100 protein-coding genes, 1 tRNA gene and 1 pseudogene (2 of these 102 running past the window's edge) are annotated in these 112,875 nt (G+C 66.3%); 47 read left to right on the top strand and 55 right to left on the bottom strand.

Features of this window, described 5'->3' with window-relative positions; all coding sequences use genetic code 11:
- The 4 genes from LQF09_RS19085 to LQF09_RS19070 form a co-directional block, all read left to right on the top strand.
- A protein-coding gene (locus tag LQF09_RS19085; RefSeq protein WP_270068754.1) for an efflux RND transporter periplasmic adaptor subunit crosses the window boundary here: on the top strand, positions 1-76 show its end. It extends 1,076 nt beyond the left edge of the window; only the last 76 of its 1,152 coding nucleotides appear in the window; its start codon lies beyond the left edge, outside the window; its stop codon occupies positions 74-76.
- A gap of 16 nt (positions 77-92) precedes the next feature.
- Positions 93-3,236: an efflux RND transporter permease subunit gene (locus LQF09_RS19080; RefSeq protein ID WP_270068753.1), complete on the top strand. Its 3,144-nt coding sequence runs from the start codon at positions 93-95 to the stop codon at positions 3,234-3,236.
- A gap of 78 nt (positions 3,237-3,314) precedes the next feature.
- Positions 3,315-3,689 (top strand): hypothetical protein, encoded by a 375-nt coding sequence (locus LQF09_RS19075; protein ID WP_270068752.1) that lies wholly within the window; start codon positions 3,315-3,317, stop codon positions 3,687-3,689.
- 457 nt (positions 3,690-4,146) lie between these two features.
- A complete protein-coding gene (locus tag LQF09_RS19070; protein ID WP_270068751.1) occupies positions 4,147-5,343 on the top strand; it encodes an IS256 family transposase in 1,197 nt (398 codons plus the stop codon).
- A 345-nt stretch (positions 5,344-5,688) separates the two neighbouring features.
- Here the strand turns inward: LQF09_RS19070 and LQF09_RS19065 are convergent, their stop codons facing one another.
- The 19 genes from LQF09_RS19065 to LQF09_RS18975 form a co-directional block, all read right to left on the bottom strand.
- On the bottom strand, positions 5,689-6,339 hold the full coding sequence (locus LQF09_RS19065) for a phosphatase PAP2 family protein (RefSeq protein ID WP_270068750.1): 651 nt from the start codon (positions 6,337-6,339) through the stop codon (positions 5,689-5,691).
- A 37-nt stretch (positions 6,340-6,376) separates the two neighbouring features.
- Positions 6,377-9,163: an AMP-binding protein gene (locus LQF09_RS19060; RefSeq protein WP_270068749.1), complete on the bottom strand. Its 2,787-nt coding sequence runs from the start codon at positions 9,161-9,163 to the stop codon at positions 6,377-6,379.
- Positions 9,160-9,420: a hypothetical protein gene (locus tag LQF09_RS19055; protein ID WP_270068748.1), complete on the bottom strand. Its 261-nt coding sequence runs from the start codon at positions 9,418-9,420 to the stop codon at positions 9,160-9,162. The genes LQF09_RS19060 and LQF09_RS19055 overlap by 4 nt, the downstream gene beginning before the upstream one ends.
- A gap of 61 nt (positions 9,421-9,481) precedes the next feature.
- Entirely contained in the window at positions 9,482-9,691 is a 210-nt protein-coding gene (locus LQF09_RS19050) for an AMP-binding enzyme (protein ID WP_270068747.1), read from the bottom strand.
- Positions 9,692-9,899: 208 nt separating this feature from the next.
- Positions 9,900-10,577 carry a dethiobiotin synthase gene (gene bioD, locus LQF09_RS19045; protein ID WP_270068746.1) on the bottom strand — a complete coding sequence of 226 codons (678 nt, stop codon included), beginning with the start codon at positions 10,575-10,577 and terminating at the stop codon, positions 9,900-9,902.
- A gap of 17 nt (positions 10,578-10,594) precedes the next feature.
- Positions 10,595-10,903, bottom strand: a complete 309-nt coding sequence (locus tag LQF09_RS19040; RefSeq protein WP_270068745.1) for a P-II family nitrogen regulator — start codon at positions 10,901-10,903, stop codon at positions 10,595-10,597.
- Positions 10,900-11,847, bottom strand: coding sequence for a sodium-dependent bicarbonate transport family permease (locus tag LQF09_RS19035; RefSeq protein ID WP_270068744.1), 948 nt, complete (start codon positions 11,845-11,847; stop codon positions 10,900-10,902). The genes LQF09_RS19040 and LQF09_RS19035 overlap by 4 nt, the downstream gene beginning before the upstream one ends.
- 19 nt (positions 11,848-11,866) lie before the next feature.
- Positions 11,867-12,715: a DUF6671 family protein gene (locus tag LQF09_RS19030; protein ID WP_270068743.1), complete on the bottom strand. Its 849-nt coding sequence runs from the start codon at positions 12,713-12,715 to the stop codon at positions 11,867-11,869.
- On the bottom strand, positions 12,712-13,515 hold the full coding sequence (locus LQF09_RS19025; RefSeq protein WP_270068742.1) for an ion transporter: 804 nt from the start codon (positions 13,513-13,515) through the stop codon (positions 12,712-12,714). The genes LQF09_RS19030 and LQF09_RS19025 overlap by 4 nt, the downstream gene beginning before the upstream one ends.
- A gap of 41 nt (positions 13,516-13,556) precedes the next feature.
- Complete coding sequence (locus tag LQF09_RS19020) at positions 13,557-14,180, bottom strand: CBS domain-containing protein (protein ID WP_270068741.1); 624 nt, start codon at positions 14,178-14,180, stop codon at positions 13,557-13,559.
- A 38-nt stretch (positions 14,181-14,218) separates the two neighbouring features.
- Entirely contained in the window at positions 14,219-15,094 is an 876-nt protein-coding gene (gene htpX / locus LQF09_RS19015; RefSeq protein ID WP_270068740.1) for a protease HtpX, read from the bottom strand.
- Positions 15,095-15,146: 52 nt separating this feature from the next.
- Positions 15,147-15,500, bottom strand: coding sequence for a hypothetical protein (locus LQF09_RS19010; RefSeq protein WP_270068739.1), 354 nt, complete (start codon positions 15,498-15,500; stop codon positions 15,147-15,149).
- 10 nt (positions 15,501-15,510) lie between these two features.
- On the bottom strand, positions 15,511-16,500 hold the full coding sequence (gene floA, locus LQF09_RS19005; RefSeq protein ID WP_270068738.1) for a flotillin-like protein FloA: 990 nt from the start codon (positions 16,498-16,500) through the stop codon (positions 15,511-15,513).
- 125 nt (positions 16,501-16,625) lie between these two features.
- A complete protein-coding gene (locus tag LQF09_RS19000; RefSeq protein WP_270068737.1) occupies positions 16,626-18,263 on the bottom strand; it encodes a putative bifunctional diguanylate cyclase/phosphodiesterase in 1,638 nt (545 codons plus the stop codon).
- A gap of 127 nt (positions 18,264-18,390) precedes the next feature.
- The gene (locus LQF09_RS18995) at positions 18,391-19,356 is read right to left on the bottom strand and encodes a universal stress protein (RefSeq protein ID WP_270068736.1); all 966 of its coding nucleotides are present in this window, start codon (positions 19,354-19,356) and stop codon (positions 18,391-18,393) included.
- A 124-nt stretch (positions 19,357-19,480) separates the two neighbouring features.
- A complete protein-coding gene (locus LQF09_RS18990) occupies positions 19,481-19,813 on the bottom strand; it encodes a hypothetical protein (RefSeq protein ID WP_270068735.1) in 333 nt (110 codons plus the stop codon).
- A 10-nt stretch (positions 19,814-19,823) separates the two neighbouring features.
- The gene (locus LQF09_RS18985; protein WP_270068734.1) at positions 19,824-20,780 is read right to left on the bottom strand and encodes a YcjF family protein; all 957 of its coding nucleotides are present in this window, start codon (positions 20,778-20,780) and stop codon (positions 19,824-19,826) included.
- Positions 20,781-20,803: 23 nt separating this feature from the next.
- Entirely contained in the window at positions 20,804-21,388 is a 585-nt protein-coding gene (locus LQF09_RS18980; RefSeq protein WP_270068733.1) for a hypothetical protein, read from the bottom strand.
- A 1-nt stretch (position 21,389) separates the two neighbouring features.
- Positions 21,390-21,728: an HPF/RaiA family ribosome-associated protein gene (locus tag LQF09_RS18975; protein ID WP_270068732.1), complete on the bottom strand. Its 339-nt coding sequence runs from the start codon at positions 21,726-21,728 to the stop codon at positions 21,390-21,392.
- Positions 21,729-21,829: 101 nt separating this feature from the next.
- Between LQF09_RS18975 and nhaR the strand changes: the two genes are divergently transcribed.
- Positions 21,830-22,792 carry a transcriptional activator NhaR gene (gene nhaR / locus LQF09_RS18970; RefSeq protein ID WP_270068731.1) on the top strand — a complete coding sequence of 321 codons (963 nt, stop codon included), beginning with the start codon at positions 21,830-21,832 and terminating at the stop codon, positions 22,790-22,792.
- A 210-nt stretch (positions 22,793-23,002) separates the two neighbouring features.
- Here nhaR and LQF09_RS18965 read toward each other — a convergent pair whose 3' ends face one another.
- The gene (locus LQF09_RS18965; RefSeq protein ID WP_270068686.1) at positions 23,003-24,133 is read right to left on the bottom strand and encodes an ISAs1 family transposase; all 1,131 of its coding nucleotides are present in this window, start codon (positions 24,131-24,133) and stop codon (positions 23,003-23,005) included.
- A gap of 273 nt (positions 24,134-24,406) precedes the next feature.
- Here LQF09_RS18965 and LQF09_RS18960 point away from each other — a divergent pair, with 273 nt between their 5' ends.
- Positions 24,407-25,498 carry an IS5 family transposase gene (locus LQF09_RS18960; RefSeq protein WP_270068730.1) on the top strand — a complete coding sequence of 364 codons (1,092 nt, stop codon included), beginning with the start codon at positions 24,407-24,409 and terminating at the stop codon, positions 25,496-25,498.
- A gap of 213 nt (positions 25,499-25,711) precedes the next feature.
- Here LQF09_RS18960 and LQF09_RS18955 read toward each other — a convergent pair.
- Positions 25,712-26,413 (bottom strand): annotated as a pseudogene (locus LQF09_RS18955) (conjugal transfer nickase/helicase domain-containing protein); the annotation flags it as partial.
- Between LQF09_RS18955 and LQF09_RS19710 the strand changes: the two are divergent.
- From LQF09_RS19710 to LQF09_RS18935, 5 genes are all read left to right on the top strand, one after another.
- The gene (locus LQF09_RS19710) at positions 26,324-26,545 is read left to right on the top strand and encodes a hypothetical protein (RefSeq protein WP_443081768.1); all 222 of its coding nucleotides are present in this window, start codon (positions 26,324-26,326) and stop codon (positions 26,543-26,545) included. The pseudogene LQF09_RS18955 and the gene LQF09_RS19710 sit on opposite strands and share 90 nt — an antisense overlap.
- Positions 26,546-26,623: 78 nt before the next feature.
- Positions 26,624-26,998 (top strand): hypothetical protein, encoded by a 375-nt coding sequence (locus LQF09_RS18950; protein WP_270068729.1) that lies wholly within the window; start codon positions 26,624-26,626, stop codon positions 26,996-26,998.
- Between the two features lie 213 nt (positions 26,999-27,211).
- Positions 27,212-29,950 (top strand): cation-transporting P-type ATPase, encoded by a 2,739-nt coding sequence (locus LQF09_RS18945; protein ID WP_270068728.1) that lies wholly within the window; start codon positions 27,212-27,214, stop codon positions 29,948-29,950.
- Between the two features lie 43 nt (positions 29,951-29,993).
- Entirely contained in the window at positions 29,994-30,479 is a 486-nt protein-coding gene (locus LQF09_RS18940; RefSeq protein ID WP_270068727.1) for a phosphate-starvation-inducible PsiE family protein, read from the top strand.
- 3 nt (positions 30,480-30,482) lie between these two features.
- Complete coding sequence (locus tag LQF09_RS18935) at positions 30,483-31,370, top strand: mechanosensitive ion channel family protein (RefSeq protein WP_270068726.1); 888 nt, start codon at positions 30,483-30,485, stop codon at positions 31,368-31,370.
- A gap of 29 nt (positions 31,371-31,399) precedes the next feature.
- Here LQF09_RS18935 and LQF09_RS18930 read toward each other — a convergent pair whose 3' ends face one another.
- Positions 31,400-31,513 carry a hypothetical protein gene (locus tag LQF09_RS18930; RefSeq protein WP_270068725.1) on the bottom strand — a complete coding sequence of 38 codons (114 nt, stop codon included), beginning with the start codon at positions 31,511-31,513 and terminating at the stop codon, positions 31,400-31,402.
- Here LQF09_RS18930 and LQF09_RS18925 point away from each other — a divergent pair.
- The 6 genes from LQF09_RS18925 to LQF09_RS18900 all read left to right on the top strand — a co-directional run bounded on the left by LQF09_RS18925 (position 31,460) and on the right by LQF09_RS18900 (position 36,882).
- Positions 31,460-31,690, top strand: coding sequence for a hypothetical protein (locus LQF09_RS18925; protein ID WP_270069916.1), 231 nt, complete (start codon positions 31,460-31,462; stop codon positions 31,688-31,690). The two genes, LQF09_RS18930 and LQF09_RS18925, sit on opposite strands and share 54 nt — an antisense overlap.
- A gap of 498 nt (positions 31,691-32,188) precedes the next feature.
- The gene (locus LQF09_RS18920) at positions 32,189-32,626 is read left to right on the top strand and encodes a TIGR03757 family integrating conjugative element protein (RefSeq protein WP_270068724.1); all 438 of its coding nucleotides are present in this window, start codon (positions 32,189-32,191) and stop codon (positions 32,624-32,626) included.
- Complete coding sequence (locus LQF09_RS18915; protein WP_270068723.1) at positions 32,623-33,567, top strand: TIGR03756 family integrating conjugative element protein; 945 nt, start codon at positions 32,623-32,625, stop codon at positions 33,565-33,567. Before LQF09_RS18920 ends, LQF09_RS18915 begins: the two co-directional genes overlap by 4 nt.
- Before the next feature lie 10 nt (positions 33,568-33,577).
- Positions 33,578-34,984: an integrating conjugative element protein gene (locus LQF09_RS18910; RefSeq protein ID WP_270068722.1), complete on the top strand. Its 1,407-nt coding sequence runs from the start codon at positions 33,578-33,580 to the stop codon at positions 34,982-34,984.
- On the top strand, positions 34,981-35,334 hold the full coding sequence (locus LQF09_RS18905; RefSeq protein WP_270068721.1) for a hypothetical protein: 354 nt from the start codon (positions 34,981-34,983) through the stop codon (positions 35,332-35,334). Before LQF09_RS18910 ends, LQF09_RS18905 begins: the two co-directional genes overlap by 4 nt.
- 15 nt (positions 35,335-35,349) lie before the next feature.
- Positions 35,350-36,882: a conjugal transfer protein TraG N-terminal domain-containing protein gene (locus LQF09_RS18900; RefSeq protein WP_270068720.1), complete on the top strand. Its 1,533-nt coding sequence runs from the start codon at positions 35,350-35,352 to the stop codon at positions 36,880-36,882.
- 28 nt (positions 36,883-36,910) lie between these two features.
- Here LQF09_RS18900 and LQF09_RS18895 read toward each other — a convergent pair whose 3' ends face one another.
- A complete protein-coding gene (locus LQF09_RS18895) occupies positions 36,911-37,273 on the bottom strand; it encodes a DUF3742 family protein (RefSeq protein ID WP_443081767.1) in 363 nt (120 codons plus the stop codon).
- A 230-nt stretch (positions 37,274-37,503) separates the two neighbouring features.
- Between LQF09_RS18895 and LQF09_RS18890 the strand changes: the two genes are divergently transcribed.
- The 3 genes from LQF09_RS18890 (at position 37,504) to mobH (ending at position 41,223) form a co-directional block, all read left to right on the top strand.
- Positions 37,504-38,262: a type IV toxin-antitoxin system AbiEi family antitoxin domain-containing protein gene (locus LQF09_RS18890; protein WP_270068718.1), complete on the top strand. Its 759-nt coding sequence runs from the start codon at positions 37,504-37,506 to the stop codon at positions 38,260-38,262.
- Positions 38,255-39,175: a nucleotidyl transferase AbiEii/AbiGii toxin family protein gene (locus LQF09_RS18885; protein ID WP_270068717.1), complete on the top strand. Its 921-nt coding sequence runs from the start codon at positions 38,255-38,257 to the stop codon at positions 39,173-39,175. Before LQF09_RS18890 ends, LQF09_RS18885 begins: the two co-directional genes overlap by 8 nt.
- A gap of 203 nt (positions 39,176-39,378) precedes the next feature.
- Positions 39,379-41,223 carry a MobH family relaxase gene (gene mobH, locus LQF09_RS18880; protein ID WP_270068716.1) on the top strand — a complete coding sequence of 615 codons (1,845 nt, stop codon included), beginning with the start codon at positions 39,379-39,381 and terminating at the stop codon, positions 41,221-41,223.
- A 26-nt stretch (positions 41,224-41,249) separates the two neighbouring features.
- On the opposite strand, the gene LQF09_RS18875 is transcribed toward mobH, so the two are convergent.
- A complete protein-coding gene (locus LQF09_RS18875) occupies positions 41,250-41,549 on the bottom strand; it encodes a helix-turn-helix domain-containing protein (protein WP_270068715.1) in 300 nt (99 codons plus the stop codon).
- Between LQF09_RS18875 and LQF09_RS18870 the strand changes: the two genes are divergently transcribed.
- Positions 41,503-42,282: a substrate-binding domain-containing protein gene (locus tag LQF09_RS18870; protein ID WP_443081766.1), complete on the top strand. Its 780-nt coding sequence runs from the start codon at positions 41,503-41,505 to the stop codon at positions 42,280-42,282. The two genes, LQF09_RS18875 and LQF09_RS18870, sit on opposite strands and share 47 nt — an antisense overlap.
- 47 nt (positions 42,283-42,329) lie before the next feature.
- Here LQF09_RS18870 and LQF09_RS18865 read toward each other — a convergent pair whose 3' ends face one another.
- The 9 genes from LQF09_RS18865 to LQF09_RS18825 form a co-directional block, all read right to left on the bottom strand.
- The gene (locus LQF09_RS18865) at positions 42,330-44,183 is read right to left on the bottom strand and encodes a tyrosine-type recombinase/integrase (protein WP_270068713.1); all 1,854 of its coding nucleotides are present in this window, start codon (positions 44,181-44,183) and stop codon (positions 42,330-42,332) included.
- 238 nt (positions 44,184-44,421) lie between these two features.
- Positions 44,422-44,496: transfer RNA gene (locus tag LQF09_RS18860), tRNA-Gly, on the bottom strand.
- Positions 44,497-44,638: 142 nt separating this feature from the next.
- Positions 44,639-45,463 carry an LIC_10091 family protein gene (locus LQF09_RS18855; protein WP_270068712.1) on the bottom strand — a complete coding sequence of 275 codons (825 nt, stop codon included), beginning with the start codon at positions 45,461-45,463 and terminating at the stop codon, positions 44,639-44,641.
- 20 nt (positions 45,464-45,483) lie between these two features.
- Positions 45,484-46,167 carry a hypothetical protein gene (locus LQF09_RS18850; protein ID WP_270068711.1) on the bottom strand — a complete coding sequence of 228 codons (684 nt, stop codon included), beginning with the start codon at positions 46,165-46,167 and terminating at the stop codon, positions 45,484-45,486.
- 23 nt (positions 46,168-46,190) lie between these two features.
- A complete protein-coding gene (locus tag LQF09_RS18845; protein ID WP_270068710.1) occupies positions 46,191-47,546 on the bottom strand; it encodes a phenylacetate--CoA ligase family protein in 1,356 nt (451 codons plus the stop codon).
- A 109-nt stretch (positions 47,547-47,655) separates the two neighbouring features.
- Positions 47,656-49,851 carry an autotransporter domain-containing protein gene (locus LQF09_RS18840; protein ID WP_270068709.1) on the bottom strand — a complete coding sequence of 732 codons (2,196 nt, stop codon included), beginning with the start codon at positions 49,849-49,851 and terminating at the stop codon, positions 47,656-47,658.
- Between the two features lie 145 nt (positions 49,852-49,996).
- Positions 49,997-51,727 (bottom strand): phosphoenolpyruvate--protein phosphotransferase, encoded by a 1,731-nt coding sequence (gene ptsP / locus LQF09_RS18835; protein WP_002926013.1) that lies wholly within the window; start codon positions 51,725-51,727, stop codon positions 49,997-49,999.
- A 1-nt stretch (position 51,728) separates the two neighbouring features.
- Positions 51,729-51,998, bottom strand: coding sequence for an HPr family phosphocarrier protein (locus tag LQF09_RS18830; protein ID WP_002926011.1), 270 nt, complete (start codon positions 51,996-51,998; stop codon positions 51,729-51,731).
- 47 nt (positions 51,999-52,045) lie between these two features.
- Positions 52,046-52,435 (bottom strand): PTS sugar transporter subunit IIA, encoded by a 390-nt coding sequence (locus LQF09_RS18825; RefSeq protein WP_002926009.1) that lies wholly within the window; start codon positions 52,433-52,435, stop codon positions 52,046-52,048.
- A gap of 194 nt (positions 52,436-52,629) precedes the next feature.
- Here LQF09_RS18825 and LQF09_RS18820 point away from each other — a divergent pair, with 194 nt between their 5' ends.
- Genes LQF09_RS18820 through LQF09_RS18810 form a run of 3 tightly spaced genes read left to right on the top strand, consistent with a single transcriptional unit; the run spans position 52,630 to position 56,984 of the window.
- Positions 52,630-54,261 (top strand): BCCT family transporter, encoded by a 1,632-nt coding sequence (locus tag LQF09_RS18820; RefSeq protein ID WP_270068708.1) that lies wholly within the window; start codon positions 52,630-52,632, stop codon positions 54,259-54,261.
- Positions 54,262-54,307: 46 nt separating this feature from the next.
- Complete coding sequence (locus LQF09_RS18815) at positions 54,308-56,185, top strand: DUF294 nucleotidyltransferase-like domain-containing protein (protein WP_270068707.1); 1,878 nt, start codon at positions 54,308-54,310, stop codon at positions 56,183-56,185.
- 10 nt (positions 56,186-56,195) lie between these two features.
- A complete protein-coding gene (locus tag LQF09_RS18810; RefSeq protein ID WP_270068706.1) occupies positions 56,196-56,984 on the top strand; it encodes a 3'-5' exonuclease in 789 nt (262 codons plus the stop codon).
- 1 nt (position 56,985) lies between these two features.
- Here LQF09_RS18810 and LQF09_RS18805 read toward each other — a convergent pair whose 3' ends face one another.
- Positions 56,986-58,611 (bottom strand): ABC-F family ATPase, encoded by a 1,626-nt coding sequence (locus tag LQF09_RS18805; protein ID WP_002936011.1) that lies wholly within the window; start codon positions 58,609-58,611, stop codon positions 56,986-56,988.
- Between the two features lie 313 nt (positions 58,612-58,924).
- On the opposite strand from LQF09_RS18805, the gene LQF09_RS18800 reads away from it, so the two are divergent.
- The 4 genes from LQF09_RS18800 (at position 58,925) to LQF09_RS18785 (ending at position 60,544) form a co-directional block, all read left to right on the top strand.
- Positions 58,925-59,122 (top strand): CsbD family protein, encoded by a 198-nt coding sequence (locus tag LQF09_RS18800; RefSeq protein ID WP_002925999.1) that lies wholly within the window; start codon positions 58,925-58,927, stop codon positions 59,120-59,122.
- Between the two features lie 72 nt (positions 59,123-59,194).
- Positions 59,195-59,359, top strand: a complete 165-nt coding sequence (locus LQF09_RS18795) for a DUF1328 domain-containing protein (RefSeq protein ID WP_270068705.1) — start codon at positions 59,195-59,197, stop codon at positions 59,357-59,359.
- Between the two features lie 119 nt (positions 59,360-59,478).
- Entirely contained in the window at positions 59,479-60,114 is a 636-nt protein-coding gene (locus LQF09_RS18790) for a response regulator (RefSeq protein ID WP_270068704.1), read from the top strand.
- Between the two features lie 7 nt (positions 60,115-60,121).
- Positions 60,122-60,544, top strand: a complete 423-nt coding sequence (locus LQF09_RS18785; protein WP_002925992.1) for a response regulator — start codon at positions 60,122-60,124, stop codon at positions 60,542-60,544.
- Between the two features lie 26 nt (positions 60,545-60,570).
- On the opposite strand, the gene LQF09_RS18780 is transcribed toward LQF09_RS18785, so the two are convergent.
- Positions 60,571-61,965, bottom strand: a complete 1,395-nt coding sequence (locus LQF09_RS18780) for a CHASE3 domain-containing protein (RefSeq protein ID WP_270068703.1) — start codon at positions 61,963-61,965, stop codon at positions 60,571-60,573.
- Positions 61,966-62,074: 109 nt separating this feature from the next.
- The gene (locus LQF09_RS18775; RefSeq protein WP_002925989.1) at positions 62,075-62,386 is read right to left on the bottom strand and encodes a BON domain-containing protein; all 312 of its coding nucleotides are present in this window, start codon (positions 62,384-62,386) and stop codon (positions 62,075-62,077) included.
- Positions 62,387-62,601: 215 nt separating this feature from the next.
- Here LQF09_RS18775 and LQF09_RS18770 point away from each other — a divergent pair, with 215 nt between their 5' ends.
- From LQF09_RS18770 to LQF09_RS18755, 4 genes are all read left to right on the top strand, one after another.
- Positions 62,602-63,747, top strand: a complete 1,146-nt coding sequence (locus LQF09_RS18770) for an exonuclease SbcCD subunit D (RefSeq protein ID WP_270068702.1) — start codon at positions 62,602-62,604, stop codon at positions 63,745-63,747.
- Positions 63,744-66,821 (top strand): AAA family ATPase, encoded by a 3,078-nt coding sequence (locus LQF09_RS18765; protein ID WP_270068701.1) that lies wholly within the window; start codon positions 63,744-63,746, stop codon positions 66,819-66,821. The genes LQF09_RS18770 and LQF09_RS18765 overlap by 4 nt, the downstream gene beginning before the upstream one ends.
- Before the next feature lie 228 nt (positions 66,822-67,049).
- A complete protein-coding gene (gene katG, locus LQF09_RS18760) occupies positions 67,050-69,224 on the top strand; it encodes a catalase/peroxidase HPI (RefSeq protein WP_002932045.1) in 2,175 nt (724 codons plus the stop codon).
- A 234-nt stretch (positions 69,225-69,458) separates the two neighbouring features.
- Positions 69,459-71,357, top strand: coding sequence for a putative bifunctional diguanylate cyclase/phosphodiesterase (locus tag LQF09_RS18755; RefSeq protein ID WP_270068700.1), 1,899 nt, complete (start codon positions 69,459-69,461; stop codon positions 71,355-71,357).
- A 38-nt stretch (positions 71,358-71,395) separates the two neighbouring features.
- Here LQF09_RS18755 and LQF09_RS18750 read toward each other — a convergent pair whose 3' ends face one another.
- The gene (locus tag LQF09_RS18750; RefSeq protein WP_270068699.1) at positions 71,396-74,398 is read right to left on the bottom strand and encodes an ATP-binding protein; all 3,003 of its coding nucleotides are present in this window, start codon (positions 74,396-74,398) and stop codon (positions 71,396-71,398) included.
- Positions 74,399-74,784: 386 nt separating this feature from the next.
- On the opposite strand from LQF09_RS18750, the gene LQF09_RS18745 reads away from it, so the two are divergent.
- The 5 genes from LQF09_RS18745 (at position 74,785) to LQF09_RS18725 (ending at position 77,341) form a co-directional block, all read left to right on the top strand.
- Entirely contained in the window at positions 74,785-75,474 is a 690-nt protein-coding gene (locus LQF09_RS18745) for a CsgG/HfaB family protein (protein ID WP_270068698.1), read from the top strand.
- Positions 75,475-75,498: 24 nt separating this feature from the next.
- Positions 75,499-75,867 carry a DUF4810 domain-containing protein gene (locus LQF09_RS18740; protein WP_002944156.1) on the top strand — a complete coding sequence of 123 codons (369 nt, stop codon included), beginning with the start codon at positions 75,499-75,501 and terminating at the stop codon, positions 75,865-75,867.
- 11 nt (positions 75,868-75,878) lie between these two features.
- Positions 75,879-76,571 (top strand): DUF799 domain-containing protein, encoded by a 693-nt coding sequence (locus LQF09_RS18735; RefSeq protein WP_270068697.1) that lies wholly within the window; start codon positions 75,879-75,881, stop codon positions 76,569-76,571.
- 105 nt (positions 76,572-76,676) lie between these two features.
- Positions 76,677-76,934 (top strand): type II toxin-antitoxin system Phd/YefM family antitoxin, encoded by a 258-nt coding sequence (locus tag LQF09_RS18730; protein WP_270068696.1) that lies wholly within the window; start codon positions 76,677-76,679, stop codon positions 76,932-76,934.
- A gap of 5 nt (positions 76,935-76,939) precedes the next feature.
- Positions 76,940-77,341: a type II toxin-antitoxin system VapC family toxin gene (locus LQF09_RS18725; RefSeq protein WP_270068695.1), complete on the top strand. Its 402-nt coding sequence runs from the start codon at positions 76,940-76,942 to the stop codon at positions 77,339-77,341.
- Positions 77,342-77,385: 44 nt separating this feature from the next.
- Here LQF09_RS18725 and fghA read toward each other — a convergent pair whose 3' ends face one another.
- Positions 77,386-78,234, bottom strand: a complete 849-nt coding sequence (gene fghA, locus LQF09_RS18720; RefSeq protein ID WP_270068694.1) for an S-formylglutathione hydrolase — start codon at positions 78,232-78,234, stop codon at positions 77,386-77,388.
- 16 nt (positions 78,235-78,250) lie between these two features.
- Positions 78,251-79,366, bottom strand: coding sequence for an S-(hydroxymethyl)glutathione dehydrogenase/class III alcohol dehydrogenase (locus tag LQF09_RS18715; RefSeq protein WP_353736328.1), 1,116 nt, complete (start codon positions 79,364-79,366; stop codon positions 78,251-78,253).
- 156 nt (positions 79,367-79,522) lie between these two features.
- Here LQF09_RS18715 and LQF09_RS18710 point away from each other — a divergent pair, with 156 nt between their 5' ends.
- Positions 79,523-80,428: a LysR family transcriptional regulator gene (locus LQF09_RS18710; protein WP_270068693.1), complete on the top strand. Its 906-nt coding sequence runs from the start codon at positions 79,523-79,525 to the stop codon at positions 80,426-80,428.
- Here LQF09_RS18710 and LQF09_RS18705 read toward each other — a convergent pair whose 3' ends face one another.
- Genes LQF09_RS18705 through LQF09_RS18690 form a run of 4 tightly spaced genes read right to left on the bottom strand, consistent with a single transcriptional unit; the run spans position 80,429 to position 85,159 of the window.
- Entirely contained in the window at positions 80,429-81,358 is a 930-nt protein-coding gene (locus LQF09_RS18705) for a DNA-3-methyladenine glycosylase family protein (protein ID WP_270068692.1), read from the bottom strand.
- A gap of 50 nt (positions 81,359-81,408) precedes the next feature.
- On the bottom strand, positions 81,409-82,530 hold the full coding sequence (locus tag LQF09_RS18700; RefSeq protein WP_002931998.1) for an AI-2E family transporter: 1,122 nt from the start codon (positions 82,528-82,530) through the stop codon (positions 81,409-81,411).
- A 27-nt stretch (positions 82,531-82,557) separates the two neighbouring features.
- Entirely contained in the window at positions 82,558-83,925 is a 1,368-nt protein-coding gene (locus LQF09_RS18695) for a hemolysin family protein (RefSeq protein WP_270068691.1), read from the bottom strand.
- A 19-nt stretch (positions 83,926-83,944) separates the two neighbouring features.
- Complete coding sequence (locus LQF09_RS18690) at positions 83,945-85,159, bottom strand: CNNM domain-containing protein (protein WP_270068690.1); 1,215 nt, start codon at positions 85,157-85,159, stop codon at positions 83,945-83,947.
- Between the two features lie 229 nt (positions 85,160-85,388).
- On the opposite strand from LQF09_RS18690, the gene LQF09_RS18685 reads away from it, so the two are divergent.
- Both LQF09_RS18685 and LQF09_RS18680 read left to right on the top strand, forming a co-directional pair.
- A complete protein-coding gene (locus LQF09_RS18685) occupies positions 85,389-86,087 on the top strand; it encodes an ABC transporter ATP-binding protein (protein ID WP_002931993.1) in 699 nt (232 codons plus the stop codon).
- Entirely contained in the window at positions 86,071-88,584 is a 2,514-nt protein-coding gene (locus LQF09_RS18680) for an ABC transporter permease (protein WP_270068689.1), read from the top strand. Before LQF09_RS18685 ends, LQF09_RS18680 begins: the two co-directional genes overlap by 17 nt.
- Positions 88,585-88,965: 381 nt before the next feature.
- Here the strand turns inward: LQF09_RS18680 and LQF09_RS18675 are convergent, their stop codons facing one another.
- The 11 genes from LQF09_RS18675 to LQF09_RS18625 form a co-directional block, all read right to left on the bottom strand.
- The gene (locus LQF09_RS18675; protein WP_270068688.1) at positions 88,966-92,073 is read right to left on the bottom strand and encodes a type I restriction endonuclease subunit R; all 3,108 of its coding nucleotides are present in this window, start codon (positions 92,071-92,073) and stop codon (positions 88,966-88,968) included.
- A 12-nt stretch (positions 92,074-92,085) separates the two neighbouring features.
- Positions 92,086-92,286, bottom strand: a complete 201-nt coding sequence (locus LQF09_RS18670; RefSeq protein WP_270068687.1) for a hypothetical protein — start codon at positions 92,284-92,286, stop codon at positions 92,086-92,088.
- A 30-nt stretch (positions 92,287-92,316) separates the two neighbouring features.
- On the bottom strand, positions 92,317-93,447 hold the full coding sequence (locus tag LQF09_RS18665; protein ID WP_270068686.1) for an ISAs1 family transposase: 1,131 nt from the start codon (positions 93,445-93,447) through the stop codon (positions 92,317-92,319).
- Positions 93,448-93,527: 80 nt separating this feature from the next.
- Positions 93,528-94,292 carry an FRG domain-containing protein gene (locus LQF09_RS18660; protein WP_270068685.1) on the bottom strand — a complete coding sequence of 255 codons (765 nt, stop codon included), beginning with the start codon at positions 94,290-94,292 and terminating at the stop codon, positions 93,528-93,530.
- Complete coding sequence (locus LQF09_RS18655; RefSeq protein WP_270068684.1) at positions 94,289-95,641, bottom strand: restriction endonuclease subunit S; 1,353 nt, start codon at positions 95,639-95,641, stop codon at positions 94,289-94,291. Before LQF09_RS18655 ends, LQF09_RS18660 begins: the two co-directional genes overlap by 4 nt.
- Positions 95,638-96,732 carry a PDDEXK nuclease domain-containing protein gene (locus LQF09_RS18650; RefSeq protein ID WP_270068683.1) on the bottom strand — a complete coding sequence of 365 codons (1,095 nt, stop codon included), beginning with the start codon at positions 96,730-96,732 and terminating at the stop codon, positions 95,638-95,640. The genes LQF09_RS18655 and LQF09_RS18650 overlap by 4 nt, the downstream gene beginning before the upstream one ends.
- Positions 96,729-98,924, bottom strand: coding sequence for a type I restriction-modification system subunit M (locus LQF09_RS18645; RefSeq protein ID WP_270068682.1), 2,196 nt, complete (start codon positions 98,922-98,924; stop codon positions 96,729-96,731). Before LQF09_RS18645 ends, LQF09_RS18650 begins: the two co-directional genes overlap by 4 nt.
- A gap of 616 nt (positions 98,925-99,540) precedes the next feature.
- On the bottom strand, positions 99,541-99,972 hold the full coding sequence (locus LQF09_RS18640; RefSeq protein WP_270068681.1) for a restriction endonuclease: 432 nt from the start codon (positions 99,970-99,972) through the stop codon (positions 99,541-99,543).
- A 156-nt stretch (positions 99,973-100,128) separates the two neighbouring features.
- Entirely contained in the window at positions 100,129-103,734 is a 3,606-nt protein-coding gene (locus LQF09_RS18635) for a bifunctional diguanylate cyclase/phosphodiesterase (protein WP_270068680.1), read from the bottom strand.
- 132 nt (positions 103,735-103,866) lie between these two features.
- On the bottom strand, positions 103,867-105,186 hold the full coding sequence (locus tag LQF09_RS18630) for a ferredoxin reductase family protein (protein WP_270068679.1): 1,320 nt from the start codon (positions 105,184-105,186) through the stop codon (positions 103,867-103,869).
- A gap of 71 nt (positions 105,187-105,257) precedes the next feature.
- The gene (locus tag LQF09_RS18625) at positions 105,258-105,566 is read right to left on the bottom strand and encodes a PepSY domain-containing protein (protein WP_270068678.1); all 309 of its coding nucleotides are present in this window, start codon (positions 105,564-105,566) and stop codon (positions 105,258-105,260) included.
- Positions 105,567-105,909: 343 nt separating this feature from the next.
- On the opposite strand from LQF09_RS18625, the gene LQF09_RS18620 reads away from it, so the two are divergent.
- The 6 genes from LQF09_RS18620 (at position 105,910) to LQF09_RS18595 (ending at position 111,483) form a co-directional block, all read left to right on the top strand.
- Complete coding sequence (locus LQF09_RS18620; RefSeq protein ID WP_270068677.1) at positions 105,910-107,007, top strand: metal-dependent hydrolase; 1,098 nt, start codon at positions 105,910-105,912, stop codon at positions 107,005-107,007.
- Positions 107,004-107,570, top strand: a complete 567-nt coding sequence (locus LQF09_RS18615) for a redoxin family protein (protein ID WP_270068676.1) — start codon at positions 107,004-107,006, stop codon at positions 107,568-107,570. Before LQF09_RS18620 ends, LQF09_RS18615 begins: the two co-directional genes overlap by 4 nt.
- Positions 107,571-107,580: 10 nt before the next feature.
- Complete coding sequence (locus LQF09_RS18610) at positions 107,581-108,465, top strand: alpha/beta hydrolase (protein ID WP_270068675.1); 885 nt, start codon at positions 107,581-107,583, stop codon at positions 108,463-108,465.
- A 134-nt stretch (positions 108,466-108,599) separates the two neighbouring features.
- Positions 108,600-109,631: a DctP family TRAP transporter solute-binding subunit gene (locus LQF09_RS18605; protein WP_270068674.1), complete on the top strand. Its 1,032-nt coding sequence runs from the start codon at positions 108,600-108,602 to the stop codon at positions 109,629-109,631.
- A gap of 86 nt (positions 109,632-109,717) precedes the next feature.
- A complete protein-coding gene (locus LQF09_RS18600; RefSeq protein WP_270068673.1) occupies positions 109,718-110,203 on the top strand; it encodes a TRAP transporter small permease in 486 nt (161 codons plus the stop codon).
- Complete coding sequence (locus LQF09_RS18595) at positions 110,200-111,483, top strand: TRAP transporter large permease (RefSeq protein ID WP_270068672.1); 1,284 nt, start codon at positions 110,200-110,202, stop codon at positions 111,481-111,483. The genes LQF09_RS18600 and LQF09_RS18595 overlap by 4 nt, the downstream gene beginning before the upstream one ends.
- Before the next feature lie 18 nt (positions 111,484-111,501).
- Here the strand turns inward: LQF09_RS18595 and LQF09_RS18590 are convergent, their stop codons facing one another.
- The gene (locus LQF09_RS18590; protein ID WP_270068671.1) at positions 111,502-112,113 is read right to left on the bottom strand and encodes a TetR/AcrR family transcriptional regulator; all 612 of its coding nucleotides are present in this window, start codon (positions 112,111-112,113) and stop codon (positions 111,502-111,504) included.
- 176 nt (positions 112,114-112,289) lie between these two features.
- Between LQF09_RS18590 and LQF09_RS18585 the strand changes: the two genes are divergently transcribed.
- A protein-coding gene (locus LQF09_RS18585) for an efflux RND transporter periplasmic adaptor subunit (RefSeq protein WP_270068670.1) crosses the window boundary here: on the top strand, positions 112,290-112,875 show its beginning. It continues 602 nt past the right edge of the window; only the first 586 of its 1,188 coding nucleotides appear in the window; it begins with the start codon at positions 112,290-112,292; its stop codon lies beyond the right edge, outside the window.

The following is a 112,875-nucleotide window of genomic DNA, read 5'->3' as shown; positions in this document are numbered from 1 at the left end:
GGTGATCACCCAGGGCCTCGGTGCGGATAACCGCGTCGTCGTCCAGGGCGCACCGCTGATCGCCCAGATCCGCTGAACGGGAGTCCACCCTCATGTTCAACTGGATCGTTCGCTACAGCCTGCACAACCGGCTGTTCGTGCTTGCCGTGGCCGCGCTGCTGATGGTCTACGGCGCGATGACCGCCTGGCGCACGCCGGTCGACGTCTTCCCCGACCTCAACAAACCCCTCGTCACGGTGCTGACCGAGGCGGGCGGGATGGCGCCCGAGGAGGTGGAGCAGCTGGTCACCTTCCCGCTCGAGACCGCACTCAACGGCATGCCCGGCGTCACCCGCGTACGCAGCACCTCGGGCGTGGGCCTGTCCATCCTCTACGCCGAGTTCGATTGGGGCACCGACATCTACCGCAACCGCCAGCTGGTGGCCGAACGGCTGGCACTGGTGCGCGAGCAGTTGCCCGGCGACATCACGCCCGTCATGGGCCCTGTGTCGTCGATCATGGGCGAGGTCATGCTGATCGCGCTGCCGCTGGGCGCTGGTGACGGCCAGACGCCAGCGGTCAGCCCGATGGCGGCGCGCGAGTATGCCGACTTCGTGCTGCGCCCGCGCCTGCTGTCGATTCCCGGTGTGTCGCAGGTGATCCCGATCGGGGGCGAGGTGCGCACGCTGCGCGTGGCGCCCGACACGGCCCGCATGGCGCAGTTCGACGTGTCGCTCAACCAGCTCGAGAAGGCGCTCGAGGGCTACGCCGGGAACGCCGGGGGTGGCTTCATCGACCTCAACAGTCGCGAGTACCTGATCCGTCACCTGGGGCGCAGCAACCGCATCGAGGACCTGGCCGGCATCGCGGTGGCGTGGAAGGATGGGCGTTCCATCCTGCTCGAGCAGGTGGCAGCCGTCTCGTTCGCGCCCGGACTCAAGCGCGGTGACGCGGGTTACGGTGGTTTGCCGGCCGTCGTGATCAGCGTGCAGAAGCAGCCGCAGGCCGACACGGTGGCGCTCACCACGCAGATCGAGTCGGCGCTGGTCGAGCTCAGGCCCGGCCTGCCCGCAGGCCTCGCCGCGCCCAGGGTGCTCTTCCGGCAGGCCGACTTCATCCAGGCCTCGATCGGCAACGTGGCCGAGGCGCTGCGCGACGGGGCGATCATGGTGGCGATCGTGTTGTTCGCCTTCCTGCTGTCGGCGCGCACGACGGTGATCTCGCTGACCGCGATCCCGCTGTCGCTCGCCGTCACCGCACTGGTGTTCCAGTGGCTAGGGCAGTCGATCAACGTGATGACGCTGGGCGGGCTGGCGATCGCGATCGGTGAGCTGGTCGACGACGCGGTGGTCGATGTCGAGAACATCCTGCGGCGACTGAAGCAGAACCGCGCCGCGCAAGACCGGCTGCCCGTTCTCGAGGTCGTCCGCAGCGCCAGCGTCGAGGTGCGCTCGGGCATCGTCTATGCGACGGTGATCGTCGTGCTGGTCTTCGTGCCCCTGTTCGCGCTGCCGGGCATCGAGGGACGGCTGTTCACGCCGCTGGGCATCGCCTACATCGTGTCGATCGGCGCGTCGATGCTGGTATCGATGACCGTCACGCCGGTGATGTGCTACTACATGCTGCCGACGATGAAACGCCTCGATCACGGCGACAGCCCGCTGGTCGCCTGGCTCAAGCGTCAGGACACGAAGCTGCTGCACTGGTCCTTCGGGCGCGCGAAGCTCTTGATCGTGGTGGCGATGCTGGCGGTGGCGGGCGCGGCCGCGACGGTGCCGTTCTTCCCGCGCGCCTTCCTGCCGGCCTTCAACGAGGGTTCGCTGGTACTGGGCCTGGTGATGCAGCCCGGCACCTCGCTGGCCGAAGCCAACCGGATGGGGCGTGAGGCCGAACTGCTGATCGGCCAGGTTCCCGAGGTGACCCAGGTCGGCCGCCGCACCGGCCGTGCCGAGCTCGACGAGCATGCCGAAGGCGTGCACTCGGCCGAGATCGACGTGGACCTCAAGCGCAGCGGGCGCGACCGCGAGGCCATCATGGCCGACATCCGGGACCGGCTCTCGGTGCTGCCGGCGCAGGTGGCCATCGGCCAACCGATCAGCCACCGCCTCGATCACCTGCTGTCGGGCGTGCGCGCCCAGGTGGCCGTGAAGATATTCGGCGACGACATCGACACGCTGCGCGGCCTGGCCGAACAGATGCGATCCGGGCTGAGCGGGGTGCCCGGCCTGGTCGACCTGACGGTCGAAAAGCAGGTGCTGATTCCGCAGATCACCGTGCGGCTGGACCATCGCAAGGCCGCCCAGCTCGGGCTGTCGCCCGGCGAGGCGATCCGCGTGCTGCAGGCGCTGACCGATGGCGCTCACGGCGCGCAGATCGTGGACGGTCCGCGCCGCTACGAGCTGGTGCTGCGTCTGCCCGATGAGCGGCGCGGCCCGCAGGATCTGGCGCGGATGCTGATCGACACCCCTGCCGGCCGCGTGCCGGTGTCGGCCATCGCCAGCGTCGAGGAGACCGATGGGCCCAACCAGGTCGGACGCGAGAACGGCCGTCGCCGCATCGTCGTCTATGGCAACACCGATGGCCGCAACATGAGCGAGACGATCGCTGCGGTGCGCGGCGTGATCGCCGGACAGGCGCTGCCCACCGGCTACTTCATCAGCCTGGAAGGCCAGTTCCAGGCCCAGGAGCAGGCCACGCGCCTGATCGCGGGCCTGTCGGTGGTGTCGCTGGTGATGATCTTTCTGGTGCTGTACTCGCGCTACCAGTCGGTGGTGCTGGCCGGCATCGTGATGGCCAACATCCCGCTGGCGCTGATCGGTTCGGTGGTGGCCATGTGGATCGCCGGGGTACAACTGTCGGTGGCGTCGATGGTGGGCTTCATCACGCTGGCGGGTATCTCCACGCGTAACGGCATCCTCAAGATCAGCCACTACATCAACCTGTGCAAGTTCGAGGGCGAGACTTTCAGCCAGGCCATGATCGTGCGCGGGTCGCTGGAGCGACTGACGCCGGTGCTGATGACGGCCCTGGTTACAGCCTTCGCGCTGACGCCGCTGCTATTGGCCGCCGATGCCCCGGGCAAGGAGATCCTGCACCCGGTCGCGGTGGTGATCTTCGGTGGCCTGGTCAGCTCGACGCTGCTGGACACCCTGCTCACCCCGGTCATGTACTGGATGTTCGGTCGCAAGCCGACCGAGCGGCTGCTCGGCGAGGATGCGCACACGCCGGCAGTGGCCGACCCACGCGAGGCTTTCTGAGCGCGCGCTCGTCACGGAACCAGGCACTCGCGGTGCCGCCTGCTCGAAGCGCACCGCGTTCCCAAGGAGATATCACCCATGATCACCAAGTTCCTCGCGGCTGCCGTCCTGGCCTGCTCCACCCTTGCATCCACCCCGGCCCTCGCGCATGGCGGCGCCGCCCCCAAGCACGGCGGAATCGTGCAGACCGCAAGCGACCTGTCCTTCGAACTCGTTGCCGGCGAGGGGGCTGCGATGCTGTATGTCGAGGATCACGGCAAGCCCATGGTCCCGACCGGCATGAGCGGCAAGCTGACCGTGCTCAACGGCACCGAGAAATCGGAAGCCCCGCTGGTCGTGAGCGGCGACAAGCTCGAAGCCAAGGGCGTCAAGCTCGCCAAGGGCGCAAAGGTGGTGGCCGCTATCAACACCGCCGACCAGAAGGCCATTACCGTGCGTTTCACCGTGCGCTGATCGCTCGAACCTTCCGCAATTGCAGCGGTGCCCACCGGCAATGATGCCCCCGCCGCCGGGGAGTCAGGCGGCGGAGACACGCCTTGCCGGCCAACGGGCTGAAGGCGAACCAAGTGCAGCGCTTGATGTGCCGGCGCGGCCTCTAACTGCAGAGTCGTCGCAGATCCGAGGTCATTGACACGGCTCGAGCGCAGATTGGGCAATTCGGCGTGAAAGCGGATCCGAACTGTTCGATGGCGCCAATCTTGCCGTCAGCCAGCCTGCGACCGCAGGCTGGCACGCACTCCGCCTTATGAGTCACCGCTCCTGCCTCCAGAGTTCTCCCTCTGCCAGCCTGGACGAAGGTTCGGTAGTGTTCTGAACAGTGTGCAAAAGCCCGGAGGGGCTTGCAGAGAGGGGTGGTCATGGTAAGAGGTTGATTGTGCAGATCGACCTTGACCCCTGAGGAGGGCAAACCATGACCACGAGCAAGAGTAATACGGTGTCGTTGTCGGCGAAAGAGTGGGTGTCGGGCGACCGGGACCTGATGAAGACGCTGATGAAGGAAGCGCTGCAGGAGGTGCTCGAAGCCGAGATGACGGAGTTTCTCGGTGCGGCACCGAGCGAGCGCAGCGAGACGCGCAGCGGTTACCGAGCGGGCTACTACCACCGGGGGCTGGTGACGCGGATCGGTAAGCTGGAACTGCGGATTCCGCGCGACCGCAGCGGCGAATTCTCGACGGCGCTCTTCGAGCGCTACGCGCGCAGCGAGAAGGCGCTGGTGGCGGCATTAGCCGAGATGTACGTGCAGGGTGTCTCGACCCGCAAGGTCAAGGCGATCACCGAAGAGTTGTGCGGGCACAGCTTCTCCGCCTCGGCCATCTCGGCGATCAACAAGAGCCTGGACGAGGCGCTCGAGCGCTTTGCCAGCCGGCAACTGGAAGAGGCGTATCCGTACGTCATTCTGGATGCGCGCTACGAGAAGGTGCGCGAGGATGGGGTGATCCGCTCGATGGCGGTGCAGATCGCCATCGGCATCAACTGGGAGGGGCAGCGCCAAGTGCTGGCGGTCGAGACGGCCAACCGGGAGAGTCAGAGCAGCTGGAAGGACTTCCTGCTGCGGCTCAAGGAGCGTGGGCTCACCGGCGTGGAGTTCGTGGTCTCGGACGACCACGCGGGCCTGAAGAAGGCGATCAGCGAGGTGTTGTGCGAAGCGGCCTGGCAGCGCTGCTATGTGCATTTCCTGCGCAACGCGCTCGACTACCTGCCCAGGAAGGCCGACGACGACTGTCTGCAGGAGCTGCGCTGGATCTACGACCGGCGCGACTTGCAGGAAGCCAACCGCGACCTGGCGGCATGGATCACCAAGTGGCAGGGCAAGTACCCGAAACTCGTCGACTGGGTCGAGAGCAACATCGGCGAGACCTTGAGCTTCTACCGGCTGCCCCGGGCGCACCACAAGCACTTGAAGAGCACCAACATGCTCGAGCGCCTCAACGAGGAGATCAAGCGGCGCACGCGCGTGGTGAGGATCTTCCCGAACACTGAGTCGTGCCTGCGGCTGATTCGGGCGCTGTGCGTCGAAACCCACGAGACGTGGCTCGAAGACAACCGTTACCTGAACATGGCCCTGCTGGCCGAGCAAAAGAAGGAGCAGTTGAGACTGGCCGCCTGACGGCCGCCGCCGTGGTCGGCGCTCCGGGCTACGCCCTGCGCGCCGACCACGGCAACCCGGAATCAACCGAATACCTGATCAACCCTTTTGCACAACTTGACGCACACAACTGGGTTCCCCCGCGCCGGAAGACGTACCAGGTCGATGTCACCCCTGGTTCGTACGATGCTCACCGAATCACCGTAACCGACCCTCAGCCCGAGCTGAAAGGGTCGCCTCGGTTTGCCTGACCCCTGGAAATGACGCTGAAATCGTGCAGCACCGCGTAGCGCAGCCCGGACGCGATGACGCGCAGCTTCCGGATCGGGCGCTAGCCCGGCTCGCCGGTACCGAGGAATTCGTTTCTTATGTCCCCTCCTTCGGCGCTACGCCGCGGTGCGTCACGATCAGCGCCACCCCGGCCCAGAATCCCGCCACCAGCAAGCCGGCGAGCACGTCGGTGGGCCAGTGAACCTGCAGGTGCAGGCGGGAAGCCCCGACCAGCAGGGCCAGTCCGCCGAGCGCGACGAAGGCGGGCCAGCGCCAGCGCGACCGGCGTTCGTGCAAGAGTAGCCACGCCGCCAGGGCGAAGGCGGCGGCGTGGGTGGCATGGCCGCTGGGAAACGACCAGTCCGTCGGAGCGACGTCCGGCAAGGATGGAAACAGCGCCGGCCGTTCGCGGCCGATGGACAGCTTGAGCAGCCAGGTGGTGAGCGAAGCGCCGAAATACGTGAGGCCCGCGAGGCCGGCCGCAGCCCAACGCCCCCGGGCGGCCAGCGCCGCGACGACCGTGATCGCCGCCGGCATCAACACGAAGCTGGAACCGAGCCAGGTCACGGCCAGGAAGAACGCATCGGCCTGCGGGCCGCGCCGGGCGGCGAAGAACGCCAGCAGGGCGCGGTCGAAGCCGGCCGCGACGCTTTGGGTCGCAGCGAGGCTCAGGAGGGCTAGACCGAGGCACGCCGCCAATGCGGCCAGGATCGCCGGGAGGGCGGCCGGGGCGCGTTTGAACGTCATGACGAGCGTGTCTCCTTTCCTTGCGATGCGCGCATCATTACCCGGCGTCCGGTTCGCCCAGTTGCGCGAGGATGGCCGCCCGCGCCGCATCGCGCAGCGCGAGTGCCGCGTGCCAGTCCGTCCCGGCGGGGACGAGCGGCGCATGGATCGTCACGGCCAGCGGGCCGTGGCGCGGCCAGCGACGCCGGCCGGGGAGCAGGGCACGGGTTCCGCTGAGGGTGACCGGCACAACGGGAACCCCGGCGCGCGCGGCCGCGAGGAAGGCGCCCATGCGGAAAGGCAGGAGTCCTGGCGCGTCGCGGAAGGTGCCCTCGGCGAAGAAGATCAGGGAATCGCCCGCGCACACGCGCGCCTCCAGGGACTGGGTATCTTCCACGCCGCGGACGGTCTCGAATCGTTCGACGAAAGCCGAGTCGAGACGCTTCAGCGGCGTCGCCGACAGTGGATGGTCGAGCAGTTCCTGCTTGGCGACATAGGCGAAGCGGGCGGGCAGCGCGGCAGTGAGCGCCATGCCGTCGAGATAGCTGGCGTGATTGACCACGACGACCGCGGGGCCGCCGTCCGGCAGATTTTCAAGCCCCGTCACGCGCGGCAGGATGCCGCCTGCCGCCAGTGCCAGGCGTGCCCCGGCGCGGGCCGCCGCGCGGCGCAAGGCCAGCGTCGGGGCCAGAGCGATCAGCAGCCAGAACGGCGGCGCCAGCAGCGCGAAGACCGTCCAGGCCCAGAGGCCCCACAGCCCGCCCGCAGCCCCCCGCAGCGCGGCGCGCAGGCGGGCGCGCGCGGCGTCGAGCAGCAGCCTGAGCGCCTGCAGCCGGGGAGAGCGCGGGCGGTGCAACAGCTCGCCGCGCTCATAGGCCGTCCGGCAGGCGGCGCGGCGCAGCTTGCCGCTGGAGGTTTTCAGGACCGTGCCGGGCGGCGCGAGCACGACGTCGTCTGCCGGCAGGCCGGTGAGATCGACGGCGAGCCGCTCGACCTCCGCACGGATGCGTTGTTGCGCGTCCGCGTCCATGGTCCGCGCTTCGGCCAGCACCACCAGCCGTTCGGTACCGGCGCCCGGATCGGTGGCGGGAAACACGACGACGTTGCCGGCGCGCACGCCACTGACGCGCCCGACGGCCTCCTCCAGCTCCTGCGGATGGATGTTGTGGCCGCCGCGGATGATGATGTCCTTCTCGCGGCCGGTGACGAAGAGTTCGCCGTCGGCGAGGTAGCCCAGATCGCCGGTGTTGAGCCAGTCGCCGTCGAACAGCTTCGCCGTGGCGACGGGATTCTCGAAATAGCCGGCGGTGGCCGACGGCCCGCGGAACTGGATGCGGCCGACGCGCCGCTCGGGGAGTTCGCGCCCCGCCGCATCGACGATGCGTATCCCATGGCCGGGCAGGGCGTGGCCGCAGCCGGGCACGGCCTGGGCGTCGGGCTGGTCGTCCCCGACCGGCTGCGCCAGGCCCTCGTCCGCGAGCGCCCGGCGCGCCACCCGGTCGATGCGCGGGCCGCGCCCGGGCGGCGGAAAGGCCAGCCCCACCGAACATTCGGCCAGGCCATAGACGGGCGCCAGCGCCTCGCGCCGCAGCCCAACCGGCGCCAGGCGCGCGGCGAAGCGTTCCAGCGTGACCGGACTGACGGCCTCGGCACCGTTGCAGGCCATGCGCCAGCAGGACAGGTCGATCCCCGCGAGCTCGCCGTCCGTGAGCTTGTTCGCGCAGATCTCGTAGGCGAAGTTGGGCGCCGCCGAGAGCGTGCCGCGATGGCGGGAAATCGCCTCCAGCCAGCGCACCGGGCGGGCGAGGAAGGCGAGCGGCGACATCAGCACCAGCGGGAATCCGACGACCATGCTGCCGATGCCGGCGCCGATCAGCCCCATGTCGTGGTACAGCGGCAGCCAGGAGACGAACACGTCGGCAGGCGTCGCCCGCGCCGCCAGGCGCAGGGCGCTGACGTTGGCGAGCAGGTTGGCGTGGGTGAGCGCGACGCCCTTCGGGTCGCCGGTGCTGCCCGAGGTGTACTGGATGAAGGCGAGGTCGCCGGCGACCAAGGCGGGCAGCGGTGCCGCTACGGGGGGAGTGGTCAGCTCGGCGACGGTGACGATGCCGGCCAGCGTCGGACACTTGCCGGACAGCGCCTGGGCGAAGGCGCGCGCGCGGGGATCGGCGACCAACCAGAGCGCGCCGGCATTGGCGAGGATGCCGGCGATGCGACGCAGGTGCTCTTCCAGTTGCGCCGGCCGCGCCGGCGGATAGAGCGGCACCGGCACGCAGCCGGCGTAGAGCGCGCCATAGAACGCGGCGAAGAAATCCAGCCCGGTGGGCAGCATCAGGGCGACGCGGCTGCCCGGCGGCGCGCCGCGCGCCAGCAGGCCGGCAGCTACCGCTCTTGCCGCCTGGGCCAGGCGGGCGTAGTTCACCGGATCGTCCTGCCCCGCTTCGCCCAACAGATGGATGTGAATACGCCCGGGCTGGTGGCGCACATGCCAGTCGAGCACCTCGGTCAGAGTGGCCAGATCGTCCGGCGGCGGCACGAAATCGGCAAGGGCTGACGCCGGCGGGACGGCGCTCGTCGCCGGAACATACAGCGTCGCGTCGCCGATCAGCCTGAGCAGGTCGGCCGGCGTCTCGGCTGCGAAGGCTGCCTCGCCAAGTTTGGCGCCCAGTTCCCGATCGATGCGCGCCAGCAGTTCCACGCGCGCCAGGCTGTCAAGGCCGAAGTCGCGTTCCAGACGATGATCGAAGCCAAGGGCGGAGAAGTTGCCCGCACCGGGTTTGAGTTCCGCCGCCAGGACGCGCACGATGGTCAGCAGACGCTCGGTATTGATGTCGATCGCGTTCATGGGGACTCCTTCGCAAAATGGCGCCTCGGCGCGCAGGGCGGGTCTCGTGCCGGCCTCCGCCGGCGCAGGTGGCGCGCGACGCACCACGCCGCCAGTGCGGCGACGATGTGTTTCAGCGCATGGCCGCCGACTGCACCGCCGGTGAGCGCGAACACGGCGCGGTCGCCCAGATCGAGCAGCAGGGCGACGAGGTACAGCCCGATGACCGCCAGCATGTCGCGCGCGTGGCTGTAGCGCGGCGAATAAAGCCAGAGCACCAGGCGGCCGCCGCAAGCACGGCGAGAAAAATGGATCCCGGCCGCATCGCGCTAAGGCGCCCTAGTCCTTCAGCTTGCGGCGCAGGATCTTGCCGATAGTCGATTTGGGCAGCGTGTCGCGGAAGACGACGCGGTGGGGCTTCTTGTAGTGGGCGAGGCTGGCGTGGCATGCGTCGATGACCATCGGCTCGCTGAGCGTGGGATCGCATTTCACTACCCAGGCGCAGGTCGCCTCGCCGCACTTTTCGGCGGGTATGCCGGCCACGCCCATTCTTTCTCATGATGCCCTCCAGTTGATTGACACATCATGCTGAAAAGACCAAGGTGGCGATGAGTCGGCTCGGGTCCGGACACGCAGCGGCGGGTTCGTTTCCTTCCTGGCCCGTAATCCCGTTGGCAACGACTGTAGCTCATCGTCGGCAAGGCGTTAATACCCTGTATCAAGCAAGGATCAAGCAAGGTCGGTACGCCTGAAACGGTCATGCCAGCCACCTATCGACGAGCGGCGACAAGGCGGTCTGCCCGGCAAGCTCGACGTCCGGCGCGTGAGGCAGTCGAACCACCGGGACATGCGACCAGCGTTCGATGTCCGCCGCGTTGTCCATTTCGGCGGCCGCCGGGAACTCCGGCTCGTTCAGGATCACGCCGGCCAACGCGAGCCCGCGCATGCGCACGGCTTCGGCCGCGAGCAGGGCGTGGCTGATGGCGCCCAGGCGATCCGGAACGACCAGCAGAACCGGCATGCCCAGCCCTGCCGCCAGATCGGCGTTGAGGGCGCCGCGCGCGATGGGGGAATAGAAGCCGCCGGCGCCTTCCACCAGAAGGAAGTCCTGTTCCCCGACCCCGTCGATGCAGGCGGCATGCAGCTGCCGCAGATCGAGCGTCATTCCTTCCAGCTCGGCCGCGCGCTCCGGCGAGAGCGGCTTCGACAGGCGATAAGGGCAGATGCGCTCGATGGGCTCGATGAAGCCCGCGGCGGCTTGCAGCGCGAGCGTGTCTCGCGGTTGCAGCAGGCCATGTTCGGGCACGCAGCCCGATTCCACCGGCTTGCGCACCCGCACGGACAATCCTCGCCCGGTCAGCAGGCGCGCCAGGACAACGCCGATCTGTGTCTTGCCTACGCCCGTATCGGTACCGCTGATGAAAACGCCGCGCATCGTATTCTCCATTTCGATCAGAATTTTTCGGGCCGCAAGACATCGACATCGGCGAGAAAGGCGATCATCGCGTAGTTCGAGTAGTAGAGTTGCTGCAAGTGGCCCAGCAGCGTCTCGGCGAGCGACCGGGTGCAGATCACCTCGACGCGGATGTTCGCCGCCTCGTCCCAGGCGGCGTCGCGCACGCCACGGCTGCCCTTGCCGCGCGCATCCGACACCGTGTAGCCGCGCACGCCGAGTCGGTCGAGGTCGCGCAGCAGGGTTTGTTCGACGACGGCTTCAGTAACGATCGTCAGCAGGGTGCGTTTTTCGGTCAGCAGGGTCATGGCGCGGCTCCGGCAAGTTGCCCGGCCAGCCAGTGGTAGAGCGGAATGCCGGCCAGGATGTTGAAGGGAAAGGTGACGCCCAAGGAGCCCGCCAGCGAGATGGCGGGATTGGCTTCCGGCACGGCGATGCGGATCGCGGCGGGCACGGCGATGTAGGAGGCGGACGCGGCCAGCGTCGCCAGCACCGTCAGCCCGCCGACCGACAGGCCGAGCAACATGCCGGTGCCGAGCCCCAGCAGGGCCGACAGGAGCGGCATGCCCAGCCCGAAGGCGATCAGGACGATACCGCGCCGCTTCAGCTCCCCGACCTGGCGGCTGACGATCAGCCCCATCTCCAGCAGGAACAGCGCCAGCACGCCCTTGAACAAGTCGAAGAACAGTCCCTTGACTGGTGCCAGTCCGTCCGGGCCGGCCGCCCAGCCGATGGCCATGCCGCCCAGCAGCAGCGTGACGCCCTTGCCGAGGAAGGCTTCGTGGCCCAGGGCGCGCCAGTCGGTCTGGCGGCTCACGCCGCGCGCCAGCACGATGCCGACGAGGATGGCCGGTATCTCCATGATCACCAGCAGGATCGCCATCTGTGGCTCGAAGGCGATGTTTCGTGCGCCCAGCCAGGCCACCACCACCGCGAAGGTGGCCACGCTCACCGAGCCGTAATGTGCGGCGGTGGCGGCGGCATCCGCGCGGCCGAAGCGCCCCGGGCCGTGCAGGACGGCGAAGGCGATCAGCGTTTGCGCCACGCCGAGCACGATCACCGCGCCGATCTGCGGAATCAGCGGCGCGAGAGGCTGGGTGGCCAGCCCCTGGCCGCCCTTGAGGCCGATGGTCAGCAGCAGGAAGATCGACAGGGACTCGTAAAGCGCAGAGGGCAGCTTGAGCTCGGAGCGCAGCAGTCCGGCAGCGAGGCCGAACAGGAAGAACAGGATGACGGGATCGATCGGGTTCATGATGATGGATTACCTGTAGTCACGGATTGCACCAGTCGCAGTGGCCCGGATCGGCCGCGATGGCATCGCTGCGCTCGCGGGTATCCCGCTGCGCGCAGCGGACGCAGCCCCAGGCCTCGGCACGTGGCTCGCGTGTCGGCGCGCCGCAGTCGGCGCAGGGCAGACCGGCCACGCGCTCGACCAGGGCGTAGCCAGGCGCACCGCAAGCGGGACAGCACGAATGCAGTTTCACCGCCAGGTCCTCGGCCGCGCTGCGGATGTTCTCCATGCGCCCCGGATGGGCATGGGCGCGCAGGTCGAACTCGACGAAGACTTTGCCCGAACCGGAGAGGCGACGCGTCCAGGCGAAGGCGGCGCGCAACGCCGGCCACGAGGCGATGCCCTTGCGGATGCGCGGATCGTTCTCGCCGTCGGGCCGCAGCACGAGCTGCTGGGCGGGAAAGCCGGCCTTGCGGGCGAAGGCCTCGACGGCGGTCCAGTCTGCCGCCAGCAGGTGCCCGCCGCCGCCCGGCCCCTGGAACACGCCGCACACCTCGATGCCGAGTTCGTCGTCGATGAAGATCAGCACCTCGACGTTCCAGGAAAACATGCCCGCGAAGGGATCGGGGCCGAAGCTGCCTTCGCTGGCCAGGCCGAGCGGGGATTTCGCGAGACTCATGCCGATCCGGGCCTTCCTGCGCGCCGCATCGAGCTGCGTGCCAAAGCGCGGGATGTCGCGGGTGAAGGTGCCGAGCTGGTCGGTGTCGTAGCCGGCGACGCGCTCGACGCGGCAGCCGGCCGCCGCTTCCAGTACGGGGGCGACGACGCGCTCCTTGCCGTGCTGGGTCAGGAAGGCGACGCACCGGCCGGCATAGGGCTGCCGCGTCATCGGGTTGTCCTTTCCGCCAGCGCGGCCTGCAAGGCCTGGATTTCCTTGCGCAGTTGCCGCATTTCCGCGTGCAGGTCCGTCTCGATGTGATCCCTGGCCGCGGCCAGCGCCTGCTCGGTCTGCCGGTGCTCCGTCTCGCTCACGGTCTGCATGGCGTTCACGATGATGGCGATGAACAGGTTGAGCATGGTGAAGGTGGCTACCAGGATGAAGGGGATGAAGAAGACCCAGGCATAGGGGAAGTGCTCCATCACCGGTCGGGAGATGCCCATCGACCAGCTCTCCAATGTCATGATCTGGAACAGCGTGTAGAGCGAGCGGCCGATGTCGCCGAACCACTCCGGATAGGCGGCGGCGAAGAGCGTGGTGGCGATCACCGCGAACACGTAGTAGATGATCAGCAGCACCATGGCGATCGAGCCAAGGCCGGGGATGGCCGCCAGCAGCGCTCCCACCACGCGGCGCATCGACGGCACCATGGTCAGCAGGCGCAGCACGCGCAACACCCGCAGGGCGCGCAGCACCGCCAGCGGCCCGGTGGCGGGAACGAGGGCAATCGCGACGACGGCGAAATCGAACACGCTCCACGGGTCGCGCCAGAAGGCGGCGCGATGGGCGTAGAGGCGCAGGGCGATCTCGGTGACGAAGACGGCGAGGATGGCCCGGTCGAGCGCGAGAATCAGGCCGCCCGCGGCCGCCATGGCGGCCGGCGCGGTTTCCAGGCCGAGCAGTGCGGCGTTGATGAGGATCAGCCCGATGATGGCGTTCTGGACGCGCGGTTGTTCGATCCAGCGGCGCACGCGCTGGCGCCTGTCCATCACGGTCATGGTTGCTTCCGCGTTCATCGCCACAGGCTCAGCGGCGGATCGTTGATCACGGCGCGCAGCACGTCGCTGCGCGAGACGAAACCCAGCAGCCGGCCGTCCTCGCCGACCACGGGCACGCCGTCGACCCCACCCGCCAGCATCGCCGCCGCGACCCGCCGGATGTCGGTGACCGGCGCGGCGGCGGCGACGGGGGTCGTCATCACGTCGCGCACGCGGCGGCGCAGGTGCTCGATGACTTCGCCGTCGTCGAGATCGATGGCCGTCAGCAGATCGCGCTCGCTGACGATGCCGACCAGATTGTCCGCGGCGTCGAGCACGGGCGCCTGGCGGATGTGCCGGTCGCGCAGGATGCGCCAGGCCTCGGCGGCCGTGGCGTGGTCCCGGACCGCGATGGCGGGACGGGTCATTGCCTGAACCGCGTGGATGAGGGGGCCGCGTTCCAGTTCCTCCGGCAGCATGGCGCGATAGGCGCGTACCGCTTCCTGCGACGGGTGTGCGGCGACCGCTTCGACGCCGAGTTCCTCTCCGTCCTGGGCGATTGCGCGCGCGGAACGCGCGCGCGCCAGCGGGCGCACGCGATCCATCGCTTCCAGCGTGCCGCTGAAAATCCGTCCGGTGATGCCATAGACCGAAAACATGACGTTACTCCCTTGGTCGGTTGCCTGCCGCGCCGCTTCTATGCCGAGCGCCGCAGTGCTTCGATGCGCTCCTCCAGCGGCGGATGGGTCATGAACAGGCGCTTCAGACCCCCGCCGACGCCGCCGGCGATGCCGAAAGCCGCCATCTTGTCGGGCAGCGGCTGCGGGTGCAGGCTGGCGAGGCGCTCCAGCGCCGCGATCATGTTCGGGCGGCCGGCCAGGCTGGCGCCGCCCTGGTCGGCGCGGAACTCCCGCTGGCGCGAGAACCACATGACGATGATCGAGGCAAGGATGCCCAGCACCAGTTCCGCGGCGATCATGGTGACGAAGAAGGCCGGCCCCTGGCCGCGCTCGGTCTTGAACACGACGCGATCCACCAGGTGGCCGATGACGCGCGAGAGGAACATGACGAAGGTGTTCACCACGCCCTGGATCAGCGCCAGCGTGACCATGTCGCCGTTGGCGGCATGAGCGATTTCGTGACCGATGACGGCCTCCGCCTCGCTTTTCGACATCTGCTGCAACAGGCCGGTCGAGACGGCGACCAGCGAACTGTTCTTGCTCATGCCGGTGGCGAAGGCGTTGACCTCCGGCGTTTCGAAAATGCCGACCTCGGGCATTTTGATGCCCGCTTTGGCCGAGTATTCGCGCACCGTTTCCATCAACCAGAATTCGGTCGAGTTCGAGGGCGTCTCGATCACCTGCACACCCATCGCCCTCTTCGCCGACCACTTGGAGATGGCGAGAGAAATGAAGGAGCCGCCGAAGCCCATGACCGCGGCAAAGATCAGCAGCGACGTCAGGTTTAGGCCGTTGGCATTCAGGTAAGGCTCGACGCCCAAGAGGCGCATGGTGACCGACAGCACCAGCACGATGGCGAGGTTGGTGGCGAGGAAGAGGATGATGCGTTGCATGAGAGAACCCCGATTCAGCGGAAAGCCGGCAGGCCGAGCGGCGAGAACAGTTTCATTGGCGGATATCGTGGGGCTCGAAAGCGCGGCAGGGTCCGAGGATCGTCGCGACGACGACCGCGTTCTGCACCTCGCGACGGCCGCCGAGCAGCGACGCTCGGGAAAAGCGCCGTCGCGGCGGCGCGCGCGAAGCCTCGGGCGCAGCGCTGCGTCCGAATCCACCGGCGACCGGGGCGGAAACCGCGGACGCGGCCGGGGCGTCCTCCGGCGCCTCGGGAATCTGCTCAAGACGCTCGTCCCAGGCGGGCTCCGGCGGCGCTTGCGGTCCGAATCGCTTCATCAGGTATTGGAACAGCACGATGGCCAGAAAGATCAGCACATAGAGCAGTTCCGCCGGGACATCTTTCATGGGATTGGTCCTAGTTGGGCTCGGTGGCAAGCGGCGCGTTTTCGGCGCCGGCGATTTCTTCGCGCATGCTCGTGTCGGTCTGCAGGTTCTTCATGCGGTAATAGTCCATGATGCCGAGGTTGCCCTGACGGAAGGCCTCGGCCATGGCGCGCGGCACTTCGGCCTCGGCTTCCACGACGCGCGCACGCATCTCCTGCTCCAGGGCGACGGCCATGGCGCGGCGCTCCTCGGCCTTGGCCTGGGCGATCTGCTTGTCGGCATTGGCCTGGTCGATCTGCAGCTTGGCGCCGATGTTCTCGCCCACGGTCACGTCGGCGACGTCGATCGACAGGATCTCGTAGGCCGTGCCGGCGTCGAGGCCCTTGGAGAGGACGTGCTTCGAGATGTGATCCGGACTCTCCAGGACGCTCTTGTGGCTCGCCGAGGAACCGATGGTGCTGACCATGCCTTCGCCGACGCGCGCGATGATCGTCTCCTCGCCGGCGCCGCCCACCAGCCGGTCGATGTTGGTGCGCACCGTGACCAGGCAGACGGCGATGAGCTGGATGCCGTCCTTGGCCACCGCTGCGATCTTCGGCGTCTGGATCACCTTTGGCAGCACCGACATCTGCACCGCCTCGAGAACATTGCGTCCGGCCAGATCGATGGCTGCCGCGCGCTTGAAGGGCAGGGGGATGTTGGCCTTGTCCGCCGAAATCATGGCGTTGACCACCCTGACGACATTGCCGCCCGCCAGAAAGTGGGCTTCGAGATCGTTGCTGGAAATATCCAGGCCGGCCTTCACCGCGCTGATCCGCGCCGTGACCACCGTGGCCGGCGGCACGCGGCGCAGGCGCATGGCGATCAGGGTGAACAGTCCGACGTAGGCCCCCGAAGCCCAGGCGGAAATCCAGAGCGGAACGGGCACGAGATACAGGATGAAGGCGAGCCCCGCCACCACTGCTATGAGCAGGCCCAGACCGCCCGTCATGCCCGTCATGCCAATCAGGATGTCATTCATTTCATATTCCTTTGTTGCCGATGTGCGGTATTCGCCGCACGACGATTGCCGCGGAAGCCGCGACTACTCATTGCTGTTCAGGCCCATGAAGCCGGTCAGTGCGAACACGGCGGGTTGGTCGAGGCTCATTGCGGTCTCCATTCGTTGTGTGAATGAAGAGTGGAAAGGCGCTCGCGGCAGAAGGCGGCGATGTCGTCCGCCGGCATGGCACGCGCGAAATGCCAACCCTGCGCCAGGTGGCAGCCGTGCGCGCGCAGCCAGGCGAGTTGGCCGGCGGTCTCCACGCCCTCGGCCAGCGTGCGGGCGCCCAGGGCCTCGGCCATGGCGATGATGGCGGCGGTGATGGCCGCATTTTCGGCGTCCTCCGGCAGACCGGCGACGAAGGACATGTCGATCTTCAGCAGGTCGACGCGGACATGCTTCATGCTTGCGAGCGACGAATAACCGGTGCCAAAGTCGTCGATGGCGAGGTGCACCCCGGTATCGGTCATGGCGCGCAGGCGCGTGCGCGCCTGGTTGATGTCGCGCATCGTCACGCTTTCGGTGATCTCGATCTCGAGGGCTTCGGGCGGCACGGCGTGGCGGGCGAGCCGGTGCCGGATGTCGTCGGGAAGATCCGGCGCCCGCAGTTGCGCCGCCGAGAGGTTCACCGCCATGCGCAGTTCCAGTCCCTGCGCGCGCCAGTCGGCAAGCTGGGTCAGCGCGGTTTCCAGCGCCCAGTCGCCCAGCGCGTCGATCAGCCCGCAATCCTCGCCGACCGGGATGAATTCGCCCGGCGGCACCCAGCCCCAGTCGGCGTGGCGCCAGCGCATCAGCGCTTCGACCCCGGCCACGCGCCCGCTGGTGATTTCGATCTGCGGCTGATAGTGCAGGCACAACTCGCCGCGGGCCAGGGCGTCGCGCAAGCAGGTTTCGATTTCGATGCGCCGCCGCGCGGCAAGCCCGAGTTGCGGCGTATGAAATTGGTAGGCGCTGCCCTTCTCGGTGAGGGCCGGCGCGAGGGCGACGCGGGCTGCGCGCAGGAGATCCTCGGGCGAGCGGCCGTCGTCGGGGTGGCAGGCGATGCCCAGATCGCACTCGAGCGCCAGCCGCTGGCCGCCCGCCGTGAAGGGGTCGGCGAAGCGCAACAGCAGTTGCATTGCGACCCGTTCGGCGCCCCGTGCATCGGCATGCAGCAGGAGGGCGAATTCGTCGCCTTCGAGCCGGGCGACGGAATCCTCCGCGCGGACGCACCGTCGCAGGCGGGCGGCGGCCTCCACCAGTAGGGCCTGGCTACTCGCCTCGCCGAGGGGGCCGGCGAGGCGCCTGAAATCGGCCAGGCCCATCAGCATCACCGTCAGCGGCGCCCCGTCGCGCTGCGCCATGGCAGCGGCTTGCGTCAGGCGGTCGAGGAAGAGGTCGCGGTTGGGCAGGCGCGTGACCGGGTCGAAATAGGCGAGTTCGTGGATGCGCGCCTCGTGGACCTTGCGCTCGCTGATGTCGCGGATGATCTTGAGCAGGTAGGCGTGACCGGCATCCTCGATCAGGCGCACGCTGGCCTCGACCGGAAAATGCCGGCCGTCGGCCCGCCGGTGCTCGGTCTCGAAGGTCAGGGCGCCGGCCGTGCGCAGGTGGTCCAGATCTTCCTGGAGGTGGCGGCGCGCCTCTGGCGTCCGCAGATCGGCCAGCGCCCGCCCGACGAGCCGGTCGTGCGGCACGCCGTAAGCCTCGACCGCCCGCTCGTTGCATTCGAGGATGCGGCCCTCGGTGTCGGCGAACAGCATGATGTCGTTGGCGAAACGGAATATGTGTTCGTAACGGCTTGCGTTGGCGGCAGGTGTCTTCATGTCGGTCTACAGGCGAGGGAAAGGCGCGAAAGGGGAATAGGCGGCGCTGACGGGGCGGCGCGCCTCACGGCACCACCATCACGGGAAGTGCAGACTGGTCCATGACCTTGTAGGCCACCGAGCCCAACAGCAGGCTTTCGACCATGTTGAGGCCGCGGCTGCCGATGACGATGCCACTGGCCTGCAATTGCGCCGCCAGCGCGGGGATGCGCTCGGCAGGATCGCCCATCGCGATGTGCAGGCGCCAGGGCGAGCCGGTGGCGTCGAGCAGGGCGCGCGCTCGCGCCGTGGCGCCCAGTCCCCGGTGCGCGAGTTCCGCCTCGGCGGCCTCCTTCGACAGCCAGGGCTGCACATGGACGAGATGCAGGGCGCAGGCGGTCGTTTCAGCGGTGTCCCGCGCCGCCTGAGCGACGGCGCGCAGGGCGTTGTCCGAGTTGTCCACCGCGACCAACCAGGGATTGACGCGGGGCGCGGCGAGCGGCGGCGTGCTGTCGAAGACGAGGCCGACCAGGCGGCCGCCTCCCTGACATGCACGCGGTGCGCCTTGCGCACGGCGTCCCGGTCGGAAGCCATAACTATGGTCGGAGAACGTCGGATCAATTCTGCGCTGCAAGACTTGCAGCAGGGCTTGCTGGATCAGCCGATCCGTCACCGTCGGAATCCCCAGTTCGCGCACCCCGCCGTCGGGCTTCGGGATCTGGACGCGGCGCACCGGCAGGGGCCGGTAGCTGCCATCCAGCAAGGACTCCCGAATCCGAGGCCAGTGCGTTCTCAGGTAGTCCGCCGTCCCGGCAATCGACAACCCATCCACCCCAGCACTGCCGCGATTGGATTTGACGCGTTTCCACGCCGCCTCCATGTTCGCGCTCGCGAGCGCCTGCGCAAGCAGGTCCTCTCGCCCCGGGCTTCCAGTTGCATGACGCGCCGTCCGTGCTTCATCACGCACCGCCTTGGGCTCGGCTTCACCTCGCCCTCCCGCGTTGCGCCCCAGTTTCCCAGGCTTCTGATGCACTGCACGTCCGAGCGACACGGCCTTCGGCCCTCCTACTCGTTCGGCCCTTCATCGGGGGGTTTCGGTCTCGCCGGCCCAGCCCCAACTACTACGGCCTCTGCTGACTTCTCGCTCCAGCTCAACACCGTCGCCCTTTCAGGCACTAGGCGAGATCTCCCCAGGTAAGAACGCACTCCTTCGCTGCACAACCGCCGAACTTACGCCACTTCGCCTTGATCACGAGAGCTTCGCGGTTCACTGCCCGCTCGCCCTGCTCGGCAGCGCCTTCTATCCGGTTCTTGTTCATCGGCTCGCAGCTTATGCTCCACGCTTCCTTCCCACGCTCGGTCGCCCTCACGCAGTTGCGCTTCACTTCGTTCGCTGTGATCAACTCACGGCGGGACTTGCACCCGCAGGAGTGCGCCCATGCTGGGCGCACAATGAAGCCGGCCCACATCGGGCCGGTGGCGAAGCTGACGGCGGCAGTTTCTTGCATGCGGATGTCCTCAGGCGCGCATCAGCGCCATGACCTGGCCGGCGTCGAGCGTCGCGGCTTTCTGCCGAATCTGCGGCAGGTATTGCGTTTGCAACTGCTTGGCGGGGCCGAGCAGGCCCTGGAAAGTCTCGCGCAGCAGGGCGGTGCTCATCGTGCGTCCGCCGGCGTAGTAGCGCCGGGCGACCTGGCCCAGCGCATAGGTGGTGGCGAAGGAGAAGGCCATGCCTGTCGCGCTGGCGCCAACCTTGCCGAAAGTCTTGCCCGCCGCCTTGCCGAGCAGCCCGCCCAAGAGCTTGCGGCCGAACTGCTCAAGGTATTGCGAGGTGAGGCCGATGCCGGCGGCGGCGATGAATTCCTTGATGTGACCCTGGTCGAGCGTCACCCCATGGGCTTTGCCGATGCCGTAGACCATCTTGATCTGCAGCGGGATGATCGCCATCGAGGCCCAGGACTGCGGCAGCAGTTCCAGCGCGCCGGCGAGCAGCGCGTTATTGAGGATGGACTGGTCCAGATCGGTCGTGGCTGCCGCCGGAGCGGGGGCTGTAGTCGCTGCCGTGGACGCCGCGGGTTGCGGCGGGACGAACTCGGTCTGATCGACCAGCAGGTCCACCTCGCCCTCGATCAGTTCGGTCTCGATGGCCGGCAGCGCGAGCAGATGTTTAAGTTCGTCGAGGAAGCGTCGCTCGGCCTCCATCAGCCGGCCGTCGGCCTCGCACACGCAAAGGGCTGTCTCGTAGGCGAACTGGCGCTGGTCGTGATCGGTCAGCATCGCAACGGCCGACGCCAGGGGCAGGCGCTCGAGCAGGACATCCTGGTACAGGCAGGCCAGGTCCGAAGCGCCGCTCTCGCCCGCCAGGTTTTCGGCGACGCGGCGCACCGCGTCGCGCTCGCGCTCGTCCTTCGCGCCGTCGGCGAAGGCCGCATGGATGACGATGGCGAGCATGGCTCTGTGTTCTTCGCGGGCCATAGGCGAATTTTCTCGAAAATCAGTCATGGCAGGACGGCGATGATCGTCGCCTTGACCTTGCCCTGCGGCAGTTGCGCGATCTTGAAGCGCACCCGGTCCTCGCCCTTGTGGAATTCATGCTCCTCGCCCTCGGGCGTGGCGGACGTTACCCTCTGGGCGTAGCCCTGGGCGGCGAAGCCCTGCACGTAATGGTCGAGCACGGCTGCGTAGTCGGCGCGGCCCTCGTAGCGCACCGTGATCTCGCTGCCTTCGCGGTGCCAGTGCGAGCGCGCGAGGCCGGGGTAGCGCGCCACCGGGCCGACATCCGTGCCCGACACGTCGCGCGGCGGCGGCTCGGGCTTGAGTGCCGGTACGAGTTCGCCGAGTCTTTCCCGCGCACCGGGGACAGCCTGCTCCACCTGCGCAGTGACGGCGCGCGCCGCTTCGGGAGCGGCCGCGACGCCTTCGCGGGCCATGCCGAACAGCCAGCCGGCCACACCAATGGCGGCCCAGATCGCAAGCGCCGCCAGCGCGGCCAGGACGACGGCGATGAGGATCCAGGTGCGGCGGCCGATCGCGAAAACGCGGCCGACGAAGTCCTGCAGCAATCGGTTGGCGAGCGGACGCATATCAATCCTCCGTGGGGTGGGGCGGCACCGGACCGAACTCGCGCTGCCTGGACAAGCGGCGTTCGAGGGCGCGCGCGGCGCGGTCGATGGACCGGTCGATGGCGAGATAGAGGTCGGCGGCGGTTTCCTCGATCACCACAGCGCGCATGCGGGGCAAGGGAATGCGCAACTGGCAGCGCTTGTCCTGGCCGCCGCGCGGCCCGTTGATGTCGGTGAGGCGCAGGACGACCTTGCCGATGTTGTGGCGCGCCCAGTCCAGGGCGAAGTTCAGCCGCCGCTCGGCGTGGTCGCGCAGGCCGTCGGTCAGATCGAACCCCTGGGCCCGGATGTCGATGTGCATTTCCCTGCTCCTGGACGGGTGAAGACAGTTGAACGATAGCGAGGTGCAGTGCTCTAATAAAGCCGAAAATTCATCGCATACATTTCGGAAAAATTTGAGCAATGGGCGTCAATCTCAAGCATCTCCGCTATTTCTGGACGGTTGCCCGCACGGGAGGCGTCACGCGTGCGGCGGAGCGGCTCGACCTCACGCCCCAGACCATCAGCGGACAGGTTCGGCAACTGGAGGAGGATCTCGGCGCGGCGCTGTTCCGGCCGGCCGGCCGTGGCCTGGAATTGACCGAAGCCGGGCGCGTTGCCCTGTCATATACCGACGAGATCCTGCAACTAGGCGAGGAAATGGCGCAGGCCGTCGCCGCGCGCCAGGGGCAGCCCATACCGGTGCTGCGCATCGGCATCACCGACGTGGTGCCCAAGTCGTTCGCCTACCGCCTGCTGGCGCCGGTGGGCGACCTGCCTGAGCCCGTCCGACTGGTGTGCCGCGAGGGGAGCATCGACATGCTGCTGGCCGAGTTGGCCTTGCATCGGCTGGACCTGCTGGTCGCCGACCGGCCGATGCCTCAGGGCCTGGCCGTGCGTGGGCACAGCCACAAGCTGGGCGAGAGCGCGCTGGCTTTTTTTGCGACGCCGGCGCTGTGCCAGGATGCACCGGCGTTTCCCGACTGTCTCGACGGCGCGCCCTTGCTCTTGCCGGGCGCGGGCGCGGCGGTGCGTGGCCATATCGACCGCTGGCTGAACGATCGGCGCCTGACGCCGCGTCTGATGGGCGAGTTCGACGACGGGGCGCTGATGAAGGCCTTCGGGCAAGCCGGTGTCGGATATTTCCCCGCGCCGGCGGTGCTGGCCGACGAAATCTGTGCACGCTACGGCGTGCAGTGCGTCGCCACGGTTGACGAGATACGCGAAGGGTTCTGGCTCATCACCGCCGAGCGGCGCATCAGCCACCCGGCCATCGTCACGGTGGTCGAGTCCGCGCGGACGGCGCTGTTCGCGACGCAACGCGCTACTCACCAAACCCCTCGCGACGCGGGGTTGACGAGCGATGCGCGGAGCAAGCCAATGTAGGATGGAAACGCTGCCGTACCCATTCCCCAAGCCGCCGTTGTGCCAGCATCTGCTCGCAGACCAAATCCATCGTGGAAATGGGGCGGTGATCGCGAATGAAAGACTGATCCTCGACCCCCAATCGGTCAAGCTCTTGCTGTTGGCGGCTTGTCCATGCACGGAAATTCCTGCACAGGAGCTGCAGAGGGGGATAGCAGGGCAATCGCACCTTCATGTCATAACCCCAAGCAGCTCGGCGCGAAATTCGTCAATCGTCGCCGCCAGCATGCGCTTGGACTTGATGCTCGCCTTGCGCGTCGTGTTGAGCCGCAGCAGGTTCATCGCGATGTGACGAACGATGGCGAAATTGTTGGCGGCGTAGCCGCTGCGCACCCGTGATTGATCCTCGTTAAACTGCACATCCAGACACCAGTGAAGCCGATTCTCCACCTCCCAGTGACTGCGCACGGCCCGAGCGATGCGCTCGGCGTCGGCGGGCAGGCTGCTGATGTAGAAGACGCGCTCGGTGCTGGTGTGATCGCCCACGGTGCGAATGCGCTCGACCACCGCGAAACTGGCCATATCCAGCCAGTCCTCGGACTTGTAGAGGCGGTCGATCGCGGCGTAGGCGCGGCATCGGCGGATTTCGATGCGGCCGTGGTCCTTGATCATGGTCTCGTGGGTCGAACTCGGCGTCAGCGGCCCTCGCGGATCGATGTCGGCGAACAAGATCGAGTCGTGCAGGTTCGGATGGTTCTCCTTCACGCACAGCACGTAATGCGCGCCGCGCTCGCGGATCGTGCGGGCGATCTTCGTCTGGGTGCCCATCGCGTCGATCGTCACCACGCAGCCCTCGATCGCCAACTTGGCAAGCAGTTCGGGAATCGCGGTGATCTCGTTCGACTTCTCGGCGGTCGCCGTCTGGCCCAGCACGACGCCCATGCCCGCCGCAAACGCGCTCACCAGGTGCAACGGGCTGGCGTCGGTCCTGCCCTTGCCGCCCGAGCGCCGGCTCGTCTTGCCGTCGATCGCCACGACCGTATCCCCGGCCAGCGCCGGCACCACCATGCCCACCCAGCGCCGGAACGCGGACTCGAACTCGTCGGGCGCGATCAGGCCGAACACGCGTCCGATCGTGTCGTGAGACGGGATGCCATGCTCAAGCTTCATGAAGCCTCGCAACCAGTCGATCTTGGCCTCGGCCCACAACTCGATGTCGACGAAGTCGTCGACACCCGAGAGCACCGCGCACACCGCCACCGTCAGCAACTCGGCCAGGTCGTGGCGCGCATGCCGCGCGCTGCGCGGGTCGGAAATCGAGACGAACACCTGCGTCAGCGGCATGATGTTTCCTGCCTTCATGGGATGCCCAAAAAGGTAGGAAACTACACACTTTATGACAATGTGAACAGAGGTCTCGCAAGGTCATGAAAGTTAAAGAGTTATTGATTGGGGCTATGCGAAGTCGGTGCGATTGCCCTGAGGGGGATAGCGACAGGTAAGGGTTGGTCGGCGGTGTATCGCTGAACAGGACTCGCGGGTCTTGCAACAGGTAGCAGCGTGATGCAAAAGGCTGTGAACGATCCGAAAAGCTGCCTGTCATAGACGTATCTCCAGATCCCTTGCACAGTAACGATGCGCGGCCAACTCGACCCCCAGTCCTCGATGTTCCACTACTTCTCGCCGGAGTCGCGTGTGCCGGCGGATCATCCGCTGCGACGGGTGAAGCGTTTGGCCGACCGTGCCCTGGGCGCGATTTCTGGGGAGTTGGACGCGCTGTACTCCTCGGTCGGTCGCCCATCGATTCCGCCAGAGCGACTGCTCAAGGCGCAATTGCTGATTGCGCTGTATTCGGTTCGCTCGGACCGGCAGTTCTGCGAACAACTCGACTACAACATCCTGTTCCGCTGGTTCCTCGACATGGATCTCGAGAGCCCGACGCTGGACCAGTCGAACTTCAGCCGCCTGCGCGAACGCCTGGTTGCCACCGACGTGGCCCGACGCTTCTTCGATGAGGTCGTCAATCTGGCCCGCAAGCAGAAGCTGCTGTCCTCGGACCACTTCACGGTCGACGGCACGCTGATCGACGCCTGGGCTTCGTTCAAGAGCTTCAAGCCCAAGGATGGCACCCCGCCCAAGGACGGTGATGACGGCACCGGGATGGTCGACTTCAAGGGCGAGAGGCGCTCGAACGCCACGCATCAAAGTACGACCGATCCCGAGTCTCGACTCATGCGCAAGGGCAACGGCCAGCCGGCCAAGCTCAGCTATGGCGGGCATGTGCTCATGGAGAACCGCAATGGGCTGTGCGTCGACATCCTCATCACCGAATCGACCCAGGCCGAGCACCGTGCCGCGCGGCAGCTGCTCACTCGCGCACGTCGACGGCACATTCACCCCAAGACGCTCAGCGCCGACAAGGGCTATCACGTGAAGGAATTTGTCGGGCACCTGCGCGAGCACGCGGTGCGACCGCACATCGCGCGCATCAAGGATCGGAAGACGCCCGGCCTGGATGGTCGAACCACCCGAACCGAGGGCTACCAGCTCAGCCAGCGAAAGCGAAAGCGCGTCGAGGAGATCTTCGGTTGGTTGAAAACGGTCGGCGGATTGCGAAAGACCCGTTTCATCGGCCAGGCGAAGACCCAGATGGCGGCCTTCATTTCCGGTGCTGCATACAACCTGCTCCGAATCGCGAAATTGAGCGTTTCGGAGGTGAAGGCATGAGCACAGGCGCGCAAACGGACCTTCGTGGTCGCCGTTGCGGCCACGAAGACAATTCGAACGCGGTGCGAAGGCGATTCCGGAAAACGATGTCACGATGAAATTCGACCTGAACCTCAGTGCTGGCGCGGTACCGCCGGCTCTTGCATCAGCCTGGTAGCCGTGGAGTCTCCGCGACTTCCGAGGCCCCGAAACTGCGCACGTCCAGATGTTCAGGCCGTTGTGCTGCTTGCGGTGCAGTTGCAGCTTTTCGAAGCGTTTCTGCACCCATTGCCAATCGGCCACCTGGTCCTGCTTGGCAAGGAAGGCGGTCTTGGGGTGCTCCTGGGCGTAGCGCTGGAACGCGCCGGGACTGACCAGATAGACGGTATCGGCGATCGTATGCACCAGTGCCTTGGCGTCATTGATGATGGGCTTGCGCTCTTCGATACGCTGACACAGCCAGGCGATGAAATGCTCATCTGATGGCGTCTCCGCTAATCTCGGAGTCGACGGAGGCGCTGGCGCCATCGAGTCGACCAGTGCCCTTGACTCACGGGACTCGACAGACAGCTCCTCCAGGGTTGGAGGAAGCGCTTCGGTGGTTGACGAGAGGTCAGCCGAAGCAATATCGGGAGTGCCGAGCAGATCCAGGACCGCTTTGACGCCACCGCCGCCTGGTGGTGCCGGGAAGGGCTCGGATGTGTCCGAATCCGCCACGGCTGGCAGAGGCACCGGAGTAGCTGGGTCCTCCTCGTCCTGCACCACCGTCACGGTACCGGCGAACGGCGGGGGACGCATGTCGCTTTCCCAGATCACGGATGGCGCGAGGCGCAGGAGCGTGAAGGTATGGGACCATCCGACATCGCTGGTGATGGTGGCCTTCCAGATCGCCTTGCCATCCGGCGTCGGTTGCACGATGCCGTGATCCTGCAGCACGTTGAACACCGCCGTGTTGCTCGCCGGGATGCCGCCGAGTTCCTGGGCGACCGATGCCTCGTCGGCCTGCACGACCAGTTCGCCGAGCGTGCCGGCATGCTCGTACTGACCGACCCACGCGAGGCTTTCTGAGCGCGCGCTCGTCACAGAATCAGGCACTTGCGGTGCCGCCTGTTCGAAGCGCACCGCGTTTCCAAGGAGATATCACCCATGATCACCAAGTTCCTCGCAGCTGCCATCCTGGCCTGCTCCGCCCTTGCATCCGCTCCGGCACTCGCGCATGGCGGTGCCGCCCCCAAGCACGGCGGAATCGTGCAGACCGCAAGCGACCTGTCGTTCGAACTCGTTGCTGGCGAGGGGGCTGCGATGGTGTATGTCGAGGATCACGGCAAGCCCATGGTCCCGGCCGGCATGAGCGGCAAGCTGACCGTGCTCAACGGCACCGAGAACTTGGAAGCTCCGCTGGTCGTGAGCGGCGACAAGCTGGAAGCCAAGGGCGTCAAACTCGCCAAGGGCGCAAAGGTGGTGGCCGCTATCAACACCGCCGAACAGAAGGCCATTACCGTGCGTTTCACCGTGCGCTGAGCGCTCACTGCGCCTGCACTTGCGGCGCAGCCCTGCGGCTGTCTCGCCTCCGCCATCGAGCGGAACAGGCGGCGCAGAATCGCCTCGACGGCCAACTGGCTGACGGCGAGTCGAGCGCAGGCCAGTGCGTGAGTTTGACCAGTCCGTCGAGTGACACGGTAAGATGCCGATCATCGATATGGCTGTAGCCGCAATTTGACAGCAGGATGACAAGTGAGCGACTTGAAGCAGAAGCACTGGCACCAACTGCCCGACGAAGAGGTACTCAGGCTGCTTGCCACGAATGGGCAGACGGGCCTGGATCGGATTGCAGTAGAAGAGCGACGACATCAACACGGACCAAACTCGCTGGCCAAGCGAGTTGGCGATGGACCCTTGTTGAGGTTTCTGCTGCAGTTCAATCAGGCGCTGGTCTACATTCTGCTTGTCGCGGTGATAATCAAGCTCTCCTTGGGAGCCTGGGTCGATGCAGCGGTGATCTTCGGCGTGGTGCTGCTCAATTCGATCATCGGATTCGTCCAGGAGGGCAAGGCGCTCAGTGCGCTCGAGGCGTTGTCGCGCGCCTTGAAGATGGAGACCACCGTCTTGCGGTCCGGAGAAAGGCAGCGCATCGACGCAGCCGGACTCGTACCAGGGGACATCGTCCTTCTCGCCTCCGGCGATAAGGTGCCCGCAGATCTTCTCCTGTTGCGCAGCCGCAGCCTGCAGATCGACGAGTCGGCCCTGACTGGCGAATCAGTACCGGTGGACAAGTGCCCTGGCGTTCTGGAACTCGAGACGCCGCTCGCCGACCGGACGAACATGGCATACTCTTCCACCTTGGTCACGTATGGCACAGGCGTCGGCGTCGTTGTCGAAACGGGGGACAGCACCGAGATCGGCCGCATTTCGGAGCTCATCGCCAGCGCCGATGTAATCGCCACACCGCTGACGCGCAAGATCGCCGACTTCAGCAGGCTGTTGCTCTACGCGATCCTGGGGCTGGCTGCCCTCACCTTTGCCGTGGGTCTGTGGCATGGGCAGCATTGGGTTGACCTGTTCATGGCCGCCGTTGCCCTGTCGGTTGCGATGATCCCGGAAGGGCTGCCCGCCGTGCTGACGATCACTCTTGCCATTGGTGTCGCGCGCATGGCAGAACGCAATGCGATCATCCGCCGGCTACCTGCAGTCGAGACGCTCGGCAGCACTACCGTGGTGTGCTCGGACAAGACAGGAACGCTCACTCGCAATGAGATGACGGTCCAGCGACTCTGGGCCGACGGCAAGACGTTCGAGCTCAGCGGCATCGGCTACGCGCCGGAGGGCGAGTTGCGAAGTGATGGTGAGCGTCACTCCGCCGCAGAGCACGGGGTTGTGCGCGAGTTGCTGCGTGCCGGCCTCCTGTGTAATGACGCGGTGCTCAAGCGTGACGGTGATGCGTGGCGAATCGAGGGTGACCCGACCGAGGGGGCGCTGCTGGTCGCGGCTGGCAAGGCCGGTCTCGATGCTCGGGCCGAAAGCGCTCGTGCCGCCAGGCTGGAGACGATTCCGTTCGAGTCCCAGCATCAATACATGGTCACCCTGCATGGCGGAGACAGTCCGGCCGCCTACCTCAAGGGGTCGGTTGAAAGGATCCTCGAGCGCTGCACGGCCATGCTCGGCGAGGACGGAGTAGTCCGCGCGCTCGACGCTGACGAGGTCCTTCGCCAGGTCAATGCCATGGCCGGTCAGGGGCTACGAGTGCTGGCGTTCGCCCGGATGGCCGTCGCGCGCGGGACTACCGACATCGATCACCAGGATGTCCGCGGCGGCCTCACCTTTCTGGGTCTGCAGGGCATGATCGATCCGCCGCGCGAGGAGGCGATCCGCGCCGTGCGGGCCTGCCAGGAAGCGGGGATCAAGGTCAAGATGATCACCGGCGATCACGCCGCGACCGCGGCTGCCATCGCCGGCCAGATCGGCTTGGCGGGAACCTCGGGACATGCGGAGGTGCTCATCGGGCGCGAGCTCGAAGAACTCACCGATACCGAATTGATCGACGCTGCCGCGCACACCGCCGTGTTTGCACGGGTGACGCCCGAACAGAAGCTGCGCTTGGTCGAGGCCCTCCAGGCACGCGGGGAGGTGGTGGCGATGACAGGCGATGGCGTAAACGACGCGCCGGCGCTGCGAAGGGCCGACATTGGCGTCGCGATGGGCATCACCGGCACGGAGGTCTCGAAGGAGGCTGCGGACATGGTGCTCACCGATGACAACTTCGCCACCATCGAAGCTGCTGTAGAAGAAGGCCGCGGCGTCTTCGACAACCTGATCAAGTTCATCACCTGGATCTTGCCGACCAATGCCGGTCAGGGCCTGGTGATCATCGCTGCGGTGATGGCGGCGCAGCCGCTGCCGGTTCTGCCGGTTCAGGCGCTGTGGATCAACATGACCACGGCCGTGCTACTTGGCCTCACCCTGGCTTTCGAGCCGCGGGAGCGGGACATAATGAGTCGCCCGCCCAGGTTGTCCGCTGCACCAATCCTCAATGGCGAATTGATCAAACGCATCCTGCTGGTCGGTCTGCTGCTTCTCGTGGGTAGCTTCGGCCTGTTCGAATGGGCGTTGCATAACGGCCGCAGCGAGCAGGAGGCGAGGACGATCGCAGTGAACGTCTTCGCGGTCGGGCAATCATTCTATCTGCTCAACTGCCGTTCGCTGCGTTACTCCATGTTCCGTCTGGGGCTGTTCAGTAATCCTTGGATCTGGGGTGGCATCGGGGCGATGACGGCAGTGCAGTTGCTGTTCACCTATCTCCCGCTGATGAACACGCTTTTCCACACTGCGCCGATCGGCTGGATGGACTGGGGGCAGATCGTCGCGGTCGGCCTCGCCATCTATCTGATGATCGAAGGCGAAAAGGCTTGGAGAAGACGTGGCGCAAACACCAAGCAACGCGCTGAGCCCCGGGGCTCGCGCGGGCTGGCTGGGTAACAGCTCGGCCCCCTTGGAATCAGCTTATTTCGCGCAGACGCAGATGAATACAAGCAACGAGAAGGATGACAAGCGAGAGAACAAGAGGGGCACGATCCCCGTGCTGGACTGGATCATCGAGCGGGTTGCCCGCGTGCTGGCGATGATCATGGTGCTGGTGATCATCTGGGGGGTCGCCGACGTTCTTTATGTCTTGTATCTGAGGCTGATGGCGCCGCCATTCATGCTGCTCGAGATCAAGGACATCCTGGCGACCTTCGGAGCCTTCATGGCGGTTCTGATAGCGATAGAGATCTATCACAATATCATTCTGTACACCGAGAATGACAAAAGCCACCACCTTGCGGTGGAGATCGTGCTTGGAACTGCGCTGATGGCGATCGCACGCAAGGTGATCATTCTCGACTTCGACGATGTCGCACCCGACTATCTTTACGGTACGGCAGCGATCACGTTCGCCCTCGCAGTCGGCTACTACCTGATTGTGATGAGGCCAAGAAAGCACAAAGAAGCCTGCGGAGAGGGATGACGCGTGCCGATCGATAGCCTCGAGCGTCTCTTCATTGCCATCCCGGGTCAATGGGAGAGGGCGATCGCGACCGTCCTTATGATTTTAGTCGGCGCAGCGCTCACGCATCTCTGGGCCCGCTATCTGGCGCGCGGGGATGTCATCTCCAACGAGAAGCGTCGGGTTCATCTGGTCTGGGTCCGCAACACAATCTGGTTCGTCGTACTGTTCGTGATCATTTCGGTCTGGGCGTCGACGATCGCGGGCTTTGCGCTGTCGCTGGCTGCGGTCGCGGGTGCCATGTTGATCGTCAGCAAGGAATTGCTGATGTGTGTACTCGGCTACCTTTATCTGACGCTGGTCCGGCCTTTCAAGGTCGGAGACCTGATTGAGTCCAGCCTGTTCAGCGGCCGAGTCATCGACATCGACATGTTCGCGACCACCCTGGCCGAGCATGGCCACGCAGGCCAGGTCACCGGGAAGGTTGTCGAATTTCCCAACGGCCTGCTCCTGACAACACCGGTCAAGAACGTGTCCCCGACCGGCGAATACGTGCTGTACCTGATGAGGGTTCCCGTTCCGGTTGCGATGGTGCGCGACCTTGACAGCATCGAAGATGCGGCGAGAACGGCTGCAGAACTTGCGACCTGTGAATGGCAGGAGCAGGCAGCAGCCCACTTCCGTAAGCTCGCGAACGAAGACTTTATCTCCTACTCGTCAGGCCGGATCAAGGTGCTCTGGGATTTCGACGATGCCGAGCACCTCGCGCTCATCATCCGATTGGTCTGCCCCAATGCACTGCGACTGAAGGTCGAGCAGGCGGTGTTCAGGGCGATCTGGCACGCAGTCAATGCACAAGGTTCCGATCAACGGCTGCTCGGGGGGGGGGGCTGCGCCGGGCTTGACGTCTGAGAATCAGACCGCCAGCTTGTCGCAGGGGGCTAATAGGCAAGAAGGTGCGGAACGCTCACGGCAAAGGACTCGCTGATGCGCCCTCCGCCGTGCCGGCCCGCGACGATCAGGTCGGCGTCGAGTGCGCGCGCCGCATCAGGCACCACAGTATTGGGTTTGCCGTGTGCGATTTCGCGCTCGTCGATACCGAGCAGTTCCGGGTCAGAAAGCAGGGCGTCGAGGTTGCGCTGGGCGACAAGCGACTCCCTGTCGGCAAACGCTCGATTTCGGCTTCAAGGAAGCGCTTGTTCCGCAACTTGGCCTCGAATGGCGCAGCGTAGTCATGCACCTTGACTCCGGTACGCTTCGCCACGACCAGTGCTGCGCGCAGCACTGCCTCTGATGAAGTCATCATCCTTCCAATCATTGAGGCACGGACGAAGGACCCGAAGTCTGCATTCGATGCCTTTCTAACAGGCGCACTGCTTCATCGCATCCACCCCTTGCGCTTGGTATAGATCAGCGGCAACACCGCGGTCATGAGCGTCAGCAGCATCAGGCTTCGTGGTACCGGTGTGCAAACTACCGGGGCCGTTACGCAGAGATCCGGCAGCACTGCGCAGTTTCCACGGTGCCAGTGCGCAACCGCGATGGCGTTCGGCGCCCAGCCTATATTGCGCCGCCGCGCAGTTGATCGCCGTAATGTAATCCTGAGCAGCCCATGACGTTCGCTGCCGTTGTCGCATCTAACCGGAGAGCGCCGATTCCGGTTTGACGGTCGCTTCCGTCGCCCCCCTGGAGTCGACTACCCACCCTGCTCGTTTTCACGGTGGCTCGACATGCCAGCTCCCATACCCAACCCGCTTGTTGCGCAGTGGCGCCTGCTTGCGGCCGGACTCTTGGCTGCGCTGCTCGGCCCCTCCGCCTGGGCCGACGATGTCATCGTCGTCACCGACAGCCATCATCCGGTGCAGGCCCCGGCCGGCGTGCGGATCATCGAGCTGGACCAGGCCACGCGCATCGAGGTCGAACTCGCCGCGCACCTGCCGGCGGACCCGCAACAGGCCGCAGCCCTGGTGCGGCAGCGGTTGCATGACGGTGGCGAGGCCCTGCAGCGCCGCATCGCCCACGCCTACCAAGGTGTCGCGGATGCCTGGGGACTGGGCATCGCCAAGATTCCCGCCGTGGTGGTCGATCGACGCTACGTGGTCTACGGCGAGCCCGACGTGTCCCGCGCCGTCGCGCGCATCAACGCCTACCGGAGCACGCAGCCATGAGCCTCCTGCTGGCACGCCGGCGCCTGCGCGCCACCGTTGCCTCGCTGCTGCTGGGCACGGCCACATCGACGTTCGCCCTGGACACCGCCACCATCGTTTCCTCGGCGCTGTCCCCCGACTGCCTCGAATACCGCGTGGTCGGAATCTGCTACTGGCTGTACTGCACGCCCTTCGGCTGCTCGGTGCGCACCTCCGTCAAGGTGCGCCACTACGTCCCCGATGCGGTGGTGTCGAGCTACTCGAACACCGGCGAAAACCCGTGGCTGGAAGTCAGGGCGATGAGCATGCCCAACCCGACCGCCAAGGCTGGCGGTGACGGCACGACCAATCACGACAACGAGAACAACCTCGCCAAGTTCAAGAACGCCGATGTCATCGGCCATCCGGCCGGGATGGTGTTCAGCCAGTTCGCCAGCGCCTCCGGCTACACCTGCGAAGGCGCTGGCACGGCCTTCATGCCGTATCTGCTGAGCACGCTCGACACGATCGCCTGGCGCTACAACATCCCGGAAGCGTTCTACCCCGAAGCGCTCATCCCCGGCCGGCGCGAAATCGGTACGCGCACCGGCCTGAACCTCTGGGGCAACGTGTATCCCCGCGGTGGCTTCCTGCACCAGACCGACGACCACAAGAGCGGCGCCGTGGTCGCGCAGCGCGCGGGCGACATCGTGACGCGCCGCAACCAGATTCACGTGTATCAGCCCCTGCTGGCCAACGCCCGCGACGGCTACTGGCCGGCCGGCGCGCTGATGGAGACCGACGCCTCGACGGGCAAGTGGCAGGAGCTGACGCCCACGCTCTCGAACAGTTGCGTGGTCTTCCCGCACAGCCGCTCCCGCGTGCAGGCCCAGCAGGGCGACTACGCCTGGGCCTTGTGGCGGCCGTACTCCTGCTGCCGGCGCCGTGGCCAGGTCTTCCTCGGCAGCGTCGATTTCATGTGAGGAACCCAGGATGAACGCCTCCCTCCCTGACTTCCTGCGCCGCGCGAAGTCGCCCCTGCGGGCCACGCTGCTCGTGGCGGCCATCACGCTGGTCGTCGGCGTCGCCTGGGCGCAGACCCGCATCGACCCCAATGGCGTGAACGTCAGCGGCAGCGTGATCGGCGACGACGTGCTCTACAGCATCGGCGGCGGCCGGGCCGTGTCGATGGGTGGTGCCGGCAACATGCAGAGCATCGGCGTCGGCGTCGGCTGGAACAGCAACCTGATCTGCGGCGACATGAGCATCACCACGACGCTGCAGAACCAGCTCAACGGCATCACCAACGGCTTCCAGACGATCATGAGCAACGTGATCCAGAACGCCACCAGCGCCGTGGCCTCGCTGCCGGCCCTGATCATCCAGCGCGCCGACCCGGGCCTGTACAACCTGCTCACCAACGGCATCCTGCAGGCGCGCCTGGACTTCGACCGCTCGAAGATGACCTGCCGGGCCATCGCCAATCGGATGGCGGACATGGCCGGCGGCCAGGCCGGCTGGGACCAGCTCGCCGAGGGGATGGCGCTGCGGGATGCGGTCAGCAGCACCGACGCCGTCTCCGCCATCGAGCAGGCCGAGTCCAACAAAGGGAACAACGGTGTGCCCTGGGTCGGCGGCGGCAACGCGGGCGGCTCCGGCCATAGTTCGATCAAGGTGGTCGGCGACGTGACGCGCGCGGGCTACAACCTGCTCAACGGGCGCAGCGCCACCGATACCTCGTCGATCGCGCGCAGCGCCTGCGGCAACCGCCTGACCTGCCAAACCTGGTCCTCGCCCCAGGCGGCCGCGGACTGGGCGACCCGCGTGCTGGGAGAACGCGAGCAACGCACCTGCGAAAACTGCACGAAGACCCAGACCACGCCTGGCGTCGGGCTCACGCCAATGATCCAGGAAGAGTACGAGACCAAGCTGCAGGTGTTGCAGGAACTGGTGACGGGCGCCCGGCCGACGACGCTGGCCAATCTCGACGCGGCCGGCAGCAGTTCGCTGCCGATCACCCGCGGCGTGATCGAGGCCCTGCGTGACGAGCCCGACCAGGACGTGCTGGGCAGGCGCCTCGCGTCCGAGGCGGCGCTGTCCAGCGTGCTGGAGAAGGCCCTGCTGCTGCAACGCACGTTGCTGACCGGCAAGAAGGAGCCGAACGTCGCCGCCAACGAGCTGGCCGTGCAGGCGGTCGACCAGGAGAACAGCGCACTGGAGCAGGAGATCAACAACCTCAAGACTGAGCTGGAGCTGCGGCGCACGCTGGCCGGCAACTCGGCGATGGCGATCATCCAGCGCCACAGCACCCGCGCTGCCGGTTCGCGCGGCGTCTTCGAGGGCGACACCACGCGCGACCGTCTGCGGGAGGTCCAGAAGCCGCGGAGCGGTACGCCATGAGCCGGCTGGCCTGGCTGCGGCTGCCATGGCTGTTCAACCGCCGCGTCGGCGTGGCGCTGCTGTGGACCTTGCTGGTGGTGGCCGCTGCGGCGGTGGTGAACATCGCGGGCATCCACGTGGTCGGCGGCGTCGAGGGCTGGCAGCACTGGCTGCAGGCGCACGCCGGCCACTTCTTCGTGTGGCGGCTGTGCCTCTACGGAGCGACGGCTTACGGCTGGTGGTGGATGCGTCGGCGCCTGTTGCGGCGGGAGCCGTCACGCGAGACGCATCAGCGCCTGCTGCGCGCGGAGATCGCGGCCGTGATCGCCGTGGTCGCGCTGGAAGCCAGCCAACTGCTGCGGCACGGCTGAGACAGGGAGGCAGGCATGACGCTCTACACCACGGACTACCTGGAGTATTACCTGACCCTGGTGGCTTGGGTGGTCAACAACGGCATCTGGAGCATTCTCGTGGCCAGCGGCGTGTTCGCGCTGCCGTTCGTGGCCATCGTGATCCAGGAGTGGCTCAAGGCCCGCAGCGAAGGTGCGGACGAGGGCAACAAGGGCGTGCTGTCGTCGATGCGCATCGAGAACCGGGTGTGGGTGGCGATCGTGGTCATCATGTTCGCCGGCATCCCGTTCATCCCGGTGGATCTCGCCACGATCAGGTTCGACACCACGCGCTCCGCGCAATGCCAGGTCAACGTCCCGCTGCCCAACGACACGGGCTGGTCCAACGTCTACACGGCGCTCAACGATCAAAGCGCGCTGGTGCCGGTGTGGTGGTTCTTCATGCACGCCATCTCAAAGGCGGTCACCGGCGCGGCGGTGGCGGCGATTCCCTGCGGCACGGACCTGCGTCAGATTCGCATGGATGTCGATGCCACACGCATCGATGATCCGGTGCTGGCACAGGAGGTCGCCGACTTCACGCACGACTGCTACGGGCCGTCGCGCGCCAAGCTGTTCATGAGCCGGCCGACGCTCTCCGACGAGCAGATGAACGACGTCACCTGGATCGGGTCGAGTTACTTCCTCGACACGCCCGGCTTCTATGACACCTATCGCGCCAAAGCCCCACGCACGGCCTGGCCCTACGACGCGACCCGCGATGCGGGGCTGGCCCAGGTGGACAGCGGCGGCGGCTATCCATCCTGCCGCCAGTGGTGGGCCGATGGCGGCCAGGGACTGCGCAGCCGGCTGCTGGCACAGGTCGCCCCGGACCTGCTGACCCGCATCGGGCGCTGGGCAGGGTTCCTGTCGCAGAGCGAGGTCAATGACTCGGTGATTCGCGCCGTCGTCTCACCGCGGCAGCAGAAGATGAACCAGGGCGCCGTCTACACCGACTACGGCGGCCAGATCGACAAGACGCTGCCGAACGTCGTCACGCGCGGCGCGGGCGACCTGGGGCTGACCGTCGGCTCGCTGGCCTTCTTCCCCGCGATGGACGTGGTGCGCCAAGCGCTGCCGATGGTGCTGACGATGCTCAAGATGGCGCTCGTCATCTGCATCCCGTTGGTGCTGCTGATCGGCACCTACGACCTGAAGACGGTGATGACGGTGAGCTGCGTCCAGTTCGCGCTGTTCTTCGTGGACTTCTGGTTCCAGCTCGTACGCTGGATCGACAGCACGATCCTGGATGCGCTCTACGGCTGGGGGTTTGGCGCGGACAGGCCGCACACGAACTTCGATCCGCTGATCGGCTTGAACAATGCGTTCGGTGACATGCTGCTGAACTTCGTCATGGCAACGATGTTCATCGTGTTGCCGACGTTCTGGGTCATGGCACTCGGATGGGCAGGCGTTCGCGCTGGAAACTTCCTGGGCGGTCTTATCACTGGCACGTCCGATGCAAAGTCGGCTGGGGGTAGTGGCTCTCGCCTTGCGATGACGGCTGTATCGAAAGGTGCTGCGAAGTAAGAAGCACTCTCTCGCGTTGATGCGGCAGCTACGGCTCGTCGGGATCGCCCATGTCGATCCGCCAGTCATCTTTGTCGTACAGGCCGACGCCCGAGTGTCCGTCTCTAAGTTCCGGCTGCTTCTCGTCTTCCTCGTCGGCGTTCCGCGCGAGCCATGCGGCGACCACCGCAAAGGCCAGCAGCAGGACGAGCCAGGATACGGTGTAGAGCAGCATGCCAAGTACGGCCAGCTTGACGATCCAGAGCACCGCCGTCGCCGCGCCTGCGGGCACCCCGCGCGTCACCAGCCAGCCGGCGACACGCTGCTCGCGGCGCAGGTATCCACGCCAAGCACGGCCAGCCCCCCGGCCCAGCCGGTGGCTCCAGCGCCCGTTGTGCGTGTTGGTGGTCATGCTCATATGCCTCGGCTTCAGTGGTGCCTCACCTCGCGGAGTGGCCGGTCGTGGCTTGCCCTCCAGCATAGACCGCGATCAGGAGGGCGGGTTGCGGCTGGCAGAGCCGGGTTGGCTTCGGGTCGCAGGTTGATTAGATTCTGCACGATAAATCAAACCTTATGCTACTTTCCATGCACGTTCTTGCAACGGCTCTAGGGCCTGATTGGATTCCGTGCTATTTTTATAGCATGGATGGAAATTCTAGGCACCAGGTAATCAAGCGGCTGCAGGCGGGACTCCCCCGCGGGGCACCGTTCGACCTTGCCACCCTGAGCCAGTTCGGGGTGTCGCCACAGCTCGCCGCCCACTATGCCGATGGCGGGTGGCTCGTGCGCCTGGCCCATGGCGTCTATGCCTTCCCGAACGATGAGTTCGGGGTCTACGGTGCGCTGAAGTTCCTGCAACAGCGCGTGCCCGGCCTGCACGTCGGCGGCAAGAGCGCCCTGGCCCTGCAGGGCGTGCGGCACAACCTGGGCAGCCGCGAGACGCTGGTGCTGTGGGGCGACGGTCGTTTCGCGTTGCCGGCCTGGTTCACCTCGCGCTTTCCGGCCCGCTACGTCCACGCCCGCCTGTTCGACTGGCCGGACACGGCGCTGGCCGGCAAGACCCTGACCACGCCGCCTGGCCTGCCCGAGGATCTGCGGGTGGCAGCCCCCGAACGTGCCGTGCTGGAGCTGCTGTACGAAGCCGGCGTCAAGCAGAGCCTCGAAGAGGCCCGCAACCTCTTCGATGGACTGCGTTCCCCCCGCAAGGACATGCTCGGGCAACTGCTGTCCTGCTGCGCCAGCGTGAAGGCCGTGCGCCTGTTCCTCACCTGGGCGCGCGAGACCCGCCTCGTGGATGTCGATGCCCTGCTGGAGCAGTACCCGGTTCGCACCGGCAGCAACACGCGCTGGATGAGCCGGCTCGATGACGGCACCCTGCTGAGCCTGAGACCTCATGGATAAGACCTACGCGGACACCGTTCGCCTGCTGCTGGCCGTCGCGCCCGACGTGTTCGCCAACGACATCTTCGCCATGAAGGGCGGCACGGCCATCAACCTCTTCGTGCGGGACATGCCGCGCCTGTCGGTGGACATCGACGTGGTGTACCTCCCGTGGCAGACGCCGCGCGACGAAGCGCTGCAAGCCATCAACCAGGAGCTGGCCGCCATCGCCACGCGCGTTGCACCACTGGGCGTGCAGACACGCCTGGTTCGCGCCAGGGACCTGGGGGACACCAAGCTGATCGTCGAGAACGACGCCAGCCAGGCGAAGATCGAGGTCAACGTCGTGTTCCGCGGCAGCGTGCTGCCCGTCGAGCGGCGGCCGCTGAGCGCCAGGACCAGCGATCTGTTCGGCGTCGAGTTCGAGCTGCCGGTTCTGGCACCGGACGAGCTGTACGCCAGCAAGCTGGTGGCCGCGCTGGATCGGCAGCACCCCCGCGACCTGTTCGACGTGTGGCAGCTCTACGAATCGGGCGACATCAGCGACGGCATGGTCGAGTGCTTCGTGATCTATCTGGCGGGCCACAACCGGCCGCCCCACGAAGTGCTGTTCGGCAACGACAAGGACATCGCCGGCGAGTACGAGCGGGCCTTTGTCGGCATGACCGAAGTGGACTGCTCCCTGGAGATGCTGCTCGACGCTCGCGCCAGGCTGCGGCGCGAGCTGCCACAGCGACTGAGCACCGCGCACAAGCGGTTTCTGAGCGGGCTGGCGCGCGCAGAACCGGACTGGTCGCGGGTAGCATGCCCACACGCCGCTCAACTGCCGGCCCTGCGCTGGAAGCTCGCCAATCTCGAAACCTTCCGCAAGCGCCGTCCCGACGACTTCGCAGCGCAATCCGCCGCCCTCGAAACCGGCTTGGGCCAGAGCTGACGAACGTCCCACAGCGCCCCACTTGCCGGGATTGCCCCATGCCGCATTCATCGTGGCACCCGCAAAGCAGCGGCCCTATACGCAAAGGCTTCCGACATAGGCCAAAGGGCTGGGAAGGGGCAAAGGAAGGGCGCCAAGGGGAAAGGCCCTATCCTGAAAAGGCCAAAAGGCTCCTCCGAGCAGCCCGTCATCCGGGGTTCGCCATGCTCTCGCTGTTCCAGCGCAAAAGGGTGCCACCCACCGCCGGCACGCCGCCCACCTCCGCCATCGGAACTCCGAAAGGGTCGATGCGGCCGGAGTCGGCCGCATCGCTGCTGGCCACGCCGCGCCGGCAGAAACTACTGGAACACATCTGGCAGCGCACATCGCTCTCGCGCCGGCAGTTCGCCACGCTCTACCTCGCCCCACTGGAGCGCTACGCCGAGCTGGTCCAGCAGTTCCCGGCCTCCGAGAACCACCACCACGCCTATCCGGGCGGCATGCTGGACCACGGCCTGGAGATCGTCGCCTATGCGCTGAAGCTGCGGCAGTCATACCTGCTGCCTGCGGGCGTCACGCCGGAGGCACAGGCGGCACAGGCCGAAGCCTGGACCGCAGGCACGGCCTACGCGGCCCTGCTGCACGACATCGGCAAGATTGCGGTCGATCTGCACGTCGAGCATGCCGACGGCAGCGTCTGGCATCCCTGGCACGGCCCGCTGCGAAAGCCCTACCGCTTCCGTTACCGAAAGGAGCGTGAGTACCGCCTGCACAGCGCCGCCACCGGGCTGCTCTACGCGCGCCTTCTCGATCGGGACATCTTCGACTGGCTCAGCGGCTATCCCGACCTCTGGGCCGCGCTGCTGTACGTGCTGGCCGGCCAGTACGAGCACGCCGGCACGCTCGGCGAGTTGGTCGTGCAGGCCGACCAGGCATCGGTCGCCCAGGAACTCGGCGGCGATCCCAGCAAGGCGCTGGCGGCGCCCAAGCATGCGCTGCAACGCAAATTGCTCGACGGCCTGCGCTACCTGCTCAAGGAAGAATTCAAGTTGAACCAGGCCGGCCCGGCGGACGGTTGGCTGACCCACGACGCCTTGTGGCTGGTGAGCAAGACCGTCTCCGACAAGTTGCGCGCACATCTGCTGTCGCAGAGCATCGACGGCATCCCGGCGAGCAATACGGCGGTGTTCAACGTGTTGCAGGATCACGGCATCGTGCAACCGACGCCGGATGGCAAGGCGATCTGGAAGGCTACCGTCACCAGCGACGCCGGCTGGTCGCACGCCTTTACCTTCCTGAAACTCTCGCCGGCGATGATCTGGGATGCCGCCGACCGGCCGGCCCCGTTCGCAGGCCGTGTGCAGGTCGAAGAGGAACAAGCGGAGCCGCAGGCGCCGGCGGTGGCCGATGGGCCGCAACTGGAAGGCATCGAAGCTGCACCCGCGAGCACGGCGCCGATCGCATCCTCAGCCACGGATACCGGCGTGTCCGCGCTGCTCGACCTGCTGGGCGACACCGCTCCACCCACGGCACCGGAGATCCCGAGTTCCCCTGTTGCCGAGCCCGAGCCGACCCCTTCGACCGTGCCCCCGCCGCAGATGGGCCTCGCGCCTGCCCAGGATCGCACGGAGCCCTCCGGGGCGCACTTCATCGCCTGGCTGCGTCAGAGCATCCAGACGCGCAAGCTCATCATCAACGACGCCAAGGCCCTGGTGCACACCGTCGCCGGTACGACCTACCTCGTCAGCCCCGGCGTGTTCCAGCGCTACGCGCAGGAGTACCTTCAAGTCGCCGCGCTGGCCAAGCAGGAGAAGCTGGAGGGGTGGCAGTGGGTGCAGAAGCGCTTCGAGAAGCTGGGGCAGCACCGCAAGCAGCCGAGCGGGCTGAACATCTGGACCTGCGAAGTCACGGGGCCGCGCAAGTCGCGCCGGCTGCACGGCTACCTGCTCGCCAGCCCGGATGCGCTGTTCCAGGAGACGCCGCCAGACAACCCATACCTGCGGCTCGTCAACGAGGCCGCAAAGCGCGAAGATTCAGCCCTTGGGGGCAAGGACGACGATCAGGCGTAGGCGTGCGACCGCTGTGCGGGCCGGCTTCAATCTGCGGATGGGGCCGACTCTGCCAGCTTGGCTTCGGTCAGAGTCATCAACTGGGCGGAACTGCATTTCAGCGCACGGGCAATCTTGAGGATGAGAGGGAGCGTGGGGACATGCTCACCGCGCTCGATCTTGCCCATGTGCGACCGTTCGATGCCGGCCATGTGGGCCAGCGTTTCCTGAGCGATACCCTGGTTGGTTCTTTCTTCCCGCACGGCAGCCCCAAACGCGATGGCTGGTTCCGCTTCGTAGGTGGTGGTGCCGGTGGGGCGGCCCCTTTGGATCGAACGCTTTGGCATTGCCAAGAGCGTCGAACACGGTCACGATTTAAACCACGTTAAACTTAACTCATTCAACGGTTTCGAGATCAGTTGCCGCGAGTTCACCGCCTGGGGGGAGCTGGACGTGGAATCGAGTGACATCACCGCCGAAATTCGCATGGCCATCCTCGGCGAATGGGTGCCTCCCCAGCTCGCCGACGTGCTCGCCCTGCAGCGTGCCGAAGAGCCGGAGACCCATGCCGTCCTGGCCGGATGGACAGATCCCGGTCGAGGCGCGGAGCTGCCGGGCGACGGCTTCGACTTCGCCTTGTCTGCGGTTGCCCGGCAGTGGCCTGGCTGGGTATGCGAGCCGCTGTGGCATGACACGCTGGCAGTCGCCGTGGCCAAGCGCTCCCACCTGCTGGCCTACCGTGAAGTGCCGTGCGAGGAAGTGCTCAAGCAGCCCTTGATCTGCTCGCAGTCCACGGCTCATGAACCGTGGCGCATGACCGTACAGCGCGTGTTCGATAACGCGCTGCAACAGCGAGAGCAAACGGTGGAGACGTTCGAAGTGGCGATGACGCTGGTTGCCGCCGGGTACGGGATCGCCATTGCGCCTGCCACGAGACTGGCGAGCTACCTACGCCGAGGCATCGCAGTGCGGCCGCTGGCCGGCGCACCAACGATCGTGATGGCTTACCTGCTCCGCCGCAACGCTTCCTTGTCGGACACCCAGGCAAGATTCGCCCGCCGCGCGCGCTTGGTGTCCTGACAGACGCGCGGGAATCGCGGTTTCGCCACGATCCCGCATTCCTGCTGCTAGGCGACCCCGACTCGCGACGGGGTCCATTCGCTTTCCTTCACGGCTGTGCTCACTGCCATGACGAGCTTGTCGAGATTGCTGGCCGTCACGCCCTCCAGTGCCGAATGCCCTCGCAGCATCGAGCGCGGTTGCAGCAGTGCATGGTAGATCTGCCAAGGGTCCGCACCCCTGGTCAGCTTCAGGACGGACTGGATCAACTCGTGTTTGAGTGGGTCGAGATGCCAATCCGGCACGCGCTGGCCGCGGTTGCCCACGTTCAACGCCAGCAAGTTGCCCGCCTTGATCTCGTAGCTGATCCACCTGCGGGACTTGCCCGCCATCTTGGCAAACGCAGCGACGGGAAGGTTGTGCGGCGCCTCGAAGACATCGAACAGCTCCATCCTCTCGCGCTGAATGTCCGAAGGCACCAGCGGCGCGGCCGATCGAGGGGGCGGAACCGCCGGCAGCCGATGTGCGGCGGCAGAAACCAACGGCATGGCGTCACCCGGCTTCGTCACGAGCAGGATTGGCGAAGCGGCAACCGGCGCGGAGGGCGCGCTTGCAGTTTGCTCACTCGGGAATGCGGGCACGCCTTCCAGATGCACGGTGAGCGGCATGCTGGCCGCCTCGACCTGGTTCTGCTCGAAGAGGTCGAGCCGATCGGCCCAGTCCTGCATCATGCGGCGACGCTGCTCCACGTACTCGGCATGGTTGTAGGTCGCGCTGACCTTGTTGGGATCGACATGCGAGAGCTGTGCATCCACCCAGACCTTCGGGTAGCCGATCTCGTTGAGCGCGGTGGACATCGTGCCGCGGATGCCGTGCCCCGTCAGGCGTTCCTGATAGCCCATGCGCTTGAGGGCACCATTGAGCGTGTTCTCGCTGATGCGCTTCTTCAAGTCGCTGTCGTGCCGGAACAGGTGGCGCTGGGCCGGCTTGAACTCATCCAGCAGGTGCCGGACGATCTCCATGGCCTGAATCGACAGCGGCACGATGTAGGGCGGGATGTCCTTCGGCTGCTGCCGCTTCTTGCGCATATCCAACTGGAGTTGCTTCACGACGTCGGGCGGGATGATCCACAGCCCCCGGTCCAGATCGAATTGATCCGGCATCGCCTGTCGCAGCTCTCCGGTTCGCACGCCGGTCAGCAGCAATAGCCGCAGCCCGAGCTGGGTCTGCCGTCTGCCGCGATAGCTGCGCAGCCGCTGCAGCAGCTTCGGCAGCTCGGCCATGCGCAGGAACGGGTTGTGGTTGACGGGTGGCAGCGGCAGCGCCACCACATCGAGATCGGAGGCGGGGTTCTGCTCCAGGCCCGGCACGATCACCAGCGCGTAGCGGAACAGTTGGTTGAACCACGTCCTGACTTTCTCGGCGACGGAGAGCGCCTTGCGCTTCTCGATCTTGGCGATCACCTCCAAGAGGTCGGGACGCTTGATCTCATAGATCGACCGTTTGCCCAAGGTGGGCAGCACATCCTTGTCGAAGATGCGCGGAAGTATCGAGAGGGTCGTCTGCCGGCCTTCCTTGAGGCTGAGCCCGCGATGCTTGAGCCACTTGCGATACACCGCCTCGAAGGTGTTTTCGTCGGCGAGCCGGACAGCAGTGCGCTTCTGCTTGCGGTGTACGCGAGGATTGGTGCCTTTGGCTAGCAGGGCGCGCGCTTCGTCGCGCAGGCTGCGGGCCTCGCGAAGTGTCACCTCCGGGTAGGTGCCGAGCGACATCCGCTTCTGCTTGCCCGCCCAGTAGTAGCGGAAGTGCCAAGTCCTGCCCCCTGCAGCCGTGACGGCCAGGGAGAGGCTATCCAGGTCAGGGAGGGTGTATGCCTTGCCAGTTGCCTTGGCCTGTCGAACGGCCAGGTCTGAGAGTGCCATGCTCTTGCTCCTGAACATGAGTCAGGAACCAGATGCTGGTCACGTCGACCTCGCCCCTCCATCAACAATCCGGAATCAGCCGCGCCCGCAAAAATGGACTTGTTTGTGGACTTAAAAGTCCCGGCTGTAGGCGGATCGCAGTGGACCGCGGCAGAACGTCAAAGAGAGGAAAAGTCCTTGTGTGGCAACGACTTGCAGACTCTCTTGGACTTCTGCGGAAGTCCGCAGAATGATGCGGTGGAGCGGGTGAAGGGAATCGAACCCTCGTCATCAGCTTGGGAAGCTGAGGTAATAGCCATTATACGACACCCGCCATGCGCATCCGGCCCCTGGCCGAAGCGAACAAGGTCGCCATTCTACTGGGCGCAGGCCGTCCGATGCAATGTGTCCAGGTGAGCCCGGCAGGTGGTGTCAGCGATGACGGCGTGACTGCGGCTATGCGTCGTGGCGCGGCCTCAAGGCAGTCCTGCTTGCAGATACGCATCGAGCTGCAGTACCTCGGTGCGCCACTGCAGATTGTCGTTTGTGCTCGTCGTTGCCAGGTGCTCAGCCGTGATCAACAGGGCGGCGGGCGAGGCGAGCAATCCAAGGTTGTGGCGGACTGCGTGCAACGCGGCGGATACGCTCCGTCCGTCCGATGATTGGTCTTCCCCGAAGAAGCCTACGGCTTGTTGCAGCATGAACGGGATGTTCGACACGTATACCGTGTCCACAGCGAAACCGTCGTTGCTTGCCCGCTCCGAGAGTCGTGCGGCAAGGCGTCCGAAGGGCCGTAGTGGGGCGTCGGGCGAGGTTGCAAGATCCAGTTGGAGCACTCTGACGGCGCCGGTTTCGAACAGCTCGCGTATGTGCCGGTAGCGCTCTGTCGAACGTTCGTTGAGCCAGCTGTCGGGGCGGGACAGCTCACGGCCAATCCAGTCCCGTACGTCGGTGGAGAACATCCGCAGGCGGGGGCGCTGGGGCAGTTTCGGGGCGACTGCATCCACGAAGGCTGCGGGTGAGTCGGCCCCGTGCAATGCCTGGCGTACTGCTCGCCAGACGCGGAACTGATGCAGATTGATGTCGCACAGATACACGCTGGCGGAGCTTCTGGCCGCGGCGATGTCGAGATTGCGAAAGCTGCCCCAGCCGACATGGATGCATGGCGCCGCGTGCCGGCTCGCGCGCAGCGCAGCGAGAGCGCGGGCGGTGCCTTCGTCCTCCCGCATCGTCACGGTGTAGCCGCCGCGGTCGGGTCGCAGCGGGCGTCCGCCGAGCAGCCAGGGCAGCTCGGTGCGCATGGCCGTCGAAGCCGCTGTCATCAGTGTCGAGCGGGGGGCAGCGGTGAAATCTGCGCTTCGATGTCGCCGTAGTCGAACGCCTCGCAGGCGTCGAGATCGAGTCCCAGCGCCGACGCCGGCAAGGCGAACTCGGTGGATGCAGGCGGGACGTGGCGTGCCATGGCCGAGACCAGGCTGAAACCCTTGCCAGCATCGAAGGTGTGGGCGAGGCCGGCGGGCCAGAACAGCATGTCGCCGCGCGCCACTGCCACCCTGAGTACTGCTTCGCCTCGCCGGCCCGGATGTTCGATGAAGAACGTAGCGCTGTCCGCGGTGATCAGCGCAATACGTCCCGAGTCGTGTACATGGGGCTCGCGGTTGCGTGTCCTCAATGGGCCATCGGGGTGGCGCTCGGCCGGGGCGCGCACGTGGATTGCCGACGGTCCGCCGATCGACCGGGTCAGCAGCAGGCTCTCGAAACGCATGTCGCCGATGTCATGACCATAGCCCGCGGACTCGAGGTCGTGGCGCGCGCGCATGATCTCCTCGACCTGTTCGACAGCAGCCGGGCAGCGGCGCAGGAAACGTCGTTCCTGCCAATGCCTGCCGACCATGTCCTCGAACTCGTGGGTGGCGAGCGAGCCCGCCAGCAGTGCCTCCCAGAATGCGAGCAATGTCTCGTTGCTGGGCAGCAGGGTTGCAGTGGGTGAAATCGACGCCGTCATCATGTGCTCATCACTGTGCGGACTCACGCGACCCGCGACATGAAGTCCTCGAACTTGCCGCCTGCGGAGCGTGGAATGTCGTCGACATAGTGAAACTCGAGCTTGAAGGGGTAGCCCAGGTTGCGCTGTATCTCCTCGCCGAGGCGCAGCTCCGTGGCTTCATCAGGTCGGTGCGTGGTCACGATGTCGACCTCGATACGCTCGAGCTCGACCTGGATCATGCGCAGCTGTCGCAATGGCACGATGGTGTTCATGGCCTTGTAGTTCAGGATCGGCCAGTGGCACCGACCGTCCGGCAGGCGCAGCATGTTGCGTTGGCGGCCAAGGATGCGCCTGATGACAGGCAGGCCGCGACCGCAGGGGCAAGGTTCGCCGACTTCGGCATAGTCGCCGACTTCGTAGCGTAGCAGGGGGAAGGCAAAATTGTGCAGCGGTGTGACCACCACACGTCCGATGTCGCCGGGGCCGCAGGGCTGGCCGCCGGCGTCGAGGATCTCGATGCGGGCGTTCTCGGCCTGTAGGTGGTAGTGATCGTGCTCGGGGCATTGCAGCGCGAGGTAGCCCGTCTCGCGTGTGCTGTAGATGTCGGTCAGGGAAACACCGAGCAATTGCCGGCAGCGCTCGCGCAAGCCTTCGGGCAGCGCTTCGCTTACCGTGCGGACCTCGCGCAGGCGCTCCAGCCGCAACGGCCTGCCGTCTTCAAGGGTGCGCAGAAGGGTGTCGAGAATCGTGGGGTGGGTCAGCAGGTATTCGGGTTGTTCGCGCTCCAGCCAAGCGATCTGCTGGTCGACGCTCGAGCGTACGTCCAGCATGGCAACGGGGCCGGTGCGGACGAGATCGGCCGTGGCGCTGCCCCAGTTCGGGCCACGCCCGCCCTGGGGGGGCGTCGCACTGCCATCGGGGAAAAAGCGGATGGAACACAGCTTGCCCGCCACGTCACGCGCATGCCATTCGTGGTCGCGCAGCGTGAATGCCTCCCAGAACAACTGGGTGAGCGTGGTTTGCTCGACGGCGATCGGCTTGCCTGTCGAGCCAGAAGAGAAAATGGTTTCGCGACCACCATGCGCTTGCGGGCAATGCGTACTACGCAGCGCCGCTTTCTCTTCCTGCACGGTGTCGCGCTTGAGGACCGGGATCGACCGCCATGCGCTTTCGTCCAGTTGCGCGGGGAGGTGTGCGAGCGTGCGGGCGTAGTAGGGGCTGTGCTTGCGGGCGTGGCCGACGAGCTCGGCAAGCTGGCGCAACTGCATGCTTGCCAGCCGCTCGACAGGCCACCATTGCGTGGCTGCGAACTGATGCAGCAGCCCGAGGCGCATGATCGCCCTTGGTCCCGGCAACGCTGGCCAGTGCAGGCCAGGCATCGTGCTTACGAAGTCCATGCTTGGGGGGGCGCTTGCTGCGGTTCCGGATGAAGTGGATGAGAAAGGTCAAAACCACCGCGCCAGGGCGGGACCCGGCACGGTGGCGGTAGGACGAAGGCTGCAGCCGTCAGAAGCCGAGGCGCAGCGAAACCGCGGCGGAGTAGCTCGGGTCCTCGCCGGAGGTGGCGGCATGCGCCGACACGGTCACAACCATGTTCGGCTTGATGCGGTGATCCACATCGACGCCGACACGCTGCCAGTTCTTGCGGATGCGGGCGCCTGGCTCGTTGAAGCTGAGCAGACCGCTCGCCTCGCTGCCAGATAGCGCCGGGCCACGGTCGTCGAGGCGATGAACGGTCTCGATCGTGCCGCGGACCCCGGTCGCCGGCGTCAAGCTCCAGTCGGCGGCGACGCCGAGGCGGAGCTCGTCGGCGTTATGTTTCTGGCCGTCAAAGGTAGCGGGGAAAGCGCCGCCGCTCTCAGTGTAGCCGTCGACCTTGACCCGGCTCCAGGTGTAAGAGGCCCAGGGCGTCAGTGTCGCCGAGCCCAGCCGTGCGGCGTCGAACCAGTCCGCACGCAAGCGCAGTGCGAGTGCGTCGACGTCCGGGCTGCCGCTCGAACGTTCCTGCGTCGTGCCGTTCATGTAGCCGCGCCGGATATCGGCATCCCAATCACCGAGCACTGCGGTGACGGAGCCGACGATGGGGGAGCCTTCAGGGCGCCAGTTCACCTCGCCCACCAGGAACTGGCCGTCGACCTTGCTGCGGCCGCCAAAGGCGAGATCCTGAGTCTGGCGTCCGATGCCGACTCCGACCCCGGCGCGCACGGCGCCGCCAGCGAAGTCGGTGCACACACCCACCTCGCCCGTGCCAACGCGGGCATCCTTGTTCTCGTGTCGGGCGAGATCGCCGGTCGCCCAGAAACAGTTCGTGCTGCCGAGCTGTGGATAGCTCATCAGCGGGCGATGGTGGGCGCCATTGAGCGGCAGGTTGGTCAGTTGCAAGCCGGAATGGAATGCCTGGCCGGCGCCGGAGACGCTGCGCAGCCAGTCCTGCACGCTGATGATGCCGCTGCCGTGACCCACTCGTGCGAGCCACACCTGATTGCGCCCCTCTGCATCCCGACCGGTGCCGACCATGACGTTGCCGAGGCTATTCACGCCGACCTCGCCACCGTCTGCCAGCCGCCAGCCTTCGGGCGTGGTCACGCCCGCGCCCGCCAGCCAGTCCGACACCGACTGCATGCCCGTTGCGGCCGTCCAGCGGAAGGGCTGGTAGATCGAGTCTGCGTCGTACGTGACTCCGACCACGACGCTGCCGTCGTCCGAGAGCCCGCTCGCCCAGCTATAGTTGCCGCCCAGGGTGCCGAGGTCGGCCATGCCGCCCGCCTCGGTCCAGCGGAAGGCATGGTAATGGTCCTCTTCGGTGCGCGCGTATCCGATCACGACGCTGCCGTCGATGTTGACCCGGTAGGCGTAGCTCCAGTTGCCACCCAGTGTGCCCAGGTTGGTCATGCCGGAGGCCTCGGTCCAGCGGAAGGCGTGCGTGTGTCCGCTCTCTGTGTCCGCGTGGCCGACCACCGCGCTGCCGTCACCGGAAATGCCGTATGCGTAACTATAGTTGCCGCCCAAGGTGCCCAGGTCGGCCATCCCGCCCGCTTCCGTCCAGCGGAATGCATGGCCATGGCTTGCTGCAGTGTATGCATATCCGGCTACGGCATTGCCATCGTCAGACACACCGGTCGCGTAGCTGTAGTTGCCGCCCAGGGTGCCCAGATCGACCATGCCGGTGGTCTCCGTCCAGCGGAAGGCGCGGTCCTGGTTCATCGCCGTGCGGGCCTGTCCGACAACCACGCTACCGTCCGCGGAGACACCGTAGGCATAGCTGTAGTTGCCGCCCAGGGTGCCGAGATCGATCATGCCGGTGGCCTCGGTCCAGCGGAAGGCTCGGGTGTTGCTCCAGTCGGTGAGGTAGCTCTGCCCGACCACCACGCTGCCATCGGCGGACATGCTGTGGGCGTAGCTGTAGTTGCCGCCTAGGGTCCCTAGGCTGGCGATGCCGTCGGCAGCGGTCCACCGGAAGGCGTTGTAGTAGCCATCCGCCGTCTCCCCGTAACCGATGACGACCGTGCCATCCGTGGAAACCACACGGTTGTTGTAATAGCCGCCGAGGCGGTTGTAGTCGCCTCCCAGCGAGCCTAGGACGGTGAATTCCGCGGGAAGGCTTGCTTGAGCCGAAGCAATCAGGGGGAACCCCGTCGCAATGGCCAAGGCCAGCACGCTGGGGCGAAGCATCGAGCGGGTTTTTTTACTGCTGGTTTTCATGTTCTTGTCTCCTGAGCGTGCGAGTGCATCCTGCGCTCAAGATTAGCACCAAGGCCACGTGGGCCTCAGGGTCTTTTCGCCCAAGTTGGGCTTACGCAACATCCGCTTCGCCCGGTACCGGCAGACGGCGTTTTCTGTGTGAGCGTCAGGCCACCAGTCGTTCGACCGCCTCGCGGATGCGCGCAGGTTCGTCCATCTTGAGGATGCGCTGCACCTTGGGTGCGAGTTCGCCGAGGTCGGCGCGCAGGATCTGTTGCTTGATCTCGAGGATGTTGCCCGGATGCATAGAGAAGTTGCGCAGGCCCATGCCGAGCAGCAACTCGGTGTAGGCGAGGTCGCCTGCCATCTCGCCGCACACCGACACGGGCAGGCCGTAGCGGGCGCCGGTGGCGATGGTGCCGGCGATGAGCTTGAGCACCGCGGGGTGGAGCGGGTCGTAGAGGTGTACCACCGCCTCGTCCGAACGGTCGATCGCCAGCGTGTACTGGATGAGGTCGTTGGTGCCGATCGACAGGAAGGCGAGGCGGCGGATGAACATGCCGAGCGACAACGCGGCCGCGGGGACTTCGATCATGCCGCCGATCTGCACGCCTTCGTCGAACTTGAGCTTCTCGGCGCGCAGTTCAGCCTTCGCCTTTTCGATCAGGGCGAGGCATTGGTCGATCTCCTGGGCGTGGGCGAGCATCGGCACCATGATCTGCAGTTTGCCGTGCGCCGACGCGCGCAGCAGTGCGCGCAGCTGGGTGAGGAACATCTTGGGTTCGGACAGCGAGTAGCGCACCGCGCGCAGGCCGAGCGCGGGGTTGGGCTCCATGCGCGAGTGCACGCCGTTGAGCGCCTTGTCGTTGCCGACGTCGAAGGTGCGGATGGTGACCGGCTTGCTCGGCATCGCCTTGACGACGGCGCGGTAGGCCTCGTACTGCTCGTCCTCGTCGGGCAGGTTGTCGCGGCCGATGAAGAGGAACTCGGTCCGGTACAGGCCGATGCCGTCGGCGTTGGCGGACTTGACCGCGGGCAGGTCCTTGGGGCCCTCGATGTTGGCCATCAGGTTGATGGTTTCGCCGTCCAGCGTGGTGGCGCGCGTGTCGCGCAAGCGGTTGAGCTTGGAGCGTTCGATCTCCAGCTCGCTGCGGCGCAGGCGGTACTCCTCGATGATCTCGTCGCCGGGGGCGACGATGATGACGCCGCGCGTGCCGTCGACGATGACGAGCTCATCGTCCTCGAGCAGGTCGCGCACATGGTGCAGGCCGACCACAGCGGGGATCTTGAGGCTGCGGGCAACGATCGCGGTGTGGCTGGTCGGCCCGCCGACGTCGGTGACGAAGCCGGCGATGTTGTGGTCGCGAAAACCGATGGTGTCGGCCGGTGACAGGTCGTGGGCGACGACGATGGTGCCCAGACCGTCGCGCCGCTTGGGCGGCAGGTGGCCGGGATGGCCGAGCAGGACCTTGACCAGGCGCTCGATCACCTGAACGACATCGGCCTGGCGCTCGCGCAGATAGGGGTCCTCGATCTGACGGAACTGCTCGACCAGGTGCTCCATCTGCTGCACCAGCGCCCACTCTGCGTTGCAGCGGCGCGATTCGACGAGTTGGCGGGCGGCGTCGACCAGCATCGGATCGGCCAGCATCATCAGCTGCAGGTCGACGAATGCGCCGACTTCGCTGTGGGCCTGGCCCGAGGTGGTGACCGCCTTGAGGCCGACGAGTTCGCCCTGCACGGTGGCGACGGCCTCGTCCAGGCGCGCGAGCTCGTCCTCGATGTGGCGCGGCGCGACGTGGTAGTGGTTGACCTCGAGCAGGGCGTGGGAGATCAGGTGCACATGGCCGATCGCGATGCCCTGCGAGACCGGGAGGCCGTGGACAGTGAAAGGCATCTCACTCCCCTTCGCCGAAGCGGTCCGCGACCAGGTCCCGGATCGCCCGCAGGGCGTCGTCGGCCTGCTCGCCTTCGGTGTCGATCGTGATCGTGCTGCCCTTGGCGGCGGCCAGCATCATCACGCCCATGATGCTCTTGGCGTTGACGCGGCGGCCGTTGCGCTCGAGCCAGACCTCGCACGGGTAATTGCTGGCGAGCTGGGTGAGCTTGGCCGACGCACGTGCGTGCAGGCCGAGCTTGTTGATGATGTCGGCGTCCGCTCTTGGCATGGACTCGTCTCCCCCGGGTTTTCCCGTGTCCTCGTTATTCTTCGCGTTCAGTTGGCGTCGACGTGCAGGACGCCGTCGCAGGCGCCCGATACCGCACGCTTGACCAGGGTCGGCATGTCACGTTCGCGATAGGTCAGTACGCGCAGCAGCATCGGCAGGTTCACGCCGGCGACCAGTTCGATGCGGCCCGGCATCACCAGCTTGGCCGCGATGTTGCTCGGCGTGGCGCCGTAGATGTCGGTGAGCACGAGCACGCCTTCGCCGCCATCGACCCAGCCCAGCATGTTGCGCGCCAGCGGCAGCACGTCCAGGGGGTCGTCCTGCGCCGATACGCCAAGCTGCGCGATCTGCACAGGCCGTTTGTTGAGCACATGGCAGCAGCACTGGATGAGCGATTCGCCCAGCGTGCCATGCGTTATCAGAAAGATGCCGATCATGTCCATTCTCCGCTGGGCGTGATTCTAGCCGAGTCTGTGCGGGGGGCGTCCGTTGGCCGGTGTGCGGCGGGCAAAGGGTATTTTGAAAACCAGACAAATTTAATTTGTACAAATGTTAAAATGCATCGCTCGACCCGTTACGGCTCGTGCCGCAAGTGCTGCGGCCTCCCTTCATATAACGACAAGGAGCTGGAATGACAGAGCGCAGGGACCCGATGTCCCCCGATGGCCAGGTCAATCCGATCGACACCGACTACAAGGTTGGCCAGGACAACATCATCGTTAACGTGGGGCCGCTTGGCCTCGACATCCACAACCGCGTATTCGCGATCTCCGGCCTCGCCGTGGTCGCCTTCGTGATTCTCACCCTGGCCTTCCAGAACCATGTCGAGCCCCTCTTCAGTGGCCTGCGCGGCTGGCTGACGACACACCTCGACTGGTTCTTCATCAGCGCCGGCAACGTCTTCGTGCTGGTCTGCCTGGGCCTGGCGGTGTCGCCGCTCGGCAAGGTCAGGCTGGGCGGTACCGAGGCGAAGCCCGACTACTCCTATCTCGGCTGGTTCTCGATGCTGTTCGCGGCCGGCATGGGGATCGGGCTGATGTTCTTCGGCGTCTCCGAGCCCTTGTCCCACTTCGGCAGCGCTTTTGGCGGCACCGTGGTCGAGGACGGCGTGCGCACCGACTGGGCGCCTCTGGGGGCCGCAGCGGGCGATGCCGAGGCGGCGACCCGTCTCGCCATGGCAGCGACCATCTACCACTGGGCGCTGCACCCGTGGGCGATCTACGCCATCCTGGCGCTCGGCCTGGCCTTGTTTTCCTTCAACAAGGGCCTGCCGCTGACCGTGCGCTCGGTGTTCTATCCGCTGCTCGGCGAGCGTGTATGGGGCTGGCCGGGGCACATCATCGACATCCTTGCCGTATTTGCCACACTGTTCGGCCTGGCCACCTCGCTCGGCTTCGGCGCCGCGCAGGCCTCGGCGGGGCTCAACTACCTGTTCGACGTACCGCTCGGCAACACCACCCAGGTCGTGCTGGTGATTGCGATCACCGCCATTGCACTGGTGTCGGTGGTGGCGGGGTTGGACGCGGGGGTCAAGCGCCTGTCCCAGATCAACATGGTGCTCGCGGTCGTGCTGTTGCTGTTCGTGGTGGCAGTGGGGCCCACGCTGGCGATCCTGACCGGCTTCTTCTCCAATCTCGGCGCCTACCTGCAGAACCTGCCCGCGCTCGCCAACCCGATCGGGCGTGACGATGCCAACTTCTCGCAGGGCTGGACCGCCTTCTACTGGGCATGGTGGATCTCCTGGTCGCCCTTCGTCGGCATGTTCATTGCACGCGTGTCGCGTGGGCGCACGGTGCGCGAGTTCATCGTCTCGGTGCTGATCGTGCCCTCGCTGGCCTGCGTGATGTGGATGACGGTATTCGGCGAGACCGCGATCAGCCAGCTCGTCAGGGATGGCTACGAGGCTGCCGCCGGCGCCGCCTTGCCCCTGCAGCTATTCACCATGCTCGACGCGCTGCCGCTGGCCTCGATCACCTCGTTCGTCGCCATCGTGCTCGTGGTCGTCTTCTTCGTCACCTCGTCCGACTCCGGGTCGCTGGTGATCGACGTCATCTCCGCAGGCGGCAAGGTGGATGCGCCGATGCCTCAGCGCGTGTTCTGGTGCACCTTCGAAGGGCTGGTGGCGGTTGCGCTGATTCTTGGCGGTGGTCTGGTGGCCTTGCAGGCGATGGCGGTGTCGACCGGCCTGCCGTTTACCATCGTGCTGCTGATGTCGGCGGTGGCGGTGATCAAGGGCCTGGCCTCGGAGCCGCGTACGGGCTGAAGGCTTGCGCTACGATTCTCTCTCGCCCTCGCCACTGCTGCCCGCCATGCAGATCGAACAACTCGAGATCCTCGACTTCCTGCGCGCCCATCCGCCCTTCGACGAACTGCCCGACGAGGTACTGCAGCGGGTGGCGGCGGCGATCGACGTGCGCTACTACAAAGCGGGCGAGGCGATCGTCGAGTTCGGCCAGGTGGCCGAGTCCTGGCATGTGGTGCGCAGCGGTGCGGTGGAGGTCTTCCGTCGCAACGGCACGCTCTACAACCGCCTCACCGCCGGCGGCTACTTCGGCGAGTTCGGCCTGCTGCGCAACGGGCGGGTGCGTTTTCCGGTCACTGCGCTGGAAGACACGCTGCTGTACCTGATTCCGCGCGAGCTCTTCGCCGAGCTTTTCGACCAGCACGAGAGCTTCGCCGACCTGGTGGAGGTCGAGGACCGCACACGGCTGCGCCAGGTGGTCTCCAAGCGCGAGGAGTCCAACGACCTGCTGTCGGCGACGATCGACACCCTGGTCGGACGTAGCGCGGTAACCTTGTCCAGCACCGCCAGTGCGCGCGAGGTGGCGCAGCGCATGAGCGAGGAGGGCGTGTCCTCGCTGCTCATTCTCGAACACAACCCGGAGGTGCCCGATCTGCCGCAGCTTGCCGGCATCGTCACCGACCGCGACCTGCGCACACGCCTGGTCGCCCCCGGCCTGCCTTACGACACCCCGGTGACCGAGATCATGTCGGTCGGCGTGGTGTCGGTGAACCACAACCAGCTCGTGTTCGAGGCCATGCTGGCGATGCTGCGCCATAACGTGCATCACCTGCCGGTGCTCAGGAACCAGCGTCCGCTGGGTGTGATCGCGCTGTCGGACATCATTCGCTACGAGTCGCGCAGCAGCCTGTTCCTGGTCGGCAGCATCTTCCGCCAGCACTCGGTGGATGAACTCGCCGCCCTCGTACCCGAGGTGCGCGCCTGCTTCGCACGCATGGTGGCCGAGGACGCCAGCGCCAACATGATCGGCAGCGCCATGGCCGCGATCGGGCGCAGCTTCAAGCAGCGCTTGCTCGAGCTGGCCGAGGCCGAGCTTGGCGCGCCGCCCGTGCCCTACTGCTTCCTCGCGCTCGGCTCGATGGCGCGCCAGGAGCAGATGATCGTCACCGACCAGGACAACGCCCTGGTGCTCGACGACCGCTTCGACTCCGTGCAGCACGACGCCTACTTCAGGGCGCTTGCCGCATTCGTCAGCGATGGCCTGGCGCGCTGCGGCTACAGCTACTGCAGTGGCGGCGTGATGGCGAGCAACGAACGCTGGCGCCAGCCGCTCAAGGTGTGGGAGCGTACCTTCACGGACTGGATCGAGCGTCCCACGCCCGAGTCGCTGCTCAACGCCGGCATCTTCTTCGACCTCGACGGCGTCTGGGGGCGGTTGGAGTGGGCAACGCGGCTGCGCGAGCTGATCGCGCGCAAGGCCAAGGGCAACTCGCGCTTCCTCGCCTGCATGGCACGCAACGCGCTGCAGCGCACGCCACCACTGGGTTTCTTCAAGGATTTCGTGGTCGAATCCGATGGCCGCCACAGCCGCGTCATCAACATCAAGCGCCGCGGCACCGCGCCGCTCGCGGACCTGACCCGCGTCCACGCGCTGGCGATCGGCTCGATGGCACTCAACTCCTTCGAGCGCCTGAAGGACGTCATCGACGCCGCCATCCTGCCGCTTGGCCGCGGCCAGGACCTCTACGACGCACTGGAATTCATCGCCATGGTGCGCGCCCGCCACCAGGCCGAGTCACTCGCCGCAGGCGAAGAGCCGGACAACAGCATCGACCCCGAGAAGCTGTCCGAATTCGAACGCAAGAGTCTGCGCGATGCCTTCCTGATCCTCGGCAACGCGCAGAAATTCCTCAAGTACCGCTACCAGCCCGGGCGGGCGAACTAAGGGCGCGGCCATGCTTCACCTTGGCGACCTCAGGAAGGACGCGCCCGCCGCGCCTGCACGCAGCGGTGAGCCGCGCGCCCGCGCCGTTCCGGACTGGCCGGCGCGCTTCACCGAACTCGCCGCCGCCGCACGCGATCCGCGCCTGCATCGCTTCTATGCGGCAGGCACGGTCGCGGGCGAAACGCCGCTCAAGAACGTGCAGATGGTCGCGCTCGACGTCGAGACCACCGGGCTCGACCCGGTTCGCGACGAGATCGTCAGCATCGGCGTGGTGCCGATGGATCTCACCTGCATCCGCTCGAGCGCCTCGCGCTACTGGGTGGTGCGCCCGCGTGCCGAGCTGCACCCCGAGTCAGTGACGATCCACGCCATCACCCACGCGCAGATCGCCTCCGCACCCGATCTCGGCGCCATCGTGGACGAACTGCTGCCGGCGTTGGCCGGCCGCGTCGTGGTGGTGCATTGCGGCGACATCGAGCGCAGCTTCCTGGCCGCAGCGCTCAAGGCGCGCATCGGCGAAGGCATCGAGTTTCCGGTGATCGACACCATGGAGCTGGAGGCGCGCCTGCATCGTGCGCCAGCGACGGGCTCTTGGCTTGCAAACCTCCGCGCCCGCCTGTTTGGCCGCAAGCACGACCAGGTGTCGATCCGCCTCGCCGACAGCCGCGAACGCTACCGCCTGCCGCGCTACCGCGCCCACCACGCGCTGACCGACGCGCTCGCCACCGCCGAGCTGCTGCAGGCGCAGGTGGCGCACCGGTTCGCGCCGGATACGCCGCTGCGCGCGCTGTGGCAGTGAATCAGTCGAGGCCCTGGCTCTGCAGGTACTCCTCGTAGGTCCCGCGGTAATCCACGATCTGCCGGTCCAGCTTGATCTCGATGATGCGGGTGGCGAGCGATGACACGAACTCGCGGTCGTGGGAGATGAAGATCAGCGTGCCGGAGAACTTCTCGAGGCCGCTGTTGAGCGACTCGATCGATTCCATGTCGAGGTGGTTGGTCGGCTCGTCCATCAGCAGCACGTTGGGGCGCGACAGCATCAGCTTGCCAAACAGCATGCGGCCCTGCTCGCCACCGGAGATCACCTTGACCGACTTCTTCACCTCGTCGCCCGAGAACAGCAGGCGGCCGAGCGTGCCGCGCAGCAGGGTCTCGTTGTCCTCGCCGGTGGCGGCGGCGGTGATGCGCGAGTAGGGCGCGATCCAGTCGGTCAGGCTGACGTCCTCGGCGAAATCGCTCGAGTGATCCTGGGCGTAGTAGCCGGGCTTGGCCTTCTCCGCCCACTTGATGGCACCCTTCTGCGGCGCAAGCTCGCCCACCAGCAGCTTCAGCAGGGTGGTCTTGCCGACGCCGTTCTCGCCGATGATGGCGACGCGTTCGCCGGCCTCGATCGCGATCGAGAAGCGGTTGATGAGCGGCTTGTCCATGCCCTCGTAGGCGAAGGAGATGTTGTCCACCTCGCAGGCCAGGCGGTGCAGCTTGTCCTTTTCGTCGTAGTCGAAGCGGATCCACGGGTACTGACGGCTGGACGGCTTGACGTCCTCGGGCTTGAGCTTGTCGATCAGCTTGAGGCGGCTGGTGGCCTGCTTGGCCTTGGACTTGTTGGCCGAGAAGCGGCGCACGAAGGCCTGCAGCTCCTGGATCTTGTCCTTGGCGCGGGCGTTGGCCGAAGACTGGCGCTCGCGCGCCATCGTCGACGCTTCCATATAGTCGTCGTAGTTGCCCGGATAGATCGTGATCGTGCCGTAGTCCAGGTCGGCCATGTGGGTGCACACCTGGTTCAGGAAGTGGCGATCGTGCGAGATGATGATCATCGTGCAGTCACGATTGTTGAGCACGTCCTCGAGCCAGCGGATGGTGTTGATGTCGAGGTTGTTGGTCGGCTCGTCGAGCAGCAGGATGTCGGGATTGGCAAACAGCGCCTGGCACAGCAGCACGCGCAGCTTCCAGCCCGGGGCGACCTCGCTCATCGGGCCGTTGTGCAGTTCGGTGCCGATGCCCACGCCCAGCAGCAGTTCCCCGGCGCGCGACTCGGCGGTGTAGCCGTCGTACTCGCCCACCTTGCCCTCGAGTTCGGCGGCGTGCATGTAGTCGTCTTCGGTGGCGTCCGGGTTGGCGTAGATCGCGTCGCGCTCCTTGATCGCCGCCCACAGTTCCTCGTGGCCCATCATCACCACGTCGAGTACGCGCATGTCCTCGTAGGCGAACTGGTCCTGGCGCAGGTAGGCCATGCGCTCATGGACATCCTTGGAGACGTTGCCTGCGCTGGCTTCGAGGGCGCCGCACAGGATCTTCATGAAGGTCGACTTGCCGGCCCCGTTGGCCCCGATCAGGCCGTAGCGGTTGCCGTCGCCGAACTTGACGGAGACGTTCTCGAACAGGGGCTTGGCCCCGAACTGCATGGTGATGTTGGCTGCGACGAGCACGGAGAGTCCTGAAGTTCAGATAAAACAAAGCGTTGGATTATAGCGCAGGCAAGGGCGCTGGTGCCGGGCGGCAGCCGTCCGAGGAGGGTTCGGCGGCAGCGTTTCCAGCGCTCGCGGGCCGGTGCAGCTACTTGGGGTGTGCCGCCTGCGTCCTGCCCGCCGCGGGGTGATGTCGGAATAGTCCGACGTTGGTTTCGGACCGGGCCGATGGGACGGGAGCAGGGGGGCGCCTAAAGTGGAGCCGTGAGCCGAGCAAGGGCCGCTCCCATGCAAAAGGCACCACGCTGCACCCTCAACTTCAAGGAGAGCAACCATGAACAAGGACATCATCGAAGGCAACTGGAAGCAACTCAAGGGCAAGGTCCAGCAGCAGTGGGGCAAGCTCACCGACGACGACTTTGACGTCATCGCGGGCCGCCGCACCGAACTGGCCGGTCGCCTGCAGGAGCGCTACGGCATCACCCGCGACGAGGCCGAGCGTCAGGTCAAGGAATGGGAAAGCCGTTTCTGAGCCCACCCGAGCGCGCCGGGCGGCCGCGGTAGCGGCGCGTGCCCGGCGGCGCTGCCGACAAAGGAGACCATCATGCTGCACTATGCCGTAATCTTTTTCGTCATCGCGCTGATCGCAGCCGTGTTCGGCTTCGGCGGCATCGCCGCCGGTGCGGCGGGTATCGCCAAGATCCTGTTCGTCGTGTTCCTGGTCATGGCCATTGCCAGCTTCCTGGTCAATCTTGCCAAGGGGCGATGAGTCCGCACCCGGGTCCGCCAGCCGTGCCGCGGGATGTTTGCCGATGGCCGACGCCTGGATGGGCGGTCGGCGCATCGGCTATGCTTTCAAGCGCTTCATCGTGAATGGGACCGTCGGACATGCTGCGTATCGCCATCGTCGATGACCACCAGATCGTGCGTGCAGGCTTTCGCGAGATGCTTGCAGACGAGCTGGGATTCGAGTTTCCGTTCGAGGCCGCGTCAGGCGAGGAGGCGCTACAGGGCTTGCGCGAGCATGAGACCGATGTGCTGTTGCTCGACCTCTCGCTGCCTGGGCAGAGCGGGGTCGACGTGCTGCGCGCCGCGCGCCAGCGCTACGACAAGCTGCGCATTCTGGTGCTGTCGGGCTTTCCCGAGGAACGCTATGCGCTGGCGATGATTCGCAACGGAGCGGATGGTTACCTGTGCAAGGACTGCACCCGCGAGGACCTGATCAACGCCATTCGCACCGTCGCGCAGGGGCGGCGCTACTTGTCGCCGCGCACGGCAGAGCTGCTTGCCGAGACCTTGGCCGGCGGTGCGTCCGGCGCCGCGCATGACAAGCTGTCTGACCGCGAACTCCAGGTCTTTCTGCGCCTCGCACGTGGCGAGTCGGTGTCGGACATCGCCAGCGTGCTCAGTCTGAGTGTAAAGACGGTCAGTACCTACCGCACGCGCCTGCTTGAAAAGCTCGGCGTGGCCAGCAATGCCGAGCTCGCGACCTATGCGCTGCGTCACGGGCTGATTCTCGAGTGAGGCCGTCATGTCGATGACTGCATCGCCCCGCCCTGACGACCCGCCTGTGTTGCGCATCGTCCTGGTCGAGGATTCGGCGCTGCTGTGCGGCATGCTGCGGGATATGCTCGAGGAGCTCGATGGCGTGGGCGTGGTGGCGGCGGCCGCGGACGAGCAGGACGCGCTTGCAGCACTCGAGCGCCTGCATCCTGATCTGGCGATCATCGATCTCGAGTTGCGCGCCGGAAGCGGCCTGGGCGTGTTGCAGCGGTTGCAGGCCGAACCTGAGCGTTTCGGTCGTCCGCGAGCCGTGGTGTTCTCCAACTACGGTCACCCGCCGGTGCGGGCGCGCTGCGAACAGTTTGGCGCCGAGCGCTTCTTCGACAAGTCTTTCCAGCTCGATGAGTTGGTCGAATTCGTGCAGGCTGCGCTCCCCGAGCCTGGCTCCTGAGCCAGCGCCGGAACATGGCTCCACGCTCAATGCATGCGTGCGAAGGGGACGCGCGCACTGATGCGGGTGCCAGCGCCGGGGCGGCTGTCGATGTCCAGCCGCCCGGCCAGCATCTGCACGCGGTGTGCCATGCCCGCCAGGCCGTGACGGTCGTGGTCGCGTGCTGAAGGGTCGAAGCCGACACCGTTGTCCTCGATCTCCAGTACCAGCTCGTCGCCCTCGGTGTGGAGGCGTAGTTGCACACGAGTGGCCGAAGCATAGCGGCGCACGTTGGTGAGCGCTTCCTGGGCGATGCGATAGAGCGCGAGCGCGGTCTGCGCGGGCAGTTCGGGCAGTGCGTCTGGCAAATCGATCTCGAGCTTGCCGCCATGCTCGCCGATGTCACCGCTGTCGGGCAGTGCGCGCAGCGCCTCGACAAGGCCGAGCTCGGACAGCAGCGGGGGGCGCAGGTCAGCCACCACCTTGCGCTTGAGCGCAATCCCCTGGTTCAGGGTGTCGAGCAGGCGGTCGAAGCGGCTGCGCAGCGCCGTCATCGTCTCCGCCGGCAGTTTGCGTGCAATCCACCCGGCGTCGAGCTTGGCGGCCGTGAGCAGGGCGCCGAGCTCGTCGTGCAGTTCGCGTGCCAGGCGGGCCTGCTCGGCTTCGCGGGCGTTGGTCAGGTAAGTGGCCAGGCTGCTGAGCGCCTGGGTGCGATGGGCGACCTCCGTGTGCAGGCGGTCGTTCTCCGAGCGCAGCAGGTTGGCAATGTGTTCGCGCAGGCGGTCCTGGCGGTAGAGCACGACGACCAGCACCAGCAGCAAGGCGAGCACGCTGGCGCCGAGCACGCGGTTCATCGCGCGTGCATCGCCAAAGCGTTCGAAAGCACCGTCTTGGGTGGCGTCGATCTCGGCCTGGGTCTGCGTGCGCAGTGCCCTGATGCGCGTCCGCAGGTCGTCGGTCACCTGCTTGCCGGGGCCGCCGTCCGGAAGGTCGGCGTCGGCAGGTATGCCGCGCTCGATCGCCCGGCTGAGCAGGCTCCAGCGCATATCGACCAGTAGTGCCAGATGCTCCACGGCCTCGCGCTGATCGACACTTGTCCAGACGTCTGCACGCAGCGCGTCGAGCGTGCGCTCGAGTGCCTGCGGACCGTCCTGATAAGGAGTGAGGTAGCCCGGGTTCAGGGTGAGCAGGTAGCCGCGCACGCTCGATTCAGCGTCGAGTACCTGCAGCAGCAGGGTGTCGAGGTGGTGCAGGCGTGTAGTTCGCGCGCGCAGATCCTCCAGGGCCGCACGACTCGATTCAGACTGCCACTGGCCTGCCACCAGCCACGCCGAGCCAAGCGCAAAGCTCAGCAGGAGCACCACCAGCAGCAGGCCGGTACGCGGGGTCGGAAGACGGGACGGCGCGGGCGGCAAGGGCATATCCTCCGGGAGTGGGCGCATGAACGTGTCCTATGCTAGTCCAAGGCCGGGTACTTGTCCCGCTGTCCCCGAGTGGCCGCGCGGGCCGCCACTGTGCCCGCACGGTGCCGCCGCGTTTGCAGTGGTTCGATCAGGGGCGGATCGCGATGTCGTTCTTTACCGTCCTCACCCCTGGGGTGCCGCGTGCGATCTCGGCGGCACGATTGCGTTCGGTACTGCTCTTGGCGAAGCCGGACAGCTGCACCGTGCCCCTCAGCGTCTCGACGCTGATCGCCAGCGCGCTTACGGTGGGGTCGTCGGCGAACCGGGCCTTCACGCGGGCGGTCACGGTCGCGTCATCCACATATTCGCCCACGGTCGATTGGTCGCGGGTAACGGCACAACCGACGGCAGTGAAGGCGAGCAGGCCGGAAAGTGCGAGGCTAACGGCGGTGTGTTTCATGATGGTCTCCTTGACGGGAATGTCACCGGGGCGGGACGGCTGTCGCCGCCCGTGAGATGCGATTCAAATGTATGCTCCGTGGCGACTGCACGCTGTCCGACAGTGCGGATTGCGCTGTAGGACGATTCCCGCACGGCACCGTCGAGCCGCGCTGCCTGAGCGCGCGGTGGTGTCCGCGCCGGCGGTATGCCTCCCACTGCAACCATCCTCTCCCGATGCGCTTCCTTCACTCCGCCGACTGGCATCTTGGCCGTGTCTATCACGGCGTCTCCCTGCTCGAAGACCAGGACCATGCGCTGCAGCAGTTCGTGCGTATCGCTGCCGATACCCGGCCCGACGTCGTTCTGCTTGCCGGTGACATCTACGACCGTTCGGTGCCGCCTGCAGAGGCGTTGCGCCTGCTCGACCGCGTCCTCGAGCAGCTCGTGCTCGGGTTGAGGATTCCGGTGGTGATGATTGCGGGCAACCACGACGGCCCCGATCGTCTCGCCTTCGGCTCCGGCCTGCTGCAGCGCGCAGGGCTCGTGGTGCGTGGCCCGGTGGAGTGGGCTGCGGCGCCGCTGGTGCTGAACGATGCGCACGGCGAGGTCGAGATCCATGCCTTGCCCTATGCCGAGCCCGCGCTGGTGCGCAGCGTCAGTGGCGACGATACGGTCACCGACCACCACGCCGCGCTTGCCGCGCAGACTGCGGCCGTGCGTGCCGCGCGGGCGCCGGGCCGGCGCGTGGTCGTGGTTGCCCACGCCTTCGTGCAGGGCGGCGCAGAGAGCGAGTCCGAGCGTCCGCTGTCGGTAGGGGGCACGGGGGCGGTCGGTGCCGAGGTGTTCGCCGGCTTCGATTACGTCGCGCTCGGTCACCTGCACCGTGCGCAGCAGGTGGGCGAGGCGCGCATCCAGTACGCCGGCTCGCTGCTGAAGTACGCGTTCTCCGAGGCGGACCAGCGCAAGTCCGTGACCCTGGTCGAGCTCGACGGCGCGGGCGTGTGCAGCGTCGAGCGCATTGCGCTCACGCCACGCCGCGACCTGCGTATCGTGGAAGGCACGCTCGAGGCCATCGTCGCCGCCGCTGCCGCCGACCCGGCGCGTGACGACTACCTGCTCGCCCGCCTCACCGACAGCGGCGCGCTCCTCGATGCCATGGGCAAGCTGCGCACGGCTTACCCGAACGCGCTCGCCATCGAGCGCCCCGTGCTCACCGGCGACGGCCCCGGCCGTGCCCATGCCGACCACCGCCGCACCCGCATCCAGGACCTGTTCGCCAGCTTCCATCGCGACACCACCGGACTCGCGCTCGAGCCTGCCGCACAGGCCGCGCTCGAACGCATCGTCGACCGCATCGAGCAGGAGGCGCGCAGCGCATGAAACCGCTCAAGCTCAGCCTGCAGGCCTTCGGTCCCTTCGCCGGCCGTGAAACGGTGGACTTCACCTTGTTGCCGCCCGGCTGCCTGTTCCTGATCGCCGGCCCCACCGGCGCCGGCAAGACGTCCATCCTCGACGGCATCACCTACGCCCTCTACGGCGACACCTCGGGCGGCGAGCGCAGCGCGCGTGAAATGCGCAGCCACCATGCCGACGCCAGCGTGCAGACCGAGGTCGAGTTCGAGTTCGCCCTCGGCCACCGCCACTACCGCGTGCGCCGTGTACCCGAGCAGGAGCGTGCGGCGCTGCGTGGCGACAAGCTGGTCAAGGTGCTCGCCCGTGCCGAGCTTTACCGCCTCGAGGCGGACGGCGAGACCTGGACGCCGCTGGCGCAGAAGACCACCGAGGTTGGTGCGCTGGTCGAAGAGCTGCTCGGCTTCAAGGCCGAACAGTTCCGCCAGGTGGTGGTGCTGCCGCAGGGGCAGTTCCGCAAGCTCCTCGCGGCGAGCTCGGCCGAGCGCGAGAAGATCCTCGAGACCCTGTTCGCCACCGCCACCTACAAGCGTCTGCAGGATGCCCTCAAGGCCGACGCCGCCGCGCTGCGCGAGCGTGGTGAGAAGGCCGCGCTGCAACGCCGCACCTTGCTCGATCAGGCTGGCGCTGACGCACCCGAGGCGCTGTTGGCCCGCCGCGATGCACTGCAGGCCGAACTGGCGGTACTGACCGGCGCCGAAACGCAGGCGCGCGCCGACGATGCCGCTGCGCGCACAGCCCTGCAGCAAGGCCAGGCGGCCCAAGCGCAGTTTGTCGAAGCGGATGCGGCGAAGACCGCCTTGCAGGCCTTGGAGACCGGCCTGGTCGAACTCGACACCCAGCGCCAGCGCCTGGCGCAGGCGCGCCGAGCGGCGCTGGTGGTGCCGGCCGACAGTGCGCTCGCCGCCGCCCGCCGCAGTGCCGACGAGGCGCGCACGCGCGCAGCGCAGGCCGCGGCAGACACGGCGGCCGCAGCGCAGCAGCTGAGCGGCGCCGAGGCTGCCTTGCAGGCCGAGCATGCGCGTGCGCCCGAGCGCGACGCCGCCCAGCGCGAGGTCTTGCGCCTGGAGGCGCTCGGCGAGGCCGTCACCCGCCTGGCCCAGGCCGACGCAGAGGCGGGCCGTTGCGCGGCCGCCCGGCTCGCCGCCGACAAGGTGCTCGCCGCCGCCGATGCCCGCCAGCAGGCGCTGGCCAGCCAGCGCAGCGCGCTCCTCGCCCGCATCGACAACCTGCAAGCGCTGGCCGGCGCGGCTGCCAGCCTCGAACTGCGCCTGCAGCAGGCCGAGCAGCGCGCCCGTGCGCTTGCGGCGCTGGCTGCCGCTCGGACCCAACTCGGCCGCCACGAAGCCACCGCAGCCAAGGCCCGCCAGGCGTGCGATTCCGCCATGCAGGGCGCCAGTGCCGCCCGCGCCGCCTTCGCCACGCTGGACATGCGCTGGCGCCAGGCCCAGGCCGCCATCCTTGCCCGCCATCTGCATGACGGCGAGCCCTGTCCGGTATGCGGCAGCGCCAACCATCCTGCGCCCGCCGTGCATGCGGATGAACTGCCCACCGAACAGGCGCTGCAGGCGGCTGCGGAGCAGGCGCGCGCGGCTGACAGTGCGCTCGATGCCGCCCGCCAGGCGCTCAATGCCGCCGAACTGGCATGCGCCGCGGCAGCGGCCGAAGTGGACACGCGGGCGTCGGCACTGGCCCCGGCGGGTGACGACGAACCGGATCGCGCGGATGCCGAACCTGCACAGCTGCGCCATCAGCTCGACGCCGCGCACGCAGCGGCGACCGAGCTCGCCACATTGCGCACGCAACTGCTCGCCGTCGAGCATGCCACTGCCGACGTCGCGGCAGCGGCCGACCAGGCGCGTACGCAAGCCGTCTCGGCCGCCAGCGCCGCGCATGCCGCTGCGCAGGTGGCCGCGGAGCGTCGCGCCGGCGTGCCCGAGGCCTTGCGCAGCCCGGTTGCGCTGCAGGCTGCGCTGGCGGAGGCCCAGGCGCGACGTGCCCAGCTCGAACGCGTGCAGCAGCAGGCACAGGCAATGCATGACCAGGCAGCGCGCCGTGTCGCTGCGTTGCAGGCCCAGAGCGCCACCCTGGCCGAGAGCGTGGCCGCGGCCGCGACGCGCGTCGATGAGGCGCGCCTCCAGTTTGCCGAGGCGCTGGTCACCGCGGGCTTCGCGGCGGAGGGCGGTGGCGAATCGGGTGGCGAGGCTGCGTGGCGTGCCGCCTTGCTGCCTGCCGAGCGCATCGCCGCCCTGGACGCTGCGATCCGCGAGGCTGAACAGCGCCATGCAGCTGCCCGCGAACGTGCCGAGCGCGCCCTGAGCGCCATTGCCGGGCTGGTGCGCCCCGATCTCGATGCCCTCGAAGCCCGTGCCGCTGCGGCCCGTGCCGCGGTCGAGGCCGTGCTCGATCGTATCGCCCAGGCCCGCGGCGCCCTGTCCGCCCTCGCCGACACGCTTGCGCGTCTCGACCTCATCGCGCGCGAATCCGGCGCAATCGAGGCCGAGTACCGCATCGTCGGTCATCTTGCCGACATCGCCAACGGCAACAATGGACGCAATCTCACCTTCCAGCGCTATGTGCTCGCGGCACTGCTCGATGACGTGCTGCGTGCGGCTTCGCTGCGTCTGACGGCGATGAGCCGCGGCCGCTACCAGCTCCAGCGTCGCGAGGACGTTGCCGATGCGCGTCGTGCCGCCGGCCTCGATCTGGAGGTCGTCGACGAGTACACCGGCCGCAGCCGCCCGGCCGCCACGCTGTCCGGCGGGGAGGGCTTCATGGCCTCGCTGGCGCTTGCGCTCGGCCTGTCCGATGTCGTCCAGGGCTACGCCGGTGGTGTACAGCTCGACACCCTGTTCATCGACGAGGGCTTCGGCAGCCTCGACCCGGAGTCGCTGGAGCTGGCGATGCGGGCGCTGATCGACCTGCAGCAGCGCGGCCGCATGGTGGGGGTGATCTCGCACGTGGAGGAGATGAAACAGCAGATCGATGTTGCGGTCGACGTCGTGCAGGGCATCCGGGGCAGCCGGATCAGAGTGAAGACCTAGGCCTCGCTGGCTGCTCCAGGCGATTGCCGGGATCGGTGTCGATAGTGTGTTGCAATCGATGTTATTGCTTTCAATTGCCAATTCCTTTGCTAAGCTGAAGTCATGGGCAGTCGGGGAGCACGGCGACCGTATCGGTCGTGTGTGTTGCAGGCCTCGGGGCGTCAGCTTGGGCGAGTCGCTTGCACTGCCTTTTTCCGTAGGTGAGATGGACCATTACAGGAGAACATGATGAGCGGGAATGACAACAACACGGCCGGCGGTTGCCCGGTGATGCATGGCGCGAACACGGCTTCCAGCAACTCGGTGATGGCGTGGTGGCCCAACGCGCTCAATCTGGACATCCTCCACCAGCACGACAGCAAGTCGAACCCGCTGGGCGCGGACTTCGACTATCGGGAAGAACTCAAGAAGCTCGACGTCGAGGCGCTCAAGAAGGATCTCAAGGCGCTGATGACCGACAGCCAGGAGTGGTGGCCGGCCGACTGGGGCCACTACGGCGGCCTGATGATCCGCATGGCCTGGCACGCGGCCGGCACCTACCGCATCGCCGACGGTCGTGGCGGCGCAGGCACCGGCAACCAGCGTTTCGCCCCGCTCAACTCCTGGCCCGACAACGGCAACCTCGACAAGGCCCGCCGCCTGCTGTGGCCGATCAAGCGCAAATACGGCAACAAGGTGAGCTGGGCCGACCTCATCATTCTCGCCGGCAACATGGCCTACGAGTCGATGGGCTTCAAGACCTTCGGTTTCGGCTTCGGCCGCGAGGACATCTGGCACCCCGAGAAGGACATCTACTGGGGTTCCGAGAAGGAATGGCTCGCCCCCAGCGGCGGCGAGGGCTCGCGCTACTCCGGCGAGCGCGACCTCGAGAATCCGCTCGCCGCGGTGATGATGGGCCTCATCTACGTGAACCCCGAGGGTGTCGACGGCAAGCCCGACCCCTTCAAGACCGCCCACGACATGCGCGTGACATTCGCCCGCATGGCAATGAACGACGAGGAGACCGTCGCGCTCACCGCGGGTGGCCACACCGTCGGCAAGGCGCATGGCAACGGCAGCGCAGCCAACCTCGGCCCTGCACCGGAAGGCGCGGACATCGAGGACCAGGGCTTCGGCTGGGTGAACCACAAGACCCGCGGCATCGGCCGTGACACCGTGACCAGCGGCATCGAAGGCGCGTGGACGTCCAAGCCCACGCAGTGGGACAACGGCTACTTCGACATGCTGTTCAAGCACGACTGGTGGCTGCAGAAATCGCCTGCCGGCGCCTGGCAGTGGGAGCCGGTGAACATCGCCGAGGAAGACATGCCGGTCGACGTCGAGGACCCGTCGATCCGTTGCAAGCCGATGATGACCGACGCCGACATGGCGCTCAAGTTCGACCCCGAGTACCGCAAGATCGCCGAACGCTTCCGCGACGACCAGGCCTACTTCGAAGAAGTCTTCGCCCGCGCCTGGTTCAAGCTGACCCACCGCGACATGGGGCCGAAGGCGCGCTACATCGGCCCCGACGTGCCGGCTGAAGATCTCATCTGGCAGGACCCGGTGCCCGCCGGCAACAAGAACTACGACGTGGCGGCGGTGAAGGCGAAGATCGCTGCTGCCGGCCTGTCGGTCGGCGACCTGGTCGCCACCGCCTGGGACAGCGCGCGCACCTTCCGTGGCTCGGACAAGCGCGGTGGTGCCAATGGTGCGCGCATCCGCCTTGCGCCGCAGAAGGACTGGGAAGGCAACGAGCCGGCGCGCCTCGCCAGGGTGCTCGCCGCCTACGAGAAGATCGCCGCCGAGACCGGCGCCAGCGTGGCCGACGTCATCGTGCTCGGCGGCAACGTCGGCCTGGAGCAGGCGATCAAGGCCGCTGGCTTCGATGTCGAGGTGCCCTTCGCCCCCGGGCGCGGCGATGCCAGCCAGGCGCAGACCGACGTCGAGTCCTTCGCCGTGCTCGAGCCGGAGCATGACGGCTTCCGCAACTGGCAGAAGAAGCACTACGTCGTGCAGCCCGAGGAGATGCTGCTCGACCGCGCCCAGCTGCTCGGGCTCACGGCGCCCGAGATGACCGTGCTGATCGGCGGTCTGCGTGTGCTCGGCACCAACCACGGCGGCAGCCAGCACGGCGTGTTCACCGATCGTGTCGGCGCGCTCACCAACGACTTCTTCGTCAATCTGACCGACATGCGCTACAGCTGGAAGCCCACCGGGCGCAACAGCTACGACATCGTCGAGCGCAAGAGCGGCGCGAAGAAATGGACCGCAACCCGGGTCGATCTGGTGTTCGGCTCCAACGCCATCCTGCGCGCCTACGCCGAGTTGTACGCGCAGGACGACAGCAGGGAGAAGTTCGTGCGTGACTTCGTCGCTGCCTGGACGAAGGTGATGAACGCCGACCGCTTCGATCTCGGCTGATCGCTGCGGAACCCTTTCGCCGCCTCGGCTGCGGCGAAAGGGGGTGCAATGACGCTTGCAAAGGGCCCGCGGCGCGTGGGCGATTGATGCTGCAAGGCGTCCCATTCCTCGTTAAGCTTCTGCGGGCGGTGTCGGCTGACACCGCCCATTTTTTGTTGACGATCCCGCTTTGCGGCGGAGGACGATGATCGATTTCGGCCCTTGCGCCATGGCCCTTGCAGCGCGTCCACGGGCATGGCGATGAACCTGCTGGCGACCGATTCAGCGGCTCGGCTGCTCGCAGGCGGGCGGGCGATTGCCGTGCGTGTCGCCGGCTTGCTGTTGCTGGTTCTGCTCTTCCTCCTGTTCCGGCACTGGGGTTGGCCGCCGGGCGTGCACCTGGCGCTGGCCGTTGTCTTCCTCTACGTCGCGGTAAGTACGGGCGCCCAGGTGCAGCGCCTGCGGGCGACTCAGCGCGCCTATCAGTTGGCGATGCAGGCCGCGCACGACGGCTTCTGGGACTGGGACCCGGTCAGCAAGCGTCTCGACGTTGGCCACCGTCTGCTGGAGATCCTTGGCTACAGCCAGAACTTCCTGCTCGATACGCACGCCTGGCTGGCGCTGGTGCACCCGGACGACCGCGCGCACTACAACCGCACCGTGGCCGAGCATCTCAAAGGCAGGACGCCGTTCTTTTACTGTGAGTACCGGGTACGTTCGCACAGCGGCGAGTACCGCTGGATCGCATCGCGTGGCATCGCCGTGCGTGACCGCCGCGGCGTTGCCTACCAGATGTCGGGCTCGGTCACCGACATTACCGAGCGCAAGCGCCACGAGGCGCAGATCGCCTATCTGGCCGAGCACGACCAGCTCACCGGCCTGCCCAACCGCTTCCTGCTCGCAGAGCGTCTGGCCGAGGCATTGACGGCAGCGACGGCCGCTGGCGGCCAGGTGGCACTGGTGTTCATCGACCTCGACCGCTTCAAGGACATCAACGACTCGCTGGGCCACCGTCTCGGCGACCACCTGTTGCAAGCCGTCGCGGAGCGCCTGGTTGGCGGCCTGGCCAACGGCGAGGTGCTGGCGCGCCAGGGGGGCGACGAGTTCATCGTGCTCATGCCTGGAGTTGATGGCCGCGAGCTTGCCGAGTCGCGGGCGCGAGCGCTGCTCGAACTCCTGGAGTCGCCCTTCGTCACCGACGGCAACCACCTTCACGTCGGTGCCAGCCTCGGCCTCAGCATGTTCCCGGCCGACGCGGCCGACGCCGAGCAGTTGCTGCGCAATGCCGACACCGCGATGTACGCCGCCAAGCGCGACGGCGGCGGCACGGTCCGCTGGCACACCCCGGAGATGAAGGAGCGCGTGCTGCACCGCGCGTCGATGGAGGCGCGCCTGCGCCGGGCGATCGAACACGGCAGCTTCGAGCTGCATTACCAGCCCCAGTTCGAGACTGCGACCGGTCGCCTGTTCGGCGCCGAGGCGCTGCTGCGCTGGCATGATGGTGACGAGTGGATCGCCCCCGATCGCTTCATCCCGGTCGCGGAAGAGACCGGGCTCATCGTGCCGATCGGCGACTGGGTGCTGGACAACGCGACGGCCTGCGCAGCGCGCTGGCGCGACAGCCTGCCCTACCCCCTGCGCATGGCCATCAACCTGTCGCCGCGCCAGTTCTGGAGCGGCGACCTGCTCGTGCGCGTGCTTGCCGCCGTCGAGCGCCATGGCGTCGACCCGGCCCTGATCGAGCTGGAGATCACCGAATCGATGCTGCTGCGCGCCGAGGGCGACCATGTTGCCGCGCTGCGTACGCTGCGCCAGCGTGGCATGCGGCTGGCGCTGGACGACTTCGGCACCGGCTACTCATCGCTCTCCTACCTGCACCGCCTGCCCTTTACCAGCCTCAAGATCGACCGCAGCTTCGTGGCCGCGCTGTTCGATGACGATGGCAATTACGGCGACGGTGCGGCGCTCATCCCCGCGATCGTCGCCATGGCGCACAGCCTGGAGCTGGAGGTCGTGGCCGAGGGCGTCGAGACCTCGGCCCAGCTGGTGCACCTCAGCGAAATCGGTGTCGATCTGCACCAGGGCTTCTACAGCGGCAGACCGGTACCCGAAGCGGCGTTCGTCCGCCAGTTCGTCGCCGCCGACCGGCGCTGAGTGCGAAGTCGGCCGCGCCAGGCGCGTGCCGGTGGCGATCAGCCCGCTTGCCAGGGCAGACTGTCGGCGATCAGCGTGGCGACCTGGGTTTCCAGTGCCGACAGCGCCGCGTCCAGCGCCTCTGCACTTGCCTCGCTACGGTCGACGGCGTCCTCGAGTGCCCGCGCGGCCTGCATGAGATCGAGCGCGCACAGGAAGCCGGCGTTGCTCGCCAGGGTATGGAGCCGGCGTCCGGCACTGGCGCGATCGCCGCGGGCGAGTTCGGCACGTGCGTCGGCCACGGCACGGGCGTTGTCCTCGGCAAACATCTGCAGCAGGCTGCAGAACATCGACGCATCGCCGCCGAGACGTTGCATGGCGCGTTCGCGGTCGATGCCGGGGATGGCCGGAAAGCCGTCGCCCGGTGTCGCTGCGGCTGTTTCTGCGGGCGCTGGGGCGGGAGCGGTGGGCGAGGCCTGGCGCGGCGTTACCCAATGCGCCAGCAGTTCGGCCATCTGGTCCAGGTCCATGGGCTTGGGCAGCACGTCGTCGGCGCCGGCGTCGCGGGCGGCGGCGCGCTGGTCCTCGCGCACGCCTGCGGTGAACACGATGATGGGCAGCGTGCCCAGGCCGAGCTCGCCGCGGATTGCGCGCGTTGCACTCAGGCCATCCATCACCGGCATCTGCACGTCCATCAGCACCGCGTCGAAGCCGTCGGGGCGGGTGCGCAACAACTGCACCGCCTGCTGGCCGTCTGCGGCCAGGGTCGCGGTCGCACCCTCTAGGCGGAGGGCGCGTTCGACCAGGTCGCGGTTCATTGCGCTGTCGTCGACCACCAGCAGGTGAGCGCCCTGCAGGCGCGGGCCGCGCGGCTGTGCATGCCGGCGCGGCGCGAGCCGGCGTATCTCGTCGGCGCTGACGCGTGTCACCGGGATCTCGAACCAGAACAGGCTGCCTTCGCCGACCCGGCTGTCGACGCCGATCTCGCCGTCCATCAGTTCGACCAGGCGCTTGCAGATCGACAAGCCCAGCCCGGTACCGCCGAAGCGGCGCGCGATGCCTGCGTCAGCCTGGGCAAACGGTGCGAACAGGCGGCCGAGCGCCTCCGGAGCGATGCCGATGCCGGTATCGAGGATGTCGACCCGCAGCCGCAGTGCTGCTGCGCCGCAGTCATGCGCGCGCACCCGCACCGTGACTTCGCCGCGCTCGGTGAACTTGATCGCGTTCGCGGTGAGGTTGAACAGCACCTGCTCGATGCGCAAGCCGTCGCCGAGGAGCGCGTGCTCGAGCGGGGCGGGGGCGTCCACATGCAGCGCCAGCCCCTTGGCACGCGCAGCCTGGCCCATCAGGCTGTCGACGTTGGCGAGCAGCACGCCGAGGTCGAACGGTCGCGGCTCGATGCGCAACTGGCCGGCTTCGATCTTGGACAGGTCGAGCACGTCATTGAGGATGGTGAGCAGCGACTGGCCCGCGCTGCGAATGCGCTCGACCATGTCGCGCTGGTTGGCGGCGAGCGGCTCGCGCTCGAGCACTTGGGCCAGCCCGAGCACCGCGTTCATCGGCGTGCGGATCTCGTGGCTCATGTGGGCGAGGAACTCGCTCTTGGCCGCATTGGCCGCCTCGGCAGTGGCGGTAGCCTGGCGCAGGCGTTCTTCCATCTCCTTGCGCGCGCTGATGTCCTCCACGATGACGAGGTAGCGCGGTGCGGGCTCGGAATACACCCGCACCGGCGCGCAGGTCAGGCTCGCCCACACCGTCGAACCGTCCGGCCGCAGGTAGCGCTTGCTGAGCCGGTAGCCGGTGCTGGCGCCGCGGCGCAGGCGATCGAGCTCGCTCAGGCCGGCTTCCACGTCCTCGGGGTGGGTGATGCGTGCGGGGTCGAGTCCGGTCAGTTCCGCAACCGGGCGGCCGACGATCTCGGCAAAGCGCCGGTTGGCCTCGGTGATCCGTCCGCTTTCCGAGTCGAGCAGCACGACGCCGAGCGGCGCCTGCTCGAACATCACCCGGAAGCGCGCCTCGGCCGCGCGCTGGGCCTGCAGTGCGGCAAGCTCCTGGCGTTCCTGGTCGCGCCGCCATAGCAGGTAGCCGCCGGAATAGACCAGCACCAGGCCCAGGCCCATCGCCAGCGCGGTGGCCCAGGCCATGGTGCGGATGCCGGCGTAGGCTTCGCGTTCGTCGATCTCGGCGAGCATCAGCCACGGCGTGCCGCCGACCGCGGCCGCATAGGCGAGCACCGGCACGCCGCGGTAGTCGCGCCCATTCTCGAGGATGCCGAGTTGCCCTTCCACCGCGCGCGCTGCGGGCAGCGCAGGCGCGTCGAGCGGGCGGGTGAGCGCCAGGGCCGGCTCGGGGGCGTGCCGCAAGGGCGTGAGAAAGCGCACGCCGGCGGGGTCGCGGCGCACGAGATAGGTTTCGGCGGTGTGCGTGGGCACGGGCCAGGATTCGACCAGGGGGTAGAGCGCAGCGCTCGCCTTCCAGGTCAGATACACCACGCCCCGCGCTGCACCCGGCTCGCCGATGGGGGCCAGCACGCCATACTGCACCTCGCCCGCGGCGTCACGGTGCAGGTCGATGAGCTCGACCCGGGGGCGCGCGAGGATGTCTGCCGCCAGTGCATGCAAGGGCCCGATATCGGTGCCGCCGATGCTCAGCACCGGCCGCAGTCCGGCATCGACGATGGCCAGCCCGCCCCAGCCGCGGCGGCGCGCGATCTCGACGAGATGCTCGCGCATGCGCTCGAGGCGGACGCCGTCGCCCCGTCCGCCCGCCAGCCAGGTGGCGTACAGGCTTTCGAAGCGTGAGTCGGCCGAGAAGTAGGATTCGGCGTCGATCCGGGTCTCGTGCAGCGAGTTCTCGATCTGCTGGCGCTTCTGCTCGGCGATCACCGCCAGCGTGCGGTGCGTCTCGCGGCGGATCTCCTCGCTCAGGTAGCGGTAGCCGACCACCCCGGTCACGCTCATCAGCAGCGAGATGAGGGCCAGCGGCAGGATGAACCGCAGCCACAGCGTGCGTATGCCGTCTGCGGTTTGGGCAGGGGCGGCGGAGAGGGTGGCAGTGTTCATGTCGGCAGCGGGCAGTGCGTTGGCCCGGCCCGGGGGCAGCGCAGAGTGGGCGAGCGATATGGCATCGCACGGCAACGGCGCGTGGTCGTCGGCCAGGGGGCAAAGCAGGCCATAATTATGCACCATCGGAGTGCTCCCGGGCCTGATTCCCCGCCGCGAGGGGTTGAGGGCGATGGGGCTGGGTGGGTATCGGGAAAGGCTCGCGGCTGACGCCGCTCCTGCAGGATGGGCTGCGGCGCTTGTTCCCGCCGTGGGAGCGGCGCCAGCCGCGAGGGGCTGAAGGCGATGGCGTCCGGGTTGTGCCTCGATCATGTGCGCATGCACAAGGCTGCGCTTTGCGGCAGAATGCCGGGCTTTTCCATTGACATATTACGGAGCCCGCCCAGATGCCTCGCAAACCCGCTTTCCGCACCCTCGCCGTTGGTATTGCGCTGCTTGGCGGCGCAGCCTTGCTCGGCGGTTGCGCCACCGAGCAGTCGCGCACGCTGGAGGTGGCCAAGGTGGCCTCGGCCGGCACGGTATACACCGGTCAGCGCAGCCTCATCGCCGTGGGCAAGTTCGATAACCGCTCCAGCTTCATGCGCGGCATCTTCACCGATGGTGTCGACCGCCTCGGCAGCCAGGCCAAGACCGTCCTGATCACCCATCTGCAGCAGACCGGGCGCTTCAACGTGCTCGACCGCGACAACATGGCGGAGATCAAGCAGGAGGCGGCGCTCGCCAAGTCGGCGCAGAACATCAAGGGCGCCACCTTCGTCATCACCGGCGACGTCACCGAGTTCGGCCGCAAGGAAACCGGCGACAAGCAGCTGTTCGGCATCCTCGGGCGCGGCAAGTCGCAGATCGCCTACGCCAAGGTCAATCTCAACGTGGTCAACGTCGAGACCTCGGAAGTGGTCTATTCGGCCCAGGGCGCAGGCGAGTACAGCCTCGACAACCGCGAGGTCATCGGCTTCGGCGGTACCGCGGGCTACGACTCCACGCTCAATGGCAAGGTGCTCGACCTCGCCATGCGCGAAGCGGTCAACCGCCTGGTCGAGGGCATCGAGTCCGGCGCCTGGCAACCCGGCCGCTGATCGGCACGCAACGGAAGCTCCACGATGATGCGTTTCCTGTCTGCACGGCGCTCGGCCGTGCTTGCGCTCGCCGCCACCTTGCTGCTGGTCGGCTGCGCCACTGGCCCGCAGCCGCTCTACTACTGGGGCGACTACCAGCCCGCGCTCTACGGCCACTTCACCAAGGAGGTCGGGCCGCAGGAGCAGATCGCCAGCCTCGAAGCCGGCCTGGAGAAGGCGCGTGCCGCCGGCAGGCCGGTGCCGCCGGGCTACAACGCGCACCTCGGCCTGCTGTACGCCGAAGGCGAGCAGGGCGACCAGATGGTGAAGTACTTCGAAGCCGAGAAGGCGCTCTATCCGGAAAGCGCCGGCTACATCGACTTCCTGCTCGGCAAGTTCAAGCGAACGAATTGAGGCGCCCGACGATGCGATTCCGAACCCCTTCCATCCGCTCGGCGCAGGCCGGGCTGGCCGCCGCGTTTGCCGCCGCCCTCATCGCCACCGGCTGCGCGACGCCCACGCCCTACGACTACAGCGCTTTCAAGCAGAGCCGCCCGGCCTCCATCCTGGTGCTGCCGCCGCTCAACAGCTCGCCCGACGTGGCCGCCACCTACAGCATGCTGTCGCAGGTCACGTTGCCGCTGGCAGAGTCCGGTTACTACGTGCTCCCGGTCAGCCTGGTGGACGAGACCTTCCGCCAGAACGGGCTGTACAACCCGCCCGAGATGCACGAGGTGGCACCGCAGAAGCTGCGCGAAATCTTCGGTGCCGACGCCGTGCTTTACATCAACATCAAGCAGTACGGCACCAGCTACGCGGTGCTGGCGAGCGAAAGCCGCGTCACCGCCGAGGCCAGGCTGGTCGATCTGCGCAGCGGGCAGTCCTTGTGGCAGGGCGAGGCCACCGCCTCCAGCGCCGAAGGCCGCAGCTCCAGCGGCGGCCTGGTCGGCCTGCTCGTGCAGGCCGTGGTGGCCCAGATCGTCGAGAGCGTGACCAACAAGTCGCATCCCATCGCCGGCATCACCAGTAACCGCCTGCTGGCGGCAGGCAGGCCGAGCGGCATGCTGTACGGGCCGCGTTCGCCTAATTATCAGAAGGATGGAAGCGTGCCGCGCTGACACGCGCCTCGGGGCGGGTGAGGCCCCGAGCACCATGCGATGAGGAATTGACGGCCCATCCCCATCAGTACAAACTAGTCACAAAGCTAGTCAGGAGGCGTGATCATGCATGTGTGGCCGGTACAGGACGCGAAGGCGCGGTTCAGCGAGTTCCTCGACAGCTGTCTGGCCGAGGGTCCGCAGATGGTCACCCGGCGAGGTGTCGAGGCCGCGGTATTGATTCCGGTGCAGGAGTGGCGTCGCCTGCAGGCCGCGGCGCAGCCCTCGCTCAAGGCCCTGCTGCTGGCGGATGAGGCGCGCATCGAAGAGCTCGTTCCCGCGCGCGGCATGGTCAGGCGCCGCGCGCCGGTGGATCTGGGCTGATCCACATGTACCTGCTCGATACCAACGTCGTCTCCGAACTACGCAGGCCGCGGCCCCACGGCGCCGTAGTCGCCTGGCTGCAGTCGGTGGAGGACGCCAGCCTGTTCCTGTCGGTGGTCACGCTCGGCGAGATTCAGGCCGGGATTGAACGCACGCGCGAACAGGATCCGGCCAAGGCCGCCGAGATCGAAGCCTGGCTCGAGCGCGTGGCCAGCGCCTGGAACGTGCTGGCGATGGATGCTGCGGCCTTCAGGGAGTGGGCGAGGCTGATGCACCGCCAGTCCGACACACTCTACGAGGACGCGATGATCGCCGCGACTGCGCGGACGCAGGGTCTCACCGTTGTCACACGCAATGTTGCGGATTTCAAAACCCTCGGGGTGGATGTGTTGAATCCTTTCGCGTAGCCGCGTCCGCGCCGATGGTTGGCGAAAGCGACCATCCGTCGTGCTTACCCCGCCAATGCACTTGCGTGATGCCGCAGGTGGTCGTCGATGAAGCTGGCGATGAAGTAGTAGCTGTGGTCGTAGCCCGGCTGCAGGCGCAGCGTCAGCGGGTGGCCGGCGGCGGTGGCGGCGGCGTGCAGGGCCTCGGGCTTGAGCTGTTCGGCGAGGAAGCCGTCGGCTTCGCCCTGGTCGACCAGCAGCGGCAGGCGTTCGCCGGCTTGCGCGATCAGCGCGCAGGTGTCCCATTCGCGCCACTGCGCGCGGTCTTCGCCCAGGTAGCGCGACAAGGCCTTTTCGCCCCAGGGACACTGCATCGGGTTGCTGATCGGCGCAAAGGCAGACACCGAGCGATAGCGCCCCGGGTTGCGCAGCGCGCACACCAGCGCACCGTGGCCGCCCATCGAATGCCCGCTGATGCCGCGGCGGTCGGAGGCGGGGAAGTTGGCCTCGATCAGCGCCGGTAGCTCCTCGACCACGTAGTCGTGCATGCGGTAGTGGTGTGACCACGGCGCCTGGGTGGCGTTCACATAGAAGCCGGCGCCGTGGCCGAAGTCCCAGGCCCCGTCCGGGTCGCCGGGCACCTCGGCGCCGCGCGGGCTGGTGTCGGGGGCGACGATGATGAGGCCGAGCTCGGCCGCCATGCGCTGCGCACCCGCCTTCTGCATGAAGTTCTCGTCGGTGCAGGTGAGCCCCGACAACCAGTACAGCACTGGCAGGCGGGCGCCTGCCTGCGCGGCCTGGGGCGGTAGATAGACCGCGAACACCATGTCGCAGCCGAGCACGTCCGAGTGGTGGCGGATGCGCTTGTGCCAGCCGCCGAAGCTCTTCTGGGTGCTGAGGATCTCCAGGCTCACGATCTGCTCTCCCGCGTCAGAAATGGATCACCGTGCGGATGCTCTTGCCCTCGTGCATCAGCTCGAAAGCCTGGTTGATGTCGTCGAGCGGCATGTTGTGGGTGATGAAGGTGTCGAGCGGGATCTCGCCCCTCTGCGCCTTCTGCACGTAGCTCGGCAGCTCGGTGCGGCCCTTGACGCCGCCGAAGGCGCTGCCGCGCCACACGCGGCCGGTGACGAGCTGAAACGGCCGGGTGCTGATCTCCTGCCCCGCGCCGGCCACGCCGATGATGGTCGATTCGCCCCAGCCCTTGTGGCAGCACTCGAGCGCGGCGCGCATCAGCTTGACGTTGCCCACGCACTCGAAGGAGTAATCGACGCCGCCGTCGGTCATGTCGACGACGACCTCCTGGATCGGCTTGTCGAAATCGTTCGGATTGACGAAGTCGGTCGCGCCCAGCTCGCGGGCGATGTCGAACTTGGCGGGGTTGATGTCGATGGCGATGATGCGCCCAGCCTTGGCCATCTTGGCGCCGATGATCGCCGCCAGGCCGATGCCGCCGAGGCCGAAGATGGCCACGCTGGCGCCTTCTTCCACCTTGGCGGTGTTGAGCACCGCGCCGATGCCGGTGGTGACGCCGCAGCCAAGCAGGCAGACCTTGTCGAGCGGCGCGTCCTTGGGGATCTTGGCGAGCGAGATCTCGGGCACCACGGTGTATTCCGAGAAGGTCGAGGTGCCCATGTAGTGGTAGATCGGCTGGCCCTGGTAGGAGAAGCGCGTGGTGCCGTCGGGCATCAGGCCCTTGCCCTGGGTCGCGCGCACCGCCTGGCACAGGTTGGTCTTGCCCGACTTGCAGAACTTGCACTCGCGGCATTCGGCCGTGTACAGCGGGATCACGTGGTCGCCCACGGCGAGCGAGGTCACGCCTTCGCCCACCGCCTCGACGATGCCGCCGCCCTCGTGGCCGAGAATGGACGGGAAGATGCCCTCGGGGTCGTCGCCCGACAGCGTGAAGGCGTCGGTGTGGCACACGCCGCTGGCGACGATGCGCACGAGCACCTCGCCCTTCCTGGGCGGCTCGACGTCGACCTCGACGATCTGCAGGGGCTGGTTGGCAGCAAAGGCAACCGCGGCGCGGGATTTGATGGTCATGGCGGACATCCTGATGGCAAGCGGGCCCACGGCCTGCGACCGGCAAAGTATCGCCATGCCGCTAAATCCGATAAATGATTAATTTGAGATTTCACGCTTCCAGTTTCTGGAATACTCCAGGCTTCGGCCTGGCCCTGGCCAAACTGGACTCCGAGCATGCTCAACCGCCTGGAGATGCTGCGCATCTTCTGTACCGCCGCCGAATCGCACAACTTCAAGGACGCCGCCAAGCGCCTCGGCGTGTCGCCGCAGGCGGTCACCCGCGCCGTGAAGGAACTGGAGGACCACATCGGCGAACTGCTCTTCCACCGCAATACCCGCCACAACCGCATCACCGAGTTCGGCGAGCAGCTTGCGGCGCGCGCGCGCCACAGCCTGCAGGGCGTGGATGCAATCTTCCACGGCGCCGAGCAGGCGCGCGACAGCGAGCTGGCCGGCCTGGTGCGCATCACCGCGCCGCGGGCGCTCGGCCGCCACGGGCTGATGCGCGTGCTCGGCGCCTTGTGTGCGCAGCACCCCGGGCTGCAGCTCGACCTGCGCTTTTCCGACCAGTTTGCCGACATGGTCGACGAGCAGATCGACATCGGCATCCGTGTCGGCGTGTTGCGCGACAGCCGCTTCGTCGCACGCGCTGTGTCGCGCGTGTCCTTCCACATCGTCGCCGCGCCCGAACTGCTCGCGCGCTGCGGCGCCCCGGCGACGCTGCAGGACCTGGCCGAGCGCCCCACCACCGTCGCCATCGACCCCAACACCGGGCGGCCGTGGGCGTGGTTCCTGGCCGGCGGCCAGCAATGGCTGCCGCGCGCACCCACCTTCGCCACCGACGACACCGGCGCCGAGGCCGAGGCGGTGCTGGCCGGCGTCGGCTTCGGCCAGCTCACCGCCTACCTGGCGGCGCCGCACCTGCGCGCAGGGCGCTTGGTCGAGGTGCTGCCCGAACTCGCGCCCGAGCCCTGGAGCCTGTCGGTGTACCGCCCGCAGCGCGGCCCGGTGGCGGCGCGCATCCGCCTGGTGTTCGACCGGCTGGTGGAGTACTTCGGCGAGCGCGCGCAGTTTCCGTAGTCAGGGCGCCCGGCGGCCGCTGCCCGTGTGCGCCGGCAGCGCCGAGTCAGCCGCCCACAGGTGCGCGGCGATGAGCGCGCGCCACGGCGAAAAACCCGCCAGCCAGCGGCGCGCATCGTGCTCGCCGAGCCTGTCCGGCGCACCGAGCAGTGCCTGCAGCGCACGCCGCACGGCCGCATCGCCGTGCAGCGAGCCGTCCATCCAGCCGAAACCGCGCAGCAAGGTGTAATCCACCGTCCACGGGCCAACGCCGCGCACGCTCATCAGCTGGTTGCGGATGTCGTCCACCGCAAGCGTGTGCAGCCAGGCGTCGAGCGGCAGCGTACCGTCCGCCACCAGGTGGGCAAGGGTGTGCAGGGTGTTTGCCTTGGCCGCGGAGAAGCCCTCGGCGCGCAGCGCCGCCACCGTCAGCGCCGCTACCCGGCCGGCGTCCGGGTAGCACATCAGGCCGCAGGTGTGGCGCACCCCCGCCGCCACAATCAGCTTGCGCCGCAACGCAACCGCCGCCCCCAGACTGATCTGCTGCCCGGTCACCGCCCAGCTCAGCGCCTCGAATGGCGTCGCCGCCACCGCCACGCGCAAGCCGGCCTGGCGAGCGATCAGCGCGCCGGCCTGCGGGTGCGCACGGTGCTGGCGCTCGAAGGACTCGATGTCCTGGGTCAGCCCGAGCATGCGCCGCACCATGGCCTGGAACCGCGCCGAGCACTCCGCAGCCGCCGCGCCGTCGATGGCGAGCTCGGCCACCGCCCGACCCGGCTCGAAGCGCAGCGCCAGGCACGCCGCCAGGCCGTTCCACACCAGTCCCTTGCGCAAGGACGCCGCGTCTGCCGACTCGGCCACTTCATGCGCGTCGCGGCGGTGGAAGGCGAGAATGTCGCCCGGCCGGAAGGTGGCGGGCAGCGCGAGGGTGCAGGAGAGGGTGGTGGGCATGGTTCGACTGGATCGGACGCCATTCGTGTAGGCCAATGCCAGGACTGCACTCAAGATGACGGAACGTCCGGCGAATTCCGTGCTTCGTCGGTCCTGGCGCCCGGCGCTATCGGCAGGCGCAGATCGGATTCCTCCATCCACTCCCGCCACACAGCCATCAGTACCGCCAGGACCACCGGGCCGAGGAACAGCCCCACCAGCCCGAACGCCGCCAGCCCGCCCAGCACGCCGAACATGACCAGCAGGAAGGGGATGCGCGTCGCATTGCTGATCACCAGCGGGCGCACCAGGTTATCGACCCAACTCACCACCAGCACGCCCCAGGCGAGCAGGCCGAGCCCCTCGACAGTGTCGCCGCGGATCAGCAGCCAGACGACCACAGCCCCCCAGGCGAACGGTGTGCCGAAAGGGATGAGGGCGATCAGCGCGGTGATCGCGCCGAGCAGCACCGGCGCCTGCATGCCCGCCCACCAGTAACCCAGACCCGCCACGAATCCCTGCGCAAGCGCGGTGGCAACCAGCCCCCAGACTACGGCCTTGGTCATGTTGCCGACCGCTGCGAGGTAGTTGTCGATACGGCTACCAAGGAACCGGTACAGCACGCGGTGGACCTGATTCAGCACTGTCTCGCCGTCGCGGAACAGGAAGAACACGGTGATCAGCGCAAAGCCCAGTTTGGCGGCATTGCGACCGACGTCGCCCACCAGCCCCACCAGATGGTCCGCCCCCTGGCTGACCCAGTTGGTCATCTGTTCCCGAAATGACTCCGGGTCACGCACCACGTCGTCGAGTACGCCCTGCAGATACGTCCCCAGCCACGGTAGCGTATGGATGAACTCGGGCAGCGTTGGTGGCCCCTGGCGGAGCTGAGCGGTCAGCGCGGCGATGGCCGAGCCGATCTCCCCGCGCAACAGGACGGCAATCCACAGCGCGGGCAGCACGAAGGCCGCCGTCAGCAGCATTGTCATCAGGAAGGCGCTGAGACCCGGATAGCGTGTCAGGCGATCGCGGAGACGCAGGAAGAGCGGCCAGGTCGCGTAGGCGACGATGATCGCCCACGCGACCGGTACGATGAACAGATGCAGCACCGCGTAGCCGAGCAGCAACAGCCCGCCCAGCAGAAAACCCAGGATGACTCGGCGCACCAGGCGTTCGGCGACCTGGTCGATCATGGTCGGTGCGCCCAGCGAGTCACGGCCTCACCGGGCCTCGATCGGGGGTTGCTCGCGAACACTGTCATCCGGCTCTCCTTCGAGCGGAGTCTCTGTATCAAGCTCCGGCAGGCGCACTGCCAGAACCTTGTCGATGCGCTTGCCGTCCAGATCGATCACCTCCAGGCGCCAGCCCTCCCAGGTGGCCACGTCGCCGGTGCCGGGCAGGCGGCCGAGCAGGCGGCCGAGCAGCCACATCATCATCCCCGATAAGGTGTGATAGCGGCCCTTGTCTTCCTCGGGCACCTGCTTGAAGCCGAGCCGGTCCTTCATCTCGACGATGGGAATGAGCCCATCCAGCAGCCAGGAGCCGTCCTCGCGCTGCACCGCCCAGGCATCCTCGTCGTCCTGGGTCACGAATTCGCCCGTGACCGACTCGATCACGTCGTGGAGGGTGACCATGCCGAGGACCTCGCCGTACTCGTCGATCACGAACACGAAGTAGGTGCCCGAGCTCCTGAAGCGATCGAGCAGTTCCATGCCGGTCAGCGATTCGGGCACATAGACCGCCTCCTGCAGATCCTTCGTGAGGTCTACCGGCTCGCCGCGGAGCACCTGCGCAAAGAGCTTCTTCGAGCTTGCAACTCCCAGGATATCGTCGAGACTGCCGCGGCACACCGGGAAGCACGAATGCGCCGATTCTGCGACCAGGGCGAGGTTCTCGTCGAGCGGGCGTTTGACGTCCAGGCAGATGACATCCGAACGCGGCACCATCAACGAGCCGATCTGCCGCTCATCGAGGCGGAACACATTGCGCACCATCTCGTGCTCGCTCTTCTCGATCACGCCGGCCTCCGAACCCTCGTCGAGCAGGGCATGAATCTCTTCCTCGGTCACCGTCGACACCAGCGTCTCGCGCTGGCCCATCAGACGCAGCATGAGGGATGTCGAGCCTGACAGGAGGCGAACGAAGGGGCGTGAGACGCCTGCAAGCATGCTCATCGGCCGCGCCACCAGGCGGGCGATACCTTCCGGGTCGAGCTGGCCCAGGCGCTTCGGTACCAGTTCGCCGATCACGATCGATACATAGGTGATCATCACGACGACCAGGGTGGTCGCGCCGATCTCGCTCGGACGCTCGGCCACGCCCAGGCGTTGAAGCCACTCGGCCAGCGGACCGGCGAGCGCAGCCTCACCGAAGATGCCGCTGAGGATGCCGATCGAGGTGATGCCGATCTGGATGGTGGACAGAAAGCGGTTCGGGTCCTCGCCTAGCTGGATGGCGACGGCCGCAGCCCGGTCGCCATCCTCGGCCAGTCGTGCGAGGCGTGCACGCCGCGCCGTGACCAGGGCGATCTCCGACATGGCGAACACGCCATTGAGCAGGATGAGGGTGACGAGTATCAGGATATCCATGGCGGACTCTTGTGCTGAATCAGTGCGACGGCGGTGTCGGTGGCGCGCTGTTTTCCGCATCCACCTCCAGCCCAAGCGCGCGTGCTCGCTTCACCCACAGTTGCCGGGCGAGATGCTGCATGTCATCGACCTTGTCGCCCTCGTCGACGATCTCGATGCCGAGCAGTGTTTCGACCACGTCTTCCAGGGTGACCACGCCCTTGGTCTCGCCGTACTCGCCAATCACCACCGCGATGTGGTGGCGCTTGTCCAGCAGCAGTTCGAGCAGGGTCGACAAGGGGGTGGCGCCGGCGACGGCCAGGATGTCGCGGCGCAGAGCGGTCAGCGGCCGGTTGCCCGTGCCCTGCGTCTGCGCCAGCAGCAGATCCTCGCGCAACACGAAACCGGTCACGGCGTCCAAGTCGGTAGCGTAGACCGGGATGCGGGAAAAGGGCGTGCTCATCTTCGCCTGCAAGGCGTCGGAAATGTTCAGGCCCTCGGGCAGGGCCACCATCACTGTGCGCGGCGTCATGATGTCCTGCGCACGCAGCGAACCGAAACGAAACAGGTTGCGGATGATGCGCGATTCGCGGTCGTTGATGTGTCCGGCTTCCTGCCCGATGTTGGCCATGGCGATGAACTCGTCACGGCTGAAGACATGCACCGTCTGCCCGCGTGCGATCAGTTTGGTGAGTTTCTCGGACACCAGGATGAGCGGATACATGCTCTTGATCAGGATGTTCACGTACAGCGCGGTGATCCCGGTCAGACTGCGCCAATACACCGCACCCAGGGTCTTCGGCAGGATCTCCGAGAGGAACAGGATCAGCAGGGTCATCACGGCCGAAAACACGCCGAACCAGGCGCTGCCGAACACTGCCGTAGCCTTGGCGCCGGCGCCGATGGCCCCCACGGTATGGGCAATGGTGTTCAGGGTGAGGATCGCGGCCAGCGAGCGGTCGATGTTCTCGCCCTTGAGCTTCTTGAGCAGGGCGGCGCGCTTGGGGTCGGAGCTTTCGAGCTCAGCGATGAAGGACGGCGTGATGCTGAGCAGCACGGCTTCCGCCACCGAACACATGAAGGAGAACAGCAGTGCGAGCAGCACATAGGTGAGGAGCAGGATGACGTCGCTGCTCGATGGGTCGGCAACCAGGCCGGTGTCTGCGGCTGCCGGAAGCGCCAGGCCGAGAAGCAGCAGGCCGGCGCAGAGGTGGAAGCGAGAGGAAAGGTAAGATCGAGGCTCAGGGTCGTTCATGAAAGGCGCGTACCGGTGTGCCGGACGCTGCAGTTGAGAAGCGGCGAGACTAGCAGAAAATACCTTCACCGGATGTGTGCTTGCGTGGCATGGGGCCGTCCTCTGTGGTGCCCGGAACGAAAAGCCGGCGCGCGGGACGAACACAGGGCCATGTCATGGATGGCCCGACCCCCGCAGCAGGCCGGGGCATCGCCTGCCGTACCAACCCACCCATGAGATCAATGCCCTGATGATCCGACTCCAGAACCTGAGCATGCACTACACCCTGGGTGAATCGCGCATCGACATCCTGCGCGACGTGAGCCTCAGCATCGCCGCCGGCGAACGCGTGGCGATCGCCGGCCCGTCGGGCACCGGCAAGACCTCGTTGCTATTGCTGCTCGCCGGACTTGAGAGGCCCGCAGCGGGGTCGGTGCTGTTTGATGGTCGTGCGCTGGAGACGCTGGATCGCGATCAACTTGCCGACCTGCGGCGCGACCGCATGGGCATCGTGTTTCAGTCCTTCCATCTGGTGCCCAGCCTCAGTGCACTGGACAACGCCGCGCTGCCGCTGGAGATTGCAGGCCGGCGGGATGCGCGCGAGCGTGCCCGGGCGATGCTCGATCGCGTAGGGCTGGGCGGGCGGCTCGATCACTACCCCGGACAGCTTTCCGGTGGCGAGCAGCAGCGCGTGGCGATCGCCCGCGCGCTGGTGCATCAACCCAAGCTGGTGCTCGCAGACGAGCCCACCGGCAACCTCGACGACCGCACCGGTGCCGCGATCGGCGAGCTGCTGCTCCATCTGAACGCCGAGAGCGGGACGACCCTGGTACTGGTCACCCACGACATGCGCTTCGCCGCACGGTGCGACCGTGTGCTCCGTCTGTCCGGGGGGCAGCTCGTAGAGAATGAACCGCTTGCGGCGGTGTCCGATGCCCACCCTGCTTAAGCTCGCCTGGCGCGATCTGCGCGGCAGCGGGCGCACGCTATGGGTGTTCTGCGCCTGTCTGGCGCTGGGCGTGACCCTGATCGCGGCCAGTGGTGGACTGTATCGCCAGGTTGGCGCCAGCCTGCTGGCAGATACCCGCGTGCTGTTCGGCGGCGATGTCGAGGTCCGCACCCGGGTGCCGCTGCCCGAAGAGATGCTGGAGTGGATGCAGGCACGCGGCACCGTATCGCGCCTGATCGAGTTTCGCACCATGCTGATGACTGCGGCGGGTGATGCGCATCTGGTTGAACTGCAGAGCACCGACCACACCTATCCCCTTTACGGCACGGTGGAACTCCTGCCGACACAAGCCTTGAATGACGCACTCGCCGTTCGGGGCGGCGTGCATGGCGCGGCCGTTGACCGCGTGCTCGCCGAACGGCTGGCCTTGACGGTAGGCGAGCGGATCGAGCTCGGCGAGAGCCTGCTGGAAGTGCGCGCCATCATCGCGCGCCAGCCCGACCGCAGCCTGCGTGCCGACTGGAGCGGCCCGCCCGTGCTGATCTCTGCCGCCGCCCTCGCGGATACCGCGTTGCTGCAACCCGGCAGCCGCCCCGAGTATCGCTATCGGGTGCGCAGCGAACTCGCGCCGAACGCTTGGCGCGAAGCGTTCATGAGCGCCTTCCCCGACAGCGAGGCTGAGGTGCGCACCTTCATCGAGCGCAATGCCCGGCTGGGTGAAGTCCTCGGACAGATCGGCTCGGGCGTGCTGTTGATCGGCTTCAGCGCGCTCTTCATCGGTGGGCTGGGGGTGTTCAACAGCGTGCAGGCTTACCTGCAGGGCAAGCTCGGCACCCTCGCCACACTGCGCGCAGTGGGCTTGCGCGACGGCCGGCTGGCGGCTGTGTATCTGTTGCAGATCCTGATCCTGGCCGGCGCGTCGGCTCTGGGCGGCGTGCTGTTGGGCGCCTTGCTGGCGGTGATTGGCAGTAGTGTGGTGGCCGAACGCCTGCCGGTCGCCGGGGCGTGGACGGTGCTGATCGCACCGCTCGCCGCCGCATGGTTGATGGGGGTGCTGATCGCGCTGCTCTTCGCGCTGCCCGCGCTGGGCCGCGCGCTCACCATCGAGCCTGCCGCCCTGTTCCGCGGCGTGCTCGGCGTCACCACCCGCACGCCGGCTCGTGCCTGGTGGCTGACGGCGCTCTGCGCCCTGGTGGCGGTCGGCTTTCTGCTGGTCGTGATGCCCGACCCGTTGTTCGGCCTTGCCTTTGTCGCCGCGTTGTTGCTGGTGCTGGCCTTGCTCGAAGGGCTGGTGCGACTGTTGCGGATGCTGGCACGGCGTCTGGCCGGTAGTCCCTGGCTGGTGGGCCGGTTCGCCTTGCGCATGGCTGTCACCGGCCTGTACCGGGCCGATTCGCCGCTGCGTCCAACCCTGCTTTCACTCGGCTCCGCGCTCACGCTGCTTGTCGCGTCGACCCTGGTCGTGCTTGCGCTGCTGCACACCATCGAGGAGACCGTCCCTGAGCGCGCGCCTGCGCTGGTGTTCTACGATATCGCCGCCGCGCACAAGGACGACTTCGAAGCGCTGGTGCATGAAGCCCCGTCGCTCGAACAGGTCGATCTCGCGCCATTGGTCCTGGGCCGCCTCGCCGCCGTCAACGACGAAGCACTGCGTGACAGTGCCGACCCGCGCCGCCGTCTGGAGGCGCGTGACGAGCACAAGATGAGCACCCTGCAGAACAATTTCGACCAGGTGGTCGTCACCCGCGGCGCCTGGTGGCCGGACGACTACCGCGGTCCGGCACGGGTGGCGATGGAAGACCGCGAAGCCGATCAGCTCGGCCTGCAGGTCGGCGACACGCTGGCGTTCGAGATTCTCGGCCAGCGGATCAGCGCGGAGCTCGTCGCGATCTATGCCCAGAAGCGCTTCCAGTCGCGCCTGTGGCTGGAGGCGATCTTCTCGGACGGCGCGCTCGATCCCTTCATCACCCGCTACGTCGGCCTGGCCTACATGAACGGGGCGGATGCGGTCGCCACGCAGAACCGCATCGCCGCTGCACAGCCCAACGTGGTCACGGTGCGCACCGACCTGCTCCTCGACGAGGCGCGCGCCATCCTGGGCCGTGCTGCGGCAGGTCTGAGCGCGATTGCAGCGGTCACCCTGAGCGCCAGCCTGCTGGTACTGGTCAGCGTCATCGCCGCGGGTCGCGCACGGCAGATCTATCTCGCCACCTTGCTCAACACCCTCGGCGCCAGAGTCCGTGCCATCGGTCACGCCCTGTATCTGGAGTATCTGCTCCTCGCGGCACTGACGACGGCCTTCGCCAGCGTGGCCGGTAGTGCGCTGGGCGCACTGCTGCTGCACTACCGGCTCCAACTCGATGCGCCCTTGGGCTGGTTCGCCGGCAGCCTGCTTGCGGCGGTGATCAGCGTGGGGGCGCTTGGGTTCGGCGCTCACTATCTCCTGCGCCAACTGCGCATGTCACCGGCAGCGCTGTTACGCAGCGCTGGTGGCTGATCTTCATGCCAGCCTGATCATTTGCCCATGCTCGCCGCCTGTATGGGAGCCCTGCTGTCCGCTGTTGGCGACCGGGGCGGTGGCGGGCATGGCGGCTCTCATGGTGTGCGAAGCTGCTTTCAGGTGACGCGTGATAGGGACTGTGGGGGGCGGCCGAAGGCGGCTGTTCGGCCAGAGGAGCCGTTGGTCTGGTGCGCACAATCGGGCGGCAATGCGCCGGGCACCTGTCGTTCACCTGTTTGTGGCGGTCATCGACCGCTTGTCATTTGAGGCTACAGCCGGATCCGACCCGTAACTGCCTGATGCCTTTTCAAGTTGATTGACAGCTCTCTAATCTACGAGCTGCCACTATCTTCTTGAAGCGTATGATTCACACCGCTCTCATTCAGTGGGATGCTCAGCTCGGATCGCATCAAAAATCTCACGCGCCAATATAGGAAAAGCGGTGCGCTGGAAATCGCCGTCATCCATGTAGCGAGTGACGATCTTGTCGTTCTCGGTCATCCGCTGAATCATCAAATCCTCGATCAGCTTGCGCACCCCCAACTGGAACTTGTCCAGCGGGTTGGCCATGGCGGTTTGAACCACCTGGCTGTTGCTGGTGGCCCGTGCCTTGATCTGGTCGAAGAACAGCCGATCCTCATCGCTGAAGGTGGTACCGAAACGCTCATTGAGCACCTGGATGATCTCGGACAGTGGCGCCTTTTCTTCCTTGGCCTTGCCGGTGCCGACATCAGTAGGGCTGTATACGCCTTCCGGCTCACCCGCCTTCAATTCAATCGCACCACTGGAAACGCGCTGTAGCCGGTAATACTGCAACTCTACTTCGTTGCCGATCTTGACCACGGTGTTGTCGCGATCCAATGGCAGATGCGGCAGCAGGAAACGACCGTAGCTGTACAGCATCTCCAGATCGGGGTCAGCGTACGGCAGGATCTGGCTCAGGAACGAGTACATCCGCACATAGCCGCCCAACTTGTCGCGGAAGCTGGAACGTATGTCGTCGGTCTCGATAGCCTTGAACCTATCCACCGCCGGTTGCAGATGGCGTTGCATATGGGCGTGATCGGCTGGGTTCTGCCGATCCACCTGGCGGTAGAAAATTCGTGCAAACGCCTCGACCTCGCTCCAGTGATAAATCTGCAGCTGATCCAGCTCGTGCTTGATGCTGGCCAGCATCTCGGGGTTAGCGGACTCCTGCAGACTGGTGGAATCGAAATACGGCTTGAACGCAGCGTAGATCTCTTCCGGCCTGTTAACGAAATCCAGCACAAAGGGCTCGTCCTTGCCGGCAATCTTGCGATTCAGGCGCGACAGAGTCTGCACCGCCTGCACGCCATCCAGCCGCTTGTCCACGTACATCGCGCATAGCAGCGGCTGGTCAAAGCCGGTCTGGTACTTGTTGGCCACCAGCAGTACCTGGTAATCGCTGGAGCCAAAGCGCTCGGGTAGTTGGCTCTCCGGGATAGGCTTGCCGGTGACGGCATCCGGGTTCATGCCCGGCTCGGTGTATTCGATACCGGTATCCGGGTCTTTCACCGTGCCGCTGAAGGCTACCAGCGAGCGGATATCGGCATAACCCTGTTCTCGAATGTAACGCTCGAAGGCCAGCTTGTAGCGCACCGCCTGGATGCGGCTGGCCGTCACGACCATCGCCTTGCCCCGCCCGCCAAGCTGCTTCCGCACATGCTCGCGGAAGTGCTCGATGATCACTTCCGTCTTCTGTTCGATGTTGTGCGGGTGCAGCTCCTTGAACTTCGCCAGCGCCTTGGCGCCTTTCTTCTTCGGGATGGCGGGGTCGTCCTCCACCGTCTTCACGAACTTGAACCAGGTGCTGTAGGTGGTGTAGTTGCGCAGCACGTCGAGGATGAAACCTTCTTCGATGGCCTGGCGCATCGAATAGGTATGGAAGGCCTCCGGTTTTCCGCTACCCCCTTCACGCCCGAACAGTTCCAGCGTCTTGCCCTTGGGCGTCGCGGTAAAGGCAAAAAAGCTCAGGTTTTTCTGTTGACCGCGCGAAGCCATGATCTGGTTCAGGCGGTCTTCCCAATCCGCTTCTTCATCACCATTGCCCGCAGCGCCGTTGTTTGCTGCGGCACCCAGAATGCTTTTCAGCTCGCGCGCGGTTTCTCCGGTCTGGCTGGAATGCGCTTCGTCCACGATCACCGCATAACGGCGCGCCGCAATGGCGGCTTGCCAAGCCTTGGCTTGAGCTTTCTCTTGGTCGCTGGCCTTGTCCTGATTCTCGGCTCCGGCCGCGTGCAGCAGGCCACGCAGCACGAAGGGGAATTTCTGCAGCGTGGTGATGACGATCTTGGTGCCGTCGATCAGCGCATCGGCCAATTGCTTGGCATCCTGGTCGATGGCCTTGACCACGCCCTGCGCGTGCTCGATCTGGTAGATCGCATCCTGCAACTGCTTGTCCAGCACCTTGCGGTCGGTAATGACGATCACGCAATCAAATACCTTCTGATCCTGCACGTTGTGCAGGCTGGCCAGTCGGTGTGACAACCACGAGATGCTGTTGGTCTTGCCACTGCCGGCCGAGTGCTGGATCAGGTAATTGTGGCCGGCGCTCTCATCGCGGGCCGCAGCCACCAGGGCGCGCACCGCATCCAGCTGGTGGTAGCGCGGGAAGACCAGTTTTTCGGTGGTGACCAGTTTCTTGCCGCCCCGGCCATCGTCTACCTTCTGCTCGTCTTTTTCGATGAACAGGAAATGCCCGAGGATGTCGAGAAAGCTGTCGCGCTGCAGCGTTTCCTGCCAGAAGTAGCCGGTACGGTAGCCGCTAGCGTGCTGCGGGTTGCCTGCGCCGCACTGAATCTGCCCCGGGTGGCTGCCCCGGTTGAAGGGCAGAAAGAAAGTTTTTTCCTTCGCCAGCCGGGTGGTCATCCACACCTCGTCGGGATCGGCGGCAAAGTGCACCAGCGCCCGCTTCTTGAAGTCGAACAGCGGCACGCGCGGATCACGGTCGCTCTGGTATTGCTTGATGGCGTGCCGCCAGGTCTGATGCGTGCCCGGGTTCTTCAACTCGATGGTGGCCACCGGCAGCCCATTGACCGCCAGCACCATATCCACCGTGCTGTGGTCGCCTGGGTGACAAGGCACCTGCCGCGTGACGGTCAACTGGTTTTTTGCATACAAATCCAGCACATCGGGCGACAGCGCGTGTGCCGGTTTGAAATAGGCCAGCCAGAACAGCTTGCCGTAGAACTTAAAGCCGTGGCGCAGCACATGCAGGCTGCCCTTGATGTCCAGCTCCTTGCCCAGCGCATCGAGCAGCATGGCCTGTAAATTACCGCCGTGCTGCCCGGCCATCTCGGCCCACAACCTGGGCTGGGTGGCTTCGATGAAGGCGAACACCCTCGCCGGAAACAGCGCCCGCGCCTTGTCCCACTCGGCATTGGTGCCGGACAGCCAGCCGCCTTGCTTGAGCAGCAAGTCTTCTACATGGAACTCAAAGGCGCGTTCGGTGGTTTGGCCGAGCATGGAAAGGATTCCTCAGATCGTTCCGTTGATCTCGAAGGCACGGTACTTCAGCCACTTGGCAATGCCGTCGAGGTCGGGGAAAAGTTGTTTGTCGAATACGCCGTACTGGTCCAGGCGACGGCGAATATCTTCATGTGCCGCCTGCTTGATGACGATTTCCAGATAGTCCTTCTCGTCGAGCGGCTGCATCGGTTGCCAGCAGGCCAGCAGCACGCCGTCCTGGGCGCCAGGGCAATCGCACCTTCATGTCATAACCCCAAGCAGCTCGGCGCGAAATTCGTCAATCGTCGCCGCCAGCATGCGCTTGGACTTGATGCTCGCCTTGCGCGTCGTGTTGAGCCGCAGCAGGTTCATCGCGATGTGACGAACGATGGCGAAATTGTTGGCGGCGTAGCCGCTGCGCACCCGTGATTGATCCTCGTTAAACTGCACATCCAGACACCAGTGAAGCCGATTCTCCACCTCCCAGTGACTGCGCACGGCCCGAGCGATGCGCTCGGCGTCGGCGGGCAGGCTGCTGATGTAGAAGACGCGCTCGGTGCTGGTGTGATCGCCCACGGTGCGAATGCGCTCGACCACCGCGAAACTGGCCATATCCAGCCAGTCCTCGGACTTGTAGAGGCGGTCGATCGCGGCGTAGGCGCGGCATCGGCGGATTTCGATGCGGCCGTGGTCCTTGATCATGGTCTCGTGGGTCGAACTCGGCGTCAGCGGCCCTCGCGGATCGATGTCGGCGAACAAGATCGAGTCGTGCAGGTTCGGATGGTTCTCCTTCACGCACAGCACGTAATGCGCGCCGCGCTCGCGGATCGTGCGGGCGATCTTCGTCTGGGTGCCCATCGCGTCGATCGTCACCACGCAGCCCTCGATCGCCAACTTGGCAAGCAGTTCGGGAATCGCGGTGATCTCGTTCGACTTCTCGGCGGTCGCCGTCTGGCCCAGCACGACGCCCATGCCCGCCGCAAACGCGCTCACCAGGTGCAACGGGCTGGCGTCGGTCCTGCCCTTGCCGCCCGAGCGCCGGCTCGTCTTGCCGTCGATCGCCACGACCGTATCCCCGGCCAGCGCCGGCACCACCATGCCCACCCAGCGCCGGAACGCGGACTCGAACTCGTCGGGCGCGATCAGGCCGAACACGCGTCCGATCGTGTCGTGAGACGGGATGCCATGCTCAAGCTTCATGAAGCCTCGCAACCAGTCGATCTTGGCCTCGGCCCACAACTCGATGTCGACGAAGTCGTCGACACCCGAGAGCACCGCGCACACCGCCACCGTCAGCAACTCGGCCAGGTCGTGGCGCGCATGCCGCGCGCTGCGCGGGTCGGAAATCGAGACGAACACCTGCGTCAGCGGCATGATGTTTCCTGCCTTCATGGGATGCCCAAAAAGGTAGGAAACTACACACTTTATGACAATGTGAACAGAGGTCTCGCAAGGTCATGAAAGTTAAAGAGTTATTGATTGGGGCTATGCGAAGTCGGTGCGATTGCCCTGTCCTGGGCGCGGATGCGCGGCGACACATGCGGCGGGTCGTAGATGATGTTTTCGCTGATCTTGAACGGTGTGGGGAGGCTTTGCGCCGAGAGAATTTCCTTGTCGTCGCTGGCTGTAAATTCCTCGATCCAGCTACGCCCAGCGGGACGTAACACGCTGTTGATATCGGCTTCAGGCTGCTCGTCGCTGATGACCTCAAAATCAGCATAGACATCGTCGCCAAGCGCATTCGCCGGTTCGGTGGCCGCATCGCCCACTGGCTTCACCTGCGCTGTCTCCCCACGCTTCAAGTCGGCATAACGCCTGGGGTTGGAAATCAGGACATAGACCGCGCTATCTGCACTGCGGCCACCTGTGTTACGAACAGCGAAATACAGTGCTACCAGCGGGTTGGTCGTCCAATCCATGAAGCGAGTGGGCAGACCATGATGCTGGGCGATGGCCAGTTCCTCCCACGCGGTCTGCGGTCGATGCTGCACATAGGTGAGCAGGTGGTTGCTGAAGGTTTCCAGTACTTCACACTCCTTCTGCTCGCGTTCGGTCAGAGACAAGCTACCCAGATGCTTGTAGCGGGCCACCGACGGAGTCAACGGGTAGCCATCGGTCGTCCGTTTGCTTTGCCCGCGAAAATACAAACGCCGCTTGCCTTCGCCGTTCTGCCCCAGCTCGCTGTGTATAGTGTTGAGGTACTCGTCGAAGCTCTCGATCTCAAAGGGTGTGCTCATGCCAGTCCCCGCACGTCGATCTTGCCGGTGACGGCAGAAGTAATGAGGGACTGACGGTATTCCTGCAATCGCTCTATCGCTGCTTCCGTGGCTGCCAAGAGCCCATCCATGTGCCTGCACTCTGCATCAAGAAACTCAGCAATCACTTGCTGTTCAGCAACCGGCGGGGCAATCAGGCGTAAGACGGACAATTTGCTTGCTTTAAGGCCCTCAGCGGTAGAACCAGTAGAAAGACTTTTTAGCTGAGACTGAAAGTAGTCGGCAAGCATTGCGTAAAGAGTGAAACGGCTATGGAAAAAGTCACGGCGCATCCGGAAGCGAATGATGCGTTGAGCGAGAGCGATGTCTTCTCTATCGACTAGCGCAACGTTTCCAAGCGGCGCCTCGGTCGTGAACAGAATATCACCAAGCTTGGGCAGCCCCCGGCGCATGATTTCGTCGTACTCATCGACAGCCACAAACTCTTGGGAGGATTCGTAGTCGATGTAGCCCATGCGAACATTTCGTGCTGTAACTAAAAACACACCGTCATCAGTCTTTTCTGGTGTTTTTCCCCGGTAGTCCGACATGTCGGACAAGTACTTGGTCATCGGCAAAACTTGCCAGTGCCTTGGCAACGGACCCAAACACTCTCCCCCCGAATCCTTCATCTCCGGATTCGGCTCCAGCCCCGCTGCCTTGGCGGCTTCGGGTGGCAGGCCACGGGTGACGGTGCGGGCGATCAGGGCGCTGCGCTTTTCCTTGAGCTTGGTGATGAGCTGCCGCTTCTGCGCCACCAGCGCATCGATTTGCGCGGTCTTGGCGTCGAGGAAGCGGGCGATGGTTTGTTGCTCATCGACCGGCGGCACAGGGCAAGGAATTGAACCCAGCATTTCAAGGTTCAAGCCGTCACGCGCTTCGCCACCGGCCATGTTGCGGATGTTCTGGTAATTGGCCGTAAGCCAGTAGTACAGGTAACGCGGCTCGAACCGATGATCAGGGATCAGTGCCGCCATCGACTGGTTGCAGGTCGTCGGAATGCCGAGCTGTGCGACCATACCTTTGGTCTTGCCTTGGCCTGCCAGTGCCATGACCAAGGCGCCTTTCGGAATCCACTTGGCGCTGCTGTTGGCAAAGCCTTCGCGGGTGATCAGTTCCGATGCTTCAGTGATATAGCCATCGTTCACTGCTCCCGAATTGATCCACGGAATCTCGCCATCTTCCCAATAGGCTTCGTTGCCCTTGTCAGGCGTGCCACCTGCGTAGCGTTTCGACATCCAGCGAAGCGAGGCGGCTGTCCAGTGGGTCGGCAATTGGTCCAGCCACGTCATCGGGCTGGTTTTGTATTCGTTGTACCCGGCGTACTTCATACCGTCTCCCCCTGCCCAGCATCACCCTCTTTGGCCTCTATCCGCGCCCGTGCCGTTTCAATCGCTTCATGCAGCTTGCGGTGCAGCACGTCCGGCGGCGGCAATACGGTCAGGTATTCGGCGACGTGGATGCCCGATCCATCCAGTTCCAGCAGTTCGATCTGCTCGTTGTTTTTTCCGGCGCACAGGATGATGCCGAGTGGCGGGTTTTCGTCGGCTTCGGTCTCGAACTTGGCCAGCCAGCGCAGATACAGCTCCATCTGGCCCTTGTATTCGGGCTTGAAGTTGCCTTGCTTGAGTTCGACGACGACCAAACGCTTGAGCTTGCGGTTGTAAAACAGCAGGTCGATGTAGAAGTCATCGCCATCGATCTGGATGCGCTTCTGCCGGGCGACAAATGAAAACCCGGCGCCCAGTTCCAGCAGAAAGCTTTCCAGCTCGCGCAGGATGGCATCTTCGAGGTCGCGCTCGAGAAAGCGGTCGGTCAGGCCGAGAAAATCGAGCAAGTAAGGATCTTTCAGCACCAGTTTTGGAGCGATTTCGCCTTTGCTACGCAGGGTGGCCAGTTCCTGCTGAATGAGGGCATCGGGCTGCTTGGAAAGGGCGGTGCGCTCGTAGAGCATGGCGTCGATGCGTTCGCGCAAGGTGCGCACGCTCCAGCCTTCGATGCGACACATCTCGGCATAAAAGTCGCGCTGAAAAGGTTTGGTTAGTGGCAATAGCTCGCGAAAATGCGACCAGCTCAATTGTCGCCACAGCGTGGCGACAATCTGCTCATCGGGGAAGGCTTGCGCAAACTGCACCATGCGCCGCAGGTTTTTCTCGGTAAAGCCGCGCCCATACTCCTGCACCAATTGTCGCGACAGCGTCGCGACAATCTGGGCGCCATAGGCGGCCCGCTCGCCGCCCAGCAACTCGGTATGAATACGCTGGCCAATTCGCCAGTACATATAGGTTTGACTGGCATTCACCGCCGTAATGGCTTGCTGGCGGGCGCGCTCGATAACAGTGCGGATGTCTGTCAGCAGCTCATCCACAGGCGCTTGTCCGCCAGGCCCGGTGGTCGCCGTGACCGGCTTGCCCGGTTTCATGCCGTCACCTCGCCCAGCAGGCGCACGATGTCGGCTTCCAGAGCCTTGATCTCGGCCTCGATCACCGCCAGTTCGCGCGGCGGTTCGTAGCGGTAAAAGTGGCGGTTGAGCGGGATTTCGTAGCCGACCTTGGTCTTGCTGTGATCGATCCAGGCATCGGGCACATGGGGCAGCACTTCGCGCTCGAAGTAGGCCTGGACGCTTTCCTTCAAGGGCACATTTTCGGTGTCGCGCAGCTCAGCATCCGGCTCGGCGTCGCCATCGCGGTTGCGGCAGATTTCGGCGTTTTCATCGCGCTCGCCCAGGGCGTTGACCACCGCCTTGAGTTCCGGGGCGGACAGGCGCACGTTCAATTCACGGTCAACGGGCTTGAGGCTATCGAGAAACACTTTGCGGTCGTTGATCTGCTCGGGGTGGCGCTTGGCGAATTCGGCCAACAGGTCGCGGATTTGCTGCTGGCGTTTTTCACCAGCGGCAATGTCGAGCAGGCGCGCGGCCTCGTCCTTCTTGGCACTGGTGGCCAGGTTCTTGAAGGCGGTTTCGTCCTCCAGCCGGGCCAGCCGTTCTGGCGTGGCGTGGAAATTCAGGCGCAAGGGGCGCTCGACGGTGATCTTGTGGTAGCCGAAATCCTCATTGTCGAAGACCTTGCTGACCACGAGTTGCTTCCACTGCTGGCCTTCCGGAGCATCGCCCGAGGGTGCGTTAGCGGCGACAGTGACCACCTTGCCATCCTTGTCGAACAGCACCCAGCGGCTGGCGCCTTCTTCAAAACGGCCGTGTAGGTTGGTGATGTCGCCAATGTAGTCAGGATCTTTGGATTTGTCCGACGGGTCGCCAATGCGGCGACGCTTGTTGCCCAGGCTCTTTTCCATCGGCACCCAGTGGTTGCGGGCGTCGATGAGCTGCACCTTGCCTTTGCGGTGCGGCTGTTTGTGGTTGGTCAGCACCCAGATGTAGGTGCTGATGCCGGTGTTGTAGAACAACTGGTCGGGCAGTGCGACGACGGCTTCAAGCCAGTCGTTTTCGATGATCCACCGGCGGATCTCGGATTCGCCACCGCCGGCATCACCAGTAAACAGAGGCGAGCCATTGAACACGATGCCGATGCGGCTGCCGCCTTCTTCGGCACGACGCATCTTGGCGATCATGTGCTGCAGGAAGAGCAGCGCACCGTCATTGATACGCGGTGTGCCGGCACCAAAGCGGCCCTGATAACCGAGGGTGTCGCGCTCGTTCTCGATGTGGCGTTGCTGCTGCTTCCACTCCACGCCAAACGGTGGGTTGGCCAGCATGTAGTCGAAGCTGCGCTTCTGGCCTTGTTCGTCGTAGGCGTGGGCGTCCTTGGTGAAGGTGTCGCCCATGGCAATGTTGTCGGCATCTTCACCCTTGATGAGCATGTCGGAGCGGCAGACAGCCCAGGCTTCGTCGTTCCAGTCCTGCCCATACAGATGCGGCTTGGCTTCGCTGTTGAGGTCGCGAATGTACTTTTCGGCCACAGACAACATGCCGCCGGTACCGCAGGCTGGGTCGTAGATGGTTTTGACGACGTGGCTGCGGCGCAAGTCCTGCTCGGGTGACAACAGCAGGTTGACCATCAGCTTGATGACTTCGCGCGGGGTGAAGTGCTCTCCGGCTTCTTCGTTGGATTGTTCCGCACCGATCCGGATCAGCTCTTCAAATACGTAACCCATCTGCATGGCTGCCTGGTCGGCCGACAAACCGGCAAAGCTCAGGTCGAAGGTGGCGAACTTCTGCACCACCTTGAACAACAGGTTTTTCTCGCTCATGCGCTCGATCTGCTCACCAAACTTGAAGCGCTCGAAGATGGCGCGGATGTTGGGCGAGTAGCCGTTGATGTAGCTGTTGAGATTGGGCGCGAGGTTGCTGGGGTCGTCTAACAGCGAGTTGATGTCTCTCCCTGAAGGGCACAGCTCCAGCTTGGACAGGTTGTAGAACGGATAGCCCGTGGCTGCCTGCATCACGCTGCGGATGATGCTTTCGGGTTTGCCTTTGTACTGGTTGAAGGTTTCCAGTGCCTGCGCCTTGGTCGGTGCCAGCAGGCAATCGAAGCGGCGCAGTACAGTGAGCGGCAGGATGACCTTGCGGTATTCGTTGCGTTTGTAAGGCCCGCGCAGTAGGTTGCAGATGCTCCAGATGTCATTGGCAAGTTGGCGATGGGTTTCCGTGTTCATTCAATTTTTCGCACTTTTCTGGTCGGTATCAGTATCAATGCACAGTGTCGAACTGGCTATGCGGGCGATTGTAACAACCGCAATGAGCCAAGCATCATTTTGATAGGGCTTCTGAAGTCGATTCTGGCTTTAACTCAATGGTCGTGAATTTCAATCTGACCGACCGGCGCAGCGCGAGCAGAAACCAGTTCCAGCCAACAGTCGGGCAGACGCTCGCCAGAGTCAAACGGCTGGGAACCAATCAATGATCGGAAGTCTCTCCCTGGCCGGTGGCCGACGGGCGCCATCCTACTCTATCGGATCGGTCCGACCTCAAACCTGCCGCTTAGGCAGCCACGGTCGCTTCGGAGTACCGAATGGCCGTTTCCGTGGCCTCGGTTGCTGGGGGTGAATGGCCACGTCGAAAATGCTCGACCGACAGGTCTGGGTCGCATCCTAAAGTGACAAGCGGTCATTGACCGCAATAAGTAGGTGAACGGCGGGTAACCGGCGCATTGCCGCCTGATTGTGCGCGCCGGACCAACGGCCCCTCAGGCCGACATCCCGCCGTACCCCGTCCAGCCGTACCGGCACGGCCCTTCTCCGTGCATTGCCAAGGCTGGTGCCCGTGTGGCGGTCAGGGTGTGGCGCTGCGCATCTGCAGCGTTGCTCGGCAGCGTGGGAAGTGGGTGCAGCCCCAGAAGCGCCCGCGCTTGCTGTCGCGCGCCGCCATCTTCACGCCGCAGGAAGGGCAGGTGGGTGTTGTCCAGCCGCCCTCGGTCGCAAAGTCGAGAAGCTGTTGGCGTAGGGGTTCGGGCAGGCGCTCGAGCATGGCGAGGAAGAGCTTGCCGTCGAGCAGGGTGATCCGGTTTTCGGCGGCGAAGGCGCGGGCCTCGTCGGTGAAGCCGTTCGGGGCCATGAAGAAGGCCTTGTCGACGCGCTCGTGGGCCATGACCCCGCGCAGTTCGCGCACTGGTTTTACGCCCACTGCCTGGTTCCAGGCCTTGCACTGCACGACGGCTGTGCAGCGCTCGGGGGCGGTGTCGTCCTGGAACAGACGGATATCCACGCCGCCGTCGGCAGTCGGACGTGGTAGCGATCTCGAACAGGCCCGGATCGCGGCGGGATCTGCGGTAACGGCGGGACATGGGCCGATTATGCGTCCACCGAACCCATGCGGCATGGCTGATGCGATGACGTCCGAGAACTATGTCGCGCTCGCAGCTCAGCCCAACAGGTTCAGTTGCTCAACCAGACGGTCGTGCAAGGCGTTCAACTCGCCGATGCGTGCGCGCACCTCGTCGGTGCGGCCCTCGCGCTTCAAGGCGACCAGTGCTGCAGCCAGGCGGTGGATGTCGCGTTGCAGGGCATCCACCGCCTGGCTGGCATCTTTCGTACCCGGCGTGGCCGCGGTGGCCTTGTCGGGCAGGTGGCCGAAGCGGTACTGCTGGGTGTCTGGCGGTGCGGGGCGGTCGCCGTCGCCCGACAGGTAATCGACGAGCGCGGCCATCCATGCGCGCTGCTCCACGGCGGCGAAGAGTACCGGCAGGCGATCCTGGCTGATGGGGGCGGCGGCTTGCCAGCTGGGCGGGGTTTTCCAGGAGCCCACCCAGCGCTTGAGGTCCTGCGCAGGCATCGGACGGGCGATCGCGTAGCCCTGGCCCCATTCGCAGCCCATGCGCAGCAGCATTTCGCCGTGTGGCAGCGTCTCCACGCCTTCGGCGATGGTCTGGCGGCGGAACGCCCTCGCCAGGCCGAGCACGCCTTCGAGAATGGCCAGGTCTTCCGGGTCGTTGAGCATGTCGCGCACGAAGCTCCGGTCGATCTTGAGCAGGCCGGCGGGCAGTTGCTTCAGGTAGCTCAGCGACGAGTAGCCGGTGCCGAAGTCGTCCAGGGCGAAGCCGATGCCCATCTGCTGGCAGGCCTCCATCACCTGCGATACCACGGCGATGTCTTCCAGCGCGCTGGTTTCCAGGATCTCCAGTTCCAGCTCGCCGGGCTGCACGCCGGGGTGGCGGGCCATCAGCGCGTGCAGGCGAGAGACGAAGTCGGCTTGCTGCAGCTGCAGGGCGCCGACATTGACGCTGACCGGGACGGACAGCCCGTCCGTGCGCCAGGCTTCGATCTGCTGCAACGCGGTGTCGATCACCCATTCGCCCACGTCGATGGCAAGCGGATGGCCCTCGATGACGGGCAGGAACGCGGCCGGTGGCAGCAGGCCGCGCTGCGGGTGCTGCCAGCGGATCAGGGCTTCGGCCCCGACCAGCGCGCCCGTGCGCATGTTGACCTTGGGCTGGTAGTGGAGGACGAACTGCCGCTGCGCCAGCGCTTGGCGGATGTGCTCCAGGCTCTCGTGCAGGCCCCGTACGTTGCGGTCCTGTTCGGCGTCGAAGATGTGGTAGCGGTTCTTGCCCGCCTGCTTGGCCTTGTACATCGCCTGGTCGGCCTGGCGCAGCAGCTGGTCGGCGTCGATCTCCTCGCTTTGCGGGAAGAAGGTCACGCCCAGGCTGGCGGAGACGTGCAGCATGGTGTCGCCGTGGGCCACCGGCTGGGCGGCGGCGTCGAGCAGCCGGGTGAGCATCGGCACGCTGGCCTCGTGGTCGGGCAGGTCGACGAAGACGGCGACGAACTCGTCGCCGCCGATGCGCGACAGCGTGTCGCCGCCGATGCGCGACAGCGTGTCGCCGTTGCGCAGCACCTGTGCCAGGCGCTTTGCCAGGGTTGCGAGCAGGTGGTCGCCGACTTCATGGCCATGGTTGTCGTTGATCGACTTGAACCCGTCCAGGTCCAGATAGGCGACGGCCACGCGCTTATTGCGCCGCGGGGCCTGGTTCATGGCCTGCCTCAGGCGGTCGGCCAGCAACAGCCGGTTGGGCAGGCCGGTGAGCCCGTCGTAGTGTGCGATGTGCTCGAGCTCGTTCTGGTATTCCTTGAGTGCGGTGATGTCGGACAGCAGCGAGATGAAGTGCTTGATCTCGCCACGCTCGTCGCGCACGGCACTGATGGTCAGCATCTCGGCATACACCCGGCCATCCTTGCGCCGGTTCCAGACCTCGCCCGACCAGCAGCCCTTGGTGTTCAGCTCCTGCCACATGGCGGCGTAGAAGGCCTGGTCCTGCTTGCCCGAGCTGAGGATGCGCGGGTTCTGGCCGAGCACGTCCTCGCGCTGGTAGCCGGTGATGTCGGTAAAGGCGGGGTTGACCTCGAGGATGTTGGCATCGCGGTCGGTGATCACGATGCCTTCGCGGGCGTGCGTGAAGACGTTGGCCGCGAGGCGCATCGATTCCTCGGCCTTGCGGCGTTCGGTGATGTCGCGCACATGGGCTTGCAGCATCGTATGGCCGCCCAGCTCGAAGTGCGACAGCAGCACCGAGGTGAGGAAGGTTTCTCCGTTCAGGCGCCGGTGCTCCCACTCGAACAGGAGCGAGCCCTCGGCCAGTGCGGTCTCCATCATCTCCCTGGCCTTGGCGGCTGACGGGCTGCCGTCCGGCTGCAGTGCGGGCGAGTAGTCCCAGGGTGTCCGCGAGATGAAGTCCGCCTCGTCATCGGCGCCGAACAGCGTGATTGCCGCGCGATTGCAGGTGGCGAACCGCCATGACGGGGGCGCCAGCGTCATGATGGCGTCGCGCGAGGTCTCGAACAGCACGCGGTGCTTCTCTTCGCTTGCCCGCAGCGCAGCCTCCACCCGCATGCGTTCGACGATGTCCTGCTTGAGCGCCTCTTCATTGCGCCTGACCGACTCGATCAGGCGGTTGAAGCTGACGATGAGCTGGCCGACCTCGTCGTCGTGGAGCACGGCCAAGGGCTGCAGCGCTGCGCCCTGGGGCTGGGCCATGCCGGACAAGGCCTGCGTTGCCGACACCATGGGTGCGAACTGGCGCCGCAACATGTGGCGCACGAGCAGCCACGCCACGAGGCCGGCGAGCACGCTGAACAGCGCGGCAACACCCATCACGCGCCGCTGCGTGGCGTGGATGGGCGCGAGGGCTTCGGCAGTGGGCAGGGTGCCGACGAGAAACCAGTCGGCAGCAGGGATCCGCTTGGCTGCCGCGATCTCCTCCACGCCACGCGAGCTGACCGCAACGCCATAGCCCTCGTAGCCGGCAACGAAGCGGTCGTGGTTCCGATTGACACCAAGTGGCGGCATCGGCGACATGGTCCGCGACTTGTCGGTGCCGGTGACGATCAGGCCATGCTGGGGCGCGATGAGCAGGTAGCCGCCGCTCTGGCCGAGGCGGCTGTTGGTCATGCTGTCGAAGAAGCTCGGTTCGCCGAGGTTGATGGCGCCGACCACGGCGCCGACGATTGCGCCCGTACCGTCCCGAATCGGGGCTGCCAGCCCCAGGACCGGCGCCTTCAACACCCTGCCGAGGATGGGACGCCCGACGCTGGTCCTGCCGTCGCGCAAGGCGGTGACCATGTAGTCGCGGTCGGCGTAGTTGGCGCCGATGCGCTCGGGTGAGTAAGGCATGCTGGCGACCGTATCGGCCGCCGCATCGTTGACGCGTATCCCGCCGTTGAACAGCGCGAGCAGGTCGGTGCGCGTGGCGATGTATTTCTGCAGCCCGGCCGCATCGCTCATGAGCGCCACCGGGACTTCGCCCGCGAAGCGGTCCAGCGCCTGCAGGCGTGTCCTGAGCTCATTGTCGAGCTGGCCGGCGACCGTGGAGACGGCCGAGAACTGCTGCGTGCCGAGCAGCGCGAGCATGTCGCGCTGCAGGCGTTGCGTGGCGTAAAAGGCGATCGACCACACGCCGACCAGGAAGACCGCCAGCGTCAGCAACGAAATGCGGCTTTTCAGCGAGAGCTGAAAAAGCTTGCCGAGCGGCATGGGATCAGTCCTGACATGAAGCACGCCACATTGTCCGTGGTCCGGGGAGGTGTGGCGCAAGCTTACCCGATGTGTAAACCCGGATATCAGGTCAGGAGATGAAGGCGTGTACTTTTCCGCGCCTGGCTGCCTTTACCGCATCTCGAACGCCTCGCGGCGGAAGCGCAGCCGTCGTCCCCACAGCCGTGCGAGCCCGGCCTTGAGCTGGTCGCCGAAGCCGCGCGGACCGCAGAACCAGACTTCCGCGCGCTGGCCGGTGGTGGCCGTAGCGGCGAGGCGTTCGGGCGTCAGCTCGTCGCCGGCGGCGCGGTCGTGGATGTGCAGGCGCACGCTCGGCAACTCGGCGCACAGGCTGCGCAGGCGTTCCACGAAGGGGTCTTGCGCGGCACTGCGGGTGCTGTAGTGCAGCTCCACCGGCGGGGCAGCGGCGGGGGCGGCGCGCAACGCATCGAGCCAGGCCAGGAAGGGGGTGACGCCGATGCCGCCCGCGATCCAGATCTGGCGCGCAGTGTGGTCCTGGCGGCCGAGCACGAAGCGGCCATAGGGGCCTTCCACCGTGACTGCCTGGCCGACAGCTACGCGGCTGGCGAGCTGGCGGGTGTAGTCGCCCAGGGCCTTGATCTGGAAAGTGAGGCTGCGGTTGCCGTGGTCGGCGCTGGCGATGGTGAAAGGATGCGCCCCTTCGAAGCGTTCGAAGCCGATGAAGGCGAACTGCCCGGCCTGGTGTCCTGGCCAGGCATCGTCCAGCCGACAGACGATCTCGGTGACGTCGGGGGCGGGCGAGGACATCGCAGTGACCACGCCCTGCACCTTGCGATGGCGGCCGATCCGACCCGTCAGCGCGATCAGCGAGGCCACCGTTCCGCCCGCCAGCAAGAGCGCGAGCAGTACGCCAACCGGCTGCGTCCAGTAGGAGGGTGGGGCCAGCACTGCGGCATGGAAGGCGAGCAGCAGGTAGAACACCGGCATCGCACGGTGCAGGTGGCGCCAGAACTTGTAGGGGAAGCGCTTCCACAGGCTGAGCACGACCATCGCCAGCACGAGGTAGATGGCGAATTCGCCGACTTCCTCGCCGGCGTCACGAAGCAGCTCGTAGAGGCCGCCGAACTCGTCGTGCGCCGGCCGCCCGGTGCGGCCGTAGATCGACTTGATGACGTCGTCCGACATTTCGACCAACCAGTGCAGCGCGGCGAACACCGCGGCGAGGATGCCGGCCCATTTGTGCAGGCGGAAGATGCGGTCCATGCCGCCGAGCGGGCGTTCGAGCATGGCCGGGCGGGTGGCGAGCACCATCGCCAGCGACATCAGGCCGATGGCGAGCAGGCCGCTGAGGTAGAGGCCTTGTTCGCGGACGAGCCAGGGCAGGGAGGCGGTGCCACCGTCGAGGGCGGCGACGTTGAGGCCCCATGCGAGGGCGAGGATGCCAATGAAGGCGGATAGGACGGGGATCATGGCGGGGCCTTCCAGGTGGCAGGAACCGGGAAAGGGGCGTTGGCCGTGCCGTCACCCCCTCGGGTAAGCGCTTACTTGTTGCGCTTGACCTCGGTCTTGAGGATTTCGCCGGTCACCGGATCGACCGCCAGTTCGACGCGCTGGCCCTGGGGGTCGGTGGCCTTGACCTCGTACTTGTTCTTCTCGCGCTCGACCTCGCGGAAGTCGCTGTAGCCGGCGGCTTCGAGCTTGCTCAGTACATCCTGCACGCTGAGCCAGTTGGGCTGGGCCGTGGCAGCGGCTGGGGCCGAACTCTGGGCGAACGCCGGGGCGATGGCGGCGCCCGCGCCGATGAGTCCGCCGCTGAGGGCGAGGGTGGCGATGAGGGTGGTGGCACGCATGATTGCATCTCCTTGCTTGGGTTGGCGGTCTCGTTTCGACCGTGATGCCATGGTGCGCGCCATGGGCTGAATCGATGCTGAAGGGGGTGTTCACCTTCCGTTAATGTCGAGCGCGCCCGACCTTGGGGGGCGCGCCGTCGACGCCGCCAGGGCCTCGGCTGTGGCCGGCCATGCTTTGCCGGATATGCAACTTCGCGTCGGCGAACGGTTCGAAACCGGGGAACTTGCTGCTGTCGTGCCGATCGACAGACGCTTCGAGCCACAATGACGCGGACCCTGGCCGGTGTCAGCCTGCGTGTCTCTGCGCGTCGCGGAGCGATTTGACGGAAGATCTCAGGATTCGATGGATACCTTGACCCACGCCCTTTCGGGGGCCCTCATCGGCCGTGTGCTCGCGGGTCGGCGCATACCTGCCGGCACCCATTCGGGCACTTCCCGCGCTGCGCAGCCGCCGGTGTGGCAGATGGTGGTCGCCGGCACGATCGCGGCGATCTTTCCCGATCTCGACTTCGTGCTCGGCTGGATCTCCGAGCTCACCTACCTGCGCGGGCACCGCGGCGTCACCCATTCGCTCATCCTGCTGCCCTTGTGGGGGCTGCTGATCGCGTGGTTGCTGGCACGCTTCTGGTCGCGCGGCGGCCGCCCGGGGGCGGGCTGGCAGGGCTTCTACCCGGTGGTGTGCGCGGCGATCTTCGTGCACATCCTGGGCGATCTCATCACCCAGTTCGGCACCATGATCCTGGCGCCGTTCTCCGACCATCGCTTCGGCTGGGGCACCACCTTCATCATCGACCTGCCCTTCACCGGCATCATCGTGGCCGGCCTGCTCGCCAGTGCGCTGTGGCGCAGCAGCCGGGTGCCGGCGACGGCGGCGCTGGTCCTGCTCGCCGCCTGGGTGGGCGTGCAGGCGACGGGGCGCGCCGAGGCGATCGACGCTGCGCGCGCCTACGCTTCGGCCAAGGGCATTGCCGTGGTCGAGGTGGATGCGGCGCCGCGCCCGGCGTCGCCGTTCAACTGGACGGCGATCGTGTTCGACGGCGAGCGCTATCACTACGCCCACATCAACACGCGTCGCAGTACGCCGTTGGTGGTGACGGAAGCCGACAACTTCATCCGCCGCTTCTCCGCACCCTACATGCCGGTGGCGATGGCGCAGTGGCAGGTCGCCGAGCGCTTCGGCAACGGTGACGGCCGCGAGCTCGCCGAGAAGGTGTGGCAGACCGAGGATTTCGCCTTCTATCGCTGGTTCGCGATGTTCCCGGTGCTCGACCATGCCGAGCGCGATGCCGACGGGCAGGTGTGCGCTGCCTTCCGCGACCTGCGCTTCGTGACCCCGGGGCGCGGCCGCGAACCTTTCGTGTTTGGCCTGTGCGGCCGTGGCGGCGACTGGCGCCTGTTCGAGCGCGAGGGCGACGTGCGGCGCTGGATCGACGTACGATGACGGGCATGAATCCAGACCCTTCAGGCGACGGGGCAGGCGCCGTGCCGGTCCGCAAGCGGCCGCGCTGGCGGCGCTGGGCGCTCGAGATTGCGATCTTCATCGGCCTCTTCCTGGCCATCCAGGCCTGGATGGCACGCGACGTGCCCGCCGGCCCGGCGCCCGACTTTGCCGCCTTGGCCGCCGATGGCCAGCCGCTGAGCCTGGCCGAGTGGCGCGCCGCGCATCCGGGCAGGGCGGTCGGGGTCTACTTCTGGGCCGACTGGTGTCCGATCTGCACCGCGCAGGAGGGCACGATCGATGCCGTTCAGGCTGACCATCCGGTGCTGTCGGTGGCGATGCAGTCGGGCGACGCGGCGGCCGTGGCCGCGGTGCTGGCCGGGCGCGGGCTCGACTGGCCGACCGCGATCGACGCCGATGGCCGCATCGCCCAGGCCTATGGCCTGCGTGGCGTGCCGGCCTTCGTCGTGGTGGATGCGGCGGGGGCGATCCGCTCCGTATCGCTTGGCTACAGCACGGGCTGGGGGCTGCGCGCCCGCCTGTGGTGGGCGGGGCTGAGTTCGTGAGGGCGACGTGATGGGCGCGCCGGGGCTGCTCACGGCCTTCACCGCAGGTGCAGCGGCGCTGGCCGGCGGCCGCGCGCTGGTGCATTGGGGTATCCGCAAGGGGCTGGCGGCGCCGCGGGTGGCGCACCACACCGACCCGGCGGCGCTCGGGCTCGACTTCGACGCGCTACGCATCGCCACCGCCAACGGCCGTACGCTGCACGCCTGGTTCATCCCCGCGCCGGGGGCGTCCGCTGCCGCGCCGGCACTGGTGGTGATGCACGGCTGGGGCGGCAACGCCGCGCTGATGCTGCCGCTGGCGCGCCCGCTGCACGAGGCCGGCTTCGCCACGCTGTTCGTCGATGCGCGCTGCCATGGCGCGAGCGACGACGACAGCTTCGCCTCACTGCCGCGCTTCGCCGAGGACGCCGAGCATGCCTTCGCCTGGCTGGCCACACGGGCCGGGGTCGATCCGCGCCGTATCGCGCTGTTCGGGCATTCGGTGGGGGCGGGCGCAGTGTTGCTGGCGGCCGCGCGCACGCCACAGGTGGCCGCCGTGGTCAGCGTCGCCGCGTTCTCGCATCCGGCGGCGATGATGCGGCGCTGGCTCGCCGTCAAGCGTATTCCGGAAAAGCCAGTGGGGCGCTACATCCTCGATTACGTACAGAAGACCATCGGCCACCGCTTCGACGACATCGCGCCGGTCGCGACCATCGGTCGCATCCGCCGCCCGGTGCTGCTGGTCCATGGCGAGGATGACGAGGTGGTGCCGATTGCCGAGGCGCGGCAGATCTTCGCGGCGCGCGGCGACACCCCGGTCGAACTGCTGACGCTGGCCGGCGATCACGAGTCCTTTGCCGACCTGGAGCACAACATGGGGCGGCTGGTGGCCTTCCTGCGGGCGGTGCCGGGCTGAGTGTGCCGCCTGCGCGGCGGCAGTCGTGCTGGCCGGGAGCGGCCCTGGTTTGTAGAATCGGGCCTCCCCTTGCCTTTGGCCGCCGTAGCAGTGCGGCAGGGCCGAGTAAAACAAGTCCGACACGGAGACGACTCATGCACAAACGCCGCTTCAACGCCCTCATTGCCAGCCTCTTTGCCTCGGCTGCGCTCGGTTTCTCGATGCCGGCCACGGCCCAGCAGTACAAGGATGAGTACAAGCTCTCGACCGTGCTCGGCGAGGCTTTCCCGTGGGGTTGGGGTGCCAAGCGCTGGGCTGACCTCGTCGCCGAGAAGACCGAAGGCCGCATCAACGTCAAGGTGTACCCGGGCGCCGCCCTGGTGTCGGGCGACCAAACAAAGGAATTCACTGCGCTGCGCCAGGGCATCATCGACATGGCGGTGGGCTCGACGATCAACTGGTCGCCGCAGGTGCGCGAGCTCAACCTGTTTGCGCTGCCCTTCCTGATGCCCGACCACAAGGCGATCGACGCCCTGACCCAGGGCCGCGTTGGCCAGAAGATGTTCGAGATCCTCGCCGAGCGTGACGTGGTGCCGCTGGCGTGGGGCGAAAACGGCTTCCGCGAGGTATCGAACTCGAAGAAGCCGATCCGCACCCCGGATGATGTCAAGGGCATGAAGATGCGCGTGGTGGGGTCGCCGCTCTTCCTCGCCACCTTTAACGCGCTCGGTGCCAACCCGACGCAGATGAGCTGGGCTGACGCCCAGCCGGCGATGGCCACAGGCGCGGTCGACGGCCAGGAGAACCCGCTCGCCGTGTTCAACGCCGCCAAGCTGCACACCGTTGGCCAGAAGAACTTGACCCTGTGGGGCTACGTTGCCGACCCGCTGATCTTCGTGGTCAACAAGAACGTGTGGAATTCCTGGTCCGAGGCTGATCGCAAGGCGGTGCAGGAAGCCGCCGTGCAGGCTGCGGCCGAGGAACTCGCCCGCGCGCGCGCCGGCATTTCGGCCGAGGACGACTCCCTGCTGAAGGAGATCGAGGCCAACGGCGTCGAGGTTGTGCGTCTGTCCGATGCCGAGCGCGAAGCGTTCCGGGCTGCCACTGCCGGCGTCTATAAGGAGTGGGCCGAGCGCATCGGCGCCGACCTCGTCAAACAGGCCGAGGAAGACATCGCCAAGCGCTGACCGCCTTCTGCGCCATCATCCAGCCGGGCAGTGCCGCACATGGCCTGCCCGGCCTTGCTTTTTCTGCCTCCAGCCCGCTATCGCCGATGAATACCGAACTGCCGCCGAGCGAAGACTCACCGTCTGTCCCCTACACCATCGAACAGGTTCTGTCGGGGGTCGTCATGGGCATGATCGTGCTGATCACCTTCGGTAACGTGCTGGCGCGCTACTTCACCTCGAAGTCCTTCGCCGCCACGGAGGAGTTCTCGATCGCGCTCCTCATCGTGTTGTCCTTCCTCGGCTCGTCGGCGGCGTTCGCCTTCGATCGCCACATCCGCGTCAGTTTCTTCGCCGACAAGCTGCCACGGCGCGCGCGCGCTGTGCTCGACTGGCTGTCCTTCGCGGTCACCGCCAGCTTGTTCGCCTTCATCGCCTTCTACGCCGGAAAGCTCACCTGGGACCAGTACCGCTTCGAAGAGACCTCGCCTGCGCTGGGCGTGCCGCAGTGGTGGTACACGGTGTGGATGCCGGTGCTGGCGCTCGCGCTGGTGCTGCGCCTGGTGGTCACCCGGCTGCGGAGGCCGTCATGACCGGCAGCGTTCTTATCGGCCTGTTCCTGCTGGCGCTCGTGGCGGGCATGCCGCTGGCCGTGGCGCTCGGCGTGGCCAGCGTTGCGGTGCTGGCGATGGCCGGCTTCGACCAGCTCGCGGTGCCGACCAACATCTATGCGGGTATTGCAAAGTATCCGCTGCTGGCGATCCCGATGTTCATCCTGGCAGGCATGATCTTCGAGCGCTCGGGCGTGGCGGTGCGTCTGGTGCGCTTCGTCACCGCCATGGTGGGCGAATGGACCGGCTCGCTCGCAGTGGTGGCGGTGCTGGTATCCATGCTGTTGGGCGGCATCTCGGGCTCGGGCCCGGCCGACGCAGCGGCGGTGGCGGCGGTGATGCTGCCGTCGATGGTGGCGCGCGGTTATCCCAAAGGCTTTTCCTCTGGACTGATCGCTGCCGCTGGCTCGACCGCGATCGTCATCCCGCCCTCGGTGGCCTTCATCGTCTACAGCGTGATGGTGCCGGCCGCCACCGTGCCGGCGCTGTTCGCTGCCGGGCTGTTCCCGGGCATGATTGCCGCGCTGTGTCTGCTCGTGCCGGCGATCATCATCAGCCGCCGCCATGGCTTCGGCCGCGACTACAAGGCCGAGCGCCCGCCGCTGGGCAAGAGCTTCATCGATGCGATCTGGGGTCTGCTGGCGCCGGTGATCATCCTAGGTGGTCTGCGCACCGGCCTGTTCACTCCGACCGAGGCCGCCGTCGTGGCGGTGGCCTACGGCATTTTCGTCGGTATGGTGGTGTATCGCAGCATCAGCTTCCGGGGTCTGTTCCGCATCCTGGTGGACGCGGCCGAGCTTTCTGCCGTGGTGCTGATGATCATCGGCATCGCCTCGGTGTTCGCCTGGGCGGGCAACACCCTGGGCATCTTCGACGCTGCGGCCAAGGCGCTGGTGGGCCTGCACTCGAGCGAGTGGCTGATGCTGCTTTCGATCAACCTTCTGCTACTGGCGGCGGGGATGTTCCTCGATGCCATCTCGATCTTCCTGATCCTGCTGCCGCTGCTGGTGCCGATTGCAGTGGCGATGGGCTGGGACCTGGTGTGGTTCGGCGTGATGATGACGATCAACTTGGCCATCGGCCAGTTCACCCCGCCGATGGCGATCTCGCTGATGATCACCTCTCGCATCGCCGGCATCGGCATGGAGGAGACCTTCCGCTGGGTGATCTGGCTGGTGCTGGCGATGGGGGCCGGGTTGGCGCTGGTGATCGCCTTCCCGCAGATCGCGCTCTGGCTACCGGGTAGGCTCGGCTACCTCTGAGCCTGCGCTTACGGAGTCTCAGGGGCGCTGGATCAGGGCTGCGATCATGTCCTGAACTTCGCGCGTCAGGCGTGCGCGATCAAGGTCCGGGTTGCGGATGCTGCGTAGCAGCAGGCCCTCGAAGAGGGTCGCCAGGGCCTCGACCATGCTGTCGATGCGCTCCGCACCGTCCCTGTGGCCGTTCGCGCGCCGCACGGCGCTCAGGGTCTCGGCGAGGCTTTGCCGGCAGATCGTGTCTGCTTCGCGCACGATCTCTGCGACGCGAGGGTTGCGCGCGGCTTCTGCTGCGATCTCGAGCTTTAGCCCGGCGGTGGCGGGGTCCAGTTGGTCTGCGACGCCTTCGGCCGCGCGCTCGATAAGGGCCTGTCCGATATCGCCCGCTGCCCTCAGTTCGGCACTCAGCTTCAACAGACCCTCAAGATCCTGCGCCACGATGGCGGCGATGATCGCCTCCTTGTTGTCGAAGTAGTGATAGATGTGGCCGGCACTCATGCCGGCGCTCTTCGAGATCTGCGCTATGCTGGCGCCATGGAAGCCGTGCTCGCGAAAGCACTGCGCGGCGGCGCACAGAATCTGCTGGCGGCGCGCCTCGGCGCGGGTGTGGTCGGTCGTGCTGGATGATGTGGGCATGTAATGGTCTCCTGCGATCCTGGGCGTGGATCGTCTTTTCGATCTTGCACTGCAGCAGAGACTAGCATAGAATGAGCGTTCAATCTAGAATAACCATTCTAAAGAGCAGGTCTTGTTCGCGCTGGCCAGGAGCTGGGGTGGAGCAAGGGCTTGCTTGCTCAAGAGAGGCCTGACCCATGCACTTCTCCCGCATTCCCCTGTCACGCGCAGCCGCGGCGCTGTCGCTGGTCCTGGGCGCTGTCTTCCTCGCCGGCTGCGGCCAGGGCAATGGCGGTGCCGCGGCCGCGGCCGGCGCGCCGCAGGCGCCGGCCGTCACCGTCATCACTGTCCAGCCCGAATCCGTGCCCATGGTGGTGGAGCTGCCCGGGCGCACCACGCCGTCACTGATTGCCGAACTGCGCCCGCAGGTCACCGGCATCCTGACCCAGCGCGCCTTCAATGAGGGCAGCGAGGTCAAGGCAGGCCAGGTCCTGTACCGCATCGATGCGGCACCCTATCAGGCCGCCTACGACAGTGCCCGTGCCAGCCTGGCGCGCGCCGAGGCCAATGCCGATGCGGCGCGGCTGCGTGCGGAACGCCATGCCGGGCTGGTGGCGATCGAGGCGGTCAGCAAGCAGGCCAACGACGATGCGCAGGCCGCGCTCAAGCAGGCGCGTGCCGAGGTTGCCGCCGCGAAGGCCGCGGTCGACAAGGCGAAGATCGACCTCGACTACACCCAGCTCAAGGCGCCGATTGCGGGCCGGATCGGCCGCTCGGCGGTGA

It is taken from the genome of Thauera sp. WB-2, from assembly GCF_027594845.1.
In the GTDB taxonomy this organism is placed as follows: domain Bacteria; phylum Pseudomonadota; class Gammaproteobacteria; order Burkholderiales; family Rhodocyclaceae; genus Thauera; species Thauera mechernichensis.
The sequence above is the reverse complement of the archived record's forward strand: the minus strand, read 5'-3'. Positions and strand labels throughout refer to the sequence as shown.

What these genes read in the sequence shown, in the direction of transcription:
- LQF09_RS18605 (WP_270068674.1), top strand. Translation starts at nt 108,600, where the DNA reads ATGCACAAACGCCGCTTCAACGCCCTCATTGCCAGCCTCTTTGCCTCG.
- LQF09_RS18770 (WP_270068702.1), top strand. Translation starts at nt 62,602, where the DNA reads ATGCGCTTCCTTCACTCCGCCGACTGGCATCTTGGCCGTGTCTATCAC.
- LQF09_RS18845 (WP_270068710.1), bottom strand. Translation starts at nt 47,546, where the DNA reads ATGGACTTCGTAAGCACGATGCCTGGCCTGCACTGGCCAGCGTTGCCG.
- LQF09_RS19040 (WP_270068745.1), bottom strand. Translation starts at nt 10,903, where the DNA reads ATGACCCTGCTGACCGAAAAACGCACCCTGCTGACGATCGTTACTGAA.
- LQF09_RS18985 (WP_270068734.1), bottom strand. Translation starts at nt 20,780, where the DNA reads ATGGCCCGCGAAGAACACAGAGCCATGCTCGCCATCGTCATCCATGCG.
- LQF09_RS19020 (WP_270068741.1), bottom strand. Translation starts at nt 14,180, where the DNA reads ATGTTTTCGGTCTATGGCATCACCGGACGGATTTTCAGCGGCACGCTG.
- LQF09_RS18645 (WP_270068682.1), bottom strand. Translation starts at nt 98,924, where the DNA reads ATGAACACGGAAACCCATCGCCAACTTGCCAATGACATCTGGAGCATC.
- LQF09_RS19035 (WP_270068744.1), bottom strand. Translation starts at nt 11,847, where the DNA reads ATGAACCCGATCGATCCCGTCATCCTGTTCTTCCTGTTCGGCCTCGCT.
- LQF09_RS18855 (WP_270068712.1), bottom strand. Translation starts at nt 45,463, where the DNA reads ATGCGCACCGAGCTGCCCTGGCTGCTCGGCGGACGCCCGCTGCGACCC.
- LQF09_RS18775 (WP_002925989.1), bottom strand. Translation starts at nt 62,386, where the DNA reads ATGAAACACACCGCCGTTAGCCTCGCACTTTCCGGCCTGCTCGCCTTC.
- LQF09_RS18590 (WP_270068671.1), bottom strand. Translation starts at nt 112,113, where the DNA reads ATGCCCACATCATCCAGCACGACCGACCACACCCGCGCCGAGGCGCGC.
- mobH (WP_270068716.1), top strand. Translation starts at nt 39,379, where the DNA reads ATGCTCTCGCTGTTCCAGCGCAAAAGGGTGCCACCCACCGCCGGCACG.
- LQF09_RS18840 (WP_270068709.1), bottom strand. Translation starts at nt 49,851, where the DNA reads ATGAAAACCAGCAGTAAAAAAACCCGCTCGATGCTTCGCCCCAGCGTG.
- LQF09_RS19075 (WP_270068752.1), top strand. Translation starts at nt 3,315, where the DNA reads ATGATCACCAAGTTCCTCGCGGCTGCCGTCCTGGCCTGCTCCACCCTT.
- LQF09_RS18665 (WP_270068686.1), bottom strand. Translation starts at nt 93,447, where the DNA reads ATGAAGGCAGGAAACATCATGCCGCTGACGCAGGTGTTCGTCTCGATT.
- LQF09_RS18850 (WP_270068711.1), bottom strand. Translation starts at nt 46,167, where the DNA reads ATGACGGCGTCGATTTCACCCACTGCAACCCTGCTGCCCAGCAACGAG.
- nhaR (WP_270068731.1), top strand. Translation starts at nt 21,830, where the DNA reads ATGGGCGTCAATCTCAAGCATCTCCGCTATTTCTGGACGGTTGCCCGC.
- LQF09_RS18630 (WP_270068679.1), bottom strand. Translation starts at nt 105,186, where the DNA reads ATGATCCCCGTCCTATCCGCCTTCATTGGCATCCTCGCCCTCGCATGG.
- LQF09_RS18950 (WP_270068729.1), top strand. Translation starts at nt 26,624, where the DNA reads ATGATCACCAAGTTCCTCGCAGCTGCCATCCTGGCCTGCTCCGCCCTT.
- LQF09_RS18755 (WP_270068700.1), top strand. Translation starts at nt 69,459, where the DNA reads ATGGCGATGAACCTGCTGGCGACCGATTCAGCGGCTCGGCTGCTCGCA.
- LQF09_RS18610 (WP_270068675.1), top strand. Translation starts at nt 107,581, where the DNA reads ATGGGCGCGCCGGGGCTGCTCACGGCCTTCACCGCAGGTGCAGCGGCG.
- LQF09_RS19080 (WP_270068753.1), top strand. Translation starts at nt 93, where the DNA reads ATGTTCAACTGGATCGTTCGCTACAGCCTGCACAACCGGCTGTTCGTG.
- LQF09_RS18875 (WP_270068715.1), bottom strand. Translation starts at nt 41,549, where the DNA reads ATGCCAAAGCGTTCGATCCAAAGGGGCCGCCCCACCGGCACCACCACC.
- LQF09_RS18620 (WP_270068677.1), top strand. Translation starts at nt 105,910, where the DNA reads ATGGATACCTTGACCCACGCCCTTTCGGGGGCCCTCATCGGCCGTGTG.
- LQF09_RS18885 (WP_270068717.1), top strand. Translation starts at nt 38,255, where the DNA reads ATGGATAAGACCTACGCGGACACCGTTCGCCTGCTGCTGGCCGTCGCG.
- LQF09_RS18625 (WP_270068678.1), bottom strand. Translation starts at nt 105,566, where the DNA reads ATGCGTGCCACCACCCTCATCGCCACCCTCGCCCTCAGCGGCGGACTC.
- LQF09_RS18730 (WP_270068696.1), top strand. Translation starts at nt 76,677, where the DNA reads ATGCATGTGTGGCCGGTACAGGACGCGAAGGCGCGGTTCAGCGAGTTC.
- LQF09_RS18725 (WP_270068695.1), top strand. Translation starts at nt 76,940, where the DNA reads ATGTACCTGCTCGATACCAACGTCGTCTCCGAACTACGCAGGCCGCGG.
- LQF09_RS18890 (WP_270068718.1), top strand. Translation starts at nt 37,504, where the DNA reads ATGGATGGAAATTCTAGGCACCAGGTAATCAAGCGGCTGCAGGCGGGA.
- LQF09_RS18695 (WP_270068691.1), bottom strand. Translation starts at nt 83,925, where the DNA reads ATGGATATCCTGATACTCGTCACCCTCATCCTGCTCAATGGCGTGTTC.
- LQF09_RS18615 (WP_270068676.1), top strand. Translation starts at nt 107,004, where the DNA reads ATGACGGGCATGAATCCAGACCCTTCAGGCGACGGGGCAGGCGCCGTG.
- LQF09_RS18790 (WP_270068704.1), top strand. Translation starts at nt 59,479, where the DNA reads ATGCTGCGTATCGCCATCGTCGATGACCACCAGATCGTGCGTGCAGGC.
- LQF09_RS18655 (WP_270068684.1), bottom strand. Translation starts at nt 95,641, where the DNA reads ATGAAGTACGCCGGGTACAACGAATACAAAACCAGCCCGATGACGTGG.
- LQF09_RS19710 (WP_443081768.1), top strand. Translation starts at nt 26,324, where the DNA reads ATGGGACCATCCGACATCGCTGGTGATGGTGGCCTTCCAGATCGCCTT.
- LQF09_RS19050 (WP_270068747.1), bottom strand. Translation starts at nt 9,691, where the DNA reads ATGGGCGTGGCCGGCATACCCGCCGAAAAGTGCGGCGAGGCGACCTGC.
- LQF09_RS18660 (WP_270068685.1), bottom strand. Translation starts at nt 94,292, where the DNA reads ATGAGCACACCCTTTGAGATCGAGAGCTTCGACGAGTACCTCAACACT.
- LQF09_RS18965 (WP_270068686.1), bottom strand. Translation starts at nt 24,133, where the DNA reads ATGAAGGCAGGAAACATCATGCCGCTGACGCAGGTGTTCGTCTCGATT.
- LQF09_RS18650 (WP_270068683.1), bottom strand. Translation starts at nt 96,732, where the DNA reads ATGAAACCGGGCAAGCCGGTCACGGCGACCACCGGGCCTGGCGGACAA.
- LQF09_RS18825 (WP_002926009.1), bottom strand. Translation starts at nt 52,435, where the DNA reads ATGATCGGCATCTTTCTGATAACGCATGGCACGCTGGGCGAATCGCTC.
- LQF09_RS18910 (WP_270068722.1), top strand. Translation starts at nt 33,578, where the DNA reads ATGAACGCCTCCCTCCCTGACTTCCTGCGCCGCGCGAAGTCGCCCCTG.
- LQF09_RS18680 (WP_270068689.1), top strand. Translation starts at nt 86,071, where the DNA reads ATGCCCACCCTGCTTAAGCTCGCCTGGCGCGATCTGCGCGGCAGCGGG.
- LQF09_RS18600 (WP_270068673.1), top strand. Translation starts at nt 109,718, where the DNA reads ATGAATACCGAACTGCCGCCGAGCGAAGACTCACCGTCTGTCCCCTAC.
- LQF09_RS18810 (WP_270068706.1), top strand. Translation starts at nt 56,196, where the DNA reads ATGCTTCACCTTGGCGACCTCAGGAAGGACGCGCCCGCCGCGCCTGCA.
- LQF09_RS18895 (WP_443081767.1), bottom strand. Translation starts at nt 37,273, where the DNA reads ATGACCACCAACACGCACAACGGGCGCTGGAGCCACCGGCTGGGCCGG.
- LQF09_RS19065 (WP_270068750.1), bottom strand. Translation starts at nt 6,339, where the DNA reads ATGACGTTCAAACGCGCCCCGGCCGCCCTCCCGGCGATCCTGGCCGCA.
- LQF09_RS18710 (WP_270068693.1), top strand. Translation starts at nt 79,523, where the DNA reads ATGCTCAACCGCCTGGAGATGCTGCGCATCTTCTGTACCGCCGCCGAA.
- floA (WP_270068738.1), bottom strand. Translation starts at nt 16,500, where the DNA reads ATGAATGACATCCTGATTGGCATGACGGGCATGACGGGCGGTCTGGGC.
- LQF09_RS18990 (WP_270068735.1), bottom strand. Translation starts at nt 19,813, where the DNA reads ATGCAAGAAACTGCCGCCGTCAGCTTCGCCACCGGCCCGATGTGGGCC.
- LQF09_RS18820 (WP_270068708.1), top strand. Translation starts at nt 52,630, where the DNA reads ATGACAGAGCGCAGGGACCCGATGTCCCCCGATGGCCAGGTCAATCCG.
- LQF09_RS19060 (WP_270068749.1), bottom strand. Translation starts at nt 9,163, where the DNA reads ATGAACGCGATCGACATCAATACCGAGCGTCTGCTGACCATCGTGCGC.
- LQF09_RS18815 (WP_270068707.1), top strand. Translation starts at nt 54,308, where the DNA reads ATGCAGATCGAACAACTCGAGATCCTCGACTTCCTGCGCGCCCATCCG.
- LQF09_RS18980 (WP_270068733.1), bottom strand. Translation starts at nt 21,388, where the DNA reads ATGCGTCCGCTCGCCAACCGATTGCTGCAGGACTTCGTCGGCCGCGTT.
- LQF09_RS19000 (WP_270068737.1), bottom strand. Translation starts at nt 18,263, where the DNA reads ATGCTGTTCGCCGACACCGAGGGCCGCATCCTCGAATGCAACGAGCGG.
- LQF09_RS18920 (WP_270068724.1), top strand. Translation starts at nt 32,189, where the DNA reads ATGCCAGCTCCCATACCCAACCCGCTTGTTGCGCAGTGGCGCCTGCTT.
- LQF09_RS18865 (WP_270068713.1), bottom strand. Translation starts at nt 44,183, where the DNA reads ATGGCACTCTCAGACCTGGCCGTTCGACAGGCCAAGGCAACTGGCAAG.
- LQF09_RS18915 (WP_270068723.1), top strand. Translation starts at nt 32,623, where the DNA reads ATGAGCCTCCTGCTGGCACGCCGGCGCCTGCGCGCCACCGTTGCCTCG.
- LQF09_RS18690 (WP_270068690.1), bottom strand. Translation starts at nt 85,159, where the DNA reads ATGAACGACCCTGAGCCTCGATCTTACCTTTCCTCTCGCTTCCACCTC.
- LQF09_RS18940 (WP_270068727.1), top strand. Translation starts at nt 29,994, where the DNA reads ATGAATACAAGCAACGAGAAGGATGACAAGCGAGAGAACAAGAGGGGC.
- LQF09_RS18685 (WP_002931993.1), top strand. Translation starts at nt 85,389, where the DNA reads ATGATCCGACTCCAGAACCTGAGCATGCACTACACCCTGGGTGAATCG.
- katG (WP_002932045.1), top strand. Translation starts at nt 67,050, where the DNA reads ATGAGCGGGAATGACAACAACACGGCCGGCGGTTGCCCGGTGATGCAT.
- LQF09_RS18780 (WP_270068703.1), bottom strand. Translation starts at nt 61,965, where the DNA reads ATGCGCCCACTCCCGGAGGATATGCCCTTGCCGCCCGCGCCGTCCCGT.
- LQF09_RS18745 (WP_270068698.1), top strand. Translation starts at nt 74,785, where the DNA reads ATGCCTCGCAAACCCGCTTTCCGCACCCTCGCCGTTGGTATTGCGCTG.
- bioD (WP_270068746.1), bottom strand. Translation starts at nt 10,577, where the DNA reads ATGCGCGGCGTTTTCATCAGCGGTACCGATACGGGCGTAGGCAAGACA.
- LQF09_RS18960 (WP_270068730.1), top strand. Translation starts at nt 24,407, where the DNA reads ATGCGCGGCCAACTCGACCCCCAGTCCTCGATGTTCCACTACTTCTCG.
- htpX (WP_270068740.1), bottom strand. Translation starts at nt 15,094, where the DNA reads ATGCAACGCATCATCCTCTTCCTCGCCACCAACCTCGCCATCGTGCTG.
- LQF09_RS18595 (WP_270068672.1), top strand. Translation starts at nt 110,200, where the DNA reads ATGACCGGCAGCGTTCTTATCGGCCTGTTCCTGCTGGCGCTCGTGGCG.
- LQF09_RS18740 (WP_002944156.1), top strand. Translation starts at nt 75,499, where the DNA reads ATGATGCGTTTCCTGTCTGCACGGCGCTCGGCCGTGCTTGCGCTCGCC.
- LQF09_RS18635 (WP_270068680.1), bottom strand. Translation starts at nt 103,734, where the DNA reads ATGCCGCTCGGCAAGCTTTTTCAGCTCTCGCTGAAAAGCCGCATTTCG.
- ptsP (WP_002926013.1), bottom strand. Translation starts at nt 51,727, where the DNA reads ATGCCTTTCACTGTCCACGGCCTCCCGGTCTCGCAGGGCATCGCGATC.
- LQF09_RS19070 (WP_270068751.1), top strand. Translation starts at nt 4,147, where the DNA reads ATGACCACGAGCAAGAGTAATACGGTGTCGTTGTCGGCGAAAGAGTGG.
- LQF09_RS18830 (WP_002926011.1), bottom strand. Translation starts at nt 51,998, where the DNA reads ATGCCAAGAGCGGACGCCGACATCATCAACAAGCTCGGCCTGCACGCA.
- LQF09_RS18795 (WP_270068705.1), top strand. Translation starts at nt 59,195, where the DNA reads ATGCTGCACTATGCCGTAATCTTTTTCGTCATCGCGCTGATCGCAGCC.
- LQF09_RS19030 (WP_270068743.1), bottom strand. Translation starts at nt 12,715, where the DNA reads ATGACGCGGCAGCCCTATGCCGGCCGGTGCGTCGCCTTCCTGACCCAG.
- LQF09_RS18905 (WP_270068721.1), top strand. Translation starts at nt 34,981, where the DNA reads ATGAGCCGGCTGGCCTGGCTGCGGCTGCCATGGCTGTTCAACCGCCGC.
- LQF09_RS18800 (WP_002925999.1), top strand. Translation starts at nt 58,925, where the DNA reads ATGAACAAGGACATCATCGAAGGCAACTGGAAGCAACTCAAGGGCAAG.
- LQF09_RS18700 (WP_002931998.1), bottom strand. Translation starts at nt 82,530, where the DNA reads ATGATCGACCAGGTCGCCGAACGCCTGGTGCGCCGAGTCATCCTGGGT.
- LQF09_RS18785 (WP_002925992.1), top strand. Translation starts at nt 60,122, where the DNA reads ATGTCGATGACTGCATCGCCCCGCCCTGACGACCCGCCTGTGTTGCGC.
- LQF09_RS18900 (WP_270068720.1), top strand. Translation starts at nt 35,350, where the DNA reads ATGACGCTCTACACCACGGACTACCTGGAGTATTACCTGACCCTGGTG.
- LQF09_RS18675 (WP_270068688.1), bottom strand. Translation starts at nt 92,073, where the DNA reads ATGCTCGGCCAAACCACCGAACGCGCCTTTGAGTTCCATGTAGAAGAC.
- LQF09_RS18765 (WP_270068701.1), top strand. Translation starts at nt 63,744, where the DNA reads ATGAAACCGCTCAAGCTCAGCCTGCAGGCCTTCGGTCCCTTCGCCGGC.
- LQF09_RS18705 (WP_270068692.1), bottom strand. Translation starts at nt 81,358, where the DNA reads ATGCCCACCACCCTCTCCTGCACCCTCGCGCTGCCCGCCACCTTCCGG.
- LQF09_RS18975 (WP_270068732.1), bottom strand. Translation starts at nt 21,728, where the DNA reads ATGCACATCGACATCCGGGCCCAGGGGTTCGATCTGACCGACGGCCTG.
- LQF09_RS19010 (WP_270068739.1), bottom strand. Translation starts at nt 15,500, where the DNA reads ATGAAAGATGTCCCGGCGGAACTGCTCTATGTGCTGATCTTTCTGGCC.
- LQF09_RS18715 (WP_353736328.1), bottom strand. Translation starts at nt 79,366, where the DNA reads ATGACCATCAAATCCCGCGCCGCGGTTGCCTTTGCTGCCAACCAGCCC.
- LQF09_RS18735 (WP_270068697.1), top strand. Translation starts at nt 75,879, where the DNA reads ATGCGATTCCGAACCCCTTCCATCCGCTCGGCGCAGGCCGGGCTGGCC.
- LQF09_RS18750 (WP_270068699.1), bottom strand. Translation starts at nt 74,398, where the DNA reads ATGAACACTGCCACCCTCTCCGCCGCCCCTGCCCAAACCGCAGACGGC.